Source organism: Micromonospora sp. CA-259024, from assembly GCF_050936255.1.
In the GTDB taxonomy this organism is placed as follows: Bacteria; Actinomycetota; Actinomycetes; order Mycobacteriales; family Micromonosporaceae; genus Micromonospora.
Window position 1 is genome coordinate 2,109,380 of record NZ_JBNJND010000001.1, and the last position, 110,813, is coordinate 2,220,192.

The window sequence follows — 110,813 nt, forward strand, 5'->3', positions numbered from 1 at the left end:
CGCGAACCGGGTCCTGCCGCTGGCGGTGCTGGCGGTCGCGGCGGCCGCCCTGCTCGCGGCGGCCGTGGTGGCGGCCCGACGGCGCGACGTGGGCAGCGGTTGGCTGTCCGCCTCGACCGGTCGCCGTCCCCGGCTGTGGCTGCTCGGCTCGGTGGCTGGGTTCGCCGCCCGCCGCATGGTGCGTCCGCTCCTCGGGTGGACGACCGGTTTGGCCGCGTACTACCTGCTCATCGGCCTGCTCGCGGTATCGATGACCGGTTTCCTGGCCGACAACCCCCGTTTCGCCGACCTTGCCGCGCAGGCCGGGTTCGGTAGTCTCGGCTCGGTCGAGGGGTACGCGGCAGCGTTGTTCGCGCTGCTGGCGATCCCGGCGGGCGTCTTCGCCGCCGGCCGGTTGGCCACCGTCGCTGCCGACGAAGCGGACGGTCGTCTCACGTTGCTCCACGCTCAGCCGGTCACCCGTGGCCGCTTTCTCCTCGCCGAACTCGCCGTCACCGGGTGCGGCACGACCGCGCTGGTCACCCTCGCCGGCCTCGCCACGTGGGCCGGCGCGGCCGCCGTCGACGCGCCCCTCGGGCTGGACGCCGCCCTCGCCGGTGCCGTGAACGTGCTGCCCATCGCGCTGCTGGGCCTGGGCGCGGCGGTGTTCGCACTGGGCTGGCTACCCCGCTCGGTCGCCGCCGTCGGCGCCTTGCCGGCGGCGGGCGGATTCCTGCTGCGGGTCATCGCGGACAGCATCGGCGCGCCGGGATGGGTCGGTCAGGTGTCTCCGTTCGCGCACCTCGCCGCAGTCCCCGACTCGGCACCGAACTGGCCCGCGACCGCCGTCATGGTGGCCGTCGCGGTCACGCTCGCCGCGCTGGGCGCGGTCGGCTATCGGCGGCGCGACCTGCGAGGGTGACCGCACGGCCGGGTGTTCCCCGGACCATGGTCATCGTTCGGCTAGGGTGAGCGACGGTGTGCCGGGAAGACTGGTCGGCGGTTCCGTCAGCGACCCCTTCGGAGGATCCCGATGACCCCGCCGCCCGCGCCCCGCGAACCACAGCTGCTGCCCCGCGGCAGTTGGCCCGAGGTACGCCGGGTCGGCGACATCCTCCGCACCGAGACGGTCGGTGGGGTACTGCTGCTGGCCGCTGCAGTGCTCGCCCTCGTCTGGGCAAACTCGCCCTGGTCAGGCGCGTACCGGTCGCTCGGTGACGTCACGCTCGGCCCCGAGGCCCTGCATCTCGATCTCTCGTTGGCGCAGTGGGCCGCCGACGGCCTACTCGCCATCTTCTTTTTCGTCGCCGGGCTGGAGCTCAAACGCGAGTTCGTCGCCGGTGATCTGCGGGAGCCCCGGCGCGCGGTGCTGCCCGTCGCCGCCGCGATCGGCGGCATGACGGTGCCGGCGGCGATCTACGTCGCGTTCAACGCCTGGGCCGGTGACGGCGCACTGACCGGTTGGGCGATCCCGACCGCCACGGACATCGCGTTCGCCCTCGCCGTCCTCGGGGTGATCAACACGAACCTCCCCGTGGCGATGCGCACCTTCCTGCTGACCCTCGCGGTGGTCGACGACCTGCTGGCGATCGTGATCATCGCGGTGTTCTACACCGGCTCGCTGCATTTCGGGCCGCTGCTGCTCGCGCTGGTGCCGATGGCCCTTTTCGCCCTGCTGGTGCAGCGGCGGGTACGAGCGTGGTGGCTGCTCCTACCGCTGGCCGTCACGACGTGGGCGCTCGTGCACGCCTCCGGGGTGCACGCCACGGTCGCCGGTGTCGCGCTCGCCTTCACCGTTCCGGTGATCCGCCGAAAGGCGGGGCCAGGCCTCGGAATGGCCGAGCACCTGGAGCATCGGATCCGACCGCTGTCCGCCGGGATCGCGGTACCGGTGTTCGCGTTCTTCGCCGCCGGGGTGTCGGTCGCCGGCGCAGGCGGCCTGGGTGCGTCACTCACCGACTCGGTCACCGTGGGTGTCATGGTCGGGCTGGTGGTGGGCAAGGCCGTCGGTGTCCTCGGTGCCACCTGGCTCGTGCAGCGGTTCACCCGCGCCCGGCTCGCGGACGGGCTGGCCTGGTGGGACATGGTCGGGCTGGCGCTGCTGGCCGGGATCGGCTTCACCGTGTCGCTGCTGATCGGCGAGTTGGCGTTCGGTGCTGGCACCGAGCGGGACGACTACTCCAAGATCGGCGTCCTGCTCGGGTCGTTGCTGTCGGCGCTGCTGGCCACCGTCGTCCTGCGCGCCCGTAACCGCCACTACCAGGGCGTCTGCGCCCTGGAGGAGCGCGACAGCGACGCCGACGGGGTACCGGACGTCTACGAGGAGCAGGGGACCCGGACGAAGCCCGCCTGATCACAGGCCCTGGGAGGGCCAGCCGAGCAGCCGAGCACCGAGCACCGCTGCCTGGAGGGTGAACCGTTGGGTGGGCTCGCTGGGGTGGTAGCCGGTCACGTCGCGGATGCGGTCGAGCCGGTAGGTGACCGCACGGACGGACAGGTGCATCTGCCGGGCCGTCGCGGTGTGGTTGCCCTGGTTGTCAAAGAGCACGGACAGCGTCTCCAGGTACGGCTCGGCACCGCCGCGGGCCGTGGTGAGCGGGCCGAGGACTGTGGTTACCAGGTCGGTGATGGCGTCGCGGTCCCGCAGGAGCACGGGGAAGACCAGTAGGTCGGCGGCGTTGAGGACGGGCGCGTTGAAGCCGAGTTTGGCAGCGTGGTCGAGGGTGTGGCGAGCCTCATCGAGGGACGTGGCCAGACCGTGCAGTCCTGGCTGGGTGCGGCCGACCGCGATCTGCCAGGTGCCGGCACCGAGTTCGCTGAGGAGCAGGTGGGCCAGTTCGGCCGAGACGCCACGCAGCCCGCCGGCGCTGATACAGACGACATCGCCGTCGCGAAGGGTGGTGAGGGTGTTGCCTTCGCCGAACCTGGCGGCGAGGGCGACGTCGATGCGATGGGTGATGCCCGGAGTCAGGCTGGCCGCACGGGCGACCAGAACGGTGTGGGTGGCGGACAGACGGATGCCGTAACGGTGCGCGCGCTCCGCCAGCCCTCCGGGGTCAGCCCGGCCGGTGAGCAGGTCGTTGACGAACACCGCACGTTCGCTGTCGTGGCGGGCCAACTCGGCGCGGGTCTGCCCGGTGTATCCGTCGATCGCGGCGGTGAGCAGGGTACGCGCGGTGTCCAACGCCCTCTCCGCACGGGCGTGGACGGCGGTGGCCGCACCCTCCACGGGGGAGGCGCTCCAATGGGCCGTCGTGGCACCCAGCAGCCCGCTGACAAGGTCACGCAGCTTCAACCCGTCATCGGCGGCGCGGGCACCCAGCTTGACCGCTGCCTGCACCTGGGTGCTGGCCGGCAGGTGCAGCACGTCGGCGTAGTCGGCAGCGAGCCAGGTGTGGTCGCTCATGGATTGGTCCTTGGTGGTTCGCTGGTGCCCGCCGCTCGTGAGGGACGGGCACCAGACCCGGATTCAGACACCGATGTCGCGGCGGTCGAACAGGATCACTCCAGCGACCGTGGTTACGGCGCCGAGCAACACGAGGGTGAGCAGCTCAACCGGGTGCCAGCCGGTGTGCAGCGGGTCCGTGCCGATGAAGTAGTGAAACGGTGACAGCCAGCGCACCCAGTGCCACCCGTCGAGCATGCCGCCGATGGCGTTGGCCATGTAGCTGGCGACGGCGAGACCACCGCCGACCGCCAGGACGGCACTCCGCCTTCCAGTGCCCGCTCCGACGAGGAAGGCGATCCCGGCGAAGCACCAGACCAGGGCGACCAGACCAGCGGAGGCAGCAGCAACGTGGGACAGCGGGATGTCCATGCCGATCGACGGAACGATGATCATCAGCAGGAGCCCCGGGATGGCCGCGATCAAGGTGAGGGCGCCTCCGGTGCCCGCGATCCGCTGCCAGGCGAAGGCGACTCGGGACAACGGATTCGCGAGCATCAGCTCCATGCCGCCATCCTCCTCCGGCCGCGCGATCGTCCGGGCGGTCAGCGTCACCGCACACATCAACACCAGCAGTGGGCCGACCAGGCTGAAGATGGTCGCCTGCAGGTAGCCGGCGGGCGACAGCATGTCGGCGACCCCCAGGAAGTCCAGCATGCCCTGCGGCAGTGCGTCCTGTTTCAGCTCCGCAGCCCCCTGGAACTGGCTGTAGAAGGACGTGTAGATCGTGGTGAAAGTGGCGACACCGACGGCCCAGCCGATCAGCGACGAGCAATCGTCACGCCAGGTCTTACGCACCAGCGCGGGAAGCATCGCCGGCTCCTTCCGCATGGTAGTAGAACGACAGGAACGTCTCTTCCAGGTCGGGCTCGGCCGACAACATGTCCACGACGTCGTGCCGCGCCGCTGCCTTGATCAGCGGGTCGATACGGCCGTCGACGGTGCATTTCAGCACCGGCCCAGACACGATCACATCGCTCACCCCGGCGAGAACGCTGAACTCCGACGGGTCCACCGGGTCACCGAAGTGAATCTCGACGGCGCGGACCGCTCGCTTGCCGAGCGACTCGACTCGTTCGACCGCGACCAACTGTCCGTCACGCACGATGGCAGCCCGGTCGGCCGCCTGCTGCACCTCCGCCAGGACGTGCGAGGACATGAAGACGGTCTGACCGGCGTCGCTGGCTTCGCGAACCATGGCCAGGAACTCCTGCTGCATCAGCGGATCCAGGCCACTGGTCGGTTCGTCAAGGATCAGCAGCGCCGGTCGGTGCATGAATGCCTGGACCAGACCAACCTTCTGCTTGTTGCCCTTGCTCATCGTGCGCACCGGACGGGACAGGTCCAGGTCGAGCCGTTCGGCCAGATCGGTCACCTGTGACCAGGCCACGCCACCGCGTGCCTCGGCAAAGAACCGCAGCAGGTCCTTGGCCTTGTCCCGGCCCGGAAACGCCAGCTCGCCGGGCAGGTAGCCGATCTGACGGTGCAGGGCGGCCTTGTCCCGACGCGGGTCGAGCCCAAGAACGGTGGCGTGTCCCCGGGTCGGGCGCAGGAAGTCCAGTAGCAGCCGGATGGTGGTGGTCTTCCCGGCACCGTTCGGCCCCAGGAATCCCACCACCTCCCCGGCACGAACCTCCAGGTCGAGGCTTTCGATGCCGCGACGCTGGCCGTAGAACTTGGTCAAGTCCTCGGCGAGTAGGGCGATGTCGCTTGTCATGTCCACATCGTCACGGGCACCCGTGACCAACATCCAGGCCAGCATCCGGCCGACATTCCCTTGGTGTCATTGCCGAGAACCGGCAAACCAGCAGCGGATGGCCCCGGGCGACCTGGCCCCTGGAAGGTACGACATACGACCCAGCCAGCAGGACGTCGATCACGACTGCGCTGAGGGCCCGACGCTGCGGAAGGTGCGACGGTACGCGTCCGGCGGGACGCCGACGGTGCGGTGGAAGTGTCGGCGCAGCGTCGTGGCGGTGCCCATGCCGGCCGCCTCGGCGATGGCGTCGATGCTGTCGTCGGTGTTCTCCAGCAGCTCCTGGGCCCGGCGGATCCGCTGCGTCGACAACCACTGCAACGGGGTGGTGCCGGTTACCGACCTGAAGTGGCGGGCCAGGTTACGTGAGCTCATGTTCGCCTGCCGGGCCAGGTCCTCGACGGTCAGTGGTCGGTCCAGGCGTTCCATCGTCCAGGGGAACAGGTTGGCGAGCGGGTGGTCGTCGCGGGCGGGCACCGGGGTGGTGACGAACTGGGCCTGGCCGCCCGCGCGGTGCGGCGGTACGACCAGGCGGCGGGCGACGGCGTTGGCGACCGTCGTGCCGTGGTCGCGGCGGATCAGGTGCAGGCACAGGTCGATCGCGGCGGCCTTGCCGGCGGAGGCGAGCACTGTGCCGTTGTCGACGTAGAGCACGTCCGGGTCGACCCGCACCCGGGGATAGCGGGCGGCCAGCACCTCGGTGTGGGCCCAGTGCGTGGTCGCGCGCAGCCCGTCGAGCACCCCGGCGGCGGCCAGCACGAACGCGCCGGTGCACAGCGAGACCATCCGGGCGCCCGCCTCGTGGGCCGCGCGGACGGCGTCGATCAGGTCGGGGGGTACGTCCGCGTCGACGTCCTCCACCGCCGGGATGATCACGGTGTCGGCGCGGGCCAGGCGGTCCAACCCGTCGTCCGGCTCCATCAGGAACCGGCCGATCCGGACCGGGCCGGGGCCGCAGACCGCGACGTCGTACCACGGGTCTGCCAGGCCGGTGGGGTCGCGGGCGAAGACCTCACAGGCCATGGCCACCTCGAAGTGCAGCATCCCGTCGGTGGCGGCGAGCGCGACAGTGGTCATGTCCGAAACTGTACGGGGCATGGCGTTCCCGACACTGTTCGGTGGCCGGCCGCCGAGGGAGACTCTTCTCAGTCGATCTTCGAGGAGAACCACAGATGAGTCAGAACGTGGCGGTGTTCGGGGCGTACGGGCACACCGGGCGGTTCGTGGCGACGGAGTTGCGCGAGCGCGGGTTCACGCCGCTGCTCCTCGGCCGCGACGAGGGCAAGCTCCAGGCGTTGGCGGCGTCGGGGCTCGACCACCGGGTGGCGTCGGCAGGCGATCCGACCTCGCTCGACGAGGCGCTGAAGGGGGCGGACGCCGTCATCAACTGCGCCGGCCCGTTCGCCTCGACCGCCGCCCCGCTGATCGAGGCCGCCCTGCGCGCCGGCATCCCGTACGTGGACGTCGCCGCCGAGATCGAGGCCAACCTCGACACGTTCACGCACTTCACCGACCGCGCCCGTGCCGTGGGCGTCGCGGTGGTCCCGGCGATGGCGTTCTTCGGCGGCCTCGGCGATCTGCTGGTCACGACGGCGATGGGCGACTGGACGTCGGCCGACGAGGCGCACATCGCGTACGGACTGAGCAGCTGGCACCCGACGGCCGGGACCCTCGCCGCGGGCACCGTCTCCCGCGAGCGCCGCGACGGCCGCCGGGTCCGCTACACCGGTGGTCGGTTGGAGTACTACGTCGGCGAGGGCGACCTGCCGAGGATGGACTGGGAATTTCCCGCACCGCTGGGTCGCCGCAGTGTCCTCGGTGAGTTCACGATGGCCGACGTCGTCACCGTCCCCCACCACCTGGCCATCCCCGAGGTACGCACGTACATGAGCACCGACGCCGCCACCGACCTGGCCGCCGCGAACGCACCGGTCGCGGTCGACGGGCTGGGCCGGTCTGCGCAGACGTTCACGGTCGACGTCGTCGTGCGCGCGGGCGAGACGCGACGACGCGTCGTGGCCAGCGGCCAGGACATCTACGCGATCAGCGCGCCCCTGGCGGTGGAGGCGGTTCGCCGCATTCTCGCCGGTCAGACGCGCACGAGCGGCGTCGCCTCGGCCGGCGAGATCTTCGACGCGCCGGACTTCCTGCGCGCGCTGTCGGCGCACATCTCGGTCTCGCCGGTCAGGGGCTGAGGTCAACCAGCGTGATCGACTCGGTTTCCTTGAAGTCGGGGTGTCAGGCCGTCCCGGATGCCCCGACATCAAGGAACCCGAGTGGGTCATGTCGGCGGGGGGCCTTCTGCGCGCGTCTGTGACGCCGGCCAGCGTGGACAGGTACGCCACGCCAGCCGGCGACGGTCACGCCGCGGTGGTCAGAGAGCCAAGCTGACGCCGACTGCCTTACACGCGGTGGAGATGTCTGTGCCAGCCTTCTCGAAGGCGGGGTTGTCGGCGGCGGTCGCCGGGTCCGCCGCGGCCGCGGCCTTGGCCGCCTCGGCGCCGAACTGCCGCAGGGAAGCGGCCAGCTTGCTGTCACCGCCGGCCGAGGCCACCGTGGTCACCTTCTGTTCCAGCTCCGTCAGGATCTTCCGGAAGTCCGCCGCCGACGGCTGACCAGCCGTGGCGACCTTCACCAGCTCTGCCTTCATCTCGTCGCTGACCTTCTTCGCCGACTCGCAGAGCTCCTTGTCGCTCGCGCCGCCCCCGGCGGCGGGCGAGGTCGGCGTGGCGGCGGCGGAGGTGGCTGCCGAGGACGGGGCTGCGGACGTGGAGGCAGGCGTCGTGGGTCCGGCGGTCGTCGCCGCATCTCCGTCACCACAGGCGGCGAGAGCCGTCGAAACGGCAATGATCAACAGGGCAGAGGCAAGACGAGAAGACTTCACGGGCGCGCACGTTAGCCGATGCCCTGACAATGATCAATTCCATGGGAACAGGCCCTACTTGTTCTGCCCATGGACGTTGGTGACAGGGCTGAGATCTTGAAATGGGTGAGGACCTCCGGGTGAGGTGGAGCTTGTCGAAGGTTCCGCATCACCCGGGAGGTCCTCGTGACCCACGCTAATGCACCCCTGACCGAGCGCGGCAGACTGCGTCTGGCCCGCTGCGTCGTCGACGACGAGTGGCCGCTGCGCCGGGCCGCGGAACGGTTTCAGGTCAGTCCGACTACAGCGAAACGTTGGGCCGAGCGCTATCGCGTCGAAGGCGTCGCGGGCATGAAAGACCGCTCGAGCCGGCCACGACACAGCCCGAACCGCACCCGCCCCCAGGTAGAACGCCAGGTGCTGCATCTACGAACGAGCCGGCGTTGGGGACCCGCACGGATCGGCGGACGCCTGGATCTGCCCGCCTCAACATGTCACGCGATCCTGCGCCGCGCGGGCGTTACCCGCCTGGCCCATCTCGACCGGGCTACCCGAGAACCGATCCGCCGCTACGAACACTCCCATCCCGGCGACCTGGTCCACGTCGACATCAAGAAACTCGGAAACATCCCCGACGGCGGCGGCTGGCGCACCCAGGGCCGCGCTCGCGGCAAACTCAACCGCACCGCCACCGCAGGTCACCGCACCGACGCGTGGGGCGGCGCCCGGCTCGGCTACGCCTACCTGCACACCGCGATCGACGACCACTCCAGGCTGGCCTACACCGAAATCCTTCCTGACGAACGTCAAGACACCGCTGCCGCGTTCTGGCAACGCGCCCACGCCTGGTTCAGCTCATCCGGGATCACCGTCCGCCGCGTCCTGACCGACAACGGCTCCTGCTACAAGTCCCGGCTCTGGCACGACACCTGCGCCCAACTCGGTGTCACCGTCAAGAAGACCCGCCCCTACCGACCACAGACAAACGGCAAGGTCGAGCGTTTCCACCGGACCATGACCGACGAATGGGCCTACGCCAAGCCCTACCGATCAGAGACCGCCCGACGCGCCGCCTTGCCCGCCTGGCTCCACACCTACAACAATCACCGGCACCACACCGCACTCGGCGGACCACCCGCCAGCCGCGTCCCCAACCTCTCTGGGCAGAACACCTACTCCGGGCCGCTCGGCAGTGTCGGGTCAGGGTGCAGACCCCACAGGTGCTTCTGTCCTTTCTGGAATGGTCATCGAGATCACCCCGTCGTCCCCCTGAGAAACCGTGCCACTGTGGCAAGGTCAAGGGCCGTGAGATGGCCCGGCATTCCAGACCGGATCGTCACCGCTAGGAAGTAGCCAGAACCCTCACCACCTGGAGATCTCCGTGGCACGTGCCCAACTGTCCCGCCGTTCCCTACTGGCCGCTGGTAGCGCCGCCGCCGTCGCCCTGGGTGCGGTGGCGAGCCCGTCCGCCGCCGCCGCAACGCCAGTCGACAACCCGGTGGACACGCCGGACGAGGCGCTGCGCCGGCTGCTGGCCGGCAACCGGCGGTTCGCCTCCGGGCATGGCCGGCACCCGCGCCAGGGCCTGGCCGACCTGCACCGGCTCGCCGCCGGGCAGCACCCGTTCGCCATCACCCTCGGCTGCGCGGACTCCCGGGTGGCGCCCGAGGTGCTCTTCGACCAGGGCCTGGGTGACCTGTTCGACAACCGGGTCGCCGGAAACATCGTCGACGATCTGCTGCTGGGCAGCGTCGAGTTCGCCGTGGAGGAGTTCGGCAGTCTGCTGATCGTCGTCCTCGGCCACGAACGCTGCGGCGCGATCACCGCCACCATCGACGCCATCCACACCGGCGGCGAGGCACCCGGGCACATCGGCACCATCGTGGACGCCCTGCGCCCGGTCGTCGAGCCGGTCCTGGGCCAGCCCGGCGACCCGGTGGAGAACGGGGTCCGCGCCAACATCGCGGCACAGGTGGCGGCGCTCTCCGCACGAAGCGCGATCATCGCCGAGAAGGTGCACCAGGGCGCCCTGCGCGTCGTGGGCGCCCGCTACGACCTGGACAACGGGCGGGTTTCGCTGGTGGCCTGACGGCCGTCACCCGCTTCTGGGCCACACGGACGGCGGCGCTGGCCGGTCATCCAATGACACCGACCAGCGTCGCCGGTCACGCCGCGACCGACGGGTACGGCGGTAGTAGGACCACCCGGCCAGTGGCAACGCGATCGTCCAGGCCAGCAGGAGCGGGAGGCCGATCAGGACGCCCGTCGGGGTGAAGATGTCCTCCGGGCTGGACTCCGGCAGGTCCGCGGCGAACTGCCAGGGCAGGGTCGCCGAGTAGCCGATCATCAGGGCGGAGCCCAACACCGTCGGCGTCAGCGGCAGCCACGGTGGCACTCTGCGTCCGCGCAGCCACGGCACCCACCGGGGGAAGGTCACTCCCCAGTCGCTGATGAGTCCAAGCGCCAGGACTCCACCGAGCCCGGCGAGGACGCACAGCAGGCCCAGATAGAACGCGCCGGCCGGCATGCCCAGGAAACCCTCGACCGGGTGATCCCCGACGCCGGGCCCGCGACCGTGGTACCACTCGCGGAACGGACCGGGATTGGCGAACATCGGAACGCCGAGGATCCAGGGAATGTGCAGCGGGATGAACCCCAGTACGGGGGCGATCCACGCCACGTGACCGGCTCGGCGTGCCCATGGCGGCGGTGGCGGCGTACGAGGCGGCGCCGCACGTGCTGGTGTTCGAGTCACGGTGGTAGCTCCGTATCGGTGGTGAGCGTCGGTCCCTTCCGGAATCACGCTGCCCGAACGGCAAGACGAGCGAATCCCCGCACCGAGGGAGCCGCTTCCCCGCGCCCGGGGAGAGTTACTCCACCGTCCATGAGATGGCGGGAGGGCGGACCCGGGCGCACAGCGGCCCGCCGGCGGCATCGGTCAACCCGACTCGGCCGACCAGGGTCCCACTGCCCTCGTGTGCCGCGCGGAGCAGCTCGGTCGGGATGTCGGTGAACATCAGCTTGGCTCGTCTGAACATCGCGAAACCGTCCTCGGTCACCGCGCCCCAGCTCAGATACAGAAACCGTGCTCCGGGGCGGCCGTGCACCCACGGCCCGCCGACATCGAGCATCCCGTCGATCTCACGGCTGGACACCTCGAAGCACCAGGTGGCCCTCTCCGCGTCGGCCGGCACCTGATCGACCACCTCGGCCTTGCGCTGGACCCCGACGTGTACGTTACCGAGCCGCAGCGCGTCGGCATCCGCACCGGCACGCTGACCTGGGAGGTCACTGCCGTCGATCCGGATCCGCATCCCACCGACTCTAGTTTCCCGGCCGGTGCATTACGGTGCGGGTCGGCGGTACACAAGGAGGAACGACGATGCCTCTCTCCGTACGACGTCTGGTGACCGCGGTGGCCGCGGCCTCGACTCTGGTGTCGTTGGCGGGCTGTAGCAGCAGCCCTGAACCAGCCGAGGTGCGCACGACGCCGCGCCCCGAGGCTTCGCTCACCCCGTCGCCGGCCGCTGCCGATCAGGAGTTCCAGCGGCTGGAGAAGACGTTCGACGCGCGGCTCGGAATCTACGCCGTCGACACGGGCACCGGCCGCAGCGTGGAGTACCGGGCCGACGAGCGGTTCGCGTACGCCTCGACGTGGAAGGCGCTGGCCGCCGCCGAGGTGCTTGACGGCACCACGGAGGCGGAGCTGGATCGTGTGGTGCGGTACTCGGCGCAGGACCTGGTGGCACATTCGCCGATCACCGAGAAGCACGTCGACGAGGGCATGAGCCTGCGCGCCGTCGCCGACGCCGCCGTCCGCTACAGCGACAACACGGCGGGCAACCTGCTGCTGCGTCACCTCGAAGGCCCGCGGGGGTTCGAGACGAAGCTGCGCGCGCTCGGTGACACGGTCACCGAGCCGGCCCGCTACGAGACCGCGCTCAACGAGGCGACGCCGGGCGACAGGCGGGACACCAGCACCGCGCGGGCGCTGGCGGACGACCTGCGGGCGTACACCGTCGGGGACGCCCTGGCGGCCGCGGACCGCGACGTTCTGCGCGGCTGGCTGCGGGGCAACACCACCGGTGCGGCGCTGGTCCGCGCCGGGGTGCCCGCCGGCTGGGTGGTCGGGGACAAGACCGGCACCGGAGGTTACGGCACCCGCAACGACATCGCCGTGATCTGGCCGCCCGACCGCGCCCCGATCGTCCTCGCCGTGCTGTCCAGTCGTGACGAGAAGGACGCCACCCCCGACGACGCCCTCATCGCCCAGGCCACCAGGGTGGTCGTCGCCCAACTGCGGTAGGTCCGGAGCGCTCGGGGCGCGATCACGTCCCGAACCGGGGGCGCTCGTGCGTGGCGAGCCGTTCCAGCAGGGCGGCGCTGTGTGCCAGCAACGCCCGCTCCTCGTCCGTGAGTTCGGCCTCAATGGCCTGCGCGAGCCAACCGGCCCTTCGGCCGCGCTCCGCTTCGAGCGCGGCCCGACCCGCGTCCGTCAGCTCGACCAGCGACTTGCGGCCGTCCGTGGGGTGCGCCCGGCGCGTGATCAGGTTCTGTTCGATGAGCAGCCCCACCGTCCGGGCCATCGACTGGGGGCGTACGCGCTGATCGGTGGCGAGGTCGCTGGTGGTCATGGCGCCGTCGCGGTCGAGTGCGCCGAGCACGGCGATCTGGCCCAGCGGGATGCGGTCCTCGTGTTTGACACGTCGGGTGAGCTTGCCGATCGCGGTGCGCAGTTCGGCGGCGATGACGGCGGCTTCCGAGGTGGGCATAGGGCACCCTACACCGTTGACCAGCAGAGCTGTGCAGCCAACCTGTACAGCAACACTGCACAGCATTGCTGTAGGGTTTGCCGCTGTCGGGCTCAGCGCCAGCGCTGTCGCAGCCGGAGCCTCGGCACACGACAACGGGGAGGAACTCCCATGTCCGCACCAGAAGTCGACACCGCCATCGAGACCGTCGCCGCCCGCTGCGTCATCGACAGCCGGGGCAATCCCACAGTCGAGGTCGACGTCGTCCTGACGGACGGGTCGCTGGGGCGCGCCGCTGTCCCCTCCGGCGCCTCCACCGGTGCCCGGGAGGCCGTGGAACTGCGCGACGGAGACTCCGCGCGCTGGCACGGCAAGGGCGTAGACCGCGCGGTGGCCCACGTCAACGGCGAGATCGCGGCGTCCGTGCGCGGCCGGGACGCGGCCGACCAGGCCGGTCTCGACGCCGCGCTGGTCGCCCTCGACGGCACCGCCACGAAGTCCCGGCTCGGCGCCAACGCGATCCTCGGCGTCTCCCTCGCCGCCGCCAAGGCCGCTGCGGCAGCGCACCGTCAGCCCCTCTACCGCTACCTCGGCGGCGCCGACGCCCACCTGCTGCCGCTGCCGATGATGAACATCATCAATGGCGGTGCCCACGCTGACAATCCGCTGGACTTCCAGGAGTTCATGATCGTGCCCGTGGGTGCGGACACCTTCGCCGAGGCCGTCCGGATGGGCAGCGAGGTTTTCCACACCCTGCGCCGCGACCTGCTGGCCGCCGGGCACTCCACGGGCGTCGGCGACGAGGGTGGCTTCGCGCCCGCGCTGCGTACCGCCGAGGAGGCGCTCGACTTCGTGCTGGCCGCCATCGAGCGCACCGGCTACCGACCCGGCACGGACATCGGCCTGGTCATGGACCCGGCGTCGTCGGAGTTCTTCCGCGACGGCGTGTACGACTACGTGGGCGAGGGGGTGCGCCGCTCCCCCGCCGAGCAGGCCGACTACCTGGCCAAGCTCATCGACGCCTACCCGGTCGTCTCCATCGAGGACCCGATGGCGGAGAACGACCTGGACGGCTGGCGCGAGCTGACCGCGCGCGTCGGCGACCGCTGTCAGCTCACCGGCGACGACGTGTTCTGCACCAACGAGACGCTGCTGCGCGAGGGCATCCGTACCGGCGTCGGCAACTCGGTATTGGTCAAGGTCAACCAGATCGGGACCCTGACCGAGGCGCTGGCCGCGGTGGCCACGGCCCACCAGGCGGGCTGGACGGTCGTCATGTCGCACCGCTCGGGCGAGACGGAGGACACCACCATCGCGGATCTGGCGGTGGCGACGGGCTGCGGTCAGATCAAGACCGGGTCGCTCTCCCGCTCCGACCGCACGGCGAAGTACAACCAACTGATCCGGATCGAAGAGGAGCTGGGCGACTCGGCACGGTTCGCGGGCCGCTCCGCACTACGTCGGGTGTGACCAGCAGGCAGCGTTAGCGACCAGCGGGCCCCCGATCACGGTCGGGGGCCCCACGGTCCGTGACCGGGTAGGCGCCGTGGCGCTCGGTCGGAGGCCGCGCCGGTCAGCGGCCCGGTCAGCGCGGGTGCGTGCTGAGGCCGTCGAGGATCAGCCCGAGCATGGCCTGCGATCGGTCCTCTTCTCCCGTCGCGGCCCGCCACAGGGCGCCGGTGAGTTGGAGAAAGTCGGCGGGTTCGGCGTCCGCGCGGATGGTGCCGTCACGCTTGCCGGCGTCGAGCAGCTGCGCGATGGCGGCGATGACCGGGCCGTAGCTCTGCTCCGTGATCGACTGATGTGCGCCAGGGCTCAGTGCGGCACCGAGACCATGCTTCTTCCGCATGGCACTCACCAACTCGGTGGTCCAGCGCCGCAGCGCCTCCAATGGTGGCAGCGTAGCCAGCAAGCCGGGGACGGAGTCGGTCAGCTCACCGACCGCGTCCTGGTAGACGGCGAGGACCAGCGCCTCGCGAGACGGGTAGTTGCGGTAGAGGGTGCCGGGGCCGACGCCAGCGAGCTGGGCGATCTGGTTCATGGACGTGTCGCCGTCCTCGGCGAAAGCCCGGCGGGCCACCGCCAGGATGCGGGCTCGGTTTTCGCGAGCGTCTGAGCGGACCACGCCACCTCCTTGCCATCCGGAGAGGTCTCCGGTACGTTAAATGGAGACCTCTCCGCAACGATAGAGGAGCCCATGCGTTACATCAAACTCGGCATGACCGGTCTCGACGTGTCCCCGATCGCCATCGGAGCGATGACCTACGGCGAGCCCGGTCGCGGCCACCCGGTCTGGTCGTTGGACGAAGAGACCAGCCGGCCTCTCATCAAGCACGCCCTGGATGCGGGCATCAACTTCTTCGACACCGCCAACATGTATTCCTACGGCTCCAGCGAGGAGATCCTGGGCCGCGCGCTCAAGGACTTCGCGGACCGCGACGACGTCGTCATCGCCACCAAGCTGCGCCACCCGATGCGGCCGGGCCCCAACGGCAAGGGCCTCTCACGCAAGGCGATCATGACCGAGGTCGACCACAGCCTGCGGCGACTGGGCACCGACTACATCGACCTCTACCAGATCCACCGCAACGACCACTCCACCCCGCTGGAGGAAACCCTCGATGCGCTGCACGACCTCGTCAAGGCCGGCAAGGTGCGCTATCTCGGCGCCTCCTCCATGCCGGCGTGGGAGTTCGCCAAGGCCCTGCACCTGCAGAAGAGCCACGGGTGGGCACGGTTCGTGTCGATGCAGAACCACTACAACCTGCTGGCCCGCGAGGAGGAGCGGGAGATGATCCCGCTCTGCCTCGACGAGGGAGTCGGCACGATCATCTGGAGCCCGCTCGCCCGCGGCCGGCTGGCTCGCGCCTGGGACGACGCGAAGTCGACCGCACGCGCCGAGACCGACGGCGCCTTCGCCGACCTGCTCTACACGCCCGCCGAGGAGACCGCCAACCACGCGATCATCGACGCCGTCGGCGCGATCGCCGCCGAGCTGGGAGTCACCAGAGCCCAGGTCGCCCTGGCGTGGCTGCACAGCAAGCCAGTCGTCACCGCACCACTCGTCGGCGCCAACACCACCGCCCAGATCGACGAGGCGGTCGCCTCACTGGACGTCGACCTCACCGACGCGCACCTCGCCGCCCTCGAACTGCCGTACACGCCGCGATACGACTTCCAAGGCATCTCCGACGAAGCCGAGCTGCAACGGATCAGGGAGCGAATCCCGGGGTACGCCAACGCCTGAGGCGAATGCGGCAGGACCTCTCCGGTCCCGCCGCGACCCACATCACCTGCCCGCCTTGGCACGGTCACGCCGCGGCGGCTGCCTGGCCCACCGGGAACCGCACGCCGGTGAGGTCTTCCGAGACGGCCCAGAGGCGGTGCTGCACGGTCACGTCGTAGGACTCGGGGCTGGAGGTGACCAGCTTCGGATAACCGCGTACCTCGCCCAGGCCGTCGGGGCCGTAGTACTGCCCGCCGAGGACGGACGGGTCGGTGGCGGCCCGCAGGGTGGGCAGCGCGCCCGCCGTCGCGGGCTGGGTGATCACCGGGGCGAGCCAGGTGATCGGCCGGCGCACGACCGCCGGGATGTTGCGGGGCAGTTCGGTGTTGGAGATGCCGGGGTGTGCGGCCACGGCGGCGGTGGTGCCGTGCGCGGCGAGCCGGCGCTGCAACTCGTAGGTGAACATCAGGTTGGCGAGCTTCGACTGGCCGTAGGCGGCAGCCCGGCCGTAGGAACGGTCCCACTGCAGGTCGTCGAAGTGGATGGCCGCGCGGATGCGGTGGCCGTTGCTGCTGACCGTGACCACCCGGGAGCCGGGCACGGGCAGCAGCAGGTCGAGCAACAGGCCGGTGAGGGCAAAGTGGCCGAGGTGGTTGGTGCCGAACTGCATCTCGAAGCCGTCGCGGGTGGTCTGCCTCGGGGTGTACATCACGCCGGCGTTGTTGATGAGCAGGTCGATCCGCGGGTGGGTGGCGCGCAGGCCGGCCGCGGCGGCGCGCACCGACTCCAGCGAGGCCAGATCCAGTTCCCGTACGGAGACGTCGCCGTTCATCCGGGCGGCGGCCAGCTTGCCCTTCCCGGTGTCACGCACGGCCAGCACGACTGACGCCCCGCGCTCGGCGAGTCGCCGGGCGGTCTCGAAGCCGAGTCCGGCGTTGGCGCCGGTGACCACGGCCACCCGGCCGTCCTGGCGCGGAATCTGCTGCTCGGTCCACTTCATCTCAGGCTCCCCAATGTACCGCTGGTTACTTATGCCTGAAACGGTAAGGTACCGTCGGTACCCTGTCAAGGGACCGCCGGTACCTAAGCTAGGGTTGGCGTCATGACGTTCCAGCGGGCGCGCAGCGAGGAGCAGCGTGAGATCCGGCGCCGGGCCATCCTGGAGACGACCTCGGCGATGCTCGACGAGATGCCGGTGGCCGCGGTGACCCTGAACGAGCTGAGCCGGCGGGTCGGCCTGGCCAAGACGGCGGTGCTGCGCTACTTCGAGTCCCGTGAGGCGATCCTGCTCGACCTGATGGACGACCGGACGACGACCTGGCTGGCCGAGCTGGACCAGGAGCTGGCCCACGGCGTCGACCTGAGCGGCTCCGCGCTGGAGCGGGCGGAGCAGACGGCAGATGTGCTCAGCCGGTCGCTTGCCGCCCAGACGGCGCTCTGTGATCTCTTCGGCGCGCAGGGCGGGGTGCTCGAGCACAACGTCTCGGTCGAGGTGGCCCGCCGGCACAAGCGGGCCGCACTGGGCAAGCTCGCGGTGATGGCCGGGCTCGTCCGGCGGCACCTGCCCGAGGTCGGCGACAACGCCGAGATGTTCTGCCTCAACACCCTGATCATGGCTGGCGCGCTGTCCGCCTACACCTCGCCGCCGCCGAGCCTGCTCGCCGTCTACGAGTCCGAGCCGGCGCTCGCGGTGCACCATGTCGACCTGCGGACAGCCCTGCGGCTCGCGATCATCACGTCGCTCGTGGGCATGCTCCCGCGCCCTTGAGTCACTGCGCGAAATTCGATGGCCATGAGGCTGCCTACGGTCTAGGGTGGCCCGCCGTGCTCTCAAACGAACAGATAATCGGACGGGCCCTGGATCGGATCGAGGCCGGGTACGTCTTTCCTGAGAAGGTCGCGGACATCGACGCCGCGATCCGGCGCCGTCTCGCGGCAGGCGAGTATGACAACCTGGACGGGCCGGCACTCTGCGAGACGGTCACCGCTCACCTTCAGCAGGTGTGCCCGGACAGGCATCTGCGGCTGCTGTGGTCGGACCAGCCGCAGTCGCTGGATCCAGCGGACGAAGACGGCGGACGGGCCGCGTTCCTCGCGCTGCTCAGGGCAGAGAACCAGGGCATCCGCCGGGTCGAGCACCTGGACGGGAACGTCGGGCTCATCGACGTGCGGCGCATCGCGTACGCCGACGAAGGCGCCGCCGTGATCGGCGCGGCCATGCAACTGGTCGCCCACAGCTCCGCGCTCATCCTGGACTTGCGCGCCTGCTCCGGCGGAACACCGGAGGGAGCCGCGATGTGGTGCAGCTACTTCTTCCGCGACGACCAGGTGCACCTCAACGACTTCTACGAGCGGTCCACCGGCGCCACCCGCCAGTTCTGGACGACCGCGCACCTGCCCGCGCCGCGCTACGCGGACCGCCCGGTCTACGTGCTCACCAGCGCGATGACGTTCTCCGGGGGCGAGGACGTGCCGTACACCCTTCAGGCGCACGGCCGGGCCGTCGTCGTCGGTGAGACGACACGTGGCGGCGCGCATCCGACGGCCCGCCACCCGGTCACCGGACACATCCTCGTGACCGTGCCGACCGCCCGGACCATCAACAGCGTCACCGGCACCAACTGGGAAGGCGTCGGCGTGGTCCCCGACGTACCCGTCCCGGCGGACCAGGCACTCGACACGGCCCTCAAGGCCATCGCGGGCGCATAGGCGCGGCTGCGTCGGCGGCAAATGATCGACTCGGGTTTCGTGAAGTCGGGGTGCCCACGGAGCCGAGACACCCCGACTTCCGTGAAGGCGAGTGGATCGTGCCCGCCGCCGGCGTGCTCAGCTCGAACCCGATCGGCGGGCCGAAGGTCGCCCAGACGGTCACCGTCGACGGAAGCCCTGGTGGGCGTGCCAACAGCCCCAGCCGATCGCGGCGACGCAGGCGACCCGCACCGCAAGCAGGATCGGCAGGCCCAACCGGCCCTGATCGACGAGCCAGTCGTGCAGTCCCCAGAAGAGGGCGGTGAACACGACCGCCGCCACCACCGCGACGGCCGACCCGGTCACCACCTACGCCCAGCGGCGGGCCAACAGAACCGGGGTTGCGGCGCGGTCGCCGTCGAGCCGGCGCCCCTCGTCATCGACCCCCGTCATGGCCGGCAGCCTAGTTGTCCCCGGCGAGGGCTACGAACCCCGTCGAGTGGCGCGCATGTCAGCTGGGCGGCGGCGGACACTCCAGGACCGCTATCGAGTTTCCGGCGAACAGCCTCAGGTGCGGGTGCCCGGAGAAGATCTGGACCGCTTCGTCGTGCGAGCCCGCTTCGACGATGGTGCAGCCGGTCAGCGAGTCGGTGAAGTCCTCGACGCCCTGCGCGGTGACCAGTTTCTACGCGTTCAGCGGGGCGCCGGGGTCGACGATGGCCCTCTCGTTGGCCTGCGCCCACGACGCCCAGGCGTTAATGAACTCGGTCTGCTGCTGTTCGGTGAGGTCGGCCTTGCCGGCCTCGTCAGCCGCTCCGTTGAAGAGCGCGAGGAACCTGCCCATCCCCGCATCGTAATGGCGGCCCACTGGCAGGCGTCGAGACCGGCGGGGAACTGCGCCGGTACACAGTGCGCCAGCTACCTGGACCCGAGGCCGTTCTATCGGTTTCCGTGCCGGCCGTATCGCGCGACCATCGTGCGGACGGCGTCGTCCACCACCGCGATCACGCGCTCCGGGGTCACCGTCCATCCCGGGACCAGCAGGCTCGGCCAGAACAGGTAGTTGGAGATCATCCCGAGGAACTGCGTGGCGGCCATCTGCGGGTCTGCGATGTCCGCCGTCCCCGCGTCGCGCTCGGCCACGAGGTAGGCCCGAACCGTCTCGAAGTACGGCAGCTTGCCCTCCGCGAAGTGCGCCTTGGCCAACTCCGGAAAGCGGGGCAACTCGGCGATGACGATGCGGAACAGATCCGCCATCCCCGGCCGCCCCAACAGCGCCGCATAGTGCCGCCCGAGCGCGGTCAGGCCGGCTGCCAGGTCACCCGCTGACGGCACCTCGGCGTCATCACCACCGGCCCAGGAGTCGATGACGATGGCGTCGAACAGGGCCGCCTTCGTCGGGAACTGCTTGAACAGCGTCGCCTTCGACACCCCGGCTTCCTCGGCGATGCGCGCCAGCGACGCCCGGTCGTAGCCCAACTCGAGGAACAACTGCGTGGCGGCCCGCACGATCAGCGCGCGCTTCTGCTGAGCCACACGCTGGTGATAGGTCGTCATGCAACCATCATAGCGAGGTGAGTGGGTTGACTCACCACTCGCGGCGACGTACGGTTGCCATGGTGAGTCGATCGACTCACCATTTGCCCGCTCACGGAGGACCGCATGTCCCGCTTCACCGCTCAAACAGTTCTCGTCACCGGCGGCACGGGTGGGCAGGGCGCCAGCCACGTACGCGCCTTCCATGCCGAGGGCGCCAACGTCGTCATCGCCGACATCGACGCCGAGCGCGGCGCCGCCCTCGCCGCCGAACTGGGTGACACAGCACTTTTCGTACGCCTCGACGTCTCCGACGAGAAGTCGTGGGCCGCCGCCGTCGCGGCGACCGAGGAAGCGTTCGGCGCGCTCACCATCCTGGTCAACAACGCCGGAGTGCAGAACCCGCCGGCCCTCATCGAGTCCACCGATCAGGCCACGTGGGCTCGCATCCTCGACATCAACCTGACCGGCACGTTCCTCGGCATCAAGACCGCCGCACCAGCGCTGCGGCGAGCGGGCGGTGGGGTGATCGTCAACATCGCCTCGATCATGGGCACCGGAGGCACCGCCTTCTACGCGCCCTACGTCGCCAGCAAGTGGGCCATCCGCGGGCTCACCCAGACCGCCGCCCTCGAACTGGGTCGCGACAACATCCGCGTCAACACCATCCACCCCGGGGTCGTCGCCACCGCGTTCATCACCGAACCAGCAGCCGGTGCCGACGCGCCGATCGCCGACTTCTACACCCCCGAGCCGTTCGCCGTGCCCCGGCTCGGACAGCCCGCCGACATCACCGCAACGCTGCTGTTCCTCGCCTCGCCCGACGCCGCGTTCATCACCGGCGCCGAGCACATCGTCGACGGTGGGCTGCTCCTCGGGCCCGCTTTGAAGAACGAGGCCGCATGACGTCGCTGTCGCACCTACCGCCGGAGATCAGGCGAGCCATCGAGATCACGCCCGCGGCCGGCACCCGCGAACGGATCGTGGACATCACGACCACTGGACGGCGCACCGGACGACCCCGCCGTATCGAGATCTTCTTCTACCGCGCCCACGGCGCCACCTACCTCTGCAGCGGCGCGGGCGGAGGCCCCACCGGCTGGAGCGCGAACCTGCGCGCGAACCCCGCCTTCACCTTGCACCTGAAGAACGGCGTCACGGCCGACCTGCCGGCTCACGCCACCCCCGTCACCGACCCGGCCGAACGAGCGGCGGTCCTCGCCGCCATCGTCGACGACCTCAACCAGCCCCACGATCCCGGCACGATTCGGCCGACACGGTTGGCGGACTGGGCGAACAGCAGACTGATGCACATCGATGTCGACTGACGTCGCAGGTCGCCAGATGTCGCCGCGCGTCGTCTCTCACTCGATAGCTGCCTATCAGCGGGTGAGGCCGACGAGCGTGGCCAGTCGCGCCACGCCGGCCGGCGCCGGCTGCGCGCGGGCGACATCGGCGATGACGGTACGCGCCAACGGCCGGCACCGAACCTCAGCCGGCGCGACACTGTCCGCGTCGACCAGGGCGCGGGCCGCCCCGCGCACGTCACCGAGGTTCAGGTACGCCCGCGCGACGTCGACCAGGTACGCGCCCCGGTAATCGGCCGGCAACCGCCGCCACCCCTCCCGCCGCACGATCGCCGCATGCCGCCGTACCGCCTCGGCAGCGTCACACCGCGCGGCCGCCACCAGCACCCGCGCCACCTCGACGGCGACCGGACTGAAGCTGGTGCGGTGCGTGTCGACGTACCCCCGAAGGGTTGCGGCGACGCCCGCGGCCCGGTCGGTCAGCTCGTCGGCGCGGCGGTGCTCGCCGCAACCGGCGGCAGCAAGCGCGGCCTGCACCAGCAATGTCCCACCCACCGCCCTCCCCCGGTGATCGCCCTGACCCTCGCTCTCGCCCTCTCGGCCACCACAGTGGGCTGACGGTGGCAGGACGCGGGTGGCGGCCGGGAGCAGCGCGGCCAGGGCCAGGCGGTCGCGGTCCTGCGCGCGCAGCGCCTGACCCACCGAGATGGTCGCTGTCGCCGCGAGCAGCCTGTCGTCCCCGGCAGCGGCCATCGCCCGGTCGGCGGCCAGCCAGCCGAGGTCGGCCTCGCCGAGCTTGACCAGCAGCGACGAGGTGATCCGGTACGTCTGCACCAGCAGCTCCGCCGACCGCGCACCCCGAGCGGCGTCGAGCAGACCTGGCACCACCCGCACCAACTGCCCGTAGTGCGCGTGCTGGTAGGTCAACCAGGCGTACCCGACCTGCCGTCGCAGCTCGTCCGTCTGCGGCGGAGCCTCCGGGGTGTCGTAGCGGGCGAGCGCGGCCCGGATGTCGTCCACCCCGTCCGGCGTGCCCGCCGAAGTGCTCCGCGGCTGACCGAGCAGCACCTCCGGCTCCACCCGCAGGACGTGGGCCAGCTCCTGGATCACCGAATACCTATCCAGGGCGCGCACACCCCGCTCCACCTTGTCCACCCAGCTCTTCGACCTACGCAGCCGGTCGGCGAGCATCTGCTGCGTCATCGACCGCCGCATCCGCCACCGCGCCACCCGCCGGCCGATGGGGACGTCATCGCTGGTCACGCCGCCACCGCCGGTCCGGGACCGCGCGGGTCGTGTCGTCAACGGGTACGCGCTCCGCCTCGGCCTGGGCAAGGAGGCGCTGTTTGGCGGCCTCCCGCTCGGCTGCTTCCGACTGCTCGCCCTTGTTTGCCGATTCGTCGCCCTGCATCGCCACCTCCGTTAGCCGGGGCGTGACGTTCAGAATTCACCGCCACTCAGGACCCCTGCGATCAGCGAAGCGGGCTGCCGGTCGACCGACCAGATGGCAAGCAATGCGCTCGGTTGCGCTGGTCAGGACGTGGGTTGCGCAGGGTTGCGCGGGTCCCCACAGGACCGCAGCAGCCCATAGGCTCGTGACTGTTGGTAGTTGGCTGATGTCTGGGGGCGGAACCATGGCGCGACCGGTGACGAACTCGGCGTTCGAAGGGCTGCTGCGTGCCGCCGGCTACGGCAACGCCCACGCCGCGTTCGCTCGCCAGCTCAATCACGCCGGCCGCAACGAGGGCGCCTGGCGCTACGACGCTGCCAGCGTCTACTGGTGGCTGCGCGGTCGCCGGCCTGCCGAGCACGTACAGGCCGCGATGGCGGAAACACTTGCCCGCAAGCTCGGTCGCTCAGTCGCCGCCAGGGAGTTGGGGTTCGGCGCAGTCGACAGCATCGGAATGTGTTCCTATCCCGCGTCCGTTGATGGTGCGATCGATACCGCCGAGCAGATCTGGACGAGGCTGGCCAAGCACCTCAACCAACATGCCAGCGGAGCGTTCGACAGCGGCAAAGCCCTTGAGGCTGCGCTCGGCTGGCGGTATGACCTGCCCGACGAGGCAGTCAGCCGAAACGGCCGGCAACAGGTCACCTCCACTGATGTTCAATCGCTCTACGCGCTGGCGGACCATTTCACCGATCTCGACCGACGTCACGGCAGCGGTTCTCCGCGTACCCGTGCCGTCATGGCAGATTTCCTCGTACGTCAGGTCGCGCCCATGCTGCGCGGCACCTACACCGATGCTGTGGGGCGCGACCTCATGCGCGCAGCGGCAACACTTTCCGGCCAACTCGCCTTCATGTCGTACAACGCGGGCGAACATGCCATGGCGCAACATCATGTGACCCTCGGCCTGCGACTTGCCAAGGCGGCTGACGACCGCCTCTACGGCGCCCACCTGTTGGCCAACCTGGCCACCCAGGCTGTGTTCTTGGGGCACGCCCGGGAGGCGGCGCGGCTCGTAGAGGCAGCCATTGACGGGGCCGGCCGTGCACCCGCCGCAGTGCTCACTCGCCTGTACGCCACCGCTGCTACCGCGTACGGACAGTCAGGCGAGCGGCGTGCCTGCCAGCTCGCCCTCACCAGGGCTGAGCGTGCTCTCGACCGGACCGGCACAGACCCCGGCCCGCGCTGGGTCAACTACTTCAGCCCGGCCCACCTGGCCGGGGCCGCGCTGAGGTGCCTGGGCGACCTGCATCTGTACACCCAGGCCCTTCGACATTCTTCCGAAGCGCTCACCCTCGGCAACCAGAACACCCGGACGCGTGCCCTGCACACCGCCCTCATCGCCATCACTCATGCCCGCGCTGGAGACACCAACGCCGCCTGCAACTGGGGCTGGAAGCTGACGCAGCAGGCTGCAGACATCCAGTCGGCGCGCGTTCAACAGCGCGTCCGCCAACTCACTACCACGCTCAGCCCGCAGCGGGCATCACCCCCGGTGAACGAAGTCCTGCATGCCCTCGCGGTCATGCCAGCAGCGATGTAGAGCGAGCGCACCTAGACATGTCGGCTAGCGTCACCGAGGTGACTTGGACGGAGCCTGCCACCTGGTACGCCAACCTGGCTTCCTTCTACGCCGCCGCCGCAGCTTTCATCACCGACCCGGCCGGCGATGTGCTGCTCGTCAAACCGACATACCGCGACCACTGGACCTTCCCCGGCGGCTACGTGGATGAGGGCGAATACCCACACGAGGCCTGTGACCGAGAGATCCGAGAGGAGTTGGGGGTGGCCGTGGTCGTGGGTGGCCTTCTCGTAGTCGACTGGTCACCGCCCGCCGGGCAGCGGCCTCGCGCGATCATTAGCTTTACGTTCGACTGCGGGTCCACTGCCAGCCTCGACGGCTTCATTCTGCCTGGGCAGGAGTTGGAGGACATTGCCTTCTTCCCGCCCCGCGAGGCAGAGCAGCGCCTTCCCGGCAACGTCGCCACACGAGTTCGGGCGGCGATACATGCCCGTGACAGACGCACCCCGGTTTACCTTGTCGGGGGCCGGCCGCCTGCCTAACTATCGGTGGGTGCTCCGACGTCGGTGCCTCTGTCCTGCTCCTCGTATCGCCCGTCGTCGGCTCTGGCCATGCATCGGCCGACTTGGGTCGGAAGCCTGACACTGATTGGGCTGTCGAGGCAGGGCAACGCACACTCGCTCGGTGAACAGTTGTTGCAACGAAGCCTGAATCTGGGAGTTGGATTGATACTTCGCGAGTTCCTCTACGTCGACACCGAAAAAGTTCGGGGAATGCTAGCTCAATTAGATGGGGGCATCGCCGAGGAAGCGCGAAACACGACTAAGAGCGACAGGCGGACGGAGGCTGGCGTTAAGGGATTCGCTGGACATTACCAGGGGTGGGGTGAAGAGAATTACACCACGAAGTCTCTCGGTGACGCCCTATTTCCTACCCTAGAAGATGCACTGGATTCCAGTGGCCTGATAAAGGACCTGTCTGACCACCTGCAAGGTGCGCCTTTCTGGACATCTGAGGAGTTGCGAGAATCAACACCCCCGGGCACCCTTGTCCGCGTAGCTTCGCCGGGATCACTCTTCGACGCTCGATACGTCGCAGCAAGCTTGGCAGGATTCGGCGCGACTCATTCAGGACTCGAAGGCATAGGCTCGGTGCCCGCCGCCTCGCCCACTGCATCCTCGCGACCCAACAAAGGGCGACCAGCAAGAATAAAGGTGGATAAGTCGCACGAGACCAATCAAATCGAGGACGCTATCCCCGAATTTGGCCCGCTCAAGAACGACGACGGAAGCCAGGGGATCGGACCGGAATTCTTTCGCGGGCTCGTAAAGATTGCTCGCGGGCTATTCATGCCCGGACTACATCTGAACCTATACCCAACCGATAGCGACACTCTCAGCATCGGCGTGCGACTTCAGGAAGGTAGGCATTTTCTCGACGGCGACCCGGAAATCCTTTTTGCTCGATATGGGACAGGTAAGCAATTCTGGACTGTCGTCGGGACGATCGGACACTACGCTAACAGTGATGACCGGGTCGCTCCATCGTATGGAGATATCACCGACGGAACCGGCAATGTAGTTCGGGGGCGGACCGCCGCCTTCATCAACTCGTACATGCGCTTCTTGGGTGCTCTGGGCTTTGCCGATGTGCCCCAATGGCCTGGCTTCAACATCGTCCCACTGGCTGTCTACCGCGTCATTGCAACCTCCCGCTCCGAAGCCGAAGCTCCTTAACCGCCGCGCCATCCCGATGCTCCTATGGAGGTCAAGGGGCGAGGGCGGCGAAATTGGGGCGTAGGGCGGCGTAGATGCCCCGGACGATGTAGCGCTGCGATCAGAGGCCCGCGATGTCCGCCCCGGCGGAGACCACGGCACACGCCGCCGACAAGGTGGCCAGCATGACGGCGACCCGACTCCCCCTGCCCTCTTGGATCCTCACTAGGACAGGCTCGGCCTGCAACACTCCTCCAGAAAGTCCGTCACGACTCGCGTCCGTATCTGGCTGCGCTGCTCGACCGGCGGGCGTCGCCGCCCTATGCCAGCCGAACCACGCGAAAGCCTTTCCCCAGCAATGTCCGGGTGCGCTACCACAGCCGAAGAGCAGTCCCGTCGTAAAATTGCGGCACGGAGTGCCACGCTGAGTTGGAAATCCGCACATAGTAGGCGCTTCAAACGCCAAGAGCCAGGATGGGATGGCGACAACTGCTGATAGCGACCATCCGAACATCGGCCAGTCCCGTTGGATCAACGAGATTGGAACGAAGACGATCGCCGCTGGGAACGCAAGCAGAGTGGCGCCCGCCTTATACCGCTTCGGAATCATACGTCGCGCTTTATTCGCCACGGATCGCACCACCCCATCGATAACCGAGAATGGACCGGTCATCACATTAGGCGATGGGAGGCACGCTGCGGTGTCCGAAGTTTGTCACCGAGGATGCGTAAATCCTCAGTCGGAGCATGACTCCTTCGTCGCCTGCATCCGCCGCAAAGGCCCGGTTCGCCCGTGCTGCGGTAAACAGCTAGCAGCTAGGTAGGCAGTTACGATTCGGGCAGCACGACTCGGCCGCCCATATCCAAGCACCTCAGAGCGCCACGATCGCCGCCGTTTCGGCAGGCAGTTGGATCCGGTCCCGCATCACCGTGACCCCCTCCCCCGTAGCCAACAACACCCGCCGCGCCACCCCCGGCAACGACACCCCTTGCCCCCGCCCAGCCAGGTTCGCCACCACCAGCGTGTCGCCCCGCCGCATCACCAGGAACTGGTCCCCGTGCTGCACGGATACCGCGTGCAGTCGAGGATCCGACAGGTCCGGCAGCGACCGACGCAGCGCGATCAACCGCTGGTAGAACGCCAACATCTCCCGATGCTCAGGCTTGTCCAGCTCTGCCCAGTCCAACCGCGACCGCGCGAACGTCTGCGGGTCCTGCGGATCGGGCACGTCCCCCTCAGCCCACCCGTGCGACGCGAACTCCCGCCGCCGCCCAAGAGCGACGGCGGTAGCCAGCTCCGGCTCCGGATGCGACGTGAAGAACTGCCACGGCGTAGAAGCCGCCCACTCCTCCCCCATGAACAGCATCGGGGTAAACGGCGCGGTCAACAGCAGCACAGCCCCCACCCGCAGCAGCGAGGGCGACAACGAAGCCGAGATCCGATCCCCGGTAGCCCGGTTGCCGATCTGGTCATGGTTCTGCAAATAGGCGACCAGCCGATGACCAGGGACACGGGAATCCAGAGGCCGCCCATGGTGACGGTTGCGGAAGCTCGACCACGTGCCGGCGTGGAAGAAGCCGCCGGTGAGCACGTCCGACAGCGTCTCCAGCGAGCCGAAGTCCCCGTAGTACCCCTGCCGCTCCCCCGTCAGCAGGGTGTGCAGCGCGTGGTGGGCGTCGTCGTTCCACTGGGCGTGCAGCCCGAACCCACCCGCCTCCCGAGGCGTGATGAGCCGTGGATCGTTGAGGTCGGATTCGGCGATCAACGACAGTGGCCGGCCCAGGTGCGTCGACAAGGCCTCAACCTCGATGGCCAACTCTTCGAGCAGCGGCACCGCGCGGGTGTCGGGCAGGGCGTGCACGGCGTCCAGGCGCAGGCCGTCGACGTGGTAGTCGCGCAGCCACATCAGCACGCTGTCGATGATGTAGCGGCGTACCTCGTCGGAGTGCGGGCCGTCCAGGTTGACCGACCGGCCCCAACTGTTGCTCTGCTCGGCGAGGTAGGGCCCGAACCGCGGCGCGTAGGCCCCGGAGGGCCCGAAATGGTTGTAGACGACGTCGAGGATCACCCCCAATCCTTTGGCGTGCGCGGCGTCGACGAGCCGTTTCAGGCCGTCCGGGCCGCCGTAGGGCTGGTGCGGGGCATACCAGCAGACACCGTCGTACCCCCAGTTGTGTTCGCCGTTGAAGGCGTTGACCGGGAGCAGCTCGATCAGGTCGACACCCAACGCCACCAGGTGGTCGAGGCGCTCGATGGCCGCGTCGAAGGTGCCTTCCGGGGTGAAGGTGCCGATGTGCAGCTCGTAGAGGATGCTGCCGGGCAGTTGCCGCCCGGTCCACGAGCTGTCGGTCCACTCGAAGGCGGCGTGGTCGTAGCGTCGGCTCGGCCCGTGCACTCCCGCAGGCTGCCACGGCGACCGGGGGTCGGGCAGTGGGGTTTCGTCGTCGTTCAGCAGAAAGGAGTAGTCGAGGCCCGCATCCGGCACCTCGACCCGCCACCAGCCGTCGGCGGCGGCGCGCATCTCATGGTCGGTGTCGCCCGACAGACGCAGCCGGACCCGTTCGGCGGCGGGTGCCCACACGGAGAATTCGGTCATGAAGCAGCCTCCACGGAAGCGGTGGGAGGAGCCAGCAGTGCGACGGGATAGTCGGCCAGCAGATCGGCCAGGGAAGTCTCCCCGCCACTGTAGACCCGGCCGGTGAACAGGTCAGTCACCTCGTTAACGGGAAGCGACAGGACTGTGTCACACCACCCGCCGGCGCGTGCCAGGCCCAGCGGCAGGCGGGTCACCACGGCGATCGCGCCGCCCCGGTCGAAGGCCACCACGTGCCGCCCCTGCGGCCCGTGCGCCGGCACCGGCCGGTAGCCGGTGAACAGCTCCGGGTGCGCCCGCCGCAACCGCAGGGTCCGCGACACCACCAGCAGCTTCGCGGCGCCGCTGTCGTCCACCGGGGGACGCCAGCCGCCGTCCAGACGCGCCAGCACCTCCCGGCGTACGGAGAAGTCGACCGGGCGGCGGTTGTCCGGGTCGACGAGGGAGTTGTCCCACAGCTCGGTGCCCTGGTAGGTGTCCGGAACGCCGGGCATGGTGAGCTGCACGAGCTTCTGCCCGAGCGAGTTGCACCAGCCGGCCGGGGTGATCGCGGCGGCGAGTTCGGTCAGCTCGTCGCGCAGGCTCGGGTCGTCGTACATCCGGTCGACCACGGCGTGCATCGCCTGCTCGAAGGCCGGGTCCGGCTCCGCCCAACTGGTCGACGCCGCGGCCTCCCGAGCGGCCTTCTCCACGTACGCGTGCAGCCGCTCCCGCTCGATCGGCCACGCGCCGACGGCGGTCTGCCACAGCAGGTGGGCGAACGACGGGTCGGGCAGCGGGGCGTACCCCATCCAGGTGGTGACCTGCTCGGCCCAGCGCTGCGGCAGCTCGCTGAGCACGGCGAGGCGGGCGCGCACGTCCTCGCCGCGTTTCGTGTCGTGGGTGGAGACGGTGGTCATGCTCGCCGGCCAGCGGACCTGCCGGGCGGCGGCGAAGCGGTGGAACTCCGCCGGCGGCACCCCGAAGTGGGCGGGGCTGCCGCCGACCTCGTTGAGCGCCACGAACCGGGTCCAGCGGTAGAACGCGGTGTCCTCCACGCCCTTGGCCATCACCGCGCCGGTGAACTGCGGGAAGCGGCGGGCCAGTTCGTCCTCGGGGTCGCGCAGCCGGCGGGTGACCGCGTCCAGGACGCTGACCAGGTCGGGTCGGCGACGACCGGCCTCGGAGCGGGCAGCGGCGAGGTAGCGGGCGCCGTGCGGCGGGTAACCCCGGTAGACACCGAACACGGCAGCCAGCTCGGCGAGCGCGGCGCGGGCCCGCTCGGTCGGCACCTCGGGGGCGAGAGCGGCCAGCCGGGTCAGCTCGGCGGCGAGCAGCCGGGTGGCGGCGGCGAGCTTCGTGTCGTGGGTCAGGTCCTCCCAGGACGTGTGGTGCCCGGCGAGGCGGGTGTCCAGCGCGGTGAAGTCCCCCTCGGTGTCCGGGTCGACGAAGAGACCGCTGACCGCGGGCAGGGCGTCGTAGCCGGTGGTGCCGTCCACCGGCCAGTCCGGCAGCTCCTCGCCGTACTCCAGGATCTTCTCCACCACGAGCCAGGCCTGCGGCGCGGCCTCCCGCAGCCGGGTGAGATAGCCGCCCGGGTCGCGCAGCCCGTCCGGGTGGTCGACGCGGATGCCGTCGACCTCCCCGGCGGCGGCCCAGCGCAGGATCAACTCGTGGGTGGCGGCGAACACCGCCGGGTCCTCCACGCGCAGCCCGGCCAGGCCGGAAACGGCGAAAAACCGGCGGTACGTCAGCTCGGCGTCACCCCGACGCCAGGACACCAGCTCGTAGTGCTGCCGGTCGTGCACCTCCCGCGCGCCGCCGTCGCCGGTGCCGTCGGCGACCGGGAAGCGGTGCTCGTGGTAGCGCAGCTCCCCGTCGACCAGTTTGAGATCGTTCAGGGCGGCCGGGTCGTCGGCCAGCACCGGCAGCAGCAGCCGGCCCCGGTCCCAGTCGATGTCGAACCAGTCGGCGTACGCCGAGTCGCGCCCCCAGCGCAGCACGTCCCACCAGGCGGGGTTGGCCGGCGGTACGGCGACACCGGCGTGGTTGGGCACGATGTCGACGACCAGCCCGAGCTGCCTGTCGCGCAGCGCCCGCAGCAGCCGTTGCCGGGCGGCCTCACCGCCCAGCTCCGGGTTGATCGCCCGGTGGTCGACCACGTCGTAGCCGTGCGCCGAGCCGGGGGTCGCGGTCAGCAGCGGGGCGCTGTAGAGGTGACTGACGCCCAGGTCGTCGAGGTAGTCGACGATCGCGGCGGTGGCGTCCAGGTCGAAACCGGGGCGCACCTGGACGCGGTAGGTGGCCGTTACCGGGGTGCCCGCCATGTCAGATCGTCCTCTCCAGCACCACCAGGGAACGGTCCGGCACCCGGATCGTGCCGCCCGCGCTGATCACCGTGGCGTCGTCCGGCGCGGGTTCCGCCGTGCTGATCACGCGTTCCCACTTCTGGCCGTACTCGCTGCCGGGCAGGGTGAAGTCCAGCGGTGCGTCGTGGGCGTTGAAGCAGAGCAGGAACGAGGCGTCGCGGTGGCGTTGGCCGTACTGGCCGCGCTCGCGGATGCCCTCGCCGTTGACGAACAGCGCCACCGAGCGGCCGAAGTCGTTGCCCCAGTCCTCGCCGGTCATCTCCCGCCCGTCCGGGGTGTGCCAGGCCAGGTCGGGCAGCGGCTCGTCGGTGCCACGCCCACCCACCGGCAGGCCGGTGAAGAACCGGCGGCGGCGGAACACCTGATGCCGTTTGCGGAACGCGGTGAGCGTCTGGACGAACTCCAGGAGTTGTTCGTCGACGTTGTCCCAGTCGACCCAGGCCAGCTCGCTGTCCTGGCAGTAGACGTTGTTGTTGCCGTGCTGGGTGCGGCCCAGCTCGTCACCGTGCCCGATCATCGGCACGCCCTGCGACAGCATGAGGGTGGCCAGGAAGTTGCGCCGCTGCTTGGCCCGCAGGGCGAGCACCGCCTCGTCGTCGGTGTCGCCCTCGACGCCGCAGTTCCAGGATCGGTTGTGGCTCTCGCCGTCGCGGTTGTCCTCGCCGTTGGCCTCGTTGTGCTTGTCGTTGTACGACACCAGGTCGTTGAGGGTGAACCCGTCGTGGACGGTGACGAAGTTGATGCTGTGGAACGGGCGGCGCCCGTCGTCCTGGTAGAGGTCGGCCGAGCCGGAGATCCGGGACGCGAACTCGGCGAGGGTGGCCGGCTCACCGCGCCAGAAGTCCCGCACCGTGTCGCGGTACTTGCCGTTCCACTCCGTCCACAGCGGTGGGAAGTTGCCCACCTGGTAGCCGCCGGGGCCGACGTCCCACGGTTCGGCGATCAGCTTGACCCGGCTGATCACCGGGTCCTGCTGCACCACCTCGAAGAAGGTCGAGAGCCTGTCGACCTCGTAGAACTCGCGGGCCAGGGTGGCGGCCAGGTCGAAGCGGAAGCCGTCGACGTGCATCTCCTGCACCCAGTAGCGCAGCGAATCCATGATCAGTTGCAGCGAGTGCGGGCTGCGGACGTTGAGGCTGTTGCCGGTGCCCGTGTAGTCGACGAAGTAGCGGCGGTCCTCTTCGCTGAGCCGGTAGTAGCTGGGCGCGTCCACACCCTTGAAGCTCAGCGTCGGCCCGAGGTGGTTGCCCTCGGCGGTGTGGTTGTAGACCACGTCGAGGATGACCTCGATGCCGGCCGCGTGCAGCGCCCGGACCATCCCGCGGAACTCCTGCACCTGCTGACCGCGCCGGCCCAGCGCGGAGTAGCCGTGGTGCGGGGCGAAGAAGCCGATGGTGTTGTAACCCCAGTAGTTGCGCAGCCCCAGGTCGGCGAGACGGTGGTCGTGGACGAACTGGTGCACCGGCATCAGCTCGATCGCGGTCACCCCGAGCCGGGTCAGATAGTCGATCATCGGCGGGGAGGCGATGCCCGCGTACGTGCCGCGCAGCTCCTCCGGGATGTCCGGGTGGCGCATGGTCAGCCCGCGTACGTGGGCCTCGTAGATCACCGAGTGGTGGTAAGGGGTGCGCGGCGGCCGGTCGTTGCCCCAGTCGAAGTACGGGTTGACCACCACCGACTTCGGGATGAACGGCGCCGAGTCGGTCTCCGACATCCGCTCCGGCTCGGCCATGTCGTAGTCGTAGACCGCCGGGTCCCACGTCACGTCACCGTCGATGGCCTTGGCGTACGGGTCGATCAGCAGCTTGTGCGGGTTGCAGCGCAGCCCGTTCGCCGGCTCGTACGGGCCGTACACCCGGTAGCCGTAGCGCTGACCCGGCTCGATGCCCGGCAGGTACGCGTGCCACACGTACGCGTCCACCTCGCGCAGCTCGACGCGGCGCTCGGCGCCGGTGTCCCACTCGTCGAAGAGGCACAACTCGATCCGCTCGGCCACCTCCGAGAAGATGGCGAAGTTGGTGCCCATCCCGTCGTAGGTGGCGCCCAGGGGGTACTGCTCGCCCGGCCAGACCTGCATGTCGCTCCCTCAAAACCCGGTCATGTGCGCGGGTATTGCCCTGCCCCCGGGCACGCCAATCCATCCTTTCAGGCGGTGACCGGAATCCACCTGTCTGATGCCCGCTAGACCCATCGGGTGTCTTCCGTCACCTTGGCACCTCTCGAGGTGCGGTATCGCGCTCGATGCCCTTTGCTTGTTGGGGGCACGCGCCCGCGCGTGTCCACTCGGCCCTCGGCCACCCCTTACACCTCTCGCTCCGCCGCCACTGACGCCGGCGCGCACCACCATGCATGGACGGAGATTGATGTGACCCTGCGGGTCGACGAGCAGCACGCTGCCACCACGGACCGGGTCCACCGGCCCACCCTGACCTCCCGGCCCCAGCTCCCGACCCAGCCCGGCACCGGCGTGCCGCCGCAGACCCGTCGCATCCTGATGTTGTCCTGGGAGTACCCGCCGGTGCTCGTCGGCGGCCTCGGCCGACACGTCCACGCACTCTCCGTCGCCCTCGCCGCCGCCGGCCACGACGTCACCGTCGTCACGCGCCACACCGAGGGCGCACCCCTGGAGGAATACGCCGACGGCGTCCGCATCCTGCGCGCCCCCGAAGACCCCGTCACCTTCCCCCTCGCCACCAGCTCCCTGCTGGCCTGGACCATGGCCTTCAACCACACCCTCACCCGCACCGCCCTACGCGCCACCGAAGCCGGCACCTACGACGTCATCCACGCCCACGACTGGCTCGTCGCCCACACCGCGATGACGTTGCGCGACCACCTGGACATCCCACTGGTCAGCACGATCCACGCCACCGAGGCGGGCCGGCACCAGGGCTGGCTGCCGGAGGAGATGAACCGCACCATCCACGGCGTCGAGCAGTGGCTCAGCAGCGAGTCCGGCCGGGTGATCGTCTGCTCCGGCTACATGCGCGACGAGGTGAACGCGCTGTTCGGCGTACCGGCCGGACGGGTCGACGTGGTCGCCAACGGCGTGGAGCCGCACCGCTGGCGGGTGCCGGCGCGCGCCGTGGCCGCCGCCCGGGCCCGGTTCGCCGGGGACGGCCCGCTGGTCACCTTCGCCGGCCGCCTGGTGTACGAGAAGGGCGTGCAGCACCTGATCGCCGGCCTGCCCCGGCTGCGGGAACGGCACCCCGGGCTGCGCGTCGTGATCGCCGGCGACGGCCCGTACCGCGCCGAACTGGAGGCCGAGGTGCACCGCCGCGGCCTCGGCGGCACGGTCACCATGCCGGGCTTCCTGGGCGGCACCGACCTGCCGGCGCTGATGGCCGCGTCCGACTGCTTCGCCGTGCCGAGCATCTACGAGCCGTTCGGCATGGTGGCCCTGGAGGGCGCCGCGGCCGGCGCGCCGCTCGCCATCGCGGCCACCGGCGGCCTCGCCGAGATCGTCCAGCCGGGGGTGACCGGGATGACCTTCCCCCCGCAGGACCCCGACGGGCTCGCCGACGCCGTGGACGCGCTGCTGTCCGATCCCGACCGTGCCCGCGTCATGGCCCGTCGCGCCCGCCGGATGGTCCACGACCAGTACGGCTGGTCGGCGATCGCCCAGCGCACCGCCGCCAGCTACGCCGCCGCCATCGCCACCGACGCCGCGTTCACCGCACAGCGCGCCGAGCAGCGCATGTCCCAGGGTCGCGCCCTCCCGGCGCTCCCCGAGGGCAACCTGCTCGCCGCCGCCGGCCTGCGCTGACGGCGGTCCGCGGCACGGTGCCGATCGCTGACCGACTCGTGTCGCCGACATCGCGGGTCCCCGCACCGGGACACCGCGATGTCGGCGACACGCCTTCGCAAGTGTTTGTTTGCACAAACGGTCTTTTGCTTTAGGGTGGGTCCATGTCCACCTCAGTCGCGGCACCCGGCCCGGATCTCGACTCGGCCTTCGCCGCTCTCGGCGACCCCATCCGTCGCGCCCTGGTGGCTCGCCTGGCCCGGGGTGACGCCACGGTGGGAGAGCTGGCCGAACCGTTCGACGTGACCCCGCAGGCGATCTCCCACCACGTCGGCGTCCTGCGGCGGTGCGGCCTGGTCGAACAGCGACGCGAGGGCACCAGACGCCCCTGCCGGCTGCGGGCCGACCACCTGTCGCTGCTCGGCGGGTGGATCGACGAGCAGCGCCGCGCCTGGGACGACCGGCTCGACGCCCTTGAGCGGCACCTCAACGACGACGGAGCGGTCCGTTGACCGCCGCGCGGAGCTGCCGGGCGACAGGGCAGGCCGTCGACCGCCGCGCGAAGGTCCCGGGCGACGGAGTGGTCCGGTGACGGCCCGCGCGGAACTCCGGGGCGACGAGCTGATCGCCCGGCGCCATCTCCCGGCGGCACCTGAACGCGTCTGGACCGCGTTCACCTCACCGGGCGGCATCGCCGCGTTCTGGGGCGGCTCGCACGCCACGGTGCCCCCGGAGTCCGTAACCGTGGACCTGCGCCCCGGCGGCGAGTTCGCGCTCGACACCCGCGCGCCGAACGGTGCGTCCCGCCGGCTCCGGTTCGTCTACGTGAGCATCACCGCCCCGCACGAGCTGGTGTTCGACGAACCCGTCACCGGCCTCCGCACGACCGTCACCGTCCAGCCCGCCGACGACGGCACGGACCTCACCGTCCACCAGCGTCGACTTCCCCCCGAACTGCGCAGCGCCCAGGCAGCCAACGGGCTCGCCTCGATCCTGGACGCCCTCGCCACCCACCTTCAGCACGACGAGCCCACATCAGGACGGAGAACGACATGACGCAGACGACCCAACGCGACCTCGTCGCGGAATACTTCGCCGGTTTTCGGACGAGCGACCACCCGCGCATCCTCGCGACCCTCACCGACGACGTCGAGTGGGTCATCCACGGGCACCGGACCACGCGCGGCAAGGTGGAGTTCGACGGCGAGATCGAGAATCCGGCGTTCACCGGCAGCCCTGATCTCGACGTCCAGCGTGTCCACGAGGACGGGTCGGTCGTCGTCACCACGGGCGAGGGCCGTGGTGTCAGCGTCGACCACGGGCCGTTCCGGTTCGCCTTCAACGACCTGTTCACGTTCCGCGACGGGCTCATCGCTCGCGTCGACTCGTACGTCGTACCGCTGCCCTGAGGCCGGGCGCGAGGCGAGGCCGGCGAGATCAGCGCCGGCCTGCCGTCCCTGCCAGAATGTGCGGATGTCTCACTCTGTCGACGCCCTGGATTCCGCCTTCCCGGTCGCCGCCTCGATCGCGCTGGACCTGATCCGCCGCGCCGAGGTGACCGAGCAGTGGTCGCGTCCGAGCGTGCTGCCGCACCTGTCCGTGGGAGCTCTGGCGTGCCACCTGGGACGTCAGGCGGTACGGGCGGCGGAGCTGCTGCCGATGCCGACCGACCTGCCTCTCCTGGAGTCGGCCGACGGCCACTACGAGCAGGCCGCCTGGGTCACCGAGGGGACTCCGGACGAGGCCACCGTCGCCTCCAGCCCGGACGAGGCAGAAGCGGCACGGGGACCAGCGGACCTGCACGCCCGCACCGCCCTCGCGCTGAAGGAGACGGCCGACCTGCTCGCGCGAGGGGCAGCCCGCGACGTCGTGCCGATCCCGTGGCAGGGCTGGTCCCTGCGGCGCAGCGAGTTCCTGCTCACCCGCCAACTGGAGATCGTGGTCCACTCCGACGACCTGGCGGTGAGCGTCGGCGTGCCGACGCCGACGTTCCCGCCGGAGGTCTTCGACCCCGTACGCGACCTGCTGGTGCGCCTCGCCGTACGCCGTCACGGCCAGTCCGCGGTGATCAGCGCCCTGAGCCGCAGCGAACGAGCGCAGGACATCTCGGCCTTCTGACGACCCACAACGCCGACAACCCGCGAGCGCGGCCCCCCAATCACTGTGCAGGTCCGTCGAAGCCCACTTCGGACCGGTCCGGCGCTTGATCGACTCCGGTTTCAGGATGTAGGGGTGTCCCGGTGGCGGGGATACCGCGACATCAGGGATACCGAGTCGATCATCGGGACCCCGCCGAAAGTGCTGGCGGGAAAGGCCGCAGGCCGCCGACCCGGATCGGGTCGACGGCCTGCGGTGGTGCGACGGGTAGAGGTCAGCGCTCGGCGAAGGGGACGTAGTCCCGCTCGGCGGAGCCGACGTAGATCTGCCGCGGACGGCCGATCTTGGTCTCCGGGTCGTTGATCATCTCGCGCCACTGGGCGATCCAGCCGGGGAGCCGGCCGAGCGCGAAGAGCACCGTGAACATCTTCGTCGGGAAGCCCATGGCCTTGTAGATCAGGCCGGTGTAGAAATCCACGTTCGGGTAGAGCCTGCGGGAGACGAAGAAGTCGTCGGCGAGCGCGATCTCCTCCAGCTCCATGGCGATGTCCAGCAGCGGGTCCGGCTTGGCCATCCGACCCAGCACGTCCTGCGCGGCCTTCTTGACGATCGCCGCCCGCGGGTCGTAGTTCTTGTAGACCCGGTGGCCGAAGCCCATCAGCTTGACGCCGTCCTGCTTGTCCTTGACCTTACGGACGAAGGACCGGACGTCGCCATCGCCGGCGTTGATCTGCTGGAGCATCTCCAGCACAGCCTGGTTGGCGCCGCCGTGCAGCGGGCCGAACAGGGCGTTCACGCCGGCGGAGACCGAGGCGAAGAGGTTGGCGTTGCTGGAACCGACCAACCGGACGGTCGACGTGGAGCAGTTCTGCTCGTGGTCGGCGTGCAGGACGAAGAGCATGTCCAGCACCTTCGACATCACCGGGTCGACCTCGTACGGCTCGGCCGGCACGCCGAACGTCATCCGCAGCAGGTTGTCCACGTACCCCAGCGAGTTGTCCGGGTAGAGCAGCGGCTGCCCGATGGACTTCTTGTACGCGTACGAGGCGATGGTCGGCACCTTCGCCATCAGCCGGACCGTCGAGATCTCCACGTGCTCGGAATCGAACGGGTCCAGGCTGTCCTGGTAGAAGGTCGACAGGGCGCTCACCGCGGACGAGAGCACCGCCATCGGGTGGGCGTCCCGGGGGAAGCCGTCGAAGAAGCGACGCATCTCCTCGTGCAGGAGCGAGTGCCGCCGAATCCACTCGGTGAACTCGGTCAGCTGCTGCTCGGTCGGCAGCTCACCGTAGATGAGCAGGTAGGAGACCTCCAGGAAGGAGGACTTCTCGGCCAGCTGCTCGATCGGGTATCCCCGGTAACGCAGGATCCCCGCGTCGCCGTCGATGTAGGTGATCGCGGATGAGGCAGCGGCGGTGTTGACGAAACCGGGGTCGTACGTTGTCATCCCGGTTTCTTTCAGCAGCTTGCTCACCCCGATACCAGCGGGGCCCTCGACCGCAGGATGTACCGGCATCGACAGCTGCCCGCCGGGGTGGTCGAGCTTGACTTCCGTCATGTGGTTCCTCGCTTCGCCGGCAGATCTACGTTGAATTGCCTTCGCTTCTACCGTAATTGCGGCTCGGGGGACAACGTGCGCCGTGGTTCGGCGGTGAGGTATGCGTCACCCGATTCCCAACCGGTTCGCCGGGAAACCCGGCCTCCCGATACACGGGACGAGCCCGCGACCAGGTCAGGACAGCGCGAGGCGTCGCAGCGTACCGTCCGTCGCGACCTGGAAAACGTCGAGCCGGTTGGTACCGGCGTGGAACAGCCTGTCGTCGGTGAGCAGCGCGGCGAACCGGCGCCCGCCGGGGTCGGCCGGCACCACCGGGACGACGGCTCCGATCCGGCCGTTCACGGCCACCGCGAGCAGCGTGCCGTCCGGGATCCGGTCCGGGACGTCCCCCCACACGAGCGCCGGGAGGGTGCCGGTGTCCGGGTCCATGGCCGTGAACGCGGCCAGGTCGGCCACCCGGGCGCTGCCGCCGGCCGGGCCGCCCTGCACCTGCGTGCCGACCAGGGGGTGCGGCGGCGGCAGCGGCGGCGGGGCGGGCACCCCGCCGGGGAAGGTGACCGGTTCGCCGGGGCGGTCGTAGAAGTGTTTCGTGCCGTCGGTGCGCGGGGCCTGCCGGGCGGAGCGGCCGTCGACCCGCCACGGCAGCCGGATGCCGGCCTCGTCCGCCACCGTCGGCAGCAGGTCGACGTGCTCCCAGTTACGGTCGTCCACCCGGCCGGTCTGCTGGCGGGGCTCCTTGACGAACATCGGCACCCACGCGACCTCCCCGGCGGCGGCCTTGATCGCGTCCATGCCCCGGCCCTGGGCCCCCGGGTGGAAGCTGACCCCGTGGTCGGCGGTCACCACGACGAGAGCCTGGTCGTAGAGGCCACTGGCGCGCAGCGTCCGCAGTGTCTCGCCGATCAGCCGGTCGGTGTAGCCGAGCTGGGCGAGGTGCCGCTGCCGGGCCAGCTCGACCCAGCCGGCGCCGTCGTTGGGCAGGTCCTCGGGGGCGTCGTAGCGCGCCCCGGACGGCAGGTACGCCCACGGCGAGTGCGGCATCAGCAGGTGCAGGAAGTGCAGGGTGGGCCGGGGTGTCGGCTTCAGCCCGGCCAGGAAGCTGGTGAAGCGGGCGGGCTGGTTGTCGTCCAGGCTGTCCCAGCGAAACTTCGGGTCGGCCGGCACCGGCTCCGCGGCGTCCAGGCCGGCTTCGGCGCGGGTCTGCTCCCGGTAGGAGTCCTCCGGGTCGGCCCGGGTCTCGCTCGGCCCGGCGACCTGGCCGAGCAGCTTGCCGCTCTCCCGGACCAGCACGCCGAGCCCCTGTTCCGGGGTGACCGGCTGCTCGCAGCGACTGGGCGGGCAGAGCCGGGTGATGCTCTCCTCGGCACGGACGTCGTAGAGGCCGCCGAAGGCGGTGAAGATGTTGTCCGGGTACTGCGAGTAGTGCGGGGCGGCGGGCCGCGCCGGGTAGCGGCCGGTGAGCATCGCGGGCAGCGCGTTGGGGGTCCATCCGCTGACTCCGGTGGCGTTGCGGTACCAGGTCGAGGCGCCGGCCAGCTCGGCGAAGTGCGGGTAGCGGGCCGCGTCGATCCGCCCGTCGGCACCGAGCAGGCTGACCAGCGGCAGCTCGTCGAGGATCAGCATGACCACCGGCGGGTGCACGGCCCCGCCCTGCGCGGTGCCGGTTGCGCCGCCGTCGCCACGCGGCAGCACCACCGTCGAGGTGGGCGAGGCGAGCAGGAAGAGCGCCACGAAGGCCACCGGCCCGGCGGCGGCCAGTCGCAGCACCCGGCCCGGCGCCCGCCACCGCCGGTGTGCGGCCGCGCCGACGGCGCCGGCCAGCACGGCGACCAGCAGCAGCGGTACGCCCCGAAGCGGCGTCACGTGCCGGCCCACCTGCACGGCGAGGGCGGCGAGCAGCAGCCCGACCAGCCCGGTGTGGGTGAGGGCGCGGGCGGTCCGGCCGGCCAGTCGGCTGAGCGCGCCGAGCAGTGCCACTGCGACGGTGGGCACCACCGCCACGAGGGCGACCAGCAGCAGGATCTGCGCGGGGTCGGCCCGGTGGAAGAGGAAGAAGTCGGGGCTGCGGCCGAGCACGTCCAGCAGCGGCTGGGTGACCACCAGCCCGACCAGCGCGACCACCTCCAGCAGCCGGCCCAGCTCGCCCCGCCAGCCCTGGTCCCACCGCCCGGCAGTGGGGCGCGGCCGGTCGTCCGGAGCCGGCGGGCCGGCGGGTGCCGGCTCAGCCACCCATCACCGTCCGGTAGAGCGTGCGGGTGCCGGAGGGCAGTTCCAGCCGGTCGGTGATCCGCCCCCGGGCGGAGAGCAGCGCCTCGAAGGTGTCGCGCCGGTAGTCCGGGAAGAGACCGGCGGGCTTGTTCGCCAGCAGTCGGGTTGCCATCGGATCCTCGGGATGGACGAACTCCACCACGACCGCGCCGCCCGGCACGGTCAACCCGGCCAGCCAGTCGATGACCTCCGGCAGCGGCACGTTGCGCCCGATCGCCAGGTGGTGCACCACGGCCAGGGCGAGCACCACGTCGGCGCAGGCACGCTGGGCGAAGCCGGCCCGTTCGACGCCCCGCCAGCCACCGCCGGGCGACGGGTCGGCCAGGTCCAGCACCAGTGGCAGGATGCGTCGCTGCCCCTCGGACCGCAACTTTCGGTACAGCTCGTCGACCACAGCCGGGTCCTGCTCGACGGCGACCACGTAGTCGGCGTGTCCGGCCGCCAACCGGGAGTACCGGCCGTCGTTGGCACCGAGGTCGAGCACCAGGCGAGGACGGGCCCCAGCAGCCACGGAGGTCGCCACGAACTGTTCCTTCGCCACCCGGTCGCGTACGGAGTAACCGCAGGTGCGTTGGTAGTCCGACCAGTGGCTCTCCGCCGGACGACGGTCCAGCCGGCGGACCAACTTCTCGATGCCGCGTACGGTGGCCAGCAGCATTTCCCGGGAGAAGCCGGCGGCCCGCAACTGGTCACGGACGTCGCTGGTGCTGGCGGCGGCGTTGCGTTGCTGCATGGCGCCGTGCAGGTGCAGGTGGGTCAGCACACCGGGGCGCAGCCGGCGTGCCCCGCCGAATAGCGGCCGGAGCTCGTCGGCCTCGATGCCGTCGACGCGGGCGCGCAGCCAGGGCTGGAAGTCGACGCCCAGGTGCGCGGTGAGCATCAGCGGGTAGAGCACGGTCTGGCAGAACTGCCGGTAGCCGGCCCACGGTTCGCCGTCGCGTACCGGCTCGAAGGAGCCGATGTCGATGAAGACGGGCTCGGCCCCACGCCACTGCAGGTTGTAGGCGGAGCCGTCCTTGGTGGTGAAGCCTTCGGTGAGGGCGGCGCGCAGGATCTCCAGGTGCAGCAGCGCGGCGTCGCGCAGCATGCTGAACGACCACTCGTACGGGTGGGAGACGAACGGGATGCGCTCGTGGCGCAGCACGGCCGCCCAGGGTGCCCCGGTGGCGGCGGGGACCAGTGCGGGCGGGGCGTCCTCGGTGCCGCAGACCTTGCGCGCGGCGACGAGCGCCGGGAAGAACGTGCTGCCCGCCAGTGTCCGCCAGTGCTCGGCGGCCCGGGTGTCCAGCCCGCGCAGCACCTCGTCGCCGACGTGGAAGACCCGGTTGGCCGGGTCGCGGAAGGAGGCAGGCTCGGGCCGTACCTCCGTGGGTGAGATCGCCATCGCCGGGATCGGCCCGCTCACCGCTGGTCGGTCGGTTGCCGGCGGAACCGGTCGACCAGGCGTCGCCAGTAGAGCTTGCCGGCGACCGCGGCGCCGGCCACCCCGCCGACGACCGCCTGCACGATCAGGCTGCCGGATCCCGCGTCCAGGTAGGCCAGATGTCTCACTGATCGCTCCTTGCCCTCGCCCGTCTCGACACCGGCGTCCCCGGGTATGCAGCGGTGAGGCTTTTTACCCAGAAAGCCGGACTTGTCCCTCACCGTACGCTGATCGTCATTGGTGCACCGGGCACATTGGCGGACTCTCAGCCTCGCCACAGAATGTGGCCGGGACGGCGGGCCTCGCCGGTACGCTGCGGACGTGCGCTGGACGATCGTGGACGCGCCGCTGGACTCCTCCGGCGCTGGGCGCGGCGAGGAGCGGGCCCCGGCCGCGCTGCGCCGGGCCGGCCTGCTGGACGCCCTGGCCGCCGACGACGGCGGCCGGGTGGACGAGGCGTGGTTACGCGACCCGGTCCGGGACCCAGCGAGCGGGGTGATCGGCGCCGCCGGCCTGGTCCGAGCCGGCGCGGCCCTCACCGCCCGGATCGCGGCCCTGCTCGGCGACGGCCGTCGGCCCCTGGTGCTCGGCGGGGACTGCGCGATCCTGCCCGGCATCTGCCGGGCCCTGCCCCCGACGACGGAGCTGTGGTTCGTCGACGGCCACCCGGACTTCTACGACGGCGCGACCTCGACGACCGGCGAGGCCGCCGACATGGACCTCTCGGTGATCACCGGGCACGGCCCGGTCGCCGCCATCGGCCAGGACGGCGCGTCGCTCGACCCCGGCCGGGTCCACCTGCTCGGGCACCGTCCGCCCACCGACGACAGCAGCCGGGCCGAGACGGCCCGGATCGACCCGGCGATCCACCAGGTGCCCACCCCGGAACTGCTGCGCCTCGGCGCCGCGACGGTCGGGACCGGCCTGGCAGCCGGCGGGGACGGCCCGGCCTGGCTGCATCTCGACCTCGACGCCGTGGACCCCCGCGACCTGCCGGCGGTGACCTACCCCGAACCGGACGGGCTGCGCTGGCCGGACCTGGTCGCGCTGGTCACCCCGCTGGCCCGCGCCGACCGGCTGCTCGGGATGAGCGTGACCGACCTGAACACCGACGAGGACCCCGACGGGCGCCACACGCGACGCGTCGTCGAGGTCCTCGCCGAAGTGCTGGGCGGCTGACCAACCGGTGTCTCAGCCGCGCCGGTGGTGCATCCCGAGGCGCAGCAGCACGAACCGCAGCACGGTGGCGGCCAGGTTCGCGGCCACCAGCACGGCCAGCTCCACCGGCCGGGCAGGCGCGGTGTGCACCGCGTGCAGCACGGCCAGCGAGCCACTGGTCAACGCGAGGCCCAGGCCGAAGGCGAGCAGCCCCTGCAGGTGGTGCCGGCCGACGTGCCGTCGTCCGCTGATGCCGAACGTCAACCGCCGGTTCGCCGCCGTGTTCGCCACCGCGGTCAGCAGCAGCGCCAGCAGGTTCGCCGGCTGCGCCCCGAGCGCGCCACGGGTGGCCACGAAGAGCAACAGGTACGCGAGGGTGCTGGCCACCCCGACCGCCGCGAACCGGACCAGCTGCCGTGGCAACCCGACCGGCACCTGCCCCGGCGACGCGACCAGCGGCGCCCTGCCGAACTGCCCGGGCCGAGCTGTCAGCGGCGCCCGGCCGAGCTGTGCGCGCAGGTCGGCGAGCGGCAGCGCGCCGGTCACCAACGCCCGGCCCAGCCGACCCATCCCGCGCAGGTCGGCCAGGGCGGTGCCGACGATGTCGACGCGGCTGTCCGGGTCGTCGACCCAGTCCACCGGCACCTCGTGGATACGCAGCCCGGCCCGCTGGGCGAGCACCAGCAACTCGGTGTCGAAGAACCAGCCGGTGTCCCGCACCAACGGGAGCAGCTCAACGGCCACGTCGGCGCGGATCGCCTTGAACCCGCACTGCGCGTCGGAGAACCGGGCGGCCAACGCGCCGCGCAGCAGCAGGTTGTAGGCCCGCGAGATCACCTCCCGCTTGGCACCGCGCACCACCCGGGAGGTCCGCGCCAGGCGCGTGCCGATCGCCAGGTCGGAATGGCCGGAGATGAGCGGCGCGACCAGCGGCAACAGCGCCGCCAGGTCGGTGGACAGATCCACGTCCATATACGCCAGCACCGGCGCGGGCGACGCGGACCAGGCCGTCGACAGCGCCCTCCCCCGCCCCTTGGCGTCCAGGTGCAGCACCTCGACGCCGGGCAGCTCACCGGCGAGGCCGTCGGCCACCTTCAGGGTGTCGTCGACGCTGGCGTTGTCGGCGATGGTGATCTGGAACGGGTACGGGAAGTGCTCGCTCAGGTGGGAGTGCAGCCGCCGTACGCACGGCCCGAGGTCGGTCTCCTCGTTGTGGACCGGGATCACCACGTCCAGCACCGCACCGGCGGCGTCGGGTCGGGCCTGGACGGCGGCCCGGGGGCCGCTGAACGCGGTCACGACGCCTCCGTCCCGGTGCTCAGGTCGTAGACGGTGACACCGTCGACGGTCTGTGCCGTGAACGTGGCCGCGACCCAGGCGGCGATCTCCTGCGAGGCGGAGCTGCCGCCGTTGGCCCGGAAGCCGCCACCACCGACGAAGTAGTGGATCTTCCCGTCGGCGACGTAACGCTGGAACTGCGCGAGGGTCGGTGACGGGTCACTGCCGTTGAACCCGCCGATCGGCATCACCGGGTCGCCGGTGGCGAGCTGGTAGCCGGAGGCGTTGTTGGAGCCGACGGTGGCCGCCACCCACGTGTAGTCGGCGCTGTCGCGCTCCAGCAGCTCGCGCAACGCGGCGCTGGGTTCACGGGCGTCGAGCAGCCCGCCCATGCCACCGCCGGCCTCGCGACCCTGCCCACCACCGGGGAAGCCTGGCACCTGGCCACCGCCCGGGAAGCCGGGAACCTGGCCACCGTTCTGCCCACCCGGCGCCTGACCGCCGTTGCGGCCGCCGCCCGGAAAGCCCGGGACCTGACCGCCGTCCTGTCCACCGTTGCGACCGTCGCCGGAAAACTGGCCGTTGCCGGGGAACCGGCCGTTGCCGGGGAACTGGCCGTTGCCCGGCAACGGCATGCCACCGGGCGGTCGCCCGCCAGGGAAGCCGCCGCGCCCGAACCCGCCCGCCACGGCCGGGCCGGCGCTCGGGATCGACCCGGTGTGGGGGGTCGCGGCGGTCTGGGCCGCATACGCCGCCGGACCGGCGAGTGCCGCCGCCACGCCCAGGCCCAGTACCACCGGCACGAACCGGCGGGGCAGCCGGGTGACCAGCAGGAGCAGCGCCGCGCCGAGCAGGCCGGCGACGAGCACGACGACCCGCAGCCACGGGTACCAGTCGGGGCTGCGCCCAAGCAGCACCCACGCCCACCAGGCGGTGACCGCGAGGGTGCCGGCGAGCGTCACCGTGGCCGCCAGCGGACGCCACCGCTGGGCGCGCGGTGCGGCGACCGGAGCGTCGTCCGACGCGGGCACCGGGTTACCCGTCGACGTAGCCGGCCCGCCGGTGGCCGGGACCTGGTGGCAATGCCGCCAGAGCAGCGTCACGCCGATGCCGACCAGCGCGCCGATCGCCGGGGCGAGCGCCACCGTGTAGTAGGCGTGGAAGATCCCGGACATGAAGCTGAAGATCAGGCCGGTGAGCAGCAGCCAGCCGCCCCAGAGCAGCAGCCCGGCCCGGAGGCGGTCGGTACGGGCCGCGCGACCGGCCAGCAGCAGACCGGCCACCAGCAGGATCAGCGCGGCCGGCAGCAGCCAGGAGATCTGACCGCCGACCTCACCACCGAACATCCGCAGCACGCCGGTCTGTCCGGAGAACGGGCCGCCGCCCGGCCGCGCACCGCCGCCACCGACGCTGCCCACCTCGTCGCCGGTGATCCGGCCGAGGCCGTTGTAGCCAAGCGTGAGCTCCAGGATGCTGTTTCCCTGTGACCCGCCGATGTAGGGGCGGGAGCTGGCCGGAACCAGCTCGACGAGTGCCACCCACCAGCCGGCGGAGACCACCACCGCCAGGCCGGCCAGCAGCAACTGCCGGACCCGCCGCCACAGCCCGGTCGGCGCGGCCAGCAGGTACACCCCGGCGAAGACCGGCACCACCAGGAACGCCTGGAGCATCTTGGTGAGGAAACCGAAGCCGACCAGCACACCGACCAGCACGATCCAGCGGGTGCTGGCCGACTCCACGGCCCGGACGGTGGCGTACGCCCCGGCGACCAGGAGCAGGATGAGCAGCGCGTCGGGGTTGTTGAACCGGAACATCAGCGTCGCCACCGGGGTGACCGCGAGGACCGCGCCGGCGATCAGCCCGGCGGCCGGCCCGTACCAGCGCTTCACCGTGGCGTAGAGCACGCCGACCGAGGCGACCCCGCAGAGCGCCTGCGGGACGAGCATCGCCCAGCTGTTGAGCCCGAAGACGCGTACGGACAGCGCCATCAGCCACAGCGATGCGGGTGTCTTGTCGACGGTGATGGAGTTGGCGGCGTCCGACGAGCCGTAGAGGAACGCCTTCCAGCTCACCGAGCCGGCCTGCACGGCCGCCGCGTAGAACGAGTTCGCCCAGCCGGAGGCGCCCAGGCCCCACAGGTAGAGCAGGCCGGTGGCGAGCAGCAGGACCGCCAGCGCGGGCCGGGCCCAGGCCGGCGAGCGGACCGTCGGCGGCGAATGCTCGTCGGGGCGCGTGGCCGTCGGCGGCTCGGGTTCGGCGGGTGCCGTCAGCAGGGTCTCGGTTCTGTCCATGCGGCCAGCCTCGACGGCCGGGCTGGCGGGACGCCGTGCGGCGACTATGCGTCAGCTGTGGGATTCGGCAACCGGACGGTGAACACGGTCCGGCCCGGGCGGCTGTCCACACCGACGGTGCCGTGGTGGGCTTCCACCACCGCCGCGACGATCGCCAGGCCGAGCCCGGTGCTGCCGTGCGTCCTCGACCGGGAGCTGTCACCGCGGGCGAACCGCTCGAACATCTCCGGTTGCAGTTCCGCCGGCACTCCGGGCCCGTCGTCGGCGACGGTGAGCACGGCGCTGTCCCCGTCGACGGCCAGTGTGGTCGTCACGACCGTGCCGGGTGGGGTGTGCACCCGGGCGTTGGCCAGCAGGTTCGCGACCACCTGGTGCAGGCGGGCGGCATCGCCCGGCACCCGGATCGCCACCTCGGGCAGATCGAGCCGCCAGCGGTGTTCGGGGCCGGCGACGTGTGCGTCACTGACCGCGTCCACCACCAGGGCGGTCAGGTCGACCGGGTCCGCCGCGAGCGGCCGGCCGGAGTCGAGCCGGGCCAGCAGCAACAGGTCGTCGACGAGGCTGGTCATCCGGGTGCTCTCCGACTCCACCCGGCGCAGCGCGTGCGCCACGTCGGTGGGGACCTCGTCGCGGCCGCGCCGGGCCACCTCGGCGTAGCCGCGGATCGCCGCGAGGGGCGTCCGCAACTCGTGGCTGGCGTCGGCGACGAACTGGCGTACCCGGGTCTCGCTGGCCTGCCGGGCGGAGAGCGCGTCGGCGACGTGCCCCAGCATCCGGTTCAGCGCCGCACCGACCTGGCCGACCTCGGTGCGGGGGTCGGTGTCCGCGGCCGGCACCCGGACGGCGAGCGCCACCTCGCCGCGGTCCAGGGGCAGCTCGGTGACCCGGGTGGCGGTGGCGGCCACCCGGTTGAGCGGTCGCAGGGTGGCCCGCACGATCAGCGCACCGGCGGCTCCGGCGATGACCAGCCCGACGGCGGCCACCCCGACCTGCGCGGCGACCATCCACCAGACGGTCTCCTGTACGCCGGACAACGGGAACGCGACGACGCGTACCCGTCCGTCCCAGTACTGCCGGGCCACCGCCCGGTAGTCACCGCGGGCGCCGAGATCCACGGTGCGCGGCGCGGCGCCGACCGACACGTCCGCCAGGGTGGCGACCTCCCCGACCGGAACGGCCTGCTCGTCGGGAAAGGGATCGGCGCTGGACGGGCTCTTGGTCAGGGTCCGCGCGCTCGTCACCCGGCCGTCGGTGATCTCGGCGACCACCGTGCCGGACGGCGAGCCGGGTGGGATGGCCGGTCCGTTGCCCGGGAAGGCCGGCCGCCCCGGACGGTCACCCCGCATGACGGTCGCGGGAGCGAGCTGGGCATCGAGCCGGTCGATCAGGAACTGCCGCAACGCCACCGTGGTGAGGCCACCGATGGCGATGCTGACCAACGCCAGCAGCGCGACCAGGGCGAACACCAGTCGGGTACGCAGGGAGCGGCCGGCCAGCCAGCGACGGGCGGCGCGCAGCGGGCGGCGGTCACTCGGCGGGTTTGAGGACATAGCCCGCGCCGCGCAGAGTGTGGATCATCGGTGCCCGGCCGACGTCGATCTTCTTGCGCAGGTACGAGATGTACAGCTCCACCACGTTGGCCTGGCCGCCGAAGTCGTAGTTCCACACCCGGTCGAGGATCTGCGCCTTGCTGAGCACCCGGCGCGGGTTGCGCATCAGGTAGCGCAGCAGCTCGAACTCGGTCGCGGTGAGGGTGATCAGTTGGCCGTCGCGGCGTACCTCGTGGCTGTCCTCGTCGAGGCTGAGGTCGCCGACGGTGAGCACCGCGTCCTCCCGGGCGGCGACCGCGAAGCCGGAGCGGCGCAGCAGCGCGCGAAGCCGGGCGATCACCTCCTCCAGGCTGAACGGTTTGGTGACGTAGTCGTCGCCGCCGACGGTCAACCCGGCGATGCGTTCCTCGACCGCGTCGCGGGCGGTCAGGAAGAGCACCGGCACGGTGGGGGCGTGCTCGCGCAACCGCCGCAGCACCTGGAAGCCGTCCAGGTCGGGCAGCATCACGTCGAGCACGACGGCGTCCGGCTGGAACTGCCGGGCGGTGTTCAGCGCCGCCATGCCGTTGCCGGCGCTGCGCACCTGCCAGCCCTCGTAGCGCAGCGCCATCGACAGCAGGTCGGTGAGTGTGGGTTCGTCGTCGACCACCAGCACCCGGACGGGTTCGCCGTCGGGGCGGCGCAGCTCGATCCGGTTCGGCGCGGCCTGCGCGTTCATGACCATGTCCCCCATCGTGGCCGCGACGTCTGTGCCGCGCCCCTGTGGGAGCTGTGTGCCGGCTGTGCGGCCGGGCCGACGCGATGCCGGCGTCCGCACCGGTCAGCCCCGCCCCGTGGTCACTCGGACACCCCGTACGCGTCGGTGCGCACGAACCGCATGCTCCAGCCCCCCGCGTCGTCGGGTCGGTCGCGTTCGTAGAGGTGGTCGGGGCCGGGCTGCACCGGCCCGGTGCCGTCCGGGTGCCGCATGATCCAACGCTGCGGCGGGGCGCCGTCCGACCCGGCCGGCAGCAGCCGGACCAGGCCGTCCGCGGGCCCGCCGACGAAGCGTACGGTGACCTCGCTCATCGCGGCGCCCCCCAGGGTGACCGTGCCGGCACAATCGGTGACACCGGCTCTGGCTCGCAAGCTACCGCACCCGCCGCCGTGCCGCAGCGAGGTGGGCGGGGCCGGTCGCGCTCGAAACCCGCTCCGGTTTGCCCAGCTCGGACCCCGGGTACCGCGACCGAAGCACCCGCCGCCGGCGGGGCGAGGGCGAGGAGTGGTCGATGCGCACGCTGGACGGGCGGTACCAGCTCGAGCGGCGCATCGGCGTGGGCGGGATGTCCGAGGTGTGGCGGGCGCACGACCAGGTGCTGGACCGGCCGATCGCGGTGAAGCTGATCTCGCCCGGTCCGGACGACGAGGACGGCCCGGTGGAACGGATCCGCGCGGAGGCCCGGTCGGCGGCCCGCCTGGTGCACCCGAACGTGGCGAGCGTGCACGATTTCGGCACCTCCTCGACGTTGCCCGGCCGCCCGGTGCCCTACATCGTGATGGAGCTGGCCGAGGGTGAGACGCTCGCCGTGCACCTGCGGGCCGGGCCGCTGGACTGGCGGATCTCGGTGCGGGTCTGCGCGGAGGTCGCCGCGGCGTTGGCCGCCGCGCACGCGGACGGCATCGTGCACCGCGACGTCAAGCCCGCCAACGTCATGCTCACCCCGTCGGGCGTGAAGGTGCTCGACTTCGGCATCGCCACCCCGGCCGGCTCACCGGACCCGATGCCGGCCGGGATGGTGCTGGGCACCCCGGCGTACCTGGCCCCCGAGCAGTTGGACGGGGCGCCCGCCACCCCGGCCGCCGACATGTACGCCCTCGGCGTGCTCCTCTACTACTGCCTCACCGGCCGGCTGCCGTACCGCGCGGACAGCGCCACCGAACTTCTCGGCGTACGCCGCCGTCAACCACCGGACCCGCTGCCCACCATCGATGGGCTTCCGCCGGAGGCGGCCGAGTTGTGCCACTCCTGCCTCGCCGACGATCCCGCGAGACGTCCGACCAGCCTGGTCGCGGCGCTGCTGCTGGCCGAGGTCGTGGACGCCCGGGTGTACGTACCGATGACGATCGCGACGCCCCGCCGGCCGGCTCCGACGTCCCCGTGGACCGAACGGGCCGCCACGCAGGCCACCGAGGCGGTGGCGGTGCTCGACGAGGCGGACCGGGCCTCCACGCGCTGACCGTACGGTCCACGGCGTTTCTTCGGGCGGCGGCCGGGTAGCCGACCCGGTGAGCGACGGGAGAAACGCGATGCCGGATCAGAGTTCCTGGCTGCGTGAGGCCACAGCGACCGCCGAGGGTGGTCACGTACGCACCGACGATGGCGGGCTCTCCACCGCGCTGGCTTCACCGCTGGCGCCGCACTGCACCGGCTTGACTCCGGAACAGCTGCTGGCTGCGGCCTTCGCCTCCTGCCTGCACCACGCGGCGGTAGAGGTGGCCGGGGAGATCACCGACGAGGCGCACACGGTCCAGGTACGGGCGGAGGCGAAGCTCGGGCGTGACAACGACGGCCGGTACCGGGCCGACGTGCACGCGGAGATCTCCTCGGCCGGCCTGAGCCGGGAACAGCTGGCCGACCTGGTCGAGTACGCCGACCGGCTCTGGCCGTTCACCAGCGGCGACGCCAGCCGTCACCGGTTGACCGTCACACCGGCGGAGAACGGTCGGCACTGACCCGCTCATACAGCCCACATCACCGACACCGCTGCAAGATCGCGCAGCCAGGATCGGCAGGGCTGGGCGGGGCTGAGCAGGGCACGCAGAGCGACCAGGGGAGGCGCTGTCGGCTGTTTGGCGGAGTTGGCGCTGGCCTTATGGCTGAGGCTGGCGAGTGGCCGGTCGCCGAGTCGGGAGCCTGGCAACGCGACCGGAGTTGCTCGGCGAATCGGGAATAACCGTCTGGTCCGATCAGCGATGTTGGTCAGACTTGCTCCGTCTTTGTGCCCTGAAATCCCCAAGATCGGGGCAAATTGTGGCGCATGCCACCGTACGGGCCGATGGCATGGAGCAATCAGGTCTTTAGCCTCGGCGAGTGCACCCCGACGACCCCGCCGACCACACGCTGACCGACGCCCACCCGAGCACCCGTACGGGCGACGCCGCATCAACCGAACGGACGATCGGCCGTCACCGGGCCCCCGAAACGCCCCGACGTACCCTGCTCGGCTCGACCCCGCTGCGGGTGGCCCTGGCCACCGGTGTCACCTGCTGCCTCAGCCTCGTCGCGGTCGCCACCGCCCGAGGCGACGACGACACGGCCCGCACCGTGGAGCCGCTGGCCGAGGCGGTGGCCGACCGTGCCGCCATCGCCGACGAGCGGGCCTCCCGGTCACTGGACCGCGACGCCGTCCCCGCACGGGTCCTGCCCAGCCCGACGGCGAAGCCCACGCCCGCGCCCACCGTCGTCCGCAAGGCGCCCAAGAAGCCGGTCAAGCCACGCCGGCCCCGCCCGGTCGCCGGGCTCGACCAGGCACAGATGGACAACGCGAAGATCATCGTGGATGTCGGCCTGGAGATGAAGATGCCGCGCCGCGCCCTGGTGGTGGCACTGGCCACCGCCATGCAGGAGAGCAACCTCTACAACCTGGCCAGCGACGTCCTGCCGGAGTCGGCGAACTACCCGAACCAGGGCAGTGGCTCCGACCACGACTCGGTCGGGCTGTTCCAGCAGCGGCCCAGCAGCGGCTGGGGCACGGTGGCCGAGCTGATGCGCCCGTCGTACGCCGCACGGGCCTTCTACAGCGCACTCAACGAGATCCCCGGCTGGCAGGACATGAGCGTCACCGCCGCCGCCCAGGCCGTGCAGATCTCCGCCTTCCCCGACGCGTACGCCCAGCACGAGGAGCGGGCGACCACCGTCGCGGCGGCGCTCACCACCTGAGCCGCACGCCCACGTCGGCGCCCGATGGTGTCACCGACGGCCGGACGGCGGCTCCGCGCCCGCGTCCACCCCGCCGACTCCCACCCGGCTTCCCGGTACGCCGGCAGCCGCCGTCGGGGTGTCGACGGGCACCTGATCCGCCGTCACCTCGCGGAGGATCTCGTCCACCCGCGCCTCGCGTCGCCGACGGGCGTGCAGCGCCGCCTCGACGTCGCGCCGGGCCTGCACGGCTTCGGCGTACGCCCGCTCACGCACCTGCCGTGCCTCCTCGCGGGCCTCGTCCAACTCGAAACGAGCCTGGGCCAGGATGTCGGCGGCCTCGCGGCGCACCGCGTCACCGGTGCGCCGGGTCGTCGCGGCGTCGCCCAGGTCCAGCCGCTGCAGGAGCCCGCTGAGCCAGGCCGCCTCCTGGCGGATCTCGTCCCACTCCGAGGCCACCCCGGCGGCGCCCTCAGCCCGCACCGCGAGCCGGGACAACCGGATCGCCAGCTCGTCCAGGCAGGAATCCACCTGCCGCTGGTCGTAACCGATCTCGACCACCGAGAACCTCATACCGTCGCCCCCCAGGCAGCTGCTGATACTTCCCCACCTGGATCCTCGACCGCGACCGCGACCGCCGGAGAGGTTCGGGAAAAATGTTCAGCATCCGCGCGTGAGGGCCGCGTCAGGTGCGCTTGGGCAGCACGACCACCCGGCCGAAGAACTCGTCGATGCGGCGTACCACGTCGTTGAAGTCATCCAGGTCGATCGGCTTGGTGACGTACGCGTTGGCCTGCAACGTGTAGCTGCCGACGATGTCGGTGTCGGCGTTGGAGGTCGTCAGCACGACGATCGGGATGGTCCGCAGATCCTCGTCCTGTTTCACCGCGCCGAGCACCTGCCGACCGTCCATCCGCGGCATGTTCAGGTCCAGCAGGATGACGTCCGGCCGGCGGGCCTGCTCGTGCCGGCCCTCGGCGCGGAGAAACTCCATCGCCTCCTCGCCGTCGCTGACCACGTCAATGACCTTGTCGACGTCGGAATCCGCCAACGCCTCCTCGATCATGAGCACGTCGCCCGGGTCGTCGTCGACCACCAGGATGCGTACCGGCTGCGGGCTGTCTGCGCCCATCACTACCTGCTTCGGGTCGGCGGGGACGGGACCGGACGGTCACCGCGTTGGCGGGGAAATGTAGCCCATCAGGAGGCACGACGGGACGCGGGGTTGACCGATTCCGGTTCGTAGCGCAACACGTCGGCGAGGCCGGTCATCCGCAACACCCGCTCGACGCGGCCATTGGCGCCGGTCAGTCGCAGCCAACCGCCGTCGGCTGCGGCCTGGTTGTCGCCCCGCACGAACACGGCCATGCCGGTGGAGTCGCAGAACGTCAGGTCGGTGAGGTCGAGCAGCACCCGGGTCTCGCCAGCGGCGGCGAGCCTGTCGATCGCCGCGGTCAGCTCGGGGGCGGTGCTCAGGTCCAACTCACCCGTGAGCCGCAGGCAGGCGCCACCGCCGTCGCGCTCGACGTAGCTGACGCTGAACGTCACCGTGCCTCCCCTCGCTCCACCGCCGGGTGGGACGTTTGCAGTGCGGCAAGTATACGCAGGAGCGGCCCACGCGCCGCAGGGCGCGGTGATCCACAGCGGCGCGGTCGGATGGGCGGTCAGCGGGCGGGGCGCCGATCGGCGGCAGGCAGCGCGGCCCGTCCCAGGGCCAACACACGCTCCGCCCGGGGGAAGTCCCGCATCGCGACGGCGTAGTGCTCGAAGGGCCGGGCGATCGCCGTAGCCGGAACCCCACGGGTCAACAGGATCCCCGACAGCCACTCGACGAACTCGGTGAACAACGACGCGTCGTCGACGTAGACCGCCGCGGCCAGGAAATCCAGGATGTGGCCCAGATCGCTCACGGTCGCGTCCAGCTGAGCGGCCGTGTAGGCCCGTGTCGCCGGCACCCCGTCCCGCAGGTCGGCCACCGCGCTGTCGATCAGCTCACCACGACGCCGCACCAGGCTGGCGTACTCGTCGTCGGCCAGGTGAGCCAGCCACGCCGGCGGCACCCGGAGCAGCGCCCGCTCGTCGGAGATCAGCTCGGCCGCCGAGGGCGCGTCCGGCGCCCAGGCCACGCCGAGCTGCCGCGCCCACCGACCGTCCACGCCGAAACCGCGCCCACCGACCAGCACCGGCACGTCCGAGCGGCGGCACGCCTCGATCATCCGGTGGGCGTACGGCAACCGCATCGGCAGCGCGCACGCCAACGCGACCGCGTGCACGTCGTAACGGTGCAGGTACGACACGAGGTGCGCGGCGGGCACGCTCGCACCCAGAAAGGTCACCTGCCAGCCGCGCAGCCGCAGCACCTCGGCCACCAGCCGGGGCGGCAGCGCGTGCCACTCGCCGTCCATGCAGGCGACCACGACCCGCCCGCCGGTCGGTCGCGGGTTGACGTGCCCGGTCACCGCCGCCACCACCTGCTCGCTGATGTGCGTGGCCGCGTGCTCCTGCGCGACGCTCCACTCGTTGCGCGCCCACCGCTCGCCCACCTCGGCCTGGGCGGGCGCGACCAGGTCGAGCAGCACCCGCTCCGCCGGTACGCCCGCGTCGAGCAGGCCGATCGCCATGTCGATCGCGGCGTACTCGTCGGCGTCGGCGAGGTGGTCCAGATAGCCCGCATAGGCGTCGGTCGGGTCGGCGGTCGTAACGGCGGTCACGCGTCGGTCTCCCTCTGCTGGTCGGCGTCGGCCTGCGCGGGCACCGAGTGCAGGTGTCGGGTCCCGCGCCCGCTCGCACCGGCGGCCCGCAGCGCCAGCACCGCGATGTCGTCGTGGTCGCCGTGCGACAACCAGTCGCAGGTGACCTGCTCGACCCGCTCGGCCAGGGCCGGCGCCGGCATTCGTTGGCAGCCGGTCAGCGCGCTGACCAGCCGTTCCGTGCCGAACTGCTCGTCGCCGCGGCGGCCACCTCGGGCCTCGGTCACCCCGTCGCTGTAGAGCAGGCAGGTTTCGCCCGGCGCCAACTGCACGGTCACCTCTCCGACGCGTGGGTCGGGCACCACCCCGATCAGCATGCCGCGCAGCGGCACCGACTCCACCTCGCCGGAGGCGCGCAGCACCAGCGGCGGCAGGTGCCCGCCGCCGGCCATGGTGAGGGTGAGGCCACCGTCGCGCAGCGGGCGGGCCACCCCGAGCACCATCGTGGCGAAGCGACCCTGACCGTGCGCCTGGGTCGTCTCCAACAGCGTGCCGTTGAGCAGCCGGAGCAAGCGCCCGGGGTGCGATTCCAACCGGTGCAACGCCTGCAGGCACTGGCGCAACTGACCGGTGAAGACGGCCGCCTCGACGCCCTTGCCCGACACGTCGCCGAGGAAGAACACCGAGCCACCGTCGGCGAGCCGGTGCGAGCCGTAGAAGTCGCCACCGATGCGCAGTCCCGCCTGCGCGGGCCGGTACGCGGTGCCCCACTGCACGCCGGGGGCCTCGGCCGGCTCCACCGGCAGCAGGCTGGCCTGCAGGGTGTCAGCCACCTCCGCCTGATCGCGGTAGAGCAGGGCGGTGGTCAACGCCGCGCCGGCGCGGGCCGCGAACGCCCGGATCAGCTCCACGTCGGCCTCGGCGTACCAACGGGTGGCGCGGCGGGCCACCAGCATGACACCGACCGGTGCGTCGCGGCCCGGCAGCGGGACGACCCGGGCGGTGCTCTCGGTGCCGGCGAGCCCGGGCAGCCAACCGGCGTCGACCGCCTGCTCGACCAACCAGTCCACCGCGTGCGGCTCGACCCCGGTCAGCGCATCGGCGATGGCAGTCGGCAGCTCCCCGCCGGCCAGCACACCGCTGTCCACCGTCGGCGCCTCGTCGTCCGCCCGCGCGGCCCGCCACCAGCGGGCCCGGCCGCCTCGCGGGGCGAGCACCAGCACAGCGACCTCGGCCAGGGTCGGCACGGCGAGTCGGACGACCGCGGCGGCGGCCCGGTCGGGGTGCAGGGGATTGCCCAGCTTGTCACCGACCACGGCCAGAAAGGCCGAGCGTGCGCGCTCGGCGAGCAGCGCGTCGGCACGGGTGACGCTGTCGGTGACGTCCTCGACGTACCAGCAGCAGCGGTCACCGGAGAGGGGCACCCGGCGGGCGGTGAGCCGGCGCCCGCGATGGGTGAAGCCGCCGGCACTCCCCTCGCTCAGCTCGGGCACACCGGCCGCGCTGAGCAACTCACCCGGCGTCACCTCGGGCAGCAACCGCTCGGCCACCGGACTGACGTGCCGCACGACACCGTCCGCGTCACAGACCACCAGGCCCTCACGGAAGTGCTCGACGACCTCGAACCAGTCGGGTGCGGCCAGACCCCGGTCGCGGGCCAGCGGCGGCAGGGCCGCCGTGGGGCGGGGCGGGACATTGGCGGACGACGCCGTCGATCGTGACGTGCCCGGCGTGGAGATCCGTCCGTCGCCCGGGTCCCAGTCCCTGACGTCGGAAGCAGTCACCAGCTGAGCCTCACTCCTTGTCGTCCACCCGCACCCACCGGAACCGGCGTCCATGGTCACAACTCTCCGGCCACCCTACGCCCGGAGCCGGGTAGCGGCACCTCAGAGCGGCTGCCGTGGGCCCGCCGTAGAGCGTCGCTCCCCCCGTCTTGCGTTCTGCCAGACGGCTGGAAAACATGGGCGACGAGCAGGTCCTGCTGGACCGCACCGGGCTGACCGAGCTGTTGGCCGTCGAGCACACCGCCGACGACGACATGCGCGCCATCGGCTGACCGGCGCGCCCAGGAGTCGCCCACGGCGAGGGGGGATGGCCCCCGACCCTGGGACCTGGGGTCGGGGGCCGGAGGAATGTCTAGGGTGCCGTCATCGGCTGGAGTCGGGGTCCGCTCTCGCGCAGCTCGCCGGTCGGGATCGGGTCGACGTCCTCGGGCTCTCCCGAATCGGGCGTCTGGTACAGGTAGCGGACGAACTGCCCACCCGCCTCGTTGTCGTCCGCGCCGGGCCACTGGCCGATGCAGTCCATTCCGATCACTTCGCGGCCAGTCCCGTCGGCCTCCTCCAGCAGCGCCCACAGGCTCACCGGGTAACACCTGGTGACCTCGGGCGTGAGCTGCCAGCGGGCGTACCAGCCGGGCCGGGCGGGGACGATCTCGACGATCTGTTTCATGACGACCTTCCTTCCGCGTACCTCGGAAGAACTCCGGTCCTGACCCGATCCTGCGGCCCGTGCGGGTGAGCACCCCTCACCCCTGGCGGATGAAGCGCCGCGGACGTCGGCCCGACCCGGCCGGCAGCGTCCGTTTCGGCTCCCGAGACGACGGGAAGGCGACGGGCGCAGCCACGATCCCCAGCGGAAGGGGTGCCACCATGCGCAAGCAGATGGAGGGCGACAACCAGAGGCGCCGGGCTCTGGCCCGGCAGGCCCGCGAACAGGGTCGCCAGCCCAGCGAGTTCGGCGCCAGCCTGAGCGCCTCCAAGCAGCTCACGAGCCTCGACCAGGGCAAGCGGGCCGGCCCGCCGCCGGCCGGAACGCACAAACCGGACAGTACGCGTGGCGGGCCCGCACCACCGCCGGTCGGCAGCGCCGAGAACCCGAGGCCGCAGCCGTCCCCGCCGAGCGGCGCGGCCGGCGTGAGCACCATGGGCTACCACGACCTGGTCGACGAGGTCCGGCGCCGGGCCGGGGTCGACTTCAGGACGGCCAAGGTGGGCACCGAGGCGACCGTGCTGGTCCTCGCCTTCGCCCTGGAGGCGGCCGAGCGGCAGCGGCTGCTGGCCGCGGTGCCGTCGTCCCTGCACGACGTGCTGCCCGTCGACGGGATCGAACGGCACCGTGACCTACCCGGCTTCCTGTCCGAGGTGAGCCGGATCAGCGGCAACACCCCGGAGCAGGCCCGATACCAGGCCGAGGCGACGCTCGCCGCGCTCGCCGAGCAGGACGGCGACCTGGTCGAGTCGTTGCACGTACCCGACGGGTTGCGTGACCTGCTGAATCCGCCGGAGGCCGGCGGCGGCCTCGTTGGCGCCTCCACCACGACTCCCACCCTGGACGCCGACGAGATCGACGCGGCGCTGGACGACCTGCCGTACTGGGCCGGCGACAGCCAGGCCCTCTACCGGGTCGTCGCGCTGCCCCCGGACAATCTGGACCGGGTGCTCGCCCGGCTCGACCAGCTGCGCGAGGACACCGGCCGCGGCCCGAGCATCGGACGGCCGGGGGGCACCGCCGCCGTGTTGTCCGTACGGACCAACCAGGCCAACGGGGTGACCGCGCTCGACGTGGACCTCGCCCACCAGATCGACGACGCGATCGACGAGGTGGGGGCCGGGATGGCCGGCGGCTGACCGACCACAGCGGCACGAGCGGGTCGGCGGGCGGGGGCAACCCCCGCTCCGCCGGCCCGTCGGTCGTGCCGGGCCACCGCCGGGGTCGATCGTGGGCTCGGCTAGCGTGCCCGGCATGAACCGCGCCGCCGACCGGCTGGAGCTGGTCGCCGACCCGGTCCGCCGGACCGGGCGGACGTTGCTGTCCGCCGGTGTCGAGCAGTCGTACGTGGATGTCGAGGATCCCCGGCACCTGCACTTCGAGTACGTCCGGCGGATCGCCTCGGCGGTGGATGTGGCGGCACCGGCCGGCGCCCCGCTGAGCGTTCTGCACCTGGGTGGCGGCGCGTTGACGCTGCCCCGCTGGCTCGCCGCCACCCGTCCCGGCTCCGCGCAACGGGTCGTCGAGCGGGATCCGGCCGTGGTCGAGCTGGTCGCCCGGGAGCTGCCGCCGCTGCCGCCCGACGTGCGGGTGGAGGTCGCCGACGCCCGGGACGCGCTGACCGCCACCCCGGGCGGCGAGTACGACCTGGTGATCGCCGACATCTACCGGGCGGCCCGGATGCCCCGGCACGTACGCACCGTCGAGTTCGCCGCCGAGGTGGCCCGCACCCTGCGCCCCGACGGGGTGTACCTGGTCAACGTCACGGACCTGCCGCCACTGGTGGGCACCCGCGTGCAGGTGGCCACGTTGCGGGCGGTATTCGCCGACATGTGTGTGCTCGGCGACCGGCGGATGCTGCGCGGCCGGCGCTACGGCAACCTGGTGCTCGCCGCGACGTCCCGCCCTGGCGGGCTGCCGGTCGCTCGGCTGGCGGTGGCCGCCCTGCGCGACCCGGTGCCCGGCGGCCTCCTGCACGCCACCGCCCTCGACACGTTCGTCGCCGGCGCCCACCCGGTCAGCGACGCCGACGAGACCGGGCGCCGCTGACCGCCGTCCCGCAATGCCGGGTTTTCGACGGCGAGCGCGGGGAAGGCGCGGCGGGTGAGCAACGCCGATCGGGTGACCGCCCGCCGGACCCTGATCGTGATCGGTCTGGTGCTGGCGACCGCGTTCGCGCTGGCCTTCGTGTACGCGACCCGCCGGGTGCTGGTCTGGGCCGTGGTCGCCGCGTTCTTCGCCGTCGCGCTCAAGCCCCTCGTCGACCGGCTGCAACGCCGTTTCGTTCGGCGCCGGGCGTTGGCCACGCTGCTGGTGTTCCTCACCGCGTTCGTGCTGCTGGCGATCCTGGCCACCCTCATCCTGGTGCCGTTGTTCCAGGAGCTGGGCCGGTTCGCCGACCGGGCGCCGGGGCTGCTGCGCGACGCACGCGCCGGCGAGGGCCCGCTGGGGCGACTGCTGGAGCGCACCGGCGCGCACCGCTACGTCACCGAACATTCCGAGCAGCTACGCGACCTGGGCACCCGGCTGCGCCAACCCGCCGTCGGCGTGCTGCGCGGTGTCGTGGAGACGGTCGCCGGGCTGGTCACGGTCATCGTGCTGGCGTACCTCATGGTGTTGGAAACACCGCGGATCACCGGTGCCGTGCTCGCGGCGGCCGGGGACGGCCAGGGCGAACGGCTGCGCCGGGTGGGCCGGGAGGTGTCGCGCACCGTCACCGGCTACCTCACCGGCAACCTTCTGATCAGCGTGGTCTGCGGGGTGTTGACCTTCGTGGTGCTGGCCCTCACCGGGGTGCCGTTCGCGGCGGTGATCGCCCTGCTGGTGGCGGTGGCCGACCTGATACCGCTGGTCGGCGCGACGCTCGGCGCGGTGATCGCGGCCGGGGCCGGCTTCCTGCACTCCCCCACCGCCGGGGTGGTGGTGCTGGTCTTCTTCGTGGTCTACCAGCAGGTGGAGAACCACCTCCTCCAGCCGCTCATCCTGTCCCGCGCGGTCCGGCTCAACCCGCTGACCGTGCTGATCAGTGTGCTGCTCGCGGCGGAGCTCGCCGGCCTGCTCGGCGCGCTGCTGGCCATCCCCGCCGCCGGCATCGTCCAGACCCTGGTACGCGAGTACGGCCCCCGCCGGCTGCGGCCCGCCCCGCCGGCTGGCCCGGCCGCGCAGTCACGCCGACCGGCCGGTCCCGCCCCGCAGGGCTGACCGGCCGGAACGGGTGGTGCGTGCTCAGCGGGATCGGGTCGTGACCTCGGGAGAGGTGCTCTCCAACGGGACCGCGTTCGCCGGGACCAGCCCCAGTTGGGCCGCCGACCGGGTCAGCGCGGCGTCCAGTGCCCAGTCGGCGCTGACCCGTGCGCGGTTTCCCGGCATCGCCAACAGGTGGTACGCCCGGGTGACCGCCTTGGCGGGCAGCCCGGCCAGGTTGACCTGCAACGGGTTCGCCGCCGCGTCCTTGCCGCCCAGGTCGACCACCCAGCCCAGGTCATGGTGCTTGTACGGCCTTCGGCGGCCGAAGCCGTACGACGCGGCGATGTTGTGCGCCGCGAGCTTGCCCTGCCGCTGCGCGTGCTGGGCCGTCATCCCGCAGACCTGCCCGGGGTGGGTCAGATCGGGCACCGCGGCGGCGTCGCCACAGGCGAACACCTCCGGGTAGCCGGGGACGTTGAGGAACTCGTCGACCACCAACCGCCCCTTCTCGGTGCGCAGGCCCAGCTCGTTGACGAAAGGATCGGGGCGCACCCCCACACACCACACCAGCGTGCAGGTGGGCACGTACTCGCCGTCGGTGAGCTTCACCCCGTCGCAGGTCGCCTCGGCCACCGACGTGCCCATCCGGACGTCCACACCACGCCGGTTGAGCACCTTGTGCGAGGTGTCCGACATCCGTTTGTCCAGCTCCGGCAGCACCCGGGGCGCGACGTCGAGCAGCATCCAGCGGGGGCGGACGGTGAGCCGGGGTCGCTGGGCGTGCAGCGCGTCGGTGAACAGCTGCCCGTGGGCGGCGACCTCGGTGCCGGTGTAGCCCGCCCCGACCACCACGAACGTGGCCCGGGCCTGCTGCTCGGCCGGGTCCTCGGCCTGCTCGGCCAACTCGACCTGGCGGATGATGTGGTCGTGCAGGTAGACGGCCTCGGGCAGGCCGCGGAAGCCGTGCGCGTACTCGGTCACCCCGGGGATGGGCAGCAGTTTGTTGACGCTGCCCACGGCGAGCACCAGCCGGTCGTACGCCAGCCGGTTCTTCTCCCCCTCCGCCTGGGTGAAGCCGACCCAGCGGTTCTGCAGGTCGACGTGGTCCGCTTCGCCGACCACCACCCGTACGCCCTTGAGCGTCCCGGTCAGGGGCACAGCGATCCGTCTGGGCTCGACCACCCCGGCCGCCACCTCGGGCAGCAGCGGAAGGTACAGGAAGTAGTCGGTCGAGTTCAGCACCACGATCTCGGCCCGGTCCCGGGCGATCCGGCTCAAGGTCTTCGCCGCGTGGTAACCGGCGAACCCGGCCCCCACGATCACCACACGAGGTTTCGTCATTGCGGCCCGTTTCCCGTCGAAGGCCGGGACAAACGTCCAATGCCCGTCGCCCGTCGCCCACCGTCAGCTCGGCGGCGGGCGGCGGACACCCGGGGCGGGCCCGTCAGGTCGGTGTCGGCGCGGTGATCGCCCACCGCTCGTGGTCGCGCCAGGCGCCGTCGATGAACAGGTAGTCCGGGGAGAAGCCCTCCAGTCGGAAACCGAGTTTGCGGGCCACCCGCCGGGACGGCTCGTTGCCCGGCTGGATGTTCGCCTCCAGCCGGTGCAGGCCGACCGTGGTGAACGCATGGTCGATGACCATGGCGATGCCCGCCGAGGCGTGGCCGGTTCCGCTGTACGGCTCGAACGCCGCATACCCCAGATAGCCACCACGCAGTGCACCCAGCACGATTCCACTGATGTTCACATAACCGGCGATCTCGCCGCTGGCCCGGTCACAGATCAGGTAGCCGGCGCTGTCCCGGCGGCGGACCCGGCTCAGATAATGGTCGTACTCCTCCGGGCTGGCCGGCGCGGCCAACCACGGGTGGTGCAGGTCCCGACTGCGCCGCACGGCGGCGACGAACTCCTCCGAGTCGGTGGGCCGGGGCCGCCGGATCGCGGCGGGACCACCGGTGCGTAGGTATCTCACGGCGGACCACTCTGACCGACCGCCACGGCCGTTGTCCAACCGCATGCCGGAGCAGGTCAGCGCGCCGGGACCTCGGTGCTCTCCCGGGGCAGCACGATGTGCGGCGCGACGACCTCGGCCACGGCCGCGTCGGGCTGGCCGATCCGGGCGGTGAGTCGGGCCACGGCCTCCCGGGCGAGAAACCCGGTGTCGACGGCGACCGTGCTGAGGCTGGGCCGCGAGTAGCGCCCCTCCTCGATGTCGCCGACGCCGATCACGGCGACGTCGGCGGGGACGCGCAGCCCGACGTCGAAGGCGGCTCGCATCGCACCGATCGCGAGGGGGTCGGAGAAGCAGAAGATCGCGTCCGGGCGGACCGGGCCCGCGAACAGGTCGCGGGCCGCGCGGTAGCCGTCGGCCCGGCGGTGGCGCCGGGCCGGCAGCAGGTGCCCGGGCACCGGCGTCAGCCCGGCCTCGCGCAGCGCCCGGTGGTAGCCGGCCGTGCCCGGCTGCGGCACACCGGCGGGCCCCGGCGGGCACCCACCGATCGCGGCGATCCGCCGGCGGCCGGTGCGGAGCAGGTGGGCGGTCGCGTCCTCGGCGGCCCCGGCGACGTCGACGCGGACCCGGTCGCACCGCTGGTCGGAGGCTCCTTCCCCGATCAGCACGACGGGACGACCACCGCCGGTCAGCGCCTGGGTCAGCTCACCCGGCGCACCGACCAGGACGCCGTCCACGGGCATCGGTCGGGCGTCGTCCAGCCCCGACGGTGGGCGCTCGTCGTCGGACCCCCGCTCGACGACGACCCGGTAGCCCCGTCGTCCGGCCGCGTGGACGACCTCGCGGGTGAGGTCGTCGGCGTACGGCAGGTCGGCGTCGGGCAGGACGAGGGCGAGTACGCCGGTGCGCCCGGTCCGGAGGGTCCGGGCGAACGCGTTCGGCCGGTAGCCCAGCTGGGCGACGGCGGCCTCGACCCGGCGACGCACGTCGGTGCTCACGTGGGGGTAGCCGTTGACCACGTTGGAGACGGTTTTCACCGACACTCCGGCGAGCCGCGCCACGTCCTTGAGCGTGGAAGCCACGACCCGCCCTCCCCCGACAGATGTCACACCAGCAAAACAGCTTCACCGGTGTAGTTCCGACCCTCGCAGGCGATTTCACACCTGTCAAGGCGGTACGGTGGTGTGAAAGGGAGGGGTAGTGGTCGTGGACGACGACGCGGTGGTGCCAGCCGCTGCCCGACTGGTTCGGGACTTCGTGAACACCTTCGAACCGCAGATCGATGACGAGACGCTGACCAGCCCGGACCGGCTGCGCGACTGGTTCGTCGAGCGGCACCTGGTCCCGGCCGGCGTACACCTCGGGCCGGCGGACCTCGACGCGGCCGTGACGGTCCGGGAGGGCCTGCGCGCGGTGCTGCTCGGTCACGCCGGCCACCGTGCCGACCCCGCCGCGCTCGACCGCCTCAACCGGGCCCTGGCGGGAATGCCGGTCGCGCCGCGCTTCACCGACGACGGCCACCGGCTGATCGCCGCCGGTGGCACCGCCCTGGACCAGGCGGTGGCCGGGCTGGTCGACGCCATCCGCCAGTGCGGTGAGGACGGATCCTGGCGGCGACTCAAGGCCTGCGCCCGCGACACGTGCCGCTGGGCGTACTACGACGCCTCCCGCAACCAGGCCCGCCGCTGGTGCTCGATGGCCGGCTGCGGCAACTACATCAAGATGAAGCGGGCGTACGCCGTCCGCACGGGCCGCGCGCCCTCCTAGAGACCCGGGCTCGACTCGGTTCCGCCGAAGTCGGGGTGTCACGAACGCTCGGAAACCCCGACTTCGGCGAAACGGAGTCGATCATTCGCGCCGTGCTCGTGTCGCGGCCGCGTCGAGTGCCGGCACGAGCGGCGTCAGCGCGGCTCGCGCCAGGTCTGGCAGCGATCCGGACGGCACGACGAAACCAGGCATCGATGGCAACTCGCGCGCGGCCTCCCACCACTGCCGAAGCGCGACCCTGGCGACCGCGCCGACGCTGGCGGACAGCACCTGGGCGGTCAGCCGGTCCAGGTCTGGACAGCGTTCGATGAGGGCGTCGGCGAGTGGGCCCTCGATCGTGGTGACGGTGTCGACGTAGCAGGCGCGCAGAGCGGGACTGCTCGTGATCAGAGCCCAAGGCCGCCTTCGCCACGGTCGCCGCCCGCTACTCGGGCTGAGCCACGGCAGTGTCACCGCCGGATCTTGGGCCGGGCGAACCACGGCGTCAGCCATGGGATGAGCGCGACGAGGACGACGGCCAGGGCGGTGATGACGGCCTGCCCGATCCGGCCCGGGGTGACGCCGACCGCCGGGTCGAGCACGTAGTTGGCGTACCAGTTGGCGGCCGTGTCCGTCGCCAGCACCGCGCATCCCAGCGCCAGCCCCTCCACCCGGCGAGCGGCCAGCAGCAGCGCCGCCAACGGATCCCACAGCGTCAGGGACACGAAGTAGAACGTGAGCCACCCGGGCAGGGCCAGCTGCGGCCCCAGTTCGGGAACGAGCAACTGAAGCAGGTGCACCACTGTGCCGTAGGCGAAGACGAGCACGGTGGCCGACACGACGAGCCGGACCGCGAGGGGAACGCCACCCCATCGCCCGGTGCTCATCCGGCCAGTCTGCCTCAGCCGTGCGACACCGAACGATCCGTCACAGCGGGCGGGGGAACGGCTGCTCCATCGGCATCGGGACCTGGAGGAAGGTGGTGCCGCGCATGTCCAGCCAGGCCCGGTCGGGCCCACGGACCAGCCGCAGCATCACCGCCTCGCAGGACGGGCAGCGCGCGACCAAACCTGGAGCCTGCGAGTAGACGTGCAGGCTGGCCATCGAGCCGGTCATCCCACAGTTTTCGCAACGGCCCATCGCGGTGCTCACGTCGACGGTGAACAGCTCACGCATCGGGCCGTCGAGCATGTTGCCGTCCAGGTACGACATCTCGGTCATCGAATCTCCTCGACCTAACGGGAGCGAGCGGGCGGTCAGCCGGTGGGGCCGAAGCGTTCGGTCTTGACCCGCCGCGACGGGTGGCCCACACCCACCAGCAGGTCGGCCACGGTTTCCACGAACGCCGTCGGGCCGCAGACGTACGTGAGCGGTTCCAGGTCCGGCGGCCAGCCGTGCGTGTTGACGTCGGCCAGCCCGATCCGGTGCGGCTCACCGCGCCAGTCCTCCGGCGCCTCGCGGGTGTACACGTACGCCACGTCCAGGCCGAAGTCGTCGCGGACCCGGCGGCGCAGCTCGTCGGCGTAGATCACGTCACGCGGCGTGCGCACCGAGTAGATCAGCCGGAACGGCACCTTGCTGCCCGCGGCCCGCCGAGCCCTGATCATCGCCATCAACGGCACGATGCCGGAGCCACCGGCGACGAGCTGCACCGGCGCGGCCTCCTCCGGCCGCCAGATGAACCAGCCACCGAGCGGTCCGCGTACCTCCACCGGATCGCCGTCGGCGAAGACATCGATGAGGTACGGGGACACCTCGCCGTCGGGCACCCGCTGGACGGTCACCTCGATGCGCGGGCCGCCGGGGCCGTCCACCACCGGCCCGGCCACCGAGTACGACCGTGCCGCCTGGTAGCCGTCCGGCGCGGTCAGTCGCACGTCGACGTGCTGCCCGGGCAGGTGCCCCGGCCAGTCCGGCACCTCCAGCACCAGGGTCTGCGCGGTCGGTGTCTCCACACGGCGCTCCACCAGCCGGCTGACGTGCCACCGGTTGGGCACGCGGGGCGGGGTGCTCGTCGCCACGGCGCGCTCAGTCACCCTGGTACCGCTGTTCGCGCCACGGGTCGCCATAGTCGTGGTACCCGGCGGTTTCCCAGAACCCCGGCTCGTCCATCGTCTTGAGCCGGATCCCGCGCACCCACTTCGCGGACTTCCAGAAGTACAGGTGCGGCACCAGCAGCCGCGCCGGCCCGCCGTGCTCGGCCGGCAGCGGCGCGCCGTCGAAGGTGTGCACCACCCAGGCCCGGCCTCCGCGCAGATCGTCCAGCGGCAGGTTGGTGGTGTATCCGCCGTAGGAGTGCGCGAGCGCGAAGTGCGCGCCCGTGTCCACGCCCGCGAGCAGGGTGTCCAGTGAGACGCCCTGCCAGGTGGTGCCGAGCTTGGACCAGCGGGTGACGCAGTGGATGTCCACCATTGGCGTCTCCTGCGGCAGGGCCATCAGCTCCTGCCACGACCACCGGTGCTCGCTGCCGTTCTCGGCGGCGATGACGAACTCCCAGGTATCCAGTGACACCCGGGGCGTCGGGCCGGCCGAGAGCACCGGAAAGTCCTCGGTCAGGTACTGACCGGGTGGCAGGGCCGGCTCCTGTGATCGGGGCCGACCCTGAAAGCCCGGTGACACGATTCCCATTGCACAGTCGTACCACCCGCGTCGGGCGGGGCGGGGTGTTTCCCGCGTACCCCCTCGTCGCCTCGGCGCGGCGTCAGTGCCGTTCCGCGACGACCTTGCGCTCCTCGGGCAGGTCGCCGCCGCGAGTGGCGCGCAGGCTGGTCAGGGTGACCACCACCAGCACCCCGATGATCACGCCGAGTGAGGCCAGGGTGGGGATCTGCGGCACGCTGTCCCAGATCCCGTGCGCCCAGTGCAGACCCAGCTTGAGGCCGATGAACGCCAGGATGATGGCCAGGCCGTAGCTGAGGTGCACCAGCCGGCTCAGCGCCGCGTGCAGGACGAAGTAGAGCGCCCGCAGGCCGAGCAGGGCGAACGCGTTGGTGGCGAAGACCAGGTACGGGTCCTCGGTGATGCCGTAGACCGCCGGCACCGAGTCGACGGCGAAGACGACGTCGGTGGCCAGCACCGCCACCACCACCAGGGCGAACGGGGTGAGTGCCCGCTGCGCGCCCTGCCGGATGGTCATCTTGGTGCCGTGGTAGTCGTCGACCACCGGCATGATCTTGCGCAGCAGCTTCACCGAGCGCATCTTGTTGATGTCGACTTCCTGCTGGTGCCCGGAGAGGGCGTCGCGCAGCAGCTTCACCGCGGTGGCGATCAGGATGATCGCGAAGAGCAGGAAGGCGAAGTCGAGAGTCTGCAGGGCCGCCGCGCCGAGGGCGATGAAGACCGCCCGCAGCACCAGTGCGCCGGCGATGCCGTAGAGCAGCACCCGCTGGGCGAGCACGGCCGGCACCGCGAACGCGGCCAGCAGCAGCATGAAGACGAAGAGGTTGTCGACCGAGAGCGACTTCTCCACCAGGTAACCGGTGAGGTATTGGACGCCCTGCTCCGAGCCGTAGCGGGCCCAGATCCAGCCGCCGAACGCCAGCGGCAGAGCTATGTAGAACGCCGACCAGCCGAGGGCTTCCCGCATGGACACCTCGTGCGGGCGGCGGGTCACCAGGAAGTCCAGCACCAGCAGGAGGAGCACGCCGGCGATGGTGACCACCCAGAGGGTGGGCGTGCCGACCGACGACAGGTCACTGGCGGCGGACAGGTACGACACATCGGTCATTGGGTCTCCTCGAACACCATCATGTTCGAGGTCTCCTTCACCCACCACATGATGGGCAACCACCCGAGGCGCGCCGGGCGCGCCGTACTGACCGGAATGGTTCGTGGGAAGTACTCCCCTCGCACCACAAGGTTAGGCCAGCCTGAATCGCCACGCCAAACGGGACATTGATGGTTGCCCTGACCAACCGCTGTGCACGCTCGGGGCGAATGCTGACACCCTGGGCCACGTTTGTGCCGTCACCCACGACGCAGCGTCGCTCCCGGGGCCATCGCCTGCTCCACCAGGCCCCGGAAGTCACGTGGCAGCTGGGTGGCCACGTCATCGAACTCGCCGCCGGTGATCGCCTCGCGCAGGGTGGTGAAGACCGCCCGGACGGCGTCGCGAGCGGCGGGCTCCTCCACACCGGCACGCCCCGCGACCCGGGCGACGAACTCGGCCGCTCCGAACCGGTCCGCCTGCTCGGTGCTCGGGCTCGGTTTGAGCATCAGTTGCAGCGGCTGAGGCAGTTGGGCGGCCAGGTCAAGGACCTCACCGCCGGTCAGCCGCTCGGCGAACGTCTCCAACACGGCCCGGGTCAGCTCGACCGCCCGCTCGGACGACGTCGCGGTGCGCTGGGAAACCTGGTCGATGAAGGTGTCGTAGTTCATCGCGTACTCCCTCGGGCTCGCGTCGGCGCCTGCGGATACCCGCGACGCCGGGGTGGAAACGACGCGGGGATTCATCCGGCGAGCCGGGCGTGACCGACCGGCGGGCGGGTAACCGCCGCCGGTCGTGACCACATCAATGCCCCGAGGGAGCCCATGCCATGGCGAGCTACGCGGACGTCCTGCAGTACCTGTCGAGCCTGGACTACCCGGCCGAGAAGGACGACGTGGTCCGCGAGGCCGAACGGGAGGGTGCTCCGCCGGACGTGCTGAAGGCGTTGCGCGCCCTGCCCCCGGTCGACTACGCCAACGGCACCGAAGTGGCACGGTCGGCCGGGATCGAGGCGGCACCGGAGGTGGGTCCCGCACAGCGGGCCGAGCAGGCCCGGGACACGAAGCACAACCGGGTCTCGCAGCACCTGCGCGGCATCTGACCCGCCGGTGGCGGCCACATCTCGGACAGGTGGGCGGCGCGGATGACCGGCACCGGTCAGGCTCGGCCGCCGGACGTGCACTTCCCGGCCGCGGTGCAGCTCGCCGTGGTGGGAGTGGTCGGCGTCATCGCCGGTGCCGTGTTCGCGATGCTGCTACCACTGCCGCTCGCCGCGCTGGCCGGCTGGGACGTGGGCGCGCTGAGCTGGCTGGTGCTGGTCTGGCACAAGCTCTGGCCGATGAACGCCGACCGGACCGCCCGGCTCGCCGTACACGAGGACCCGAACCGGGCGATCCGGGACGTGCTGCTACTCGTCGCCTGCCTGGCCAGCCTGCTGGCCGTGGGGTTGGTCGTGGCCAGCGCGCAGACCTCGCCACCCGGGGTACGCCGGGAACTGCACAGCGGCCTGGGCGTGCTCAGCGTGGTGCTCTCCTGGCTGGTGGTACACACCGTGTTCGCCGCACGCTACGCCCGGATCTACTACACCGGCCGGGACGGCGGGGTGAACTTCAACCAGATTGAGCCGCCGTGCTACTCCGACTTCGCGTACGTGGCGTTCACCATCGGGACGACGTTCCAGGTCTCCGACACCAACCTGACCAGCAACGAGATGCGGCGCACGGTGCTGCGGCACTCGATGGTGTCGTATCTGTTCGGGGCGTTCATCATCGCCGTGACCGTGAACCTGCTGGCGGGTCTGGCCCGCTGAACGGCCGCGCTGGGCCGGGAGACGACACAGGGCGAGGCCGACTGGAGCGCCGGGACAGGCGGGCGCCCCTGGTCACGAACCGCGACCTAGGGCGCCACGCAAGCCTGCCCAGGCGGTGAACCGCGTCCGAACCGGCCGCAGTCACCAGGCGGTGGATGGCCACCCGAACCGAGCGGCCAGCACTGCCGGGCCCAACCATACGACAGGACATCCTCCGTTTGGTCAGATTTTGGCGAAGTGTGGGCCAGGGCACGTCACGGCCGACCGGTCACCTCCGCGTACCGGTGTTCCAGCTCGACCCGAGCCAGCGCCCCCACCAGCCAGGCGAGCCGCTCCGACTCGCCACTGGCCAGGCCCGCCAGGTCGTCCGCCGACCTGCCCAGCCCGAGCCGGCGGGCGGCAACCAGCGCCCGCCGGTCGGCGACGGGGCTCACCTCCCGCCACAGCGCCTGCGCCTCGCGCAGGAACAGGTCGACGACCTGGCCGTCCACGCCCGGCAACTCGGCGAGGAGCGCCCGCTCCCGGACCGGGTCGTGGTGCGCCAGCGCTCGCAACCGGCGCAGATCCCCCCGGTACCGCTCGACGACCGTGCGGGCCAGGTCCCCCAGCACGTCGGCCAGTGCGCCCACGTCACCACGCTGGCCGTTGGCGCGCAGCACCCGCACCCGGTCCTCGTGCAGCGAACGGGCCAGCCGGGCCGCGCTGTCCCACCCCTCGTCGCGCAACGCCCGCGCCCCGTCCAACGCCCGGCGGAAATCGCCACGACGGGCCAGCAGCACCGAGAGGTACAGCACCTGGAACAGGCTCGCCGGGTTGTTGGTGACCCGAAACCCGTACTGCTCGGCGAAGCCCCGCCCGCTGCCGGCGAGCCGGCGCGCCAGGCGCTTCCGATCCTCCACGGGAGTGATCAAAGTGGTCGGCATGCCGGCGACTACCCGCGCTGCGCTCGGTCACACGCGGGCCGCCCCGGACTGTAGGCCCGCCGGGCGTGGTGCCGGTTGCGCAGGCCGGGCGGAGACGTCAGCCGTGCAGGCCGCCGGTGCGGTCGCGGGCCTTGAGGCGGGTGGTGGGCAGGGCGGGCGCCGGCAGTGGCGGCGCCGGGTCGTCGGCCACCACACCGAAACGCTCGTCGCCGGCCATCCAGTCCTCCCGGGCGGCGGCGATCTCCTCGTGCGAGCGGCCGACGAAGTTCCACCACATCACCAGCGGCTCCTCGAACGGCGTGCCGCCCAGCAGCAGCAACCGGGCACCGGCCCCGCCGCGCACGGTCAGCTCGCGGCGACCCGAGCCCAGGTAGAGCAGCGCACCCGGTTCGAACCCGACACCGGCCGCCTCGGCGGACCCGGACATCGCCAGCAGCGCGTACTCGAAGTCGGGTCGCAGCGGCAGCGTGGTCGGCGCCTCGCCGGCCAGCTCCAGCTGCACGCCCACCAGCGGGGTGTGCACCACCGCCGGCGACCACTCCCCGGCGAACTCGCCGACCAGCAGGGTGAAGTCCAGATCACCGTCACGCCAGCGCGGCAGGTCGGCGTGGTGCGCGAAGTCCGCCGCTCCGGCCCGCGCCGGGTCCGGCAGAGCCACCCAGAGCTGCACGCCGTGCATCACCGGCGGGTGGACGGCCGGCGACCGCTCCGAGTGGGCGATGCCGCGCCCGGAGGTCATCACGTTCAGCTGACCGGGCCGGATCGGCTGGACGTTGCCGAGGCTGTCCCGGTGCAGGATCTCGCCGTCCAGCAGCCAGGTCACCGTCTGCAGCCCGGTGTGCGGGTGCGGCGGCACCTCCATGCCGGGCCGCTGCGCCACATCGTCCGGGCCGAAATGATCCACGAAGCACCACGCGCCGACCATCCGGCGGGGACGTTGCGGCAACAACCGCCGCACGGTGGTGTACCGACCCAACGGCACGTCGTGGCCGGGCAGCAGCACACTGCCGGGATCAACGTCGGCCACACCAGGGGGTCGGGTCTGCGCCAGCATTGATTCAGTACGCTCCACCGCCCGACTGTACGCTCACGCCCGCCCCCGGCCGCAGCGCTTCTGGCAGGGTCGTCGACCGGTGCCCAGCGGGTGCTGGAGGACAGCGTCACGCTGTTCGCGCCCGCGGCCAGGTCGAGGTAGAGCCGCTCGGCCGCGGTCCCATCCGGGCGTACCGAGCACCGCGCCCGCGGCCACCCCGTCCCAGCGTTCGTCGTGTACCACCACCGAGCCGGCGCCGGCTCCCACACGAACCCGCGCGGGCGGCAGCCACCAGCATGCGTACACCGCTGGACCAACGCCGGCCTGACACCTCGTCACGGAAGGTTCCGGCTCAGCCTCCGGTTCGCCCTCCGTGCCGTACCCCACTGCGCGGCCTTCCTTCCGCCGGTCCCCACCGGGAGGTACGTACCCGCCAGCCGATCGGATCGCGCCGCGCCGATCACGTCACTCCGCTTCGTCGCCGACACGAATCTTGGACAGTTTCCGTTCGGCGCGAACGGAAACTGTCCAAGATTGATGGTCCTCGGGTGCGGATATGCCGCTGGCCGGCACCCCGGGTGTGGGGTGCCGGCCAGTCGGTGTCGTGCTCGGTGTTGTGCGGTGGGTCAGCTGTTCCAGTGCTGGGCGACCAGGTCGGTGGCCTGCTGCTCCCACTGGGCGTACGCGTCCGGGTAGGCGGAGACCTGGACGGTCTGCGCGGCGTCGGTCAGGGGCATGTCCTGCCACCCGTCGACCTGCTTGAGGCCCTTGAGGAACGCGGTCGTGGAGTAGGCGGGGTCGGTGATCTGTTCCGGCGTACCCCAACCCGAGGACGGGCGCTGCTGGAACAGGCCCAGCGAGTCGTGGTCGTTCATGTCGCCGAGGTGGCCCAGGTTCTCCAGCTTCGACTCCTGCAGGCTCGTCGCGATGGAGATGACCGCGGCCCGCTCGGGCATACCGGCCTTCTTCGTCGCGGCGATGATCGCCTTGACGTTGGCGGTCTGCTCGTCGTTCAGGGTGATGTGCGACTGGTCGCCCTGCGGCTTGGGTGCCGTCTGCATGGCGACCGCGACCGGCTTGGCATCGACCGGGGTGGCGTGGGCGGCGATCGGACCGGCGAAGACACCACCGGCGAACGCGAGACCAGCAACGGACAGCATGCTCTTACGAATGATCGTGTTCATGAGGGTTAGCTCCTTCGGGGGTAAGGACACCCGCACGCGCCGATAGGGGGTCGGCACCAGCAGGGTGAGCACCTCGTCCGGGCGCATCAAATCCAAGGGAAAAGTCTTCGGGGGGTCGGCGCCTACGCTGTGTCTCGGCGCCGGGGTCGGCGGCCTACGAGCGGGGGCTCATGGCGCCGGGTCCAGGTGTAACGACCGGGGGCCGCGGGCCATTCCCCGGGCGGCCCATCGGCACCCTCATGGAGGCGGTGACCGGGCGGTCGTTCGTGGGGACCGTAACGACCGGGGGCCGGAGGTCATTCCCCCGGGCGGCTGAATGGCAGCGCGGCCGGGCGGTCGTTCGTGACGACCACACGAGGCCCGGCATTCCAACCCGGGAGGCCGGGCGGCGGGCGGGTGGTGCTGCGATCGTCAGGATATGTAACGACCCCGGCCCGGCCATGATTCCAGGCCACGGGTGCCACCGGTCACAACCCACACCCCCCCCGACACCGGACAAAACACGCAGGCGGCCCCACCCAGGCGGCCTCGGGCCGCCACACGCGGGCTTGATTCACTCCGGATCGCTGAAACGGGGGTATCCGGGAGCCCGGGATACCGCGACATCCGCAATCCGGAGTTGATCACGAACCCGCCGACCACGGCACCGCGCCCGGAAGCAGACAAAACCGACGTCATCGGGCCTCTGGGGGGTGAGAGGGTACGTGGCGGGCCGGGCACGTCGGCCCGCCGAACAACTAGCTCGGCACCCGCTCCCGTGGTCAGACGAACGGGTCGCCAGGTGCGTACGGGCGAGCCGGGCACCTGCCGGGTGATCGGCGGCCAGGCAACTGGCGCAGAACTGGCGCGGGCGGGCGGGCGGCCGTTGAGCCGGGCGGTTGCGCCAGGCCGATCGAACCAGGCTGGTTGGGTCAGGCCGGTTGGGTCAGGCCGGTTGGGTCAGGCCGGTTGGGTCAGGCCGGTTGGGTCAGGCCGGTCGGGTCAGGCCGGTCGGGTCAGGCCGGTCGGGTCAGGCCGGTTGAGGTGCCGGGAGGACTCTCACCCCGCGAGGCGGGAGCGGACCTTTGCGGCGCAGGCGTCCAGGACCGTCTGCGCGTCCAGTCCCAGGCTCTCGATGGCCACCAGGGCGGTGAAGGCGACATCCGCCAGCTCCGCCGCGACGTCGTCGCGGGTGTGGGTGACACCCTTGCGCGGATTCTGCCCGAGCAGACCGATCCAGGCAGCCGACGCCTCCCCCGCCTCCTCGGTCACCTTGAGGATGCGGCAGGTGAGTTCCGTCCGCCCGGTGCCGTTCGCCGTGTCCAACCAGCTGCGCGACACCCGGGCCGCCTCCCAGATCGAGTCCACGGCGACCAGTCAACCCGACCGCCCCAGCGGCCCGCACAGCCGGGTACGGCGGTTCGGCACCGGCCAGCGACGGGTGCCTGGCCGACGAGAAGTCGCCGGTCGGCCCGGCGGTGACGGGGCGAGCCGTCACAGCGTACGGCCCGGCCTGATCGACCGGACAGTCGCGCTTGACCAACCGATCAGCGACTCCATTGACACTGGTCGACGGCGGTCCTAGGTTCAGGGCGCTACCGGCCGGTAGGCAACCGTCCCGCCTGGTCGCCCCCGGGCGACATCCGTCCGATGGGGAGCATCGATGCTGTCCGCACCCACTCGTACCCTCCGCCGTCTGCTCGCCGCCACCGCGACGTTGACCCTTGCGGTCGGGTTGGCCGGCGCCGCGCCGGCCGGCGCCACCGATCACGACCCGAGGGGTGGCCAGCCGCTGCCCGGGTACACCATCGAGAATCCGCCGCTGGCCCCGCTGGTCGTGGGCGGCAAACCGACGACGGTACGCCAGGGCGTGCACCGCCACGCCGGGTACATCATCGAGGTCCCCGCCCGGTGGAACGGCGACCTGGTGCTGTGGGCGCACGGCTACCGCGGCCAGGGGACGGTGCTCTCGCCGGAACCGCCCGGGTTCGGGCTGCGCCAGCGTCTGCTGGAACAGGGGTACGCCTGGGCGTCGTCCTCGTACGACCGCAACGGCTTCGACATCCGTTCCGGGGTGCTGGGCACCAGGGATCTCGCCGACCACTTCGGCCGGACGGTCCGCCGACCGCACCACACCTACCTCGCCGGGGTGTCGATGGGCGGGTACGTCATCGGCCGTTCCCTGGAGCAGTACCCCAACTCCTACGACGGGGCGCTGCCGATGTGCGGGGTGCTCGGCGACCAGACGCTGCTCGACTTCTACCTCGACTACAACCTGGTCGCGCAGGCCCTCGCCGGGGTGCCGGCGTACCCGACGCCGGCCGACTACCTGACCAACGCCGTACCCCGTATCCAGGTGGCCCTCGGTCTGGCCGGGCTCACCCCCACCGGCCCGGACACCACCACGGACCGGGGCAAGCAGTTGCGGGCGATCACGGTGAACCGCTCGGGCGGGCCGCGCCCCGGCGCGGACGCCGCGTTCGCGGTGTGGAAGGACTTCCTCTTCTCGATCACGGTGACCAGCGGCGGTGACTCCCCGGCCCAGCGGCCCGGTCAGCTCTCCACCAACCTGCTCACCCGTTACACGCCGAACAGCCCGGTCGACGTCAACGCCGCCGTGCAGCGGGTCGCTCCGGAGAACGTCCGACAGCGGCTTCTCCCGACGCTGACCGAGGTGCCGCGGATCGCCGGCCGCCCCACCGCGCCGGTGCTCAGCCTGCACGGCCTCGGGGACCTGTTCGTGCCGTTCAGCATGGAGCAGGCGTACGCCACGGACGTGGCGCGGCACGGCCGCAGCCGGCTGCTGGTGCAGCGGGCCATCCGGGCCACGCAGCACTGCGAGTTCACCCCGGCCGAGGCCGGCGCCGCCTGGGACGACCTGGTGTCCTGGGTACGCACCGGCAAGCGCCCGGCCGGCGACACGGTGACCGATCCGGCGGTGGTGGCCCGGCCCGACTACGGCTGCCGGTTCAGCGACCGAGCCGCGTACGCCGCAGGTGCCGGCACCCGTCGCCTCTACCCCGCCTGCTGACCAAGCGGAACCCCCGACGACGGGTCGGCGAACACTCGTCGTCGGGGGCAGCGCACGGGCCACGGTCGACGGTAGACACATAGACCATGACGAACACCCTCGACCGTCGTACCCTCTTGCGCATGGCCGGTGCTTCCGCCGGCACCGCCGTCCTGGCCGGCGCCACCCTCGCCGGCGGCCGCCCGGCCCACGCTGCCGACGGCGCCTTCCAACACGGGGTCGCCTCCGGCGATCCACTGCCGGACGGCGTCCTGCTCTGGACCCGGCTGACCCCGACCGCCGAGGCGCAGCCCGGCTCCGGCATCGGCCCCGAGGTGGACGTGACCTGGCAGGTCGCCGTCGACCCGGACTTCGCCACGGTGGTGGCCGCCGGGACGCAGCACACCGGTCCGACCCGGGACCACACGGTGAAGGTGGCGGTGAGCGGCCTGGCACCGGCGACCACCTACTGGTACCGGTTCGGCCACGCGGACGGCTGGTCGCCGGCCGGCCGCACGATGACGGCGCCGCCGGTCGACGCCGAGATCGACCGGCTGCGTCTGGGCGTGGTGTCCTGCGCGAACTGGGAGGCCGGGTTCTTCGCGGCGTACCGGCACCTGGCCGAACGCGGCGACCTCAACCTGGTGGTGCACCTGGGCGACTACCTCTACGAGTACGGCACCGGGGAGTTCGACGCGGGCGGCACGGTGGTCCGCGCGGTACGGCCCGCCCACGAGGTGCTCACCCTCGCCGACTACCGGGTCCGGCACGCGCTCTACAAGACCGACCCGGACCTGCAGGCACTGCACGCGGCGCTGCCCTGGGTGATCACCTGGGACGACCACGAGGTGGCCAACGACCAGTGGTCGGGCGGCGCGGAGAACCACACGCCGGGCGTTGAGGGGGCGTTCAGTGACCGGCTCGCGGCGGCCCGGCAGGCGTACCTGGAGTGGATGCCGGTGCGCACCGGCGTGGACGGCGCGATCTACCGGCGGCTGCGTTTCGGCCGGCTCGCCGAGCTGTCCATGCTGGACCTGCGCACGTACCGCTCGCAGCAGGCGTCCGGTACGGCGGTGGACGACCCGGGGCGCACCATCACGGGGGACAGCCAGATGTCGTGGCTCAAGGCCGGGTTGGCCGCGTCCACCGCCCGGTGGAAGCTGGTGGGCAACCCGGTGATGATCGCCAGGGTGGACGTGGGCGCGCTGCCCGCCTGGCTGCTCGGCCCGCTGGGTGCCCTGCTCGGCATTCCGCAGAACGGCGCGGTACTCAACACCGACCAGTGGGACGGCTACAACGCCGACCGCAACGAACTGGTCGACCACGTGCGCGCCACCGGGACGCGGGACGTCGTGTTCCTCACGGGTGACATCCACACCTCCTGGGCGAACGAGGTGACCACCCGCTCCACGGGGCTGGACAACCCGGCCGCCGCCGAGTTCGTGGTGCCATCGGTGACCAGCGACAACGTCAACGACTTCCTCGGCCTGCCGGCCGGCAACGCGCTCAGCACGCTGGGCGCCGGCCTCCTCCGCTCGACGAACCCGCACGTGCGCTGGACGGAGCTGGACGGGCACGGCTATGGCGTGCTGGAGGTGACCCGCCAGCGGTGCCGGATGGACTGGTACCACCTGGCGGACCGGACCCGGGCTTCCAGCACCAGTCGCTGGGTCGCCGGCTGGTCAGTGGGCGCCGGCTCCGCGAAGCTGCGGAGGGAGGCCGCTCCGCTGGCCTGATCCTGGACACGACGACGCCGGCCGGCCCCCTGGTCGGGAGCCGGCCGGCGTCGTGTGTTCGGGTGTCACCAGAGCTGCTGGACGATGTCCGCCGCCTGCTCCTCCCACTGCGCGTACGCGTACGGGTAGGCCGAGACCTGGACGGTCTGCGCGGCGGTGGTCAGCGGCAGATCCTGCCAGCCGCCGATGTTCTTGAGTGCGGTGAAGAACGCTGTGGCGGCGTACTCCGGGTCGGTGATCTGGTCGGGCGTGCCCCAACCGGACGACGGGCGCTGCTGGAACAGACCCTGCGAGTCGTGGTCGTTGTACGCGCCGAGGTGGCCGAGGTTGTACAGCTTCGACTCCTGCAGCGAGGTGGCGACGCCGATCACCGCGCCCCGGTCACCGACGCCGGTCTTCTTGGCCGCGTCGACGATCGCCCGGGCGTTGGCGAGCTGCGCGTCGTCGAGCGGAACACGCGACTGTGCGCCTTCGATGCCGTGCGGGATCAGCTGGTCGCGACTCGGCTTGCCGGCCGGCGGCTTGCCGGTGGCGGACCCGGTGGTCAGCCCGGACTCGACGGGCTGGTCCTCCTGGCGTGCCGAGGTGGCGGCCTTGCCGGTGGCGAGGTCGATGGCGGCCACGGCGCCCTGGTGCGGCCCGGAGGTGACCGGGGCGGCAGCTGCCGTCGGCGCGAGTGCCAGGCCACCGAGGGCGGCCACGCCCGCAACGCTCAGCGCGGTCTTGCGGTACGAGTCCTTAGCGATGGCGGGGAGCCATCGAGTGAAGTCGACCTTCACGATGGTTGCCCTTTCGATCGTGCGGAGCGCTCCGGGGTGAACACTCCTCGGGAGATGACCGCGGAAAGGGTTTGGGCTCCGGCGGTACGGGGGACACAACCAGGTTCACGTGTCGGGCATTCCGGATATGCCAGCCGGCCGCCGAGGTGCGGTCCCGGTCACCCCCGGGAATCGGGCCGAAATCGCCCATCCGCAAGCTCAAGGGGACGTGTTGCGTCCGTTGAAGCAGAGCAAAGGACCCGAGCACGGTGGCATGCGGTCGTGAGACGGAGGTTGTCGACCCGTTGTCCGCTGACTGTCAGTGAGGGCGTGACCCGTCACGGCGGGTGAATCCGATGTGCGGCTCGCCGTACCGGACGAGAACGTGCCAGAGCTGCTTAAGGTGCTGCAGGGTGTCTGCGACCGGGCCTCGGTCCGACCACCGTTCCGGCTCGGCGACCACCGAAGCAGCCGCCCGACCGATCAGCGCCGCGTCCACCGGTTCGCCCGGCCGGGCGAACTCCCGGTGCAGCCGGGCCGCCAGCACCGGGATCTCTGGGCCGCGAAACACCGGATCGATCCGGTCGACAGCCAACACGAAGCCGGGGTGCCACCGCAGCGGGAGACCGTACCGCTCGGCGATCAGCTTCAGGATCGCGCCGGTGGGGGTGCCCGCGAAGGACGGGTCAACCACCAGCTCCTCGACGTCCTGAGCGAGGTCCAGGGTGCCGTGGATCTGGGCCTCCACGTAGTCGTCCAGAGCACGCCCGAGCATGGGCGGCACGGTCGGCGCGTTCAGCACAGTCCGAACCAGGGCGCCGACGTCCATCCCGGCGCGGCCCAGGCATTCGCCGGTGGCGACCGTACTGGCCAGGAGCCCGGCGAGCACCGCTTCGAACGCGTCGGAGGTGCCCACCACACGGGGGCCGAGGTGGCTGTCGCCAAGGCAGAACGTGGCCCGAGCCAGCACAGCCGGGCGCAACCGCAGGTGGCAGGAGCCGAAGCGGGGGCAGGCGCCGTCCGGGTGATCGAGCAGGTTCAGGCCGCCGTACGTGGGCCGCTGCGCTGGCATCACTTCGGGCCGCTGGTACGCGCCGCCGAACATCAGTCGTTCCCAGCGGTCCCGGTCGCTGCCGGGAGACGCCATGAGCTTGCCGTTGGAGATTCCCGTGACGAACTGACTGCGGTACACGCCGTCGTCGGCCAGGGCGGCGGCGACCGTCCGTCCGTCCGCGCACGGCCGGTCAGGATGGAAGTTGACGGTCAGTCGGCCGTGTCGGACGACTGCGGCGAGCAGTTGCTCCGGTCGGTGGCCAACGGCGTCGGCGAGTTCCCGGGCGATGGCCGCGAGCGCGGTGTGTCGCTCGGGCGTCGCCAACGACCGCACGTACGCCAGCGCCGCCACCTGCGGCGGGGTGAGCGTCACGGCGCGTGGCCCGCCCGGCTCACTCGTCGCTGTGCTGTGCGGGGCCAACGTCGTCCAGCCCGGGCCGCTCATCCGGCGTACGCAGCTCCTGGAAGACGGTGATCTGCAGGTCGGCGGGAGCGTCGAGCCGGGAGTTGAGCGACTCCCACGGCGTGCGCGTCGGCGGGGCGATCTCGCTCGCCCCGGCGGCGAGCAGCCGGGCGGTGGTCGCCTCGGCGTCGTCCACCTCGAAGGCCACCCGGATACGCGGCGCGACCTGCCGGCCCACCTCGACCTCGTCGATCATGCGTTTCTGGGCCGGGTTGGCGATCTCCAGGGTGGCGCGGCCGGCGTCCAGGATCATCACCCGGGCGTCCCCGTCGCCGCTGAACGCCGCTTCCTCGGGCAGGCCGAGCGCGTCGCGGAAGAACGCGACGGCGGCCTCGTAGTCGGCCGCCTCCACCACGAGGCGCAGCTGACGGACGACAGGTGCGGGATGCTCGGCGGCCATGCGCGCGATCCTAACGCCGTAGGCTCACACCGTCCGGAAGGGAGCCAGGATGGTCGACGCAACGAGCGGTGACAACTACCTGCTGCGCCCGGTCGGGCGGGTCGCCTCGTCGCTTACCGACGCGGCGAGCGCGCCACGGCAGGGCGACGAGGGCGCACCGACGGCATGGCTGGTCTTCGACCCGCAGGTCGACCGGGCCCTGCGCGACCTGCGGGTCGGTGCGGAGCTCCTGGTGCTGACCTGGTTGGACCGCGCCCGTCGCGACGTGCTGGCGGTGCACCCGCGCGGCGACGAGAGCCGGCCGGAGACAGGCGTGTTCAGCACCCGCTCCCCGCACCGGCCCAACCCGATCGGGCTGCACCGGGTGCGGGTGCTGGCGGTGGACGGGCTGCGTGTCGAGGTGGCCGACCTGGAGGCCCTCGACGGCACCCCGATCCTGGACGTCAAGCCGTTGCTCGGCGCGGCCGGCGAGCGCTAGACCGCGAACGCGGGCTCAGTGACCGCGCGCCAACCACTCCTCCAGGTGCGGCGCCTCCGCTCCGATCGTGGTGTCGTCACCGTGACCGGTGTGCACGATCGTCTCCGCCGGCAGCGTGAGCAGGCGGGTACGGATCGACCGGACGATGGTGTCGAAGTCGCTGTACGAGCGCCCGGTCGCGCCCGGACCGCCGGCGAAGAGCGTGTCGCCGGTGAAGACGACGCCCAGCTCCGGGGCATGGAAGCTGCACGCGCCGGGACTGTGCCCGGGGGTGTGCAGCACCCGCAGCGTGGTGCCGGCCACCTCGACGCTCTGCCCGTCGTGCAGCTCGCCGTGCGGCGGCAGGTGCGGGTGGACCATGTCCCAGAGGACCCGGTCGGCGGTGTGCAGCAGCACGGGCGCGCCGGTGGCCTCGGCCAGCTCGGGTGCCACCCGGACGTGATCGTCGTGGGCGTGGGTCGCCAGGATCGCACGGACCCGTCGGTCACCCACCAGGGCGAGGATCGCGGCCACGTCGTGCGGCGCGTCCAGGACGACGCACTCGCTGTCGTCTCCGATCACCCAGACGTTGTTGTCCACATCGAACGTCTGCCCATCCAGGGAGAACGTGCCGGCGGTGACCGCGTGCTCGACCCGGGCGGTCACGGGAACACCACCACCGAACGCAGCACGTCGCCGTGGTGCATCCGGTCGAACGCGTTCTCGACCTGGTCGAGCGCGATTTCCTCGGTGACGAACGCGTCCAGGTCGAGCCGGCCCTGCAGGTACAGCTCGGTGAGCATCGGGAAGTCGCGGCTGGGCAGGCAGTCGCCGTACCAGCTGGACTTGAGGGCGCCGCCGCGCCCGAAGACGTCCAGCAACGGCAGCTCGATCCGCATCTGCGGGGTCGGTACGCCGACCAGCACCACCGTGCCGGCCAGGTCGCGGGCGTAGAACGCCTGTTTCCAGGTTTCCGGTCGACCCACCGCGTCGATCACCACGTCGGCGCCGAAGCCACCGGTGGCGGCCCGGATCGCCTCGACCGGGTCGGTTTCGGACGCGTTCACGGTGTGCGTGGCACCGAACTTGCGGGCCCAGTCCAGCTTGCGGCTGTCGGTGTCCACCGCCACGATCGTCGTGGCGCCGGCCAGTGCCGCACCGGCGACCGCCGCGTCCCCGACGCCGCCACAGCCGATCACCGCGACCGAGTCGCCCCGGGTGACGTTGCCGGTGTTCATCGCCGCGCCCAGCCCGGCCATCACCCCGCAGCCGAGCAGGCCCACGGCGGCCGGCCGGGCGGCCGGATCTACCTTGGTGCACTGGCCGGCGTGCACGAGGGTCTTCTCGGCGAACGCGCCGATGCCCAGCGCGGGAGCGAGCTCGGTGCCGTCGGTCAGGGTCATCCGCTGCGTGGCGTTGTGGGTGTTGAAGCAGTACCAGGGGCGACCCCGGCGGCAGGCACGGCAGACGCCGCAGACCGCACGCCAGTTGAGCACCACGAAGTCACCCGGGGCGACGTCGGTGACGCCCTCACCGACCTGCTCGACGATGCCCGCCGCCTCGTGGCCGAGCAGGAACGGGTAGTCGTCGTTGATGCCGCCCTCGCGGTAGTGCAGGTCGGTGTGGCAGACGCCGCAGGACTGGATCCGGACGATCGCCTCACCGGGCCCGGGATCGGGCACCACGATGGTGGTGACCTCGACCGGCGCGCCCTTGCTGCGGGAGATGACTCCCCGGACTTCCTGGCTCACTTCGCCTCCTGCTGGTGGTGTGCGGCGGGGGCCCGGTGCCGGGCAGACGGGTGTGCCACGGGCTCGGGGGTGACCCCTGGCGAACCTACCGCGACCGTCACGGCCGGCCCAGCCCACCCGGCGGTTATCGCGCGCCGCGCCGGGTACGCGGGCCGCATTCGACCACGGCCATCGGGAGTGACCATGAAGCTCGCGCACCTGCCACTGCGGCTCAGCATCGGCGCGTACTTTCTCAACTCGGGTCTGGGCAAGCGGAATCTGGAGGGCGACGCCGCGGAGAGCATGCACGGGATGGCGGTGGCCGCGATTCCGCAACTCGCTGAGCTGGAGCCATCGCGCTTCGCCAAGCTGCTGTCGTACTCCGAGATCGCGATGGGGGCCGCGCTGATCGCGCCGTTCTTCCCGGCGCCCCTCGCCGGGCTGGGCCTGACCGCGTTCGGCGCGGGCCTGGTGCAGCTGTACCTGAAGACGCCGGGGTTGCGGGAGCCGGGCAGCGTACGCCCGACCCAGCAGGGCGCAGGGCTCGCCAAGGACATCTGGCTGGTCGGCGCCGGGCTGACCCTGGTGTTGGAGGGGCTGACCCACGGCCGTCGGCGCCACTGACCCGGCGGGCAGCCTGAGGAACTGCGTTGACCCACTCTCGTTCGGTGCGGCCGTTCTACCGGCCGATGAGGCCTCGCCGCCGCGACGAACCGCATCGCGCGGCCACCCCGCTGGAACTCTTCTTCGACCTCTGCTTCGTGGTGGCCGTGGCGCAGGCGGCCAACAGCCTGCACCACTACCTCGCCGAGGACCACCTCGCCCACGCGGTGACCGGCTACGTCACGGTGTTCTTCGCGATCTGGTGGTCGTGGATGAACTTCACCTGGTTCGCCTCGGCCTACGACACCGATGACGACGTCTACCGGATCACCACGCTGGTGCAGATCTCCGGAGCCTTGATCCTGGCAGCCGGGGTGCCAAGCGCCTTCACCGACGGCGATTTCACCGTCATCACCTACGGGTACGTGGTGATGCGGCTGGCTGCCGTCGTGCACTGGAGCCGAGCCGCTGCCGGTGACCCGGCGCACCGCCCGGCGGCGCGCCGCTACGCGATCGGCGTGACCGTGGTGCAGCTCGGCTGGCTGCTGCGACTCCTGCTGCCCGACGAGTGGGGCGTCGCGTCGTTCGTGCTGCTGGCCGTGGCCGACCTGCTGGTGCCGGCAGTGGCCGAACGCCCCGGAATGACCCCGTGGCACCCTCGGCACATCGCCGAGCGGTACGGCCTGTTCACCCTGATCGTGCTCGGTGAGGCCGTGGTGGGCGTCTCGGTGGCGATCCAGGACGGGCTGGACGCCGGGGAGCACGGCCTCTGGTTGATCGCGGCGGCGGGCGCGGTCATCGTGTTCGCGCTCTGGTGGCTCTACTTCGACCGACCGAACGAGGCGCCCGACCGGCTGCCGTACTCGCTGATCTGGGGTTACGGCCACTACCTGATCTTCGCCGCGATCGCCGCGATCGGCGCCGGCCTGGGCGTGTCGGTGGACCTCGAACGGCACCTCGCGCACGTCTCCGGGATCACCGCCGGGTACGCGGTGGCCATCCCGATCGCGATCTATCTGCTCACGGTCTGGGTGTTGCACGTACGCCGGCAGCAGCACGGTGCGGTGGTCGTGGCCTTCCCGGTCGTCGCGCTGCTGGCGCTGCTCGCGCCGCTCGGCCCGGGTCCGGTGTACGTGCTCGCGGCGCTGCTGGTCGCCCTCGTGGCCCTGACCGTGCTGTTGCGCCGCCGCGACGTCGGGCCGAGCGCGAGCAGCACGCCACCGTGACCCGTCCGCCGGTCACGCCACCTCACGGGCGGGGTCGCCGGCCGCGTCGGCGGGGCGTTGCGCGGGTACGCCGGGGGCGGGCGGCGCCGGGCGGGCGACGCCCCGGTTGGGGCCGGTGACGAGCAGTCGGTGGTACGAGGCCGGCATGACCCGGGCCAGCAGGTCGGGCAGCTTCGCCGACCAGCCGATCAGCACCCGGCCCCGACGCCGCTCGACGCCGCGCAGGATCACCTCGGCGGCCCGTTCCGGCGCGATGGTGAGCAGCTTCTCGAACTGCGCCCGGCCGGCCGCGTACTCGTCGAGCGGGACGCCACTGCCGATCCGGGCGTTCTCGGTGATGCGGGTGCGGATCCCGCCGGGGTGCACCGAGGTCACCCCGATGCCGTCGTCGACCAGCTCGTGGCGCAACGCCTCGGTGAAACCCCGCACCGCGAACTTGCTCGCCGAGTACGCGGCCTGCCCGGCCGGCGCGATCAGCCCGAACAGGCTGGAGATGTTGACCAGGTGCGCGCCCGGCTCCGCCTTGAGGGTGGGCAGCAGCGCGTGGGTCAGCTGCACCACGGCCCGGAAGTTGACGTCGATCACCCAGTTGAACTCGTCGAGCGTCACCTGGTCGAACCGGCCGCCGAGGCCGACGCCGGCGTTGTTCGCCAGCAGTCGTACGCGTGGGTGCCGCCGGCCGATCTCGCCGGCGACCTGGGCGGTGGCCGTCACGTCGGCGAGGTCCACCAGGTAGGTGTGCACCCGGCGGTCCGAATGGTCGGCGCGGATCGCGGTGGCGACCGTGTCCAGCCGCTCGGCGTCGCGGTCCAGCAACACCAGGTCGCTGCCCCGGCGGGCTAGTGCCTGCGCCAGCGCCGCACCGATGCCACTGGCCGCGCCGGTGACCACGGCCGTCGCGCCGGTGAAGTCGAATCTCTGCACGATCGGTGCTCCTGTCCCGGTGGTCAGCCCGACGCGTCCGGCTGCGCGGCCCCGCCGACGGGAACGCCGGCCGGTGGTGCTCCCTCGCCGACGCGGGAGAACCGGACGCCCTCGTCGGTGAGCCTGCCGTGCCGCATCAGCAGTACGTCACTGAGGTAGTTCTGGTGCAGCCGCCACGGCGCGGTCGCACCCTGCTTCGGCAGCGCGTCGGCGGCGCGCAGCACGTAGCCGGAGCGCAGGTCGATGAGCGGCACCCGCTCGGTGCCGGGCGGTGGGAGCGGGGTGACGACCTGCTGGCCGGTGCGGTCCAGGTGGCGCAGCAGCCGGCAGACGTAACCGGCGACCAGGTCGGCCTTGAGGGTCCACGACGCGTTGGTGTAGCCGAGGGTCAGCGCGAAGTTCGGCACGCCGGAGAGCATCATGCCCTTGTAGGCGACGGTGCTGGCGAGGTCGACGTCGGTGCCGTCCACGCGGAGCGTCAGACCACCGAGGGCGAGCAGGTTGAGCCCGGTTGCGGTGACCACGACGTCGGCGGGCAATTCGTCGCCGGAGGTCAGCCGGACGCCGTGCGCGGTGAAGGTGTCGATGGTGTCGGTGACCACCGACGCCGTGCCCTGGCGTACGGCCGCGAACAGGTCACCGTCGGGTGCCACGCAGAGCCGCTGGTCCCACGGGTCGTAGCGGGGCGAGAAGTGCCGGTCGACGTCGTACCCCACCGGGAGCCGGCTCGTCGCGGCCCGGCGCAGCACCCGCTTCACCAGACCGGGCGCACGCCGGCTGAGCTGGAAGTTGACGGTGGACAGCAGCACGTTCTTCCAGCGCACCACCGGATACGCGGCCTTCGCGGGCAGCCGGCGCCGCAGCGCGTCGGCCAGCCGGTCGCGCGAGGGCAACGCCATGACGTACGTGGGTGAGCGCTGGAGCATCGTCACGTGGGCGGCCCGCCGCGCCAGCGCCGGCACCAGGGTGACCGCGGTGGCGCCGCTGCCGATCACCACCACCCGCTTGCCGGTGTGGTCGAGGTCGTCGGGCCAGTGCTGCGGGTGCACCAGCCGCCCGGCGTACGCGTCGACACCGGGCAGGGGTGGGATGTAACCCTCGTCGTAGCGGTAGTAGCCGGCACAGGCGAAGAGGAACGAGCAGGTCAGCACCACCGTCTCGGCGGTGTCGGTGCGCTGGGCGTGCACCGTCCAGCGGGCGCTGTCGCTGTGCCACTCGGCGTGCAGCACCCGGTGGCGGAAGCGGATGTGCCGCTGCACGTCGTACTCCCGGGCCGTCTCCCGGACGTACTCCCGGATGGCCGGGCCGTCGGCGATGGCCTTCGCGGCGGTCCACGGCTTGAACGAGTAGCCGAGGGTGAACATGTCCGAGTCGGAGCGGATGCCCGGGTAGCGGAACAGGTCCCAGGTGCCGCCGACGGCGTCGCGCGCCTCCAGCACCGCGTACGTCTTGTCGGGGCAGTCACGGCGCAGATGGCAGGCGGCGCCGATGCCGGACAGGCCAGCGCCGATGATGAGCACATCAACGTGGTCGGAGGCCATGGCGTTCCTCCATCCGGTGCGGTGCACGGACATTAACACCGCGACCGGATGGCCGGAAGCTACCGCGGGACCGCTCCCCCGCCCGCTCGCCGCGCTAGTCGGACGCCCGGGTGAAGGTCATGATCCAGTTGGTTTCCCAGGTCCGCTCGCCGTCGACGGAGAACGCCTGCTCCCAGCGGGCTGTCGTCGCGGTGATCTCCGACCAGATGAACCGGCACCGGACCGGACGCCCCTCGTGCTGGTCGTCGGCGTAGAGGCGGCCCACCCCGTCGACGAAGCGGCCCACCATCGGCGGCTGCTCCAGCACCCCGGTCTCGCTGTTCATCCAGTAGATCGACCACTGCTCGGTCGCCGGGTCGAAGATCCGCAGCGTCGCGCCGGAGGTGCCCTTGGTCGGGAAGGTGATCTCGTCGAAGTGGCCGCCGCCGGCGAAGAAGCCGTGCGCGACCGACACCCCCGGAAACTCCTCCCACTCGTCGGAGCCGACCAGCCGCTTGCGCAGCCGCCTGTTCACGACGTTCCAGGTACCCGTAAAGAAGTCGAAGTCGCCCATCAGTGGCCCACCGGCCCTTCCGCTCGCGTGTCGCGCAGATAGTCGCTCAGATCGGGGCTCTCCGGCACCAGCATGTGCCGGACCCAGGCGGCCCTCTCGTGCTCCAGCACCGCCAACTCCCACACGCAGCCCATCGCCGGGCGCCGCAGTTCGACGAAGTGTGCCGGATCCTCGTCCGGGCAGTCCAGCGCCGGCTGCCCGGCCGCCGCGGTACGGACCTCCAGCACGTTGTCCCACACCCAGGTGTACGCCAGCAGGTAGGCGCCGGTGTCCGCGCCCCGGTGCAGCACCACCCACCCGGCGGCCGGGGTGCCGTCGTCCGTGACGTCGGCCAGCAGCGCGGGCAGAAGGTCGTAGGCGGCCTTCTCCACCTCCGGCTCGATCGGCCGTTCGGGCTGGTCGATGTGGTAGCGCTTGAGCTGACGACCGTCCACCATGATCGGTCCCGGCGTTCTCAGATCCTTGTCGCGAAAAGCCATGCCGGGACGGTACGACCGCTCCCCTGACAGCTAGTGTCAGTGAAGTGCGGGCCAGTCGACTCCTTTCCCTCCTGCTGTTGCTCCAGTCGTGTCCCGTCCGCGCTGAAGTCGCACCGTCCGCCACGAGTTGGCATGGGATTGGCACCGTTCGGGTGAGATGGCGCCTCCGGTAGCGTGCCGTGGTGCTGCGTGCGGTGCCTGTTATGCGCCAGCTAAAGGTCCTGCGGTGTGGTGTTGCTCCACGACTCATGCGCCATAGCCTGGCTCGAGGCGGGGCCGTGAAGGCGACGAAACCCGGCTTCTACGATGGGCCGGTGGTATCGATCAAGCAGTTCCAAGTCACCTTCGACTGCGCGGAACCAGAGCGCCTCGCTCGCTTTTGGTGCGAGGTGCTGGGGTACGTCGTACCGCCGCCACCGGAGGGGTTCGCCACTTGGGATGATTTCAAGCGCTCGCTGCCACCCGAGCAGCGGGACGCATGGTTTGCCTGCATTGATCCCTCAGGAGTGGGCCCGCCACTGTACTTCCAGCGCGTCCCCGAAGGAAAGGCCGTCAAGAACCGACTGCATCTTGACGTGCGAGTCGGCACCGGACTCGTGGGTGTAGAGCGCCTGGCCGCACTTGAGGCCGAGTGTGCACGACTGGTGCCGCTCGGCGCGGTACACGTACAAACGCTGTATGACGGCAACGATGCCTGCATCCCGATGCAGGATATCGAGGGCAACGAGTTCTGCCTCGACTGAGTGACGCGAAACGCGAAATCTTGTCTCCGACGACCTGGCGCAATCGCTGACACATGAGCTGCTGCGCCTCGGTGCGCACGTCGAGGTGCTGGCCCCGGTGGCGCTCCGCGAACGGGTGGCCGCCACGGCGGCCGGGCTCGCCGCGCTCTACGCCCTCCGGCTGACCAGCCCTCCGCCTCTCCACAGTGGAGGCGGGTGGGGCATCGACTGTGGGCGTGGTGTGCCACCCTGGGACCGGTCACAAACGGTCACCGGAGGTGAGAGTCACGTTACGGCTACGCGCACTGGTCGCCGTCCCCGGCACCGGGCCGGTGACCCTCGACGTTCCCGCCGGCTCACTCGCCGCCCTGGTGGCGCCGCCCCGGTTCGGCACCTCGGTCGCCCGGGTGCTGGCCGGGCTCGCCGCCCCGGTGACCGGTCGCATCCTGGTCGGCGACCGGGATGTCACCGCCCAGCCGCCACCACGCCGGCAGATCGGCTACGTGCCCGCCGGTGGTGCGCTGCTGCCGCAACTCACCGTGCGCCGCAACATCGAGTACGGCCAACGCAAGCGTGAACGCGTGCACGAGGTGGCCGACGACTGGACGGCGATGGTGGTCGACCGGCTCGAGTTGGCGCTGACCCTCACCCTGCTGCCGCACCAGATCTCCAACGCCCAGCGGTTCCGGGTGGCGCTCGCCCGGGCGGCGGCCTGCCTGCCTGAGGTGCTGGTGATCGACCTGCCGGCCGGTTCGGCAGGCGACAGCCGCCTCGGTGACCTGATGCCTCGACTCTCCCCACCGGATGCCCCTGGGATGGCGGTGCTGGTCTGCACCGCCGACCCGGCCACCCTGGCCGAGATCCCGCTGCGGCACGAGCTGATCACCGAGCCCGCCGGGGCGGGCCGATGACGCCGGCCGGGCGGCCGAGCCGCCGTACGCTGCTGCGCGCCGCCGCCGCGGGCGCCACCGCCCTGGCCACCGGCTGCTCCGGCGAGGCCCGGCCGGTGCAGGTCGCGGTGGTCTGGAGCACCAGCGAGCTGGACCGGTTCCGCCAGGTCGTCGCCGGCTACCCCGCCCCGGTGCAGGTGGTCAGCGCCGGCAACGACATCGACGCGTTCCTGCGGGCCCGGCACCTCGCCGGCACCAGCCCGGACGTGGCGATCCTCCCCCGCCCCGGCCTGGTCACCGAGTATGCCCAGCGTGGTTGGCTGAGCCCGGTGCGCCCGTCCACGGAGTACGCCGTGCCCGACGAGCTGGGCGAGCTGCTGACCGCCGAGGGCCAGCGCTACGGCGTCTGGGTGAAGGCGGCTCACAAGTCACTGGGCTGGCACCTGCGGTCCATGCTGCCCGAGCCGCCGCCCACCTGGGACGAGCTGGTCAGGATGACCCGCCGGCTCGGCGCGGTCGCCCGCCGCGACGGCGGCCCGGCGCCGCTGGCCATCGGCGCGGCAGACGGCTGGGTGCTCACCGACTGGTTCGAGAACGTCCTGGCCGACGTGGCACCCGACGGTTACAACACCCTCGCCCGGCCGAACGCCGACTGGCAGGCCAAGCCGGTGCGCGACACCCTGGACCGGCTCGCCGAGCTCTGGAGCATCGACGGCGCGTTCCTCGGCGGCGGCCGTCGCGCCCTGCTCACCCAATACGAGGAGTCGGTGATCCAGGTGGTGTATGCCCGGCGTGCGGTGATGCTCTTCGGGGCCGACTTCACCGCTGACGTCGTCGGCCCCTTCCAGCGTGGCCCGGAGACGCCGACCACGTTCCGCTTCCCCGGCACCCGGCCCGGCGGCGGCCCGCTGATCGTCGGCGGGGACGCGGCCGTGGCGTTCGCCGACGCCCAGGGCGGGGTCGAGCTGGTCGAGTGGCTCACCAGGGCCGACGCGTTCCAACCGTGGTTGCGTGCTGGCGGTTACCTGTCGCCGAACACCAACGTCCCTCTGACCAGCTACACGGACCGGGTCCGCCAGGGGCTCGCCGAGGAGATGCAGGCACCCGGCACTCTGCGCTTCGATCTGTCCGACCAGTTGCCCGGCGCGTTCACCGGCTCGGACGGGGTCGGCATCTGGCGGATCATGCAGGGCTTCTTCGCCGACGTCACCGACGGGGTACGCGCCGGCGAGGCGATCCGCCGGGCCACCGGTCAGCTCGCCCTGGCGGCCCGCAGCGCGGGTGGCGGCCGATGAGCCAGGTCCGGGTCCTCGGCGAGTTGGCGGTGCTCGACGACGTCGGGCCGCCCCGGCGAGGCCGGGCGTACCCGGCGGCGGGAGCGACCTCGGCCCTGCTGCTGCCGGCCGCTGTGCTGCTCGGCGGGCTGGTGCTGTGGCCGGTGCTCCGCACCCTGCACGCCAGCGTCACCACCGACGGTCACTGGGTCGGTGCGGCGCACTTCCGCACCGCGCTCGCCGCCCCGGGCACCGGCGCGGTGGTCGGCCGTACGGTCCTCTGGGCGCTGCTGGTGCCGGTAGTGGTGACGGCACTGGGCTATCTGCTCGCCGCCGCGTCCCGCCGCTCCCAGGAGGGCGGCCTGGTCCGCTTGATCCTCCTGGTGCCGGTGGCGTTGCCGCTGGTCGTCACCGGGGTCACCTTCCGGCTGATGTACGACCCGGACCCGAGCCGGGGGCTGGCCACCCTGGTCGCGGCACGGCTGACCGGTCGTTCGGCCGAGGACGCACCGCAGCTGCTCGGGCCGGGGCTGGTCACCGTGGCGCTGATGTCGGCGTTCGTCTGGGCCTGGGTCGGGCTGGCCGTGCTGGTCTTCCGGTCCGCACTGGACGCGGTGCCGCCGAGCCTCGCCGACGCGGTCCGCGCGTACGGCGGGGGGCGCCGGCACGTGCTGTGGGACGCGCAGTGGCGCCCCCTGCTACTGCGTACCGTGGCGGTGGTCTTCGCGTTGGTGGCGGTCGGCACCAGCCGCACCTTCGACCTGATCCTGGTGATGACCCCCGGCTCGGTCCGCGACGAGGCCTCGGTGCTGGCGCTGCGGATCTGGCAGACGTCGGGCGGCACCACCACGGGCGAGGGCGCCGCGCTCGGTGTGGTGTGGCTGGTGGCGGTCGTCGGCGGGATCATGGTGGCCGCGCTCTTCGTCCGGCAGGCGTGGCCCCCGCCGCGCGTCGAGGTGGCCCTGGAGCCCGGGCCCCTCGCGCCGCCCCGGCGGGTGTTCCGGCTGCTCGCGGCGGGCGCGGCGGTCGCCTGGCTGGTGCCGTTGGCGGTGCTGGTCGCCACGTCGGCACACGGCAGGGTGGACGCCGCCGCGCGCGGCTGGTGGTCGGCGCCGCCCGGTGCCGAGTCCTACCGCGACCTGGTCACCGGTACCGAGCTGTGGCGGACGCTGGGCTTCACCCTGCTCCTGGCCACCGCGGTGACCGCCACGGTGCTGGTGGTCGCGCTGCTGGCCGCGTACCCGCTGGCCTGGTTGACCGGGCCGGCGGCCCAGGCCACCGGGCTGCTGCTGCTGGCCGCCAGTGTCGTGCCGGTCCAGGTCATCGCCGGGCCGGTCAACGAGGTGCTGGGCCTGGTGCTCTCCTCCGGTACGGCCCGGGGCCTCGCCCTGGTGCACGTGGCGTTGGGCGTGCCGTTCGCGGTGCTGGTGCTGCGCAACGCCTTCGCCGACCTGCCGGCCGAGCAGGTGCGCGACGCCCGGCTGGGCGGACGGCGGTGGTGGCACACCCTGCGCCGGTTGGCGCGGCACAACCTGTCCGCGGTGGTGGCGGTCTCGGTGCTGGAGTTCGTCCAGGTCTGGAACGACCTGGTGGTGGGTCTGCTGTTCAGTGGCCCGGAGGCGGCGCCGCTCGGGCTGTTCCTGGCCGGGCAGACCCGCAGCTTCGTGAGCAACAGCGGCGCGCTGGCGGCCAGCTCGGTGCTCGCCTCGGTGCTGCCGGTGGTGCTCGTGGTGCTCTCCCGCCGGCACCTGGTCGCCGGGCTCGTCTCCGGAGGCGTCCGGTGACGGGGCCGGACGGCGCCCGCCGCGGCCCGCGCTGGCCGGCGCTGATCGCGATCGGCGGTGTGGTCAGCGGGGTCCTCGGCAACGTGGCCAGCAACCTGGCCAGCAACCTGCTCTCCGAGCTGGCGGCCAGCGTGCTGGGCCGGGCGAGCATCGCCCTGGCGGCCGGCGGGGTCGTCGGCCTCGTCGGTCTCGTGGTGTACGAGGTGCGCCGCCGCCGGGCCGGTCGGCAGGTCGACCCGGAACCGACGGATGTGCTCACCGCGCCGGCCACCGGTGCGCCGACCCTGCCCTACACGGCCGAGTTCACCGGTCGCGGCGAGCACGTCGAGGCGGTGCTCGGGTTGCTCGCCCGGGAGCACGCGGTGGCGGTCCTGGGCCGGCGAGCGGTGGGCACCTCCGCGTGCGCGGTGCAGGCGGCGAACCTGTGCCGGGAGGATTTCCCGGACGGGCAGTACTACCTCGACCTGCGCCGGCGGGGCCGACCCCGCTCGGCCCGGCAGGTGCTCACCGCACTGGCCCGGATCCTGGGCACCGCGCCGCCGACCTCCGGCCGGCCGGACGCGCTTGCCGTCGCCGCGGACGCGCTGCGCGGCCAACTCGACGGCCGCAGGATCCTGCTGGTGCTGGACAACGTGGACCGCCCCGACCAGGTCCGGCCGCTGCTGCCACCCACCGCGCGCACCTGTCGGCTGCTGCTCGCCGGCGGCCCGGCGCTGGTCGGGCTGAAGGGTGTGGTCGCACACTGGATCGCCGAGCCGGGCACGTCCGAGGCGGTCGAGCTGTTCGCGGCCGCGGGCGGGGCCGCGCCCGCAGCCCGGGTCCACCGGCCCGACCCACGCACCGACCCGGCGGTACGCGAGATCGTCGACCTGTGCGGGCGACAGCCGCGTACCGTTCGCGCGCTCGGTTACCGCACCGCGCAGCACGGCTGGCGGCACTCGGATGTGCTGGACGCGCTGCGCCGCGCCGTGCAGACGCCACCACACCAGCGGCTCGCCGTCTCGCCGGCCGCGCGTCTGGTCACCGAGCGGGACGCCGCGTACCGGGCGTTGAGCCGCGATGCCCGCCGGTTGTACCGGGTGATGTCGCTGATCCCCGCCCCGGTGGACCGGCCGACCATCGCCGCGCTGGCCGGGCGCCACCCCGAGCGGGTGACCGGGCTGCTCGACGAGTTGGCCGCCGCGGCGTTCGTGGTCGGCGCGCCCGGCGACCGCTACGAGGTCCGCCCGCTACTCGCCGGCAGCGCCCGACTGCATCTGCGGGACGCGGACCCGGTCCGCGCCCGGGTCGCCGCGCAGGCCCGGTTGACGCGGCACCTGGCCCGCCGGGCCGAACGGCACGCGGCCAACCTGGCCGTGCTCGGTTCCCCACCGGATCGGGAGTGGTCGCTGCCGCTGGACGACGACCCGTACGGCTGGTTCGACCTGCACCAGGAGCTGCTGCTGGCGGTGGTGCGGGTGCCGGCCGGCGCGGCCGAGACACTGCCTCGCCGGGTACGCCGGTGGTGGTTCCGGCTGGCCGTGGCGCTGTGCGGGTGGCTGGCGTACGTCGAGCGGCTCGACGAGTGGGAGCAGGTCTGCCGCACCGTGCTGGCCACCCCGACCGCCGACGACCGCCCGGAGATCGCCGGGTGGGCGCACAACGAGCTGGGTGTGTTGCGCCGGCGCCGGCACGACCCGCAGGGTGCGGCGGCCGCGCTCACCCTCGCGGTCAACGAACGCGGGCGCGGAGGCACCGCCCAGGCCCGGATGAACCTCGGCCTGGCCCTGCTCGACCTGGGGCAGCTCGACGACGCGGTGGAGCACCTCGAGATGTCCCGTCGGCACCGCTCCGGGGCCGACCGTGCCGGGCACGCCCTCACCGACCTGGGCCTCGGCGCGGCGCAGTTGGCCCGAGGTGAGCTGGACGCCGCCCACCACCACCTGGTGCGGGCGGCGAACACGTTCCGGTCGACGGGTGACGCGCGCGGGTACGCGGCGGCGCTGACCAACCTGGTGCTGGTGCACGCGGGCCTCGGCGAGCACCTGGACGCCGCGCAGGCGTGGCGGGCCGCCCTGCGCGAGTACGAGTCGGTCAACGACCCGACCAGCCGGGCGACGGCGCTGCTCAACGCCGGGGCGACGCTGTTGACCAGCACGCCGGGGCAGGCGCGTGCGGCGTACGAGCTGCTGGCCGAGAGCCGGCGGCTACGCGAGGAGACGCGGCCCACCCCGGGGCTGGCGCGCACCCTGCTGTACCTGGGTGACGCCGCCGCCGCGTTGGGCGACCGAGCTGACGCGCGGCGGCACTGGGCGGACGCGGCAACGGTGGCCGAGGAGGTGGCCGACGACAGGGCGCTGGCCGCCGCCGACGCCCGCCTGGAGGACGACGCCACCGGCCGCGTGACGTAGGTCGCTCACGGTGGCCGCTGGCACAGGTCTGGGAGATTCTGTGAGCGTGGATGTGCTCTCGGTACGGGGACTTAGCCGCAACTTCGGCAACCTGGTCGTGCTCGACGACGTGAGCTTCACGCTCCAGGCGGGCCGGATCGCGGTGGTGCTGGGCCCCAACGGCAGCGGCAAGACCACCCTGCTGCGCTGTGTCGTCGGCGCCGACCGGCCGGACGCGGGCGAGGTGCTGGTGCAGGGCCGCCGGGCCGACGAGACCGACCCTCAGGTGCGGGCGCTGGTGGCGGCCGCGCTGGACGACATCGACTTCTTCCCCGACCTGTCCGTGGTCGAGCACCTGGAGCTGGTCGCGTACGCCCACGGGGGTAACGCCGAGCCGGTCGAGGAGGTCCTCGCCGAGCTGGGTCTGGAGCCGGCCCGCGACCAGCTGCCGGTGACCCTGTCCAGCGGGCAGCGCCGCCGGCTGGCGTTGGCGTCGTGTTTCGTGCGGCCACGTCGGGTGCTGATCCTGGACGAGCCGGAGCAGCGGCTGGACGTACGCGGCCGGCAGTGGCTCGCCGAGCGGCTGCGCCGGGAGCGGGACGCCGGCACCGCCGTGCTGCTGGCCTCGCACGACCCGGAGCTGATCGACGCGGTGGTCGACGAGCGCATCGAGATCGGCCGGTGACCGCCCCGCCGACCACGATCGCCGACACGACGGCCGGGGTGCCGACCGCCCGGCAGTTGCGGACGCATCTGCGCCGGGCCCGCAGCCGACACCACGACCACTCGCTCAGCGACGTGCTGGGCGACGCGTACGTCATCGTCCTGTTCGTCGGCATGTACGGCTGGTTCGCGATCAGCGCCAGCCGCGACCTGCTGGATTCCCCCACGGTGGGGCAGGCCGAGCCGGGGGTGCGGTGGTGGTTGGCGGTCGCCGCGCTGCTGGCCGGCGCCGGGCTCGCCTGGCGTGGCCTGCGCGCACTCGGCCCGCTGCTGGTCACCCCGGCCACGCAGAGCTGGGCGACCAGCGCACCGGTCGACCGGCGGGCCTGGCTGGCGCCGCGCTTCGGCATCCTGCTGGTGGGCGCCGCGGCCGGCACGGCGGCCCTCGGGGTGGCGGTGGCCGCGCTCGGCGGGGTCAGCGACCCGGCGGTGCTGGGCTGGGCCACCGCGGCCGGGGCGGCGTGGGGTTGGGCCGCGCTGGCGCTCAGCGTCGTCGCCCAGAGCAGCCGGGCGGGTCGCCGGTGGCCCGCCCTGGCCGGGGCGGTGCCGATGGTGGCGGCCACCGTCATCACAGCCCTGGTGGTGGTCGTCGGTCGCCTCGGCGACGGGCTGCCCCGGCCGGCGGCGACGCCGACCGTCGCACTGGTCGCCGTCGCGGTGCCCCTCGCGGTCGTGGGCACGATCCTCGCGGTACGCGCGCTGCCCCGGGTCGACCGGGCCACGCTGACCACCGGCGCCCAGTTCGCCAACGCCGCCGCCACGGCCACGATCCTGCTGGACCCGAGCCTGCTCGCCAGCCTGGTGGAGAGCCGGCGCTGGCGCCGGATCGGCCGGGTTCGCAGCGGCCGGTTCCTGCCCGGCCCCGGCTGGTGGGCGCTGCTGCAGGCCGACGTACGCCGGCTGCGCCGCCACCCGAGCGCCCTGCTGATCTGGGTGGCGCTGATCGGTGTCCAGTACGCCGCCGCGCTCGCCCTGCCCGGGCTGGCCGGGGCCGCGCAGGTGGTGTTCGCCTACCTCGCCGCCGACCGGTTGACCGGTGGCCTGCGGTCGGTCAGCCGCTCACCCGGGCTGCGCCGCGCCCTCGGCGGCAGCGACACCCTGCTGCGCGGGGTCCACGTGGTGGTGCCGGCGGTCGGCGCGGGCCTGTGGTGGTTGCTGACCCTGCCGACCGTCGACCCGGGGCCGGCCTGGCTGGCGCCGACGCTGGCGCTCGGCGTGGTGCTCGCGGCGTTCCGGGCGGCCACCCGTCCGCCGATCGACTACGGCGGCGCCACGGTCAACACCCCGTTCGGGATGGTCCCCGTCGACCTGGTGCGCCAGGGTTCACGCGGGCCGGCGCTGCTCGCCGTCCTGGTCCTCGTTCAGCTGTTCCTGGGCTGACCGGTCGACCGCCCGGCCAGCCCAGGGCACGTCGGCGCCGTTCAGCCGTCCAACCGGCGGACCATGTTCATGATGGTCTCGACCTGCGCGCCGCCCTTGATCGGGAAGTTGGTCGCGCCGAGGTAACCCCACCAGTCCCAGCAGCCGTTCGGGTTGCTGAGGGCGGTGCCCGCCTGCGGGTAGAGCACGATCAGGTTGTTGGTGTCGGCGTACTGGTTGAGGTTGGCCCGGTCGACGAAGGCCGTGCCCACCGCGCCGGAGGACTGCGCGCAGCCGTGCAGGGCGACCAGCAGCCGGCACGACTGGCCGGCCGCGCAGGACGACGGGACGTACGCGAAGCCGTTCGCGTCCATGCTCAACCCGTTGGCCCAGCCGTTGACCGCGAACGTGTTCTGGCTGAACCGGATGAGCGTGCCGCCGAGCGCACCGGTGTTCGGTGCGCTCACCCCGCCGAGCAACTTGCGCAGCAGGGCGTTCTGCGGGTCGGTGCCGCAGTCGTTCAGGTACGGCGAGGCGGTCGCCGTACAGCCGAGCGTGCCGTACGGGGTGACCCAGGAGTGGCCGGCGGCTGCGCCGCTGTCGTACTGCACGCTGGCCCCGAAGTGCTGGTAGTACCGGACCAGGTCGTCGGTGACGGACTTCTTGACGGTGGTGTCGTTGGTGCCGTGGAACACGTACACCGGGTCGCCGGACAGGTTGCCGACCGGGTCGACCCAGCCGTACGACGCCCACGTCCGGGTGTACGTCTGCAGGGCCGCCACGTTGGTCGGGTACAGGTTGTCGCCGCAGCCGTAGAGCGCCTGGGCGACGGTGTTCTGGGAGCAGTAGTAGGGCCCGGCGGCGAAGACGGCCGCTCCACGGATCCGGGACGAGTAGGCGACGTGCAGTTGCGTGGCCACGTAGCCACCGGAGGAGACCCCGGTGACGTAGACGCCGGAGACGTTGTAGGTGCCCAACGACCCGGAGACCGGGGGCTTGGTGGACGGGTTGGCGGCCTGGGCGGGGGCCGCAGTGGTCAGGATCAGCAGGAGGATGGCGGCGAGGGTGGTGGCGGCTTTCAGCGGTGTGGGCATGGACGCTCTCCTCGGGAGCGCCGGCGGGGCGTCGGCGTGCGCAGAAGCTACCGTGACGTGGACCACACGGGGTATGAGCGGAACCGACACGTCGGCCGAGGCCGGTGTGTACGTCCCGCCCATTCGGCGCCACCGATGTCCACCCCGGTCTAGCCGGAGCGCAGGGCGGCCGCGATCACGGCCACGCCGTCCTCGATCTCGGTCACCGTGCGAGCCGCGTAGCCGAGCACCAGACCGGGCCGGTACGGCCGCTGGCAGTGCCAGGACAGCGGCTGCACCTTCACCCCGCGCGCCAGCACGGCGGCCGCCAAATCCGTGTCCACCACGGCGTCGGCCAGACTGATCGTCAGATGCAGCCCGGCCGCCGCACCGTGCACCGTGGCGGTCGGCAGGTGCCGGGCCAGCGCGGCGATCATCGCGTCGCGGCGGTGGATGTGCCGGCGGCGCAGCAGCCGCAGGTGCCGCTCCAGCCCGCCGGAGGTCATCAGCTCCGCCAGCACCAGTTGTGGCAGCACCGCGTTGCCCAGGTCGGCGTTGCGTTTGGCGGCCACCACCGCCTCCCGGTGGCGGGTCGGCACGAGCAGCCAGCCGACCCGCAGCGCCGGGGCGAGCAGTTTGGACACGCTGCCGGCGTAGCAGACCTGCTCGGGCAGGAGGCCACGCAGCGCGGGCACCGGTGGCCGGTCGTAGCGGTGCTCGGCGTCGTAGTCGTCCTCGATGATCAGACCGCCGGACCGCGCCCAGTCGAGGAGTTGGCGGCGACGGTCGCCGTCGAGCACCACGCCGGTCGGGAACTGGTGCGCGGGGGTGAGCATCGCCGCCGGCACGCCGCTGGCGGCCAGCTCGTCGACACGCAACCCGGCGTCGTCCACCGCGATCGGTGGGGTGTCCACCCCCCAGTTGTTCAGGTGCTGCCGGACGCCGAGTGAGCCCGGGTCCTCGACCGCGATCCGGTCGATGCCGGCAGGGCCGAGCGCCTGGGCGAGCAACCCGAGCGCCTGGGACACGCCGGCCACGACGATCACGTCGACCGGGTCGACGGCGATGCCCCGGCTGCGGGCCAGCCAGGCGGCGACGGCCCGGCGCAGCGCGGGGGTGCCACACGGGTCGCCGTAGCCGAAGTCGGCCGCGGCGAGGTGGCGCAGCACGGTCCGTTCGGCGCGCAGCCAGTCCGCGCGGGGAAAGGCAGCCAGATCGGGTACGCCGGGCGTCAGGTCGATGGTCGCGCTCGCCGCGCGTACGGCGTCGAAGATGTCGGTGCCCGGAGCCGGCGGGAAGAGCGCGGCCGGCGCCAGCGCGGTGGCCGGGGCGGGTGCCGGCGCGACCGGCGCGGGCGGTGCGGCGACAACCACCGTCCCGGCCCGACCCCGACCGGTCACGTGCCCCTCCTCGGTCAGCCGCTGGTACGCCTCGGTGACCACGCCCCGGGAGACGCCGAGGTCGGCGGCGAGCAACCGGGTGGCGGGCAGGCGACCCCCGACCGGCACCCGCCCCTCGGCGATGGCCTGGCGCAGGCGGGCGGCGAGCCAGTCGGCGCGCCCGCCGGGCGGGGCGTCGGCGATGGTCAGGTGCAGAAAATCCGACCCGGCCGTTATGGACCTCTCGGGTGCCCTCGGTTTGGCCCTGCTCACCGGACCATCTTGGCAGCAGAGTGGGGATCAGACAGCCCCGCCGAGCCCACCGGAGGTCGATCGTGACAATCCCGTTCCTGGTCACCACGCTGATCGTGGTGGTCACCCCGGGCACCGGGGTGTTCTTCACTCTCTCCGCCGGCCTGTCCCGGGGCGCCCGGGCCGGCGTGCTGGCCGCGTTCGCCTGCACGCTGGGAGTGGTGCCACACCTGCTGGCGGCGATGACCGGTCTGGCCGCGCTGTTGCAGACGAGCGCGGCGGCGTTCGAGGTGGTCCGGTACCTCGGCGTCGGCTACCTGCTCTACCTGGCCTGGTCGACCGTGCGGGACCGCGGCGCCTTCGCGCCGACCACCACCACGCCGCCCCGCTCGGCGGCCCGGGTGATCCTCTCCGGGGTGCTGGTCAACCTGCTCAACCCGAAGCCGACGCTGTTCTTCGTCGCGTTCCTGCCCCAGTTCGTGGACACCTCCGCCCCGGGCTCGACTCGCTCGATGCTCGCCTGCGGGGCGGTGTTCATGCTGCTCACCTTCGTGATCTTCAGCGGGTACGGCGTCTTCGCGGCCCGGGTACGCGACCGGGTGCTGACCCGGCCGAGGGTCACCGACTGGCTGCGCCGGTCCGTCGCCGGCACGTTCGTCGCGCTCGGCGTGACGCTCGCCCTCACCGAACGATAGGAGTCCCGTGCAGTTCCAGCATTCCGCGCAGCTCCGCGCGGCGTACCCGGACCTGGTGGCCGGCGTGGTCCTGGCCACCGGCATCACCTCCACGGCCGACGTGGCGCAGCGGATCGCCGCGCACACCGCCGTCGCCCGCGACCGGCTGGCCAACGGCTCCGAGAGCGGGTTCCCGGAGATCCAGGCGTGGCGGCGGGCGTACGCCGCGATGGGGCTGCGACCCACCCGGTACCGATGCGCCGCGGAGGCGCTGCTGCGCCGGTTGCGACTGGACGACGAGTTGCCCCGGCTGCACCCACTGGTGGACCTCTGCAACGCCGTCTCGGCCGCGTACGCGATCCCGGTGGCGGCGCTCGACCTGGACCGGGTCGACGGCGACCTGGTGGTCCGGCCGGCCCACGGCGACGAGGAGTACCTGAGCTTCGCCGGCGCGACCGAGCATCCCGACCCGGGTGAGGTGACCTTCACCGACGCCGCCGGTCGGGCGCACGCCCGGCGCTGGACGAACCGGCAGAGCGGCTGGTCGGCCGTGCGGGCCGGCACGTCGTCGGTGCTGATCGTCGCCGAGGCGCTGCACCCCGACGCCGAGGCGGACGTGACCCGGCTGGTCACCACGCTGGTGGCCGAGCTGACCGAGGCATGGTCGGCACCGACGCGGACGGCCGTGCTCACCGACGCCGTGCCCCGCTTCGACGCCACGGCCACCGGTGGCGCGGAAGGTCAGGCGGTGTCACCGGGGACGAGGTGGCGGTAGCCGGGAATCGTCTCGCCGAACCAGCCGGCGACGCTGGCCAGCCCACGCTCGTTGATCTGTGCGTCGTGGATCGGGTACGCGCGGCCGGCGCCCACCTCCCGGGCGAACCGGATCGCCTCGTCGAGGCGCAGCCAGGACCCCTGAGCCGGAACGAGCAGGGTGTGCACCGGCTCGTCCGGCACGTGCAGGGCGTCGCCCGGGTGGTAGACCCCGTCGCCGATCAGGTAGCCGAGGTTGGGACAGTCGGGCTGACCCTCGAAGATGGTGGCGTGCCGGCCGCCGTACGCGGTGACCGGGACACCGGCCGCCGTGAAGCGCTGCCCGGCCCGGACCCGGGTCACGTCCAGCGGGGCGAGGTCGGGCAGCCGGGCACCCTCGGGGGCGTACACCGGGACGCCGAGGCCGGCCAGCCGCAGCACGTCCACGTGGTCGGTGTGCTCGTGGGTGACCAGCACGGCGTCCGCGCCGACCAGGGCGTGCGGCTCGCTCCACGTGCCCGGGTCGACGACCAGCACCCCGCCGTCGTGCTCGACGCGGACACAGGAGTGGGTGAATCGGGTGATCCGCATCCGGCGACGGTACGTCGTCGGCCGGCAGGTCGCGGTCCCGTGCGGACCGAGGGCGCATCCGGCAGTGGGCGGGGCCGTGGGCCGGCATGATCGAGGCATGCAGCGCTCGACGCAACGGGGGCACCGCAGCGTGCCGCACACCGCCGACGTACGGATCGAGGCGTGGGCGCCGGACCGGGACGGGTGCCTTGCCGAGGCGGTCGCCGCGCTGGTCGAGACGTTCGCCGACACCAGCGACGCCCGGCCGCAGGGGGAGACCGAGTTCCAGCTGCCGCCCGGCAACGACGGGGAGATGCTGGTCGGCCTGCTGGACGAGGTGATCTTCCGACTGGACACCGAGGGCACCCTGCCGCTGGACTGCGATGTGCGGACCGAGGACGGCGGCCTGCGGGCGCGCTGGCGCTCGACCAGCACGGACGCGGTGGAGCTGGTCGGCGCGGTGCCGAAGGCCGTGTCCCTGCACGCGCTGCGCGTCGGCCCGGACGGCTCCGGTTGGTCGTGCGCGGTGACCCTGGACGTTTGAGCGCCCGGGTCACCACGGCCCTACTCCGTCCGTCGGAACGGGCGACGTGCGGTCAGCCCTTGACCACGCCGAGCGGCGTGAGCCGGGCGACCAGCCGGCACAGCCCGGCACCCCGGGAAGCCTCCACCACCGCCGAGACGTCCTTGTACGCGTCCGGCATCTCCTCGGCCAACCCCTTCCAGGACGCGCCGCGTACGGCGACACCCCGTGCCTCCAGGACACGCCGCACGTCCTGCCCACGGGACGCCCGGGTGGCCGCGCCCCGGCTGCGGACCCGGCCGGCGCCGTGACAGGTGGACGCGAAGGCCGGGTTGCCGGCGACGCCGGTGAGCACGTACGACGAGGTGCCCATCGAGCCGGGGATGAGCACCGGCTGCCCGGCGTCGCGCAGGTCGTCCGGCAGGTCCGGGTGCCCCGGCGGCAGCGCCCGGGTCGCGCCCTTGCGGTGCACGCAGAGCTGCCGGGTGCCACCGTCCTGCTCGTGTTCCTCGATCTTCGCGAGGTTGTGCGACACGTCGTAGACCAGATCGAGGCCGGTACCGGCGACCCGGGCGAAGACCCGGCGGGCCACCTCGGCGAGGAGCTGCCGGTTGGCCCGGGCGTAGTTCGCCGCAGCGGCCATCGCGCCCAGGTAGGCCCGCCCCTCCGGCGACTCCACCGGTGCGCAGGCCAGCTGCCGGTCCGGCACCTCGATGCCGTACCGGGGCATCACCCGTTCCATGATCCGCACGTGGTCGGTGCAGATCTGGTGACCCAGCCCCCGGGACCCAGAGTGGATCATCACGCAGACCTGCCCGAGCCGCAGCCCGAACGCCGCCGCGACCGGCTCGTCGTACACCTCCTCGACGACCTGCACCTCCAGGAAGTGGTTGCCGGAGCCGAGGCTGCCGACCTGACCCTGTCCGCGCTGCACAGCCCGGTCGCTGACCTGCGCCGGGTCGGCGTCGGCCACCACGCCGCCGTCCTCGCAGCGAGCCAGGTCCCGGGGCACTCCGTGCCCGCGCTCGACCGCGTACCGGGAGCCGCCGCGCAGCACCGCGTCCAGCTCGGCCCGGTCGGCGAGCTGCCAGACCGCGCCCCGGCCCATGCCGCGCGGGACCGCCGGGTCCAGGCCGTCCATCAGCGCGTCGAGCACCCGGGCAAGCTCCGCCCGGTCCAGCTCGGCGGTGAGCAGTCGTACCCCGCAGGAGATGTCGAAGCCCACGCCGCCGGGCGAGACCACACCACCGGCGGCGATGTCGGTGGCGGCGACGCCACCGATCGGGAAGCCGTAACCCCAGTGCACGTCGGGCATGGCGTACGACGCCTCGACGATGCCGGGCAGTGTGGCCACGTTCGCCACCTGGTCCAGCGAGCGGTCCGCGCCGACGTCGGGCAGCAGCTCCGGCACGGCGAAGACCACCCCGGGCACCCGCATCGGTGCCTCCCGGTCGATTCGGAACCGGTACGGCGACTCCTGGACCAGCTCCATGCCTTCGGCTACCCACCGCGTCCGCTGGTACACCCGGTTGGGCCGGTGCGGTCCGGGTAGTGCGGGAGCATGCCCCAGCGATACGCGAACTACCCGAGGATCGCCGTGGTCACCGGCGCGGACTCCGGCATCGGCAAGGCCTGCGCGGTCGCTCTGGCCGAGGCGGGCTTCGAGGTCGGCGTCACCTGGTACGGCGACCCCGACGGTGCCGAGCGGACCGCCACCGAGGTCCGCGCCGCCGGGCGGCGCTGCGAGGTCGCCGAGGTGGACCTGACCCGGCTGCCGGACGCGGCGGCGGTGGTGGACGAGCTGGCCGACCGGCTGGGTGGCATCGGGGTGCTGGTCAACAACGCCGGCACCGGTGCCTCGGCGTCGTTCGTCGACACCGGCTGGGAGCAGTGGCGCGAGGTGCTCACCCTCGACCTGGACGCGCCCTTCCTGTGCGCGCAACGGGCCGCGCGACGGATGCGGGCCACCGGTGCCGGCGGGCGGATCATCAACATCACCAGCGTGCACGAGCACGCGCCCCGGGTGGGCTCCGCCGCGTACTGCGCCGCCAAGGGCGGGCTCGGGCTGCTGACCCGGGTGATGGCACAGGAGCTGGCCGCCGACGGGATCACCGTCAACGCCGTCGCCCCGGGTGAGATCGCCACACCGATGACCGGTCAGGAGGATGTCGACCCGTTCACCCAGGAGCGGCCCGGCGTACCGGTGGGGCGGCCGGGCGACGCCCGGGAGGTCGCGGCCGTGGTGGCGTTGCTCGCCTCCCCCGCGGCCAGTTACGTCACGGGGGTGTCCTGGCCGGTCGACGGCGGCATGCTGCTGATGGGTCCGCAGGCGAACAGCCTGACGTCGGACGACTGGCGTTCGGTCTGAGCGCGGGTGGTCACGAACGGGACAGCGGGCGGCAAAGCGGGCACGTATCCTTCGCATTCCGGTGATCAATGGGCGGCGGGTGGGGCCGGCCGACGGCGGAGGGGGTCCGGATGCCCGAGTGGGCTGGTCGGGGCGGCCGGCAACGACGCGCCTTCGTCGTCGGTGGGGCACTGCTCGGGATCGCCGTCGTCATGCTTCTGGCCGCCTGGCGCAGCAGCGGTTTCCTCAGCGACCTGCTGCTCAACCTCGGCGCGAGCGTGGTGCTCGCCGCCATCTCGTACGTCATCTTCGACCCCCTGTTCGAGGAGGCCCGCAAGGCTCGGGTGCAGGAGCACCTGAGCTTCGACCAGCAGGCGTTCGTGTCGCGGCTGCACCGCTCCGGTCGCCGGGTGCGCATCCTCGACACCTGGACGATCCTGCTGGAGCAGCGGTACCGCGAGGAGACCCTGTCGGCGGTACGCGCGGCGCTCGCCAACGGCGCCCAGGTGCAGTTGCTCCTGCTCGACCCGGACTGCACGGCCGCCCAGCAGCGCTCCGAGGAGCTGGAGCGGCAACGGGTGGACGTGCCGCGTCAGATCCGTACCAACCTGCGCCACCTGGCCGCCTTCTCCGACGCCCTGGACTCCCGGCTGCGACACCGGTTGCAGGTGCGGCTCTACGACGCCTCGCCGTCGATCCAGCTCTACCAGTGGGACGGGCGGGCGCTGATCTCGTTCTTCCCGATCGGGAAGCTGTCGTTCAACGTGCCCCAGCTCGAGGTGGACATGGACAGCCCGTGGGGCGGGTTCGTGCACGCCCGGTTCGAGGAGCTGTGGGAGCACGAGCAGGCCACCCTGAACCTGGAGCGGTACTGGTCGGTGACGGTCACGCTGCGCCACGACGACTCGGACGTGGTCGAGGTGCGGGTGCCCTACGTGACGGTGGACGGGCAGCACTACGTCGACTGCCGCGGGTTCCGGGTGACCGGGCCGCTGACCGTCCGGGCCGTGCTGCCGCCCCGCGCACCGGGGGCAGCCCCCACGGTGTTCGCGCTGGCGGAGCCAGCCGACGGAGACCGCACCCCGGCCGCCGTCGTGAAACGGCACTTCGACCAGAAGTACGGGCATGACGACGGGGAGCGGGCGATCCGCCGACTGGTGCCGCCACCGGGCGGTCCCCGTACCCCGGTACCCCGCTCCGCGGCGGCCGGCGACACGCACGGACGGTGACCCCGAGCCGCCGGGTCGGGTCGACGCGCGGGACAATGGTGGCCACCGCGCCGTCGCGCCCGAACGTCAGGAGGACCGTCCGCGTGTCGCCCAGCCCCGCACCGCCGCCCGGGTCGGCGCAGCTGCGTGCCGACTGCGAACGCTGCTTCGGGCTGTGCTGCGTGGTGCCCGCGTTCGCCAGGTCGGCGGACTTCGCCATCGACAAGCCGGCCGGGCGACCCTGCCCCAACCTGGGCTCGGACCACCGCTGCGGCATCCACACCGAGCTGCGGCAACGCGGGTTCCCCGGCTGTACGGTGTTCGACTGCTTCGGGGCCGGTCAGCAGGTCGCCCAGGTCACCTTCGGCGGGCGGGACTGGCGGAACGCCCCGGAGACGCTGCCGGCGATGGCGGAGGCGTTCGCCGTGCTGCGCCCGCTGCACGAACTGCTCTGGTACCTCGCCGAGGCGGTGGCGTCCCGTCCGCCGGCCGACCTGCTCGTCGAGCTGGAGCGCGCCCGCGCCGAGACGGCGGCGCTCACCGAAGGTGACGTGGCGCAGCTGCGCGCCGTCGATGTGGTCGCGCACCGCGACCGGGTCAACCCGCTGCTGTCGGGTGCTGGGGACGCGGCCCGATCCCGGGGCGGCGCCGCCGGCCCCGACCGCCGCGGTGCCCAGCTGCTGGGTGCGGACCTGCGCGGGACGGACCTGCGCCGGGCCAACCTGCGCGGGGCTCTGCTGGTCGGCGCCGACCTGCGCGGTGTCAACCTGGGCCTGGCCGACGTCACGGGCGCGGACCTGCGCGGCGCCGACCTGCGCGGCGCCGACCTGCGGACCACTCTCTTCCTGCACCAGGCCCAGGTGGACGCCGCTCGCGGCGACGCGCGCACCGGGCTGCCGGCGACGCTCACCCGACCGGCGCACTGGACGGCGCTGACCCTGACCCCGGTCCGCCGGCCGGGCCGCGACACCGTCCCCGCCCGCCGGGCCCGGCGGCGCTGACGCGACCGTCGAGGGCCGCCGCGTGCTGGCGGGCGACGTCAGTCGGCGGACAGCTCCTGGAAGCCGGCGTGGACCGGGCACTGCGGACAGCGGGCGCGATCGCAGAGCCGGCAGAGGTGAGCGAGGCTGCGGGCGTCCGTTACCTCGTGGTGCAGCAGGGTCCGGGCGATGTCGACGAGCTGGAGGCGTTGCTCGGCGGTCAGTGGGGCGAGCAGTGCGGTCAACGCCTCCGCGCGGGCGCGCAGGATCCGGGCGGCGGCGCTCGCACCCTCCGGCGTGAGGTGGAGTGCTCGGCTGCGCGCGTCGGCGCCGGCCCGCCGCTCCACCCAGCCCTGCTCCCGCAGCCGCCGGACCAGGTGTGCGGCACCGGGCTGCGTGAGCCCCAGCACCGGACCCAGCCACTCGGCGGTCACTCCCGGCTGATCCTTGAGGACGACGAGTGCCTCCGCGAGCGCGCCGCCGGCCCCGACCGACGCGGTGACCGACGCGCGCATTCGCGAGCCGGCGAGCAACGCGACCGCACCGAGCAGGTTGGCGGAGCTCTCCTCGGGTAGATTCATAAGTCATGAATCTACCCCGGCGAGCGGCACTACTCATCGCGTTGATGACCGTGGCGCAGCTACCGGTAGCGATGCGCCAGCTCCTCGTCGTGCTGCTCGGTCACCAGAACACCGGCAGCTTCGCCACCGCCGGGGCGGCCAGCGCCGGCTGCGGGATCGGGCTGGCGCTCACCGCACCGCTGGCCGGCCGGCTGCTGGGACGGCTCGGTGACCGGCCGGTGCTGCTCGCCACCGGCCTCGTCCACCTGCTCGCCCTGCTCGGGCTGGCGGCGGTCACCAACCCGGTGGCGTTCGTCGCGCTGGCCACCGCCGCAGGCCTCAGCACGCCACCGGCGATGGGCAGCGGGCGTGCCCAACTCGCCCGGATGGTCCCCTCCCCCGCGCTCAGCCGCGCGTACGCCGTCAACGCCGTCGGGCAGGAGGTGCTCTACGTGGGCGGCCCGCTCGCGGTGACGTTGAGCCTGCTGGTCAGCGGTCCGGCCGGGGCGCTGCTGACCTTCGCCGCAATCGGCACCGCCGGGCTGGTCGGCACCGCCGTCGTGATACCCCGTCGCGACATCGAGCACCGGCCGGCCGGGGGCCGGTCTGCCGCCCCCGGTCGGGCCGTCCGCCGGACCGTCCTGGCGACCCACGTCGGCTACATGGTCGGCATCGGCGCCATATGGGTGCTGGTCCCTGCCTTCGCCAACGCGGTGGGGCACCCGGCGCAGGCCGGTCTGCTGGTCACCGTGTGGTCGGTGGGCAGCCTGGCCGGCGGCCTGCTGCTGGCCCGCCTGGGCAGGCCCGGGAACCCCGCCGGGGCGTACCTGGCACTGGTCGGCACGTTGGCAGCCACCTCGCTCGCGCTGCTGCTGCCCCGGTCCGTTCCGCAGATGGCCGTGGCGCTGGCGGTGTTCGGGCTCGCGCTGGCGCCGTTCCTCGCGGTCACCGACGAGATCCTGGCCCTGTCCACCCCGGCGCCCCGGCTCGCCGAGGCGTACGGCTGGTTGCAGACCGCCGGGCAGCTCGGGATCGCCGTCGGCTCGTCGACCAGCGGCGCGGTCAACGACCACATCGGCAACACCCCGGCGTTCCTGGTGGTCTCCGGCGCACTGGCGCTGGCCGTGGCCGTCGCGTTCACCCGTCGCCGGACCCTGCGACTGCCGTCCGCCGCGCCGGACGGGAGCCCGGCCGCGCAGCCGCCGGTCGCCACGGCCGGGTGAGGTTTCGCCGGCGACGACGCCGGGTAGCCACCGCCGACGCGGAACGGCACCGACGGGGGGCACGGCGTGGGTTTCCGAAAGCGCGACGGTGAGCTGCCGGGCGACCCGCAGCACAGCGAGGACGAGGCCGGCCAGGCCCGGTTGGTGCAGGTCGAGGCGGACACCGAGGTGCCGCCGCCGGACGGCACCGACGTGCGGCCGGACATCGTGACCGAGGACGACAGCTCGGGTGTCGCCGGCGGCTCCTCCGGCAGCAGCGGTGGCGGGTCCACCATGCCCGGGCACCCCGACGCGACCCGCTGACGCGGGCTGAGCGCGAGGTCAGCGGCTGGCCAGTGCGGCCCGCGCCTCGGTCATGCCCTTGTTGGCCAGCCGGTCGGCCCGCTCGTTCTCCGGGTGCCCGTTGTGCCCTTTGACCCACAGCCAGGTGACCTCGTGCCGCTCGCAGGCCGCCTCCAGGCGCTGCCACAGGTCGGCGTTCTTCACCGGCTGCTTCGCGGCGGTCAGCCAACCGTTGCGTTTCCAGGACGCCAGCCAACTGGTGATGCCGTTGCGTACGTACGTGCTGTCGGTGTGCAGCTCCACGGTCACCGGCCGGTTCAGGCTCTCCAACGCCTGGATGGCCGCCATCAGCTCCATCCGGTTGTTGGTGGTGGGGGTGGCCTCGCCGCCGCACAGCTCCCGCTCGTGGTCGCCGTAGCGCAGCAACGCACCCCAGCCACCCGGCCCGGGGTTGCCACTGCACGCCCCGTCGGTCCAGATCTGTACGCCCCTGCCGGCCGCCGCGTCCACCATGCCCGGCAACCTACCGGGCGGTGACGTCGTACACCCCGCTCGGGGGGCCGCCACGCCGACCCGCCCGGCGGCACGTCAGCCGGGTGGAGCGCCGGGCTCCGAGCCGACGGCGTCGCCCACCACCGCGGGCGGAATGGCCGGCACCGGCCGGGTGGGGCGCAGCCGGTCGCGGACGCGGTCCGCCGCGTCTCCAGCGGTGGCGGCGATCATCGGCAACAGCCGGGTGGAGTTCATGATCGCGAACTCCTCGGCCGGGGTGGTCACGCCGTCGAGGAAGCGCAGCACCCGCTCCGCCGGGTTGCGGTCGAAGAGCCGACCGAAGAACTCGGGGCCGGCCACCCCGCCCCGGTCCAGCGCGCGCAGCGCCACCGCGTCCATCCAGCGGTGCCGGCGCGGGTACGCCGCCGTGGGCACCGGCGCCCGACCCGCCGCGAGAGCGCGCGCCACCTGGTCGGCCTGGCGGTACATGGCGGAGAAGGTGAAGCCGGTGGAGGGGCGGGTCGCACCGCCGGCCGTACCGAGGCGGACCACCCGGGGCGAGGGCCGGGCCGGGAACGGCGCATCGGTCATCGGGATCACCCCGTTCTCCACCTCGCGCACCCGCAGCCCGGCCGGAACCAGCTCGAGCAGGTCCCGGTAGCCGGTCAGCGCCGCGTCGTACCCGGCGTCGGTGAGCAGGGCCGGCGAGAACTCGGTGTACTCGACCAGGGCGTAGCGGTCGCTCACCGGGAGCACGTACCCGAACGAGACGCCCCGGGCCGGCTGCGGGGTGCGGAAGTCCATCAGCACCGCCCGCGCCGGGTCGAACACCGGCCGGTCGGCCTCCAGCCACCAGCCCCGGAAGTGCTGCAACCAGGTAGTCCGCCCGGATCGGGCCGGTGGGCGGGGGCGGGAGTCGAGCACCCAGCCGGCCCGCACGGTGGGCCCGCCACCGGTGCGCACCACCACCGTCGTGCCGTCGTCGACCACCGCCTCGGCGGGCGCGACGATCCGCGTGGCGCCGAGGCGGCGCTCGGCCTCGGCAGCCCGGTCGTAGACCGGGCCGGAGCGGAGCATGGCGTACCGCAGCGGGGCCAGGTCCAGCACGCGACGCCGCGCCGGCGTGGCCACCTCGACCTGCTGCCAGCTCGCGCTGAGCAGCGGCTCCAGGTCGCTGTCCGGGTGGCCCCAGAACGCCCAGGTGCGGTCCTGGCCGCGCCGGCGCACCGGGTCGACGACCGCGATCCGCAGGTCGCGGACGCCGTGCCGGTCCAGCGCGGCGAGCAGCAGCGACGCGGC

Annotated in this window: 112 protein-coding genes and 1 pseudogene (2 of these 113 running past the window's edge); 50 read left to right on the plus strand and 63 right to left on the minus strand. The window is 72.0% G+C overall.

The features are described from left to right. Together ACQEUX_RS09130 and nhaA are read left to right on the plus strand one after the other, a co-directional pair. A protein-coding gene (locus tag ACQEUX_RS09130) for an ABC transporter permease (RefSeq protein WP_433044085.1) crosses the window boundary here: on the plus strand, window positions 1-901 show its 3' portion. It extends 737 nt beyond the left edge of the window; only the last 901 of its 1,638 coding nucleotides appear in the window; its start codon lies beyond the left edge, outside the window; its stop codon occupies window positions 899-901. 111 nt (window positions 902-1,012) lie between these two features. After that, a complete protein-coding gene (gene nhaA / locus ACQEUX_RS09135; protein ID WP_433044088.1) occupies window positions 1,013-2,332 on the plus strand; it encodes a Na+/H+ antiporter NhaA in 1,320 nt (439 codons plus the stop codon). Here nhaA and ACQEUX_RS09140 read toward each other — a convergent pair whose 3' ends face one another. The 4 genes from ACQEUX_RS09140 to ACQEUX_RS09155 form a co-directional block, all read right to left on the minus strand. Continuing rightward, the gene (locus ACQEUX_RS09140) at window positions 2,333-3,385 is read right to left on the minus strand and encodes a PucR family transcriptional regulator (protein WP_433044091.1); all 1,053 of its coding nucleotides are present in this window, start codon (window positions 3,383-3,385) and stop codon (window positions 2,333-2,335) included. A 63-nt stretch (window positions 3,386-3,448) separates the two neighbouring features. Beyond that, the gene (locus tag ACQEUX_RS09145) at window positions 3,449-4,237 is read right to left on the minus strand and encodes an ABC transporter permease subunit (RefSeq protein WP_433044094.1); all 789 of its coding nucleotides are present in this window, start codon (window positions 4,235-4,237) and stop codon (window positions 3,449-3,451) included. Further along, a complete protein-coding gene (locus tag ACQEUX_RS09150; RefSeq protein WP_433044097.1) occupies window positions 4,215-5,141 on the minus strand; it encodes an ABC transporter ATP-binding protein in 927 nt (308 codons plus the stop codon). The genes ACQEUX_RS09145 and ACQEUX_RS09150 overlap by 23 nt, the downstream gene beginning before the upstream one ends. A 159-nt stretch (window positions 5,142-5,300) precedes the next feature. Next, entirely contained in the window at window positions 5,301-6,257 is a 957-nt protein-coding gene (locus ACQEUX_RS09155) for a helix-turn-helix domain-containing protein (protein ID WP_433044100.1), read from the minus strand. 95 nt (window positions 6,258-6,352) lie between these two features. Here ACQEUX_RS09155 and ACQEUX_RS09160 point away from each other — a divergent pair, with 95 nt between their 5' ends. Further along, window positions 6,353-7,375 (plus strand): saccharopine dehydrogenase family protein, encoded by a 1,023-nt coding sequence (locus ACQEUX_RS09160; protein WP_433044103.1) that lies wholly within the window; start codon window positions 6,353-6,355, stop codon window positions 7,373-7,375. Window positions 7,376-7,554: 179 nt separating this feature from the next. Here ACQEUX_RS09160 and ACQEUX_RS09165 read toward each other — a convergent pair whose 3' ends face one another. Next, window positions 7,555-8,064, minus strand: a complete 510-nt coding sequence (locus ACQEUX_RS09165) for a hypothetical protein (protein ID WP_433044106.1) — start codon at window positions 8,062-8,064, stop codon at window positions 7,555-7,557. Between the two features lie 165 nt (window positions 8,065-8,229). Here ACQEUX_RS09165 and ACQEUX_RS09170 point away from each other — a divergent pair. Continuing rightward, window positions 8,230-9,216, plus strand: a pseudogene (locus tag ACQEUX_RS09170) (IS481 family transposase); the annotation flags it as partial. Window positions 9,217-9,424: 208 nt separating this feature from the next. Next, window positions 9,425-10,132 (plus strand): carbonic anhydrase, encoded by a 708-nt coding sequence (locus ACQEUX_RS09175; protein WP_433044109.1) that lies wholly within the window; start codon window positions 9,425-9,427, stop codon window positions 10,130-10,132. A 6-nt stretch (window positions 10,133-10,138) separates the two neighbouring features. Here ACQEUX_RS09175 and ACQEUX_RS09180 read toward each other — a convergent pair whose 3' ends face one another. Together ACQEUX_RS09180 and ACQEUX_RS09185 are read right to left on the minus strand one after the other, a co-directional pair. Further along, window positions 10,139-10,723 carry a hypothetical protein gene (locus tag ACQEUX_RS09180; protein ID WP_433044112.1) on the minus strand — a complete coding sequence of 195 codons (585 nt, stop codon included), beginning with the start codon at window positions 10,721-10,723 and terminating at the stop codon, window positions 10,139-10,141. Between the two features lie 190 nt (window positions 10,724-10,913). Then, complete coding sequence (locus tag ACQEUX_RS09185; protein ID WP_433044115.1) at window positions 10,914-11,357, minus strand: DUF5990 family protein; 444 nt, start codon at window positions 11,355-11,357, stop codon at window positions 10,914-10,916. A 68-nt stretch (window positions 11,358-11,425) separates the two neighbouring features. On the opposite strand from ACQEUX_RS09185, the gene bla reads away from it, so the two are divergent. Beyond that, window positions 11,426-12,349 (plus strand): class A beta-lactamase, encoded by a 924-nt coding sequence (gene bla / locus ACQEUX_RS09190; RefSeq protein WP_433044118.1) that lies wholly within the window; start codon window positions 11,426-11,428, stop codon window positions 12,347-12,349. A 22-nt stretch (window positions 12,350-12,371) separates the two neighbouring features. Here bla and ACQEUX_RS09195 read toward each other — a convergent pair whose 3' ends face one another. Beyond that, window positions 12,372-12,815, minus strand: a complete 444-nt coding sequence (locus tag ACQEUX_RS09195) for a MarR family winged helix-turn-helix transcriptional regulator (RefSeq protein WP_433044121.1) — start codon at window positions 12,813-12,815, stop codon at window positions 12,372-12,374. A gap of 150 nt (window positions 12,816-12,965) precedes the next feature. Here ACQEUX_RS09195 and eno point away from each other — a divergent pair, with 150 nt between their 5' ends. Further along, window positions 12,966-14,264, plus strand: a complete 1,299-nt coding sequence (eno, locus tag ACQEUX_RS09200) for a phosphopyruvate hydratase (RefSeq protein ID WP_433044124.1) — start codon at window positions 12,966-12,968, stop codon at window positions 14,262-14,264. Window positions 14,265-14,379: 115 nt separating this feature from the next. Here the strand turns inward: eno and ACQEUX_RS09205 are convergent, their stop codons facing one another. Next, window positions 14,380-14,919, minus strand: a complete 540-nt coding sequence (locus tag ACQEUX_RS09205) for a TetR/AcrR family transcriptional regulator (RefSeq protein ID WP_433044127.1) — start codon at window positions 14,917-14,919, stop codon at window positions 14,380-14,382. A 72-nt stretch (window positions 14,920-14,991) separates the two neighbouring features. Here ACQEUX_RS09205 and ACQEUX_RS09210 point away from each other — a divergent pair, with 72 nt between their 5' ends. Next, window positions 14,992-16,041: an aldo/keto reductase gene (locus tag ACQEUX_RS09210; RefSeq protein ID WP_433044130.1), complete on the plus strand. Its 1,050-nt coding sequence runs from the start codon at window positions 14,992-14,994 to the stop codon at window positions 16,039-16,041. Window positions 16,042-16,105: 64 nt separating this feature from the next. Here ACQEUX_RS09210 and ACQEUX_RS09215 read toward each other — a convergent pair whose 3' ends face one another. Beyond that, the gene (locus ACQEUX_RS09215; RefSeq protein WP_433044132.1) at window positions 16,106-17,020 is read right to left on the minus strand and encodes an SDR family NAD(P)-dependent oxidoreductase; all 915 of its coding nucleotides are present in this window, start codon (window positions 17,018-17,020) and stop codon (window positions 16,106-16,108) included. A gap of 102 nt (window positions 17,021-17,122) precedes the next feature. On the opposite strand from ACQEUX_RS09215, the gene ACQEUX_RS09220 reads away from it, so the two are divergent. Together ACQEUX_RS09220 and ACQEUX_RS09225 are read left to right on the plus strand one after the other, a co-directional pair. Next, window positions 17,123-17,788, plus strand: a complete 666-nt coding sequence (locus ACQEUX_RS09220) for a TetR/AcrR family transcriptional regulator (protein WP_433044135.1) — start codon at window positions 17,123-17,125, stop codon at window positions 17,786-17,788. A gap of 56 nt (window positions 17,789-17,844) precedes the next feature. After that, window positions 17,845-18,729, plus strand: coding sequence for a S41 family peptidase (locus ACQEUX_RS09225; RefSeq protein WP_433044138.1), 885 nt, complete (start codon window positions 17,845-17,847; stop codon window positions 18,727-18,729). A gap of 159 nt (window positions 18,730-18,888) precedes the next feature. Here the strand turns inward: ACQEUX_RS09225 and ACQEUX_RS09230 are convergent, their stop codons facing one another. The 3 genes from ACQEUX_RS09230 to ACQEUX_RS09240 form a co-directional block, all read right to left on the minus strand. Next, the gene (locus tag ACQEUX_RS09230) at window positions 18,889-19,074 is read right to left on the minus strand and encodes a hypothetical protein (RefSeq protein ID WP_433044141.1); all 186 of its coding nucleotides are present in this window, start codon (window positions 19,072-19,074) and stop codon (window positions 18,889-18,891) included. A gap of 319 nt (window positions 19,075-19,393) precedes the next feature. Beyond that, the gene (locus tag ACQEUX_RS09235; protein WP_433044144.1) at window positions 19,394-19,552 is read right to left on the minus strand and encodes a hypothetical protein; all 159 of its coding nucleotides are present in this window, start codon (window positions 19,550-19,552) and stop codon (window positions 19,394-19,396) included. Window positions 19,553-19,647: 95 nt separating this feature from the next. Beyond that, window positions 19,648-20,265, minus strand: coding sequence for a TetR/AcrR family transcriptional regulator (locus ACQEUX_RS09240; protein ID WP_433044147.1), 618 nt, complete (start codon window positions 20,263-20,265; stop codon window positions 19,648-19,650). A gap of 105 nt (window positions 20,266-20,370) precedes the next feature. On the opposite strand from ACQEUX_RS09240, the gene ACQEUX_RS09245 reads away from it, so the two are divergent. After that, window positions 20,371-21,150, plus strand: coding sequence for an SDR family NAD(P)-dependent oxidoreductase (locus ACQEUX_RS09245; protein ID WP_433044150.1), 780 nt, complete (start codon window positions 20,371-20,373; stop codon window positions 21,148-21,150). Beyond that, window positions 21,147-21,572 carry a nitroreductase/quinone reductase family protein gene (locus ACQEUX_RS09250; RefSeq protein ID WP_433044153.1) on the plus strand — a complete coding sequence of 142 codons (426 nt, stop codon included), beginning with the start codon at window positions 21,147-21,149 and terminating at the stop codon, window positions 21,570-21,572. The genes ACQEUX_RS09245 and ACQEUX_RS09250 overlap by 4 nt, the downstream gene beginning before the upstream one ends. Window positions 21,573-21,626: 54 nt before the next feature. Here the strand turns inward: ACQEUX_RS09250 and ACQEUX_RS09255 are convergent, their stop codons facing one another. Beyond that, entirely contained in the window at window positions 21,627-22,814 is a 1,188-nt protein-coding gene (locus ACQEUX_RS09255; protein ID WP_433044156.1) for a helix-turn-helix domain-containing protein, read from the minus strand. Beyond that, window positions 22,801-22,962, minus strand: a complete 162-nt coding sequence (locus ACQEUX_RS09260; protein WP_433044159.1) for a hypothetical protein — start codon at window positions 22,960-22,962, stop codon at window positions 22,801-22,803. The genes ACQEUX_RS09255 and ACQEUX_RS09260 overlap by 14 nt, the downstream gene beginning before the upstream one ends. Window positions 22,963-23,197: 235 nt before the next feature. On the opposite strand from ACQEUX_RS09260, the gene ACQEUX_RS09265 reads away from it, so the two are divergent. The 3 genes from ACQEUX_RS09265 (at window position 23,198) to ACQEUX_RS09275 (ending at window position 26,259) form a co-directional block, all read left to right on the plus strand. After that, a complete protein-coding gene (locus ACQEUX_RS09265; protein WP_433044162.1) occupies window positions 23,198-24,544 on the plus strand; it encodes a hypothetical protein in 1,347 nt (448 codons plus the stop codon). A gap of 38 nt (window positions 24,545-24,582) precedes the next feature. Then, window positions 24,583-25,065, plus strand: coding sequence for an NUDIX domain-containing protein (locus ACQEUX_RS09270; protein WP_433044165.1), 483 nt, complete (start codon window positions 24,583-24,585; stop codon window positions 25,063-25,065). A 69-nt stretch (window positions 25,066-25,134) separates the two neighbouring features. Then, window positions 25,135-26,259 (plus strand): DUF6414 family protein, encoded by a 1,125-nt coding sequence (locus ACQEUX_RS09275; protein WP_433044168.1) that lies wholly within the window; start codon window positions 25,135-25,137, stop codon window positions 26,257-26,259. Between the two features lie 851 nt (window positions 26,260-27,110). Here ACQEUX_RS09275 and treZ read toward each other — a convergent pair. From treZ to glgX, 3 genes are read right to left on the minus strand one after another with little or no spacing between them, the layout of a single operon-like run. Then, entirely contained in the window at window positions 27,111-28,835 is a 1,725-nt protein-coding gene (treZ, locus tag ACQEUX_RS09280) for a malto-oligosyltrehalose trehalohydrolase (RefSeq protein ID WP_433044171.1), read from the minus strand. After that, window positions 28,832-31,138 (minus strand): malto-oligosyltrehalose synthase, encoded by a 2,307-nt coding sequence (gene treY / locus ACQEUX_RS09285; RefSeq protein ID WP_433044174.1) that lies wholly within the window; start codon window positions 31,136-31,138, stop codon window positions 28,832-28,834. The genes treZ and treY overlap by 4 nt, the downstream gene beginning before the upstream one ends. A gap of 1 nt (window position 31,139) precedes the next feature. Further along, on the minus strand, window positions 31,140-33,257 hold the full coding sequence (glgX, locus tag ACQEUX_RS09290; RefSeq protein WP_433044176.1) for a glycogen debranching protein GlgX: 2,118 nt from the start codon (window positions 33,255-33,257) through the stop codon (window positions 31,140-31,142). A gap of 417 nt (window positions 33,258-33,674) precedes the next feature. Here glgX and ACQEUX_RS09295 point away from each other — a divergent pair, with 417 nt between their 5' ends. The 5 genes from ACQEUX_RS09295 to ACQEUX_RS09315 all read left to right on the plus strand — a co-directional run bounded on the left by ACQEUX_RS09295 (window position 33,675) and on the right by ACQEUX_RS09315 (window position 37,043). After that, window positions 33,675-34,946, plus strand: a complete 1,272-nt coding sequence (locus ACQEUX_RS09295; RefSeq protein ID WP_433049710.1) for a glycosyltransferase family 4 protein — start codon at window positions 33,675-33,677, stop codon at window positions 34,944-34,946. A 143-nt stretch (window positions 34,947-35,089) separates the two neighbouring features. Continuing rightward, the gene (locus ACQEUX_RS09300) at window positions 35,090-35,437 is read left to right on the plus strand and encodes an ArsR/SmtB family transcription factor (RefSeq protein ID WP_433044179.1); all 348 of its coding nucleotides are present in this window, start codon (window positions 35,090-35,092) and stop codon (window positions 35,435-35,437) included. A gap of 76 nt (window positions 35,438-35,513) precedes the next feature. Next, window positions 35,514-35,981, plus strand: a complete 468-nt coding sequence (locus ACQEUX_RS09305) for an SRPBCC family protein (protein ID WP_433044182.1) — start codon at window positions 35,514-35,516, stop codon at window positions 35,979-35,981. Beyond that, entirely contained in the window at window positions 35,978-36,334 is a 357-nt protein-coding gene (locus ACQEUX_RS09310; RefSeq protein WP_433044185.1) for a nuclear transport factor 2 family protein, read from the plus strand. Before ACQEUX_RS09305 ends, ACQEUX_RS09310 begins: the two co-directional genes overlap by 4 nt. 64 nt (window positions 36,335-36,398) lie before the next feature. Beyond that, window positions 36,399-37,043 (plus strand): maleylpyruvate isomerase N-terminal domain-containing protein, encoded by a 645-nt coding sequence (locus ACQEUX_RS09315; RefSeq protein WP_433044188.1) that lies wholly within the window; start codon window positions 36,399-36,401, stop codon window positions 37,041-37,043. Between the two features lie 253 nt (window positions 37,044-37,296). On the opposite strand, the gene ACQEUX_RS09320 is transcribed toward ACQEUX_RS09315, so the two are convergent. From ACQEUX_RS09320 to ACQEUX_RS09335, 4 genes are all read right to left on the minus strand, one after another. Continuing rightward, the gene (locus ACQEUX_RS09320; RefSeq protein WP_433044191.1) at window positions 37,297-38,580 is read right to left on the minus strand and encodes a citrate synthase; all 1,284 of its coding nucleotides are present in this window, start codon (window positions 38,578-38,580) and stop codon (window positions 37,297-37,299) included. Window positions 38,581-38,754: 174 nt separating this feature from the next. After that, entirely contained in the window at window positions 38,755-40,809 is a 2,055-nt protein-coding gene (locus ACQEUX_RS09325; protein ID WP_433044194.1) for a sulfatase-like hydrolase/transferase, read from the minus strand. Continuing rightward, entirely contained in the window at window positions 40,802-42,232 is a 1,431-nt protein-coding gene (locus ACQEUX_RS09330) for a class I SAM-dependent methyltransferase (RefSeq protein ID WP_433044197.1), read from the minus strand. The genes ACQEUX_RS09325 and ACQEUX_RS09330 overlap by 8 nt, the downstream gene beginning before the upstream one ends. Before the next feature lie 17 nt (window positions 42,233-42,249). Continuing rightward, window positions 42,250-42,399 carry a hypothetical protein gene (locus tag ACQEUX_RS09335; protein ID WP_433044200.1) on the minus strand — a complete coding sequence of 50 codons (150 nt, stop codon included), beginning with the start codon at window positions 42,397-42,399 and terminating at the stop codon, window positions 42,250-42,252. Window positions 42,400-42,592: 193 nt separating this feature from the next. Here ACQEUX_RS09335 and ACQEUX_RS09340 point away from each other — a divergent pair, with 193 nt between their 5' ends. Further along, on the plus strand, window positions 42,593-43,450 hold the full coding sequence (locus ACQEUX_RS09340; RefSeq protein WP_433044203.1) for an arginase family protein: 858 nt from the start codon (window positions 42,593-42,595) through the stop codon (window positions 43,448-43,450). A gap of 12 nt (window positions 43,451-43,462) precedes the next feature. Here the strand turns inward: ACQEUX_RS09340 and ACQEUX_RS09345 are convergent, their stop codons facing one another. The 5 genes from ACQEUX_RS09345 to ACQEUX_RS09365 all read right to left on the minus strand — a co-directional run bounded on the left by ACQEUX_RS09345 (window position 43,463) and on the right by ACQEUX_RS09365 (window position 49,616). Next, window positions 43,463-44,728, minus strand: a complete 1,266-nt coding sequence (locus tag ACQEUX_RS09345; RefSeq protein ID WP_433044206.1) for a glycosyltransferase — start codon at window positions 44,726-44,728, stop codon at window positions 43,463-43,465. Next, complete coding sequence (locus ACQEUX_RS09350) at window positions 44,725-46,998, minus strand: ArnT family glycosyltransferase (protein WP_433044209.1); 2,274 nt, start codon at window positions 46,996-46,998, stop codon at window positions 44,725-44,727. The genes ACQEUX_RS09345 and ACQEUX_RS09350 overlap by 4 nt, the downstream gene beginning before the upstream one ends. Before the next feature lie 44 nt (window positions 46,999-47,042). Next, the gene (locus ACQEUX_RS09355) at window positions 47,043-48,548 is read right to left on the minus strand and encodes a sensor histidine kinase (RefSeq protein WP_433044212.1); all 1,506 of its coding nucleotides are present in this window, start codon (window positions 48,546-48,548) and stop codon (window positions 47,043-47,045) included. Continuing rightward, window positions 48,526-49,266, minus strand: coding sequence for a response regulator transcription factor (locus ACQEUX_RS09360; RefSeq protein ID WP_433049713.1), 741 nt, complete (start codon window positions 49,264-49,266; stop codon window positions 48,526-48,528). The genes ACQEUX_RS09355 and ACQEUX_RS09360 overlap by 23 nt, the downstream gene beginning before the upstream one ends. A 119-nt stretch (window positions 49,267-49,385) precedes the next feature. Then, on the minus strand, window positions 49,386-49,616 hold the full coding sequence (locus tag ACQEUX_RS09365; RefSeq protein WP_357374723.1) for a hypothetical protein: 231 nt from the start codon (window positions 49,614-49,616) through the stop codon (window positions 49,386-49,388). 200 nt (window positions 49,617-49,816) lie between these two features. On the opposite strand from ACQEUX_RS09365, the gene ACQEUX_RS09370 reads away from it, so the two are divergent. From ACQEUX_RS09370 to ACQEUX_RS09380, 3 genes are all read left to right on the plus strand, one after another. Next, window positions 49,817-50,764, plus strand: coding sequence for a serine/threonine-protein kinase (locus ACQEUX_RS09370; protein WP_433044215.1), 948 nt, complete (start codon window positions 49,817-49,819; stop codon window positions 50,762-50,764). Between the two features lie 70 nt (window positions 50,765-50,834). After that, window positions 50,835-51,260 (plus strand): OsmC family protein, encoded by a 426-nt coding sequence (locus tag ACQEUX_RS09375; RefSeq protein ID WP_433044218.1) that lies wholly within the window; start codon window positions 50,835-50,837, stop codon window positions 51,258-51,260. A 358-nt stretch (window positions 51,261-51,618) separates the two neighbouring features. Then, the gene (locus tag ACQEUX_RS09380; protein ID WP_433044221.1) at window positions 51,619-52,467 is read left to right on the plus strand and encodes a hypothetical protein; all 849 of its coding nucleotides are present in this window, start codon (window positions 51,619-51,621) and stop codon (window positions 52,465-52,467) included. Window positions 52,468-52,497: 30 nt separating this feature from the next. Here ACQEUX_RS09380 and ACQEUX_RS09385 read toward each other — a convergent pair whose 3' ends face one another. From ACQEUX_RS09385 to ACQEUX_RS09410, 6 genes are all read right to left on the minus strand, one after another. Further along, window positions 52,498-53,019, minus strand: a complete 522-nt coding sequence (locus ACQEUX_RS09385; protein ID WP_433044224.1) for an ATPase — start codon at window positions 53,017-53,019, stop codon at window positions 52,498-52,500. A 112-nt stretch (window positions 53,020-53,131) separates the two neighbouring features. Then, complete coding sequence (locus tag ACQEUX_RS09390) at window positions 53,132-53,578, minus strand: response regulator (protein WP_433044227.1); 447 nt, start codon at window positions 53,576-53,578, stop codon at window positions 53,132-53,134. A gap of 68 nt (window positions 53,579-53,646) precedes the next feature. Beyond that, window positions 53,647-53,994 (minus strand): STAS domain-containing protein, encoded by a 348-nt coding sequence (locus ACQEUX_RS09395; protein WP_433044230.1) that lies wholly within the window; start codon window positions 53,992-53,994, stop codon window positions 53,647-53,649. 116 nt (window positions 53,995-54,110) lie between these two features. After that, entirely contained in the window at window positions 54,111-55,157 is a 1,047-nt protein-coding gene (locus ACQEUX_RS09400; protein ID WP_433044233.1) for a cobalamin B12-binding domain-containing protein, read from the minus strand. Further along, the gene (locus tag ACQEUX_RS09405; protein WP_433044236.1) at window positions 55,154-56,920 is read right to left on the minus strand and encodes a SpoIIE family protein phosphatase; all 1,767 of its coding nucleotides are present in this window, start codon (window positions 56,918-56,920) and stop codon (window positions 55,154-55,156) included. Before ACQEUX_RS09405 ends, ACQEUX_RS09400 begins: the two co-directional genes overlap by 4 nt. A 352-nt stretch (window positions 56,921-57,272) precedes the next feature. Beyond that, window positions 57,273-57,587 (minus strand): hypothetical protein, encoded by a 315-nt coding sequence (locus tag ACQEUX_RS09410; protein ID WP_433044239.1) that lies wholly within the window; start codon window positions 57,585-57,587, stop codon window positions 57,273-57,275. A 200-nt stretch (window positions 57,588-57,787) separates the two neighbouring features. On the opposite strand from ACQEUX_RS09410, the gene ACQEUX_RS09415 reads away from it, so the two are divergent. The 3 genes from ACQEUX_RS09415 (at window position 57,788) to ACQEUX_RS09425 (ending at window position 60,827) form a co-directional block, all read left to right on the plus strand. Next, the gene (locus ACQEUX_RS09415) at window positions 57,788-58,765 is read left to right on the plus strand and encodes a DUF2267 domain-containing protein (protein ID WP_433044242.1); all 978 of its coding nucleotides are present in this window, start codon (window positions 57,788-57,790) and stop codon (window positions 58,763-58,765) included. 115 nt (window positions 58,766-58,880) lie between these two features. Next, window positions 58,881-59,675, plus strand: coding sequence for a spermidine synthase (locus ACQEUX_RS09420; RefSeq protein WP_433044245.1), 795 nt, complete (start codon window positions 58,881-58,883; stop codon window positions 59,673-59,675). A gap of 54 nt (window positions 59,676-59,729) precedes the next feature. After that, window positions 59,730-60,827, plus strand: a complete 1,098-nt coding sequence (locus tag ACQEUX_RS09425; RefSeq protein ID WP_433044248.1) for an AI-2E family transporter — start codon at window positions 59,730-59,732, stop codon at window positions 60,825-60,827. Between the two features lie 24 nt (window positions 60,828-60,851). On the opposite strand, the gene ACQEUX_RS09430 is transcribed toward ACQEUX_RS09425, so the two are convergent. The 3 genes from ACQEUX_RS09430 to ACQEUX_RS09440 all read right to left on the minus strand — a co-directional run bounded on the left by ACQEUX_RS09430 (window position 60,852) and on the right by ACQEUX_RS09440 (window position 63,845). After that, the gene (locus ACQEUX_RS09430; RefSeq protein WP_433044251.1) at window positions 60,852-62,153 is read right to left on the minus strand and encodes an NAD(P)/FAD-dependent oxidoreductase; all 1,302 of its coding nucleotides are present in this window, start codon (window positions 62,151-62,153) and stop codon (window positions 60,852-60,854) included. A gap of 103 nt (window positions 62,154-62,256) precedes the next feature. Beyond that, complete coding sequence (locus ACQEUX_RS09435) at window positions 62,257-62,784, minus strand: GNAT family N-acetyltransferase (RefSeq protein ID WP_433044254.1); 528 nt, start codon at window positions 62,782-62,784, stop codon at window positions 62,257-62,259. A gap of 56 nt (window positions 62,785-62,840) precedes the next feature. Beyond that, window positions 62,841-63,845: a LacI family DNA-binding transcriptional regulator gene (locus ACQEUX_RS09440; protein ID WP_433044257.1), complete on the minus strand. Its 1,005-nt coding sequence runs from the start codon at window positions 63,843-63,845 to the stop codon at window positions 62,841-62,843. A gap of 124 nt (window positions 63,846-63,969) precedes the next feature. Here ACQEUX_RS09440 and ACQEUX_RS09445 point away from each other — a divergent pair, with 124 nt between their 5' ends. Beyond that, window positions 63,970-64,530, plus strand: coding sequence for a CGNR zinc finger domain-containing protein (locus tag ACQEUX_RS09445; protein ID WP_433044260.1), 561 nt, complete (start codon window positions 63,970-63,972; stop codon window positions 64,528-64,530). An 81-nt stretch (window positions 64,531-64,611) separates the two neighbouring features. Here ACQEUX_RS09445 and ACQEUX_RS09450 read toward each other — a convergent pair whose 3' ends face one another. From ACQEUX_RS09450 to ACQEUX_RS09480, 7 genes are all read right to left on the minus strand, one after another. Next, complete coding sequence (locus ACQEUX_RS09450; RefSeq protein WP_433044263.1) at window positions 64,612-64,983, minus strand: hypothetical protein; 372 nt, start codon at window positions 64,981-64,983, stop codon at window positions 64,612-64,614. Then, entirely contained in the window at window positions 64,980-65,396 is a 417-nt protein-coding gene (locus ACQEUX_RS09455) for a hypothetical protein (protein ID WP_433044266.1), read from the minus strand. The genes ACQEUX_RS09450 and ACQEUX_RS09455 overlap by 4 nt, the downstream gene beginning before the upstream one ends. A gap of 40 nt (window positions 65,397-65,436) precedes the next feature. Next, entirely contained in the window at window positions 65,437-65,730 is a 294-nt protein-coding gene (locus tag ACQEUX_RS09460; RefSeq protein WP_433044268.1) for a DUF6510 family protein, read from the minus strand. Between the two features lie 35 nt (window positions 65,731-65,765). Next, window positions 65,766-66,530: a ferredoxin reductase gene (locus ACQEUX_RS09465; RefSeq protein ID WP_433049716.1), complete on the minus strand. Its 765-nt coding sequence runs from the start codon at window positions 66,528-66,530 to the stop codon at window positions 65,766-65,768. Window positions 66,531-66,537: 7 nt separating this feature from the next. Next, a complete protein-coding gene (locus tag ACQEUX_RS09470) occupies window positions 66,538-67,137 on the minus strand; it encodes a sulfite oxidase-like oxidoreductase (RefSeq protein WP_433044271.1) in 600 nt (199 codons plus the stop codon). A 73-nt stretch (window positions 67,138-67,210) separates the two neighbouring features. After that, the gene (locus tag ACQEUX_RS09475) at window positions 67,211-68,236 is read right to left on the minus strand and encodes a TerC/Alx family metal homeostasis membrane protein (protein ID WP_433044274.1); all 1,026 of its coding nucleotides are present in this window, start codon (window positions 68,234-68,236) and stop codon (window positions 67,211-67,213) included. A 239-nt stretch (window positions 68,237-68,475) separates the two neighbouring features. Continuing rightward, window positions 68,476-68,886 (minus strand): DUF2267 domain-containing protein, encoded by a 411-nt coding sequence (locus ACQEUX_RS09480; protein ID WP_433044277.1) that lies wholly within the window; start codon window positions 68,884-68,886, stop codon window positions 68,476-68,478. A 158-nt stretch (window positions 68,887-69,044) separates the two neighbouring features. Between ACQEUX_RS09480 and ACQEUX_RS09485 the strand changes: the two genes are divergently transcribed. Continuing rightward, on the plus strand, window positions 69,045-69,317 hold the full coding sequence (locus ACQEUX_RS09485; protein ID WP_433044280.1) for a DUF2795 domain-containing protein: 273 nt from the start codon (window positions 69,045-69,047) through the stop codon (window positions 69,315-69,317). Window positions 69,318-69,359: 42 nt separating this feature from the next. Further along, complete coding sequence (locus ACQEUX_RS09490) at window positions 69,360-70,025, plus strand: DUF1345 domain-containing protein (protein ID WP_433044283.1); 666 nt, start codon at window positions 69,360-69,362, stop codon at window positions 70,023-70,025. Between the two features lie 254 nt (window positions 70,026-70,279). Here ACQEUX_RS09490 and ACQEUX_RS09495 read toward each other — a convergent pair whose 3' ends face one another. The 4 genes from ACQEUX_RS09495 to ACQEUX_RS09510 form a co-directional block, all read right to left on the minus strand. Continuing rightward, complete coding sequence (locus tag ACQEUX_RS09495; protein WP_433044286.1) at window positions 70,280-70,948, minus strand: hypothetical protein; 669 nt, start codon at window positions 70,946-70,948, stop codon at window positions 70,280-70,282. 97 nt (window positions 70,949-71,045) lie between these two features. After that, on the minus strand, window positions 71,046-72,020 hold the full coding sequence (locus ACQEUX_RS09500; RefSeq protein ID WP_433044289.1) for a pirin family protein: 975 nt from the start codon (window positions 72,018-72,020) through the stop codon (window positions 71,046-71,048). 587 nt (window positions 72,021-72,607) lie between these two features. Next, window positions 72,608-73,165 (minus strand): hypothetical protein, encoded by a 558-nt coding sequence (locus ACQEUX_RS09505; RefSeq protein ID WP_433049719.1) that lies wholly within the window; start codon window positions 73,163-73,165, stop codon window positions 72,608-72,610. Between the two features lie 1,038 nt (window positions 73,166-74,203). Next, window positions 74,204-74,512 carry a MazG-like family protein gene (locus tag ACQEUX_RS09510; protein ID WP_433044292.1) on the minus strand — a complete coding sequence of 103 codons (309 nt, stop codon included), beginning with the start codon at window positions 74,510-74,512 and terminating at the stop codon, window positions 74,204-74,206. Between the two features lie 295 nt (window positions 74,513-74,807). Here ACQEUX_RS09510 and ACQEUX_RS09515 point away from each other — a divergent pair, with 295 nt between their 5' ends. Together ACQEUX_RS09515 and ACQEUX_RS09520 are read left to right on the plus strand one after the other, a co-directional pair. Then, a complete protein-coding gene (locus ACQEUX_RS09515; RefSeq protein WP_433044295.1) occupies window positions 74,808-76,175 on the plus strand; it encodes a hypothetical protein in 1,368 nt (455 codons plus the stop codon). A gap of 86 nt (window positions 76,176-76,261) precedes the next feature. Beyond that, a complete protein-coding gene (locus tag ACQEUX_RS09520; RefSeq protein WP_433044298.1) occupies window positions 76,262-77,890 on the plus strand; it encodes an alkaline phosphatase D family protein in 1,629 nt (542 codons plus the stop codon). Between the two features lie 65 nt (window positions 77,891-77,955). On the opposite strand, the gene ACQEUX_RS09525 is transcribed toward ACQEUX_RS09520, so the two are convergent. The 3 genes from ACQEUX_RS09525 to ACQEUX_RS09535 form a co-directional block, all read right to left on the minus strand. Next, the gene (locus tag ACQEUX_RS09525; protein WP_433044301.1) at window positions 77,956-78,669 is read right to left on the minus strand and encodes a hypothetical protein; all 714 of its coding nucleotides are present in this window, start codon (window positions 78,667-78,669) and stop codon (window positions 77,956-77,958) included. A 298-nt stretch (window positions 78,670-78,967) separates the two neighbouring features. Then, window positions 78,968-80,146 (minus strand): DUF3626 domain-containing protein, encoded by a 1,179-nt coding sequence (locus ACQEUX_RS09530; RefSeq protein WP_433044304.1) that lies wholly within the window; start codon window positions 80,144-80,146, stop codon window positions 78,968-78,970. Then, window positions 80,094-80,564 carry a VOC family protein gene (locus tag ACQEUX_RS09535; RefSeq protein ID WP_433044307.1) on the minus strand — a complete coding sequence of 157 codons (471 nt, stop codon included), beginning with the start codon at window positions 80,562-80,564 and terminating at the stop codon, window positions 80,094-80,096. The genes ACQEUX_RS09530 and ACQEUX_RS09535 overlap by 53 nt, the downstream gene beginning before the upstream one ends. A 49-nt stretch (window positions 80,565-80,613) precedes the next feature. On the opposite strand from ACQEUX_RS09535, the gene tsaA reads away from it, so the two are divergent. Beyond that, window positions 80,614-81,042 carry a tRNA (N6-threonylcarbamoyladenosine(37)-N6)-methyltransferase TrmO gene (tsaA, locus tag ACQEUX_RS09540; RefSeq protein ID WP_433044310.1) on the plus strand — a complete coding sequence of 143 codons (429 nt, stop codon included), beginning with the start codon at window positions 80,614-80,616 and terminating at the stop codon, window positions 81,040-81,042. 15 nt (window positions 81,043-81,057) lie between these two features. Here the strand turns inward: tsaA and ACQEUX_RS09545 are convergent, their stop codons facing one another. Both ACQEUX_RS09545 and ACQEUX_RS09550 read right to left on the minus strand, forming a co-directional pair. Beyond that, window positions 81,058-81,687: an MBL fold metallo-hydrolase gene (locus ACQEUX_RS09545; protein WP_433044313.1), complete on the minus strand. Its 630-nt coding sequence runs from the start codon at window positions 81,685-81,687 to the stop codon at window positions 81,058-81,060. Beyond that, window positions 81,684-82,772, minus strand: a complete 1,089-nt coding sequence (locus tag ACQEUX_RS09550; RefSeq protein WP_433044316.1) for an S-(hydroxymethyl)mycothiol dehydrogenase — start codon at window positions 82,770-82,772, stop codon at window positions 81,684-81,686. The genes ACQEUX_RS09545 and ACQEUX_RS09550 overlap by 4 nt, the downstream gene beginning before the upstream one ends. Before the next feature lie 183 nt (window positions 82,773-82,955). Between ACQEUX_RS09550 and ACQEUX_RS09555 the strand changes: the two genes are divergently transcribed. Beyond that, entirely contained in the window at window positions 82,956-83,375 is a 420-nt protein-coding gene (locus ACQEUX_RS09555; RefSeq protein ID WP_433044319.1) for a hypothetical protein, read from the plus strand. A gap of 26 nt (window positions 83,376-83,401) precedes the next feature. Beyond that, entirely contained in the window at window positions 83,402-84,580 is a 1,179-nt protein-coding gene (locus ACQEUX_RS09560; RefSeq protein ID WP_433044322.1) for a low temperature requirement protein A, read from the plus strand. Window positions 84,581-84,592: 12 nt separating this feature from the next. Here ACQEUX_RS09560 and ACQEUX_RS09565 read toward each other — a convergent pair whose 3' ends face one another. The 4 genes from ACQEUX_RS09565 to ACQEUX_RS09580 all read right to left on the minus strand — a co-directional run bounded on the left by ACQEUX_RS09565 (window position 84,593) and on the right by ACQEUX_RS09580 (window position 88,077). Then, window positions 84,593-85,504, minus strand: a complete 912-nt coding sequence (locus ACQEUX_RS09565; RefSeq protein WP_433044325.1) for an SDR family NAD(P)-dependent oxidoreductase — start codon at window positions 85,502-85,504, stop codon at window positions 84,593-84,595. A gap of 23 nt (window positions 85,505-85,527) precedes the next feature. Next, complete coding sequence (locus ACQEUX_RS09570) at window positions 85,528-87,045, minus strand: flavin-containing monooxygenase (protein ID WP_433044328.1); 1,518 nt, start codon at window positions 87,043-87,045, stop codon at window positions 85,528-85,530. A gap of 94 nt (window positions 87,046-87,139) precedes the next feature. After that, the gene (locus tag ACQEUX_RS09575; protein ID WP_433044331.1) at window positions 87,140-87,598 is read right to left on the minus strand and encodes a hypothetical protein; all 459 of its coding nucleotides are present in this window, start codon (window positions 87,596-87,598) and stop codon (window positions 87,140-87,142) included. After that, the gene (locus tag ACQEUX_RS09580) at window positions 87,598-88,077 is read right to left on the minus strand and encodes a hypothetical protein (protein WP_433044334.1); all 480 of its coding nucleotides are present in this window, start codon (window positions 88,075-88,077) and stop codon (window positions 87,598-87,600) included. The genes ACQEUX_RS09575 and ACQEUX_RS09580 overlap by 1 nt, the downstream gene beginning before the upstream one ends. A gap of 314 nt (window positions 88,078-88,391) precedes the next feature. Between ACQEUX_RS09580 and ACQEUX_RS09585 the strand changes: the two genes are divergently transcribed. The 7 genes from ACQEUX_RS09585 to ACQEUX_RS09615 all read left to right on the plus strand — a co-directional run bounded on the left by ACQEUX_RS09585 (window position 88,392) and on the right by ACQEUX_RS09615 (window position 97,219). After that, the gene (locus ACQEUX_RS09585; RefSeq protein ID WP_433049722.1) at window positions 88,392-88,820 is read left to right on the plus strand and encodes a VOC family protein; all 429 of its coding nucleotides are present in this window, start codon (window positions 88,392-88,394) and stop codon (window positions 88,818-88,820) included. 257 nt (window positions 88,821-89,077) lie between these two features. After that, window positions 89,078-89,710 carry an ATP-binding cassette domain-containing protein gene (locus tag ACQEUX_RS09590; RefSeq protein ID WP_433044337.1) on the plus strand — a complete coding sequence of 211 codons (633 nt, stop codon included), beginning with the start codon at window positions 89,078-89,080 and terminating at the stop codon, window positions 89,708-89,710. Then, window positions 89,707-90,984: an extracellular solute-binding protein gene (locus ACQEUX_RS09595; RefSeq protein WP_433044339.1), complete on the plus strand. Its 1,278-nt coding sequence runs from the start codon at window positions 89,707-89,709 to the stop codon at window positions 90,982-90,984. The genes ACQEUX_RS09590 and ACQEUX_RS09595 overlap by 4 nt, the downstream gene beginning before the upstream one ends. After that, window positions 90,981-92,747 (plus strand): ABC transporter permease subunit, encoded by a 1,767-nt coding sequence (locus ACQEUX_RS09600; RefSeq protein ID WP_433044341.1) that lies wholly within the window; start codon window positions 90,981-90,983, stop codon window positions 92,745-92,747. The genes ACQEUX_RS09595 and ACQEUX_RS09600 overlap by 4 nt, the downstream gene beginning before the upstream one ends. Beyond that, window positions 92,744-95,137: a hypothetical protein gene (locus tag ACQEUX_RS09605; RefSeq protein ID WP_433044344.1), complete on the plus strand. Its 2,394-nt coding sequence runs from the start codon at window positions 92,744-92,746 to the stop codon at window positions 95,135-95,137. Before ACQEUX_RS09600 ends, ACQEUX_RS09605 begins: the two co-directional genes overlap by 4 nt. 40 nt (window positions 95,138-95,177) lie before the next feature. Further along, window positions 95,178-95,801 carry an ABC transporter ATP-binding protein gene (locus tag ACQEUX_RS09610; RefSeq protein WP_433044347.1) on the plus strand — a complete coding sequence of 208 codons (624 nt, stop codon included), beginning with the start codon at window positions 95,178-95,180 and terminating at the stop codon, window positions 95,799-95,801. After that, window positions 95,798-97,219 (plus strand): DUF6297 family protein, encoded by a 1,422-nt coding sequence (locus tag ACQEUX_RS09615; protein WP_433044350.1) that lies wholly within the window; start codon window positions 95,798-95,800, stop codon window positions 97,217-97,219. The genes ACQEUX_RS09610 and ACQEUX_RS09615 overlap by 4 nt, the downstream gene beginning before the upstream one ends. 41 nt (window positions 97,220-97,260) lie before the next feature. Here ACQEUX_RS09615 and ACQEUX_RS09620 read toward each other — a convergent pair whose 3' ends face one another. Both ACQEUX_RS09620 and ACQEUX_RS09625 read right to left on the minus strand, forming a co-directional pair. Continuing rightward, complete coding sequence (locus ACQEUX_RS09620; RefSeq protein ID WP_433044353.1) at window positions 97,261-98,292, minus strand: extracellular catalytic domain type 2 short-chain-length polyhydroxyalkanoate depolymerase; 1,032 nt, start codon at window positions 98,290-98,292, stop codon at window positions 97,261-97,263. A gap of 149 nt (window positions 98,293-98,441) precedes the next feature. Then, window positions 98,442-99,923, minus strand: coding sequence for a PLP-dependent aminotransferase family protein (locus ACQEUX_RS09625; protein ID WP_433044356.1), 1,482 nt, complete (start codon window positions 99,921-99,923; stop codon window positions 98,442-98,444). A gap of 62 nt (window positions 99,924-99,985) precedes the next feature. Between ACQEUX_RS09625 and ACQEUX_RS09630 the strand changes: the two genes are divergently transcribed. Next, window positions 99,986-100,597, plus strand: a complete 612-nt coding sequence (locus ACQEUX_RS09630; RefSeq protein ID WP_433044359.1) for a LysE family translocator — start codon at window positions 99,986-99,988, stop codon at window positions 100,595-100,597. A 7-nt stretch (window positions 100,598-100,604) separates the two neighbouring features. Beyond that, a complete protein-coding gene (locus ACQEUX_RS09635; RefSeq protein WP_433044362.1) occupies window positions 100,605-101,351 on the plus strand; it encodes a B3/B4 domain-containing protein in 747 nt (248 codons plus the stop codon). On the opposite strand, the gene ACQEUX_RS09640 is transcribed toward ACQEUX_RS09635, so the two are convergent. Then, the gene (locus ACQEUX_RS09640; protein WP_433044365.1) at window positions 101,318-101,920 is read right to left on the minus strand and encodes an MBL fold metallo-hydrolase; all 603 of its coding nucleotides are present in this window, start codon (window positions 101,918-101,920) and stop codon (window positions 101,318-101,320) included. The two genes, ACQEUX_RS09635 and ACQEUX_RS09640, sit on opposite strands and share 34 nt — an antisense overlap. Before the next feature lie 97 nt (window positions 101,921-102,017). Between ACQEUX_RS09640 and ACQEUX_RS09645 the strand changes: the two genes are divergently transcribed. Then, window positions 102,018-102,443: an archease gene (locus tag ACQEUX_RS09645; protein ID WP_433044368.1), complete on the plus strand. Its 426-nt coding sequence runs from the start codon at window positions 102,018-102,020 to the stop codon at window positions 102,441-102,443. Between the two features lie 52 nt (window positions 102,444-102,495). On the opposite strand, the gene ACQEUX_RS09650 is transcribed toward ACQEUX_RS09645, so the two are convergent. Then, window positions 102,496-103,914, minus strand: a complete 1,419-nt coding sequence (locus tag ACQEUX_RS09650; protein WP_433044371.1) for an RtcB family protein — start codon at window positions 103,912-103,914, stop codon at window positions 102,496-102,498. Window positions 103,915-103,983: 69 nt separating this feature from the next. Here ACQEUX_RS09650 and ACQEUX_RS09655 point away from each other — a divergent pair, with 69 nt between their 5' ends. The 3 genes from ACQEUX_RS09655 (at window position 103,984) to ACQEUX_RS09665 (ending at window position 106,978) form a co-directional block, all read left to right on the plus strand. Then, window positions 103,984-104,790, plus strand: a complete 807-nt coding sequence (locus tag ACQEUX_RS09655) for an SDR family oxidoreductase (protein WP_433044374.1) — start codon at window positions 103,984-103,986, stop codon at window positions 104,788-104,790. Between the two features lie 110 nt (window positions 104,791-104,900). After that, the gene (locus ACQEUX_RS09660) at window positions 104,901-105,998 is read left to right on the plus strand and encodes a DUF5919 domain-containing protein (RefSeq protein WP_433044377.1); all 1,098 of its coding nucleotides are present in this window, start codon (window positions 104,901-104,903) and stop codon (window positions 105,996-105,998) included. A gap of 83 nt (window positions 105,999-106,081) precedes the next feature. Then, window positions 106,082-106,978 (plus strand): pentapeptide repeat-containing protein, encoded by an 897-nt coding sequence (locus ACQEUX_RS09665; protein ID WP_433044380.1) that lies wholly within the window; start codon window positions 106,082-106,084, stop codon window positions 106,976-106,978. A gap of 38 nt (window positions 106,979-107,016) precedes the next feature. Here the strand turns inward: ACQEUX_RS09665 and ACQEUX_RS09670 are convergent, their stop codons facing one another. Further along, window positions 107,017-107,538 carry a MarR family winged helix-turn-helix transcriptional regulator gene (locus tag ACQEUX_RS09670; RefSeq protein WP_433044383.1) on the minus strand — a complete coding sequence of 174 codons (522 nt, stop codon included), beginning with the start codon at window positions 107,536-107,538 and terminating at the stop codon, window positions 107,017-107,019. A gap of 5 nt (window positions 107,539-107,543) precedes the next feature. Between ACQEUX_RS09670 and ACQEUX_RS09675 the strand changes: the two genes are divergently transcribed. After that, window positions 107,544-108,740 carry an MFS transporter gene (locus tag ACQEUX_RS09675; RefSeq protein WP_433044386.1) on the plus strand — a complete coding sequence of 399 codons (1,197 nt, stop codon included), beginning with the start codon at window positions 107,544-107,546 and terminating at the stop codon, window positions 108,738-108,740. 66 nt (window positions 108,741-108,806) lie between these two features. After that, entirely contained in the window at window positions 108,807-109,043 is a 237-nt protein-coding gene (locus tag ACQEUX_RS09680; protein ID WP_433044389.1) for a preprotein translocase YidC, read from the plus strand. 18 nt (window positions 109,044-109,061) lie between these two features. Here the strand turns inward: ACQEUX_RS09680 and rnhA are convergent, their stop codons facing one another. Together rnhA and ACQEUX_RS09690 are read right to left on the minus strand one after the other, a co-directional pair. Beyond that, on the minus strand, window positions 109,062-109,535 hold the full coding sequence (rnhA, locus tag ACQEUX_RS09685; protein ID WP_433044392.1) for a ribonuclease HI: 474 nt from the start codon (window positions 109,533-109,535) through the stop codon (window positions 109,062-109,064). A 75-nt stretch (window positions 109,536-109,610) separates the two neighbouring features. After that, window positions 109,611-110,813, minus strand: partial view of a lycopene cyclase family protein gene (locus ACQEUX_RS09690; RefSeq protein WP_433044395.1) — the 3' portion only. The gene runs 72 nt beyond the window's last position; 1,203 of the gene's 1,275 nt are visible here — the last part of the coding sequence; its start codon lies beyond the right edge, outside the window; it ends in the stop codon at window positions 109,611-109,613.

Bases quoted from the DNA above. Each gene is read 5' to 3' on its own strand.
- nhaA (WP_433044088.1), top strand. From the start codon at position 1,013: ATGACCCCGCCGCCCGCGCCCCGCGAACCACAGCTGCTGCCCCGCGGC.
- ACQEUX_RS09140 (WP_433044091.1), bottom strand. From the start codon at position 3,385: ATGAGCGACCACACCTGGCTCGCTGCCGACTACGCCGACGTGCTGCAC.
- ACQEUX_RS09145 (WP_433044094.1), bottom strand. From the start codon at position 4,237: ATGCTTCCCGCGCTGGTGCGTAAGACCTGGCGTGACGATTGCTCGTCG.
- ACQEUX_RS09150 (WP_433044097.1), bottom strand. From the start codon at position 5,141: ATGACAAGCGACATCGCCCTACTCGCCGAGGACTTGACCAAGTTCTAC.
- ACQEUX_RS09155 (WP_433044100.1), bottom strand. From the start codon at position 6,257: ATGACCACTGTCGCGCTCGCCGCCACCGACGGGATGCTGCACTTCGAG.
- ACQEUX_RS09160 (WP_433044103.1), top strand. From the start codon at position 6,353: ATGAGTCAGAACGTGGCGGTGTTCGGGGCGTACGGGCACACCGGGCGG.
- ACQEUX_RS09185 (WP_433044115.1), bottom strand. From the start codon at position 11,357: ATGCGGATCCGGATCGACGGCAGTGACCTCCCAGGTCAGCGTGCCGGT.
- bla (WP_433044118.1), top strand. From the start codon at position 11,426: ATGCCTCTCTCCGTACGACGTCTGGTGACCGCGGTGGCCGCGGCCTCG.
- ACQEUX_RS09195 (WP_433044121.1), bottom strand. From the start codon at position 12,815: ATGCCCACCTCGGAAGCCGCCGTCATCGCCGCCGAACTGCGCACCGCG.
- eno (WP_433044124.1), top strand. From the start codon at position 12,966: ATGTCCGCACCAGAAGTCGACACCGCCATCGAGACCGTCGCCGCCCGC.
- ACQEUX_RS09210 (WP_433044130.1), top strand. From the start codon at position 14,992: ATGCGTTACATCAAACTCGGCATGACCGGTCTCGACGTGTCCCCGATC.
- ACQEUX_RS09215 (WP_433044132.1), bottom strand. From the start codon at position 17,020: ATGAAGTGGACCGAGCAGCAGATTCCGCGCCAGGACGGCCGGGTGGCC.
- ACQEUX_RS09220 (WP_433044135.1), top strand. From the start codon at position 17,123: ATGACGTTCCAGCGGGCGCGCAGCGAGGAGCAGCGTGAGATCCGGCGC.
- ACQEUX_RS09235 (WP_433044144.1), bottom strand. From the start codon at position 19,552: ATGGGCAGGTTCCTCGCGCTCTTCAACGGAGCGGCTGACGAGGCCGGC.
- ACQEUX_RS09240 (WP_433044147.1), bottom strand. From the start codon at position 20,265: ATGACGACCTATCACCAGCGTGTGGCTCAGCAGAAGCGCGCGCTGATC.
- ACQEUX_RS09245 (WP_433044150.1), top strand. From the start codon at position 20,371: ATGTCCCGCTTCACCGCTCAAACAGTTCTCGTCACCGGCGGCACGGGT.
- ACQEUX_RS09250 (WP_433044153.1), top strand. From the start codon at position 21,147: ATGACGTCGCTGTCGCACCTACCGCCGGAGATCAGGCGAGCCATCGAG.
- ACQEUX_RS09260 (WP_433044159.1), bottom strand. From the start codon at position 22,962: ATGCAGGGCGACGAATCGGCAAACAAGGGCGAGCAGTCGGAAGCAGCC.
- ACQEUX_RS09275 (WP_433044168.1), top strand. From the start codon at position 25,135: ATGCATCGGCCGACTTGGGTCGGAAGCCTGACACTGATTGGGCTGTCG.
- treZ (WP_433044171.1), bottom strand. From the start codon at position 28,835: ATGACCGAATTCTCCGTGTGGGCACCCGCCGCCGAACGGGTCCGGCTG.
- treY (WP_433044174.1), bottom strand. From the start codon at position 31,138: ATGGCGGGCACCCCGGTAACGGCCACCTACCGCGTCCAGGTGCGCCCC.
- glgX (WP_433044176.1), bottom strand. From the start codon at position 33,257: ATGCAGGTCTGGCCGGGCGAGCAGTACCCCCTGGGCGCCACCTACGAC.
- ACQEUX_RS09295 (WP_433049710.1), top strand. From the start codon at position 33,675: ATGTTGTCCTGGGAGTACCCGCCGGTGCTCGTCGGCGGCCTCGGCCGA.
- ACQEUX_RS09300 (WP_433044179.1), top strand. From the start codon at position 35,090: ATGTCCACCTCAGTCGCGGCACCCGGCCCGGATCTCGACTCGGCCTTC.
- ACQEUX_RS09310 (WP_433044185.1), top strand. From the start codon at position 35,978: ATGACGCAGACGACCCAACGCGACCTCGTCGCGGAATACTTCGCCGGT.
- ACQEUX_RS09315 (WP_433044188.1), top strand. From the start codon at position 36,399: ATGTCTCACTCTGTCGACGCCCTGGATTCCGCCTTCCCGGTCGCCGCC.
- ACQEUX_RS09320 (WP_433044191.1), bottom strand. From the start codon at position 38,580: ATGACGGAAGTCAAGCTCGACCACCCCGGCGGGCAGCTGTCGATGCCG.
- ACQEUX_RS09330 (WP_433044197.1), bottom strand. From the start codon at position 42,232: ATGGCGATCTCACCCACGGAGGTACGGCCCGAGCCTGCCTCCTTCCGC.
- ACQEUX_RS09350 (WP_433044209.1), bottom strand. From the start codon at position 46,998: ATGGACAGAACCGAGACCCTGCTGACGGCACCCGCCGAACCCGAGCCG.
- ACQEUX_RS09355 (WP_433044212.1), bottom strand. From the start codon at position 48,548: ATGTCCTCAAACCCGCCGAGTGACCGCCGCCCGCTGCGCGCCGCCCGT.
- ACQEUX_RS09360 (WP_433049713.1), bottom strand. From the start codon at position 49,266: ATGAACGCGCAGGCCGCGCCGAACCGGATCGAGCTGCGCCGCCCCGAC.
- ACQEUX_RS09365 (WP_357374723.1), bottom strand. From the start codon at position 49,616: ATGAGCGAGGTCACCGTACGCTTCGTCGGCGGGCCCGCGGACGGCCTG.
- ACQEUX_RS09370 (WP_433044215.1), top strand. From the start codon at position 49,817: ATGCGCACGCTGGACGGGCGGTACCAGCTCGAGCGGCGCATCGGCGTG.
- ACQEUX_RS09375 (WP_433044218.1), top strand. From the start codon at position 50,835: ATGCCGGATCAGAGTTCCTGGCTGCGTGAGGCCACAGCGACCGCCGAG.
- ACQEUX_RS09385 (WP_433044224.1), bottom strand. From the start codon at position 53,019: ATGAGGTTCTCGGTGGTCGAGATCGGTTACGACCAGCGGCAGGTGGAT.
- ACQEUX_RS09390 (WP_433044227.1), bottom strand. From the start codon at position 53,578: ATGGGCGCAGACAGCCCGCAGCCGGTACGCATCCTGGTGGTCGACGAC.
- ACQEUX_RS09410 (WP_433044239.1), bottom strand. From the start codon at position 57,587: ATGAAACAGATCGTCGAGATCGTCCCCGCCCGGCCCGGCTGGTACGCC.
- ACQEUX_RS09415 (WP_433044242.1), top strand. From the start codon at position 57,788: ATGCGCAAGCAGATGGAGGGCGACAACCAGAGGCGCCGGGCTCTGGCC.
- ACQEUX_RS09420 (WP_433044245.1), top strand. From the start codon at position 58,881: ATGAACCGCGCCGCCGACCGGCTGGAGCTGGTCGCCGACCCGGTCCGC.
- ACQEUX_RS09430 (WP_433044251.1), bottom strand. From the start codon at position 62,153: ATGACGAAACCTCGTGTGGTGATCGTGGGGGCCGGGTTCGCCGGTTAC.
- ACQEUX_RS09455 (WP_433044266.1), bottom strand. From the start codon at position 65,396: ATGAGCACCGGGCGATGGGGTGGCGTTCCCCTCGCGGTCCGGCTCGTC.
- ACQEUX_RS09460 (WP_433044268.1), bottom strand. From the start codon at position 65,730: ATGACCGAGATGTCGTACCTGGACGGCAACATGCTCGACGGCCCGATG.
- ACQEUX_RS09470 (WP_433044271.1), bottom strand. From the start codon at position 67,137: ATGGGAATCGTGTCACCGGGCTTTCAGGGTCGGCCCCGATCACAGGAG.
- ACQEUX_RS09475 (WP_433044274.1), bottom strand. From the start codon at position 68,236: ATGACCGATGTGTCGTACCTGTCCGCCGCCAGTGACCTGTCGTCGGTC.
- ACQEUX_RS09480 (WP_433044277.1), bottom strand. From the start codon at position 68,886: ATGAACTACGACACCTTCATCGACCAGGTTTCCCAGCGCACCGCGACG.
- ACQEUX_RS09485 (WP_433044280.1), top strand. From the start codon at position 69,045: ATGGCGAGCTACGCGGACGTCCTGCAGTACCTGTCGAGCCTGGACTAC.
- ACQEUX_RS09490 (WP_433044283.1), top strand. From the start codon at position 69,360: ATGACCGGCACCGGTCAGGCTCGGCCGCCGGACGTGCACTTCCCGGCC.
- ACQEUX_RS09495 (WP_433044286.1), bottom strand. From the start codon at position 70,948: ATGCCGACCACTTTGATCACTCCCGTGGAGGATCGGAAGCGCCTGGCG.
- ACQEUX_RS09505 (WP_433049719.1), bottom strand. From the start codon at position 73,165: ATGAACACGATCATTCGTAAGAGCATGCTGTCCGTTGCTGGTCTCGCG.
- ACQEUX_RS09515 (WP_433044295.1), top strand. From the start codon at position 74,808: ATGCTGTCCGCACCCACTCGTACCCTCCGCCGTCTGCTCGCCGCCACC.
- ACQEUX_RS09520 (WP_433044298.1), top strand. From the start codon at position 76,262: ATGACGAACACCCTCGACCGTCGTACCCTCTTGCGCATGGCCGGTGCT.
- ACQEUX_RS09530 (WP_433044304.1), bottom strand. From the start codon at position 80,146: ATGAGCGGCCCGGGCTGGACGACGTTGGCCCCGCACAGCACAGCGACG.
- ACQEUX_RS09535 (WP_433044307.1), bottom strand. From the start codon at position 80,564: ATGGCCGCCGAGCATCCCGCACCTGTCGTCCGTCAGCTGCGCCTCGTG.
- tsaA (WP_433044310.1), top strand. From the start codon at position 80,614: ATGGTCGACGCAACGAGCGGTGACAACTACCTGCTGCGCCCGGTCGGG.
- ACQEUX_RS09555 (WP_433044319.1), top strand. From the start codon at position 82,956: ATGAAGCTCGCGCACCTGCCACTGCGGCTCAGCATCGGCGCGTACTTT.
- ACQEUX_RS09570 (WP_433044328.1), bottom strand. From the start codon at position 87,045: ATGGCCTCCGACCACGTTGATGTGCTCATCATCGGCGCTGGCCTGTCC.
- ACQEUX_RS09575 (WP_433044331.1), bottom strand. From the start codon at position 87,598: ATGGGCGACTTCGACTTCTTTACGGGTACCTGGAACGTCGTGAACAGG.
- ACQEUX_RS09580 (WP_433044334.1), bottom strand. From the start codon at position 88,077: ATGGCTTTTCGCGACAAGGATCTGAGAACGCCGGGACCGATCATGGTG.
- ACQEUX_RS09595 (WP_433044339.1), top strand. From the start codon at position 89,707: ATGACGCCGGCCGGGCGGCCGAGCCGCCGTACGCTGCTGCGCGCCGCC.
- ACQEUX_RS09600 (WP_433044341.1), top strand. From the start codon at position 90,981: ATGAGCCAGGTCCGGGTCCTCGGCGAGTTGGCGGTGCTCGACGACGTC.
- ACQEUX_RS09620 (WP_433044353.1), bottom strand. From the start codon at position 98,292: ATGCCCACACCGCTGAAAGCCGCCACCACCCTCGCCGCCATCCTCCTG.
- ACQEUX_RS09640 (WP_433044365.1), bottom strand. From the start codon at position 101,920: ATGCGGATCACCCGATTCACCCACTCCTGTGTCCGCGTCGAGCACGAC.
- ACQEUX_RS09645 (WP_433044368.1), top strand. From the start codon at position 102,018: ATGCAGCGCTCGACGCAACGGGGGCACCGCAGCGTGCCGCACACCGCC.
- ACQEUX_RS09650 (WP_433044371.1), bottom strand. From the start codon at position 103,914: ATGGAGCTGGTCCAGGAGTCGCCGTACCGGTTCCGAATCGACCGGGAG.
- ACQEUX_RS09655 (WP_433044374.1), top strand. From the start codon at position 103,984: ATGCCCCAGCGATACGCGAACTACCCGAGGATCGCCGTGGTCACCGGC.
- ACQEUX_RS09660 (WP_433044377.1), top strand. From the start codon at position 104,901: ATGCCCGAGTGGGCTGGTCGGGGCGGCCGGCAACGACGCGCCTTCGTC.
- ACQEUX_RS09670 (WP_433044383.1), bottom strand. From the start codon at position 107,538: ATGAATCTACCCGAGGAGAGCTCCGCCAACCTGCTCGGTGCGGTCGCG.
- ACQEUX_RS09675 (WP_433044386.1), top strand. From the start codon at position 107,544: ATGAATCTACCCCGGCGAGCGGCACTACTCATCGCGTTGATGACCGTG.
- rnhA (WP_433044392.1), bottom strand. From the start codon at position 109,535: ATGGTGGACGCGGCGGCCGGCAGGGGCGTACAGATCTGGACCGACGGG.